109 protein-coding genes and 8 tRNA genes (1 of these 117 running past the window's edge) are annotated in these 111524 nt (G+C 62.9%); 73 read left to right on the top strand and 44 right to left on the bottom strand.

What is annotated here, in order from left to right:
• Nucleotides 1-185: 185 nt before the first annotated feature.
• The 3 genes from FS665_RS18125 to FS665_RS18135 are packed head-to-tail and all read left to right on the top strand — an operon-like array spanning nt 186 to nt 3748.
• On the top strand, nt 186-845 hold the full coding sequence (locus FS665_RS18125) for a paraquat-inducible protein A (protein ID WP_145191454.1): 660 nt from the start codon (nt 186-188) through the stop codon (nt 843-845).
• Nucleotides 832-1455: a paraquat-inducible protein A gene (locus FS665_RS18130; protein WP_145191457.1), complete on the top strand. Its 624-nt coding sequence runs from the start codon at nt 832-834 to the stop codon at nt 1453-1455. The genes FS665_RS18125 and FS665_RS18130 overlap by 14 nt, the downstream gene beginning before the upstream one ends.
• Nucleotides 1448-3748 (top strand): PqiB family protein, encoded by a 2301-nt coding sequence (locus FS665_RS18135; RefSeq protein ID WP_145191460.1) that lies wholly within the window; start codon nt 1448-1450, stop codon nt 3746-3748. Before FS665_RS18130 ends, FS665_RS18135 begins: the two co-directional genes overlap by 8 nt.
• 115 nt (nt 3749-3863) lie before the next feature.
• On the opposite strand, the gene rpsT is transcribed toward FS665_RS18135, so the two are convergent.
• Nucleotides 3864-4142, bottom strand: a complete 279-nt coding sequence (gene rpsT / locus FS665_RS18140) for a 30S ribosomal protein S20 (RefSeq protein WP_003247625.1) — start codon at nt 4140-4142, stop codon at nt 3864-3866.
• Nucleotides 4143-4392: 250 nt separating this feature from the next.
• On the opposite strand from rpsT, the gene murJ reads away from it, so the two are divergent.
• The 6 genes from murJ to ispH all read left to right on the top strand — a co-directional run bounded on the left by murJ (nt 4393) and on the right by ispH (nt 11728).
• Nucleotides 4393-5931: a murein biosynthesis integral membrane protein MurJ gene (murJ, locus tag FS665_RS18145; protein WP_145191463.1), complete on the top strand. Its 1539-nt coding sequence runs from the start codon at nt 4393-4395 to the stop codon at nt 5929-5931.
• A 118-nt stretch (nt 5932-6049) separates the two neighbouring features.
• A complete protein-coding gene (gene ribF / locus FS665_RS18150; protein ID WP_145191466.1) occupies nt 6050-7000 on the top strand; it encodes a bifunctional riboflavin kinase/FAD synthetase in 951 nt (316 codons plus the stop codon).
• Nucleotides 6997-9828: an isoleucine--tRNA ligase gene (gene ileS, locus FS665_RS18155; protein ID WP_145191469.1), complete on the top strand. Its 2832-nt coding sequence runs from the start codon at nt 6997-6999 to the stop codon at nt 9826-9828. The genes ribF and ileS overlap by 4 nt, the downstream gene beginning before the upstream one ends.
• Nucleotides 9821-10336 (top strand): signal peptidase II, encoded by a 516-nt coding sequence (gene lspA, locus FS665_RS18160; RefSeq protein WP_145191472.1) that lies wholly within the window; start codon nt 9821-9823, stop codon nt 10334-10336. Before ileS ends, lspA begins: the two co-directional genes overlap by 8 nt.
• On the top strand, nt 10329-10766 hold the full coding sequence (fkpB, locus tag FS665_RS18165; RefSeq protein WP_145191475.1) for an FKBP-type peptidyl-prolyl cis-trans isomerase: 438 nt from the start codon (nt 10329-10331) through the stop codon (nt 10764-10766). The genes lspA and fkpB overlap by 8 nt, the downstream gene beginning before the upstream one ends.
• Nucleotides 10767-10780: 14 nt before the next feature.
• Nucleotides 10781-11728 carry a 4-hydroxy-3-methylbut-2-enyl diphosphate reductase gene (ispH, locus tag FS665_RS18170; RefSeq protein ID WP_145191478.1) on the top strand — a complete coding sequence of 316 codons (948 nt, stop codon included), beginning with the start codon at nt 10781-10783 and terminating at the stop codon, nt 11726-11728.
• Here ispH and FS665_RS18175 read toward each other — a convergent pair whose 3' ends face one another.
• The gene (locus FS665_RS18175) at nt 11729-12205 is read right to left on the bottom strand and encodes a GspH/FimT family protein (RefSeq protein WP_145191481.1); all 477 of its coding nucleotides are present in this window, start codon (nt 12203-12205) and stop codon (nt 11729-11731) included.
• Nucleotides 12206-12314: 109 nt separating this feature from the next.
• Here FS665_RS18175 and FS665_RS18180 point away from each other — a divergent pair, with 109 nt between their 5' ends.
• Genes FS665_RS18180 through thiO form a run of 5 tightly spaced genes read left to right on the top strand, consistent with a single transcriptional unit; the run spans nt 12315 to nt 15161 of the window.
• Nucleotides 12315-12497: a prepilin-type N-terminal cleavage/methylation domain-containing protein gene (locus tag FS665_RS18180; protein WP_145191484.1), complete on the top strand. Its 183-nt coding sequence runs from the start codon at nt 12315-12317 to the stop codon at nt 12495-12497.
• A complete protein-coding gene (locus FS665_RS18185) occupies nt 12494-13147 on the top strand; it encodes a PilW family protein (RefSeq protein ID WP_145191487.1) in 654 nt (217 codons plus the stop codon). The genes FS665_RS18180 and FS665_RS18185 overlap by 4 nt, the downstream gene beginning before the upstream one ends.
• Entirely contained in the window at nt 13144-13617 is a 474-nt protein-coding gene (locus FS665_RS18190; protein ID WP_145191490.1) for a hypothetical protein, read from the top strand. Before FS665_RS18185 ends, FS665_RS18190 begins: the two co-directional genes overlap by 4 nt.
• Before the next feature lies 1 nt (nt 13618).
• Nucleotides 13619-14008, top strand: coding sequence for a type IV pilin protein (locus tag FS665_RS18195; RefSeq protein WP_145191493.1), 390 nt, complete (start codon nt 13619-13621; stop codon nt 14006-14008).
• A 55-nt stretch (nt 14009-14063) separates the two neighbouring features.
• The gene (gene thiO / locus FS665_RS18200) at nt 14064-15161 is read left to right on the top strand and encodes a glycine oxidase ThiO (protein ID WP_145191496.1); all 1098 of its coding nucleotides are present in this window, start codon (nt 14064-14066) and stop codon (nt 15159-15161) included.
• Between the two features lie 56 nt (nt 15162-15217).
• Here the strand turns inward: thiO and FS665_RS18205 are convergent, their stop codons facing one another.
• A complete protein-coding gene (locus FS665_RS18205) occupies nt 15218-15448 on the bottom strand; it encodes a PP0621 family protein (RefSeq protein WP_145191498.1) in 231 nt (76 codons plus the stop codon).
• Nucleotides 15449-15540: 92 nt separating this feature from the next.
• The gene (locus FS665_RS18210) at nt 15541-16560 is read right to left on the bottom strand and encodes an outer membrane protein assembly factor BamD (protein WP_145191501.1); all 1020 of its coding nucleotides are present in this window, start codon (nt 16558-16560) and stop codon (nt 15541-15543) included.
• 147 nt (nt 16561-16707) lie between these two features.
• Here FS665_RS18210 and rluD point away from each other — a divergent pair, with 147 nt between their 5' ends.
• From rluD to FS665_RS18250, 8 genes are all read left to right on the top strand, one after another.
• Complete coding sequence (rluD, locus tag FS665_RS18215) at nt 16708-17670, top strand: 23S rRNA pseudouridine(1911/1915/1917) synthase RluD (protein ID WP_145191504.1); 963 nt, start codon at nt 16708-16710, stop codon at nt 17668-17670.
• Nucleotides 17667-18407, top strand: coding sequence for a peptidoglycan editing factor PgeF (gene pgeF / locus FS665_RS18220; RefSeq protein ID WP_145191507.1), 741 nt, complete (start codon nt 17667-17669; stop codon nt 18405-18407). Before rluD ends, pgeF begins: the two co-directional genes overlap by 4 nt.
• A gap of 140 nt (nt 18408-18547) precedes the next feature.
• Nucleotides 18548-21112: an ATP-dependent chaperone ClpB gene (gene clpB / locus FS665_RS18225; RefSeq protein WP_145191510.1), complete on the top strand. Its 2565-nt coding sequence runs from the start codon at nt 18548-18550 to the stop codon at nt 21110-21112.
• A gap of 366 nt (nt 21113-21478) precedes the next feature.
• Nucleotides 21479-21554 (top strand) — tRNA-Asn (locus FS665_RS18230).
• Between the two features lie 4 nt (nt 21555-21558).
• Nucleotides 21559-21635, top strand: a tRNA-Pro gene (locus FS665_RS18235).
• A 6-nt stretch (nt 21636-21641) separates the two neighbouring features.
• Nucleotides 21642-21717, top strand: a tRNA-Lys gene (locus FS665_RS18240).
• Between the two features lie 48 nt (nt 21718-21765).
• Nucleotides 21766-21842: transfer RNA gene (locus FS665_RS18245), tRNA-Pro, on the top strand.
• 5 nt (nt 21843-21847) lie between these two features.
• Nucleotides 21848-21923: transfer RNA gene (locus tag FS665_RS18250), tRNA-Lys, on the top strand.
• Nucleotides 21924-22021: 98 nt separating this feature from the next.
• On the opposite strand, the gene FS665_RS18255 is transcribed toward FS665_RS18250, so the two are convergent.
• The 3 genes from FS665_RS18255 to FS665_RS18265 all read right to left on the bottom strand — a co-directional run bounded on the left by FS665_RS18255 (nt 22022) and on the right by FS665_RS18265 (nt 24337).
• Nucleotides 22022-23317 (bottom strand): NAD(P)/FAD-dependent oxidoreductase, encoded by a 1296-nt coding sequence (locus FS665_RS18255; protein ID WP_145191513.1) that lies wholly within the window; start codon nt 23315-23317, stop codon nt 22022-22024.
• An 84-nt stretch (nt 23318-23401) separates the two neighbouring features.
• Entirely contained in the window at nt 23402-23575 is a 174-nt protein-coding gene (locus tag FS665_RS18260; RefSeq protein WP_033744188.1) for a DUF3094 family protein, read from the bottom strand.
• A 132-nt stretch (nt 23576-23707) separates the two neighbouring features.
• On the bottom strand, nt 23708-24337 hold the full coding sequence (locus tag FS665_RS18265) for a DUF1780 domain-containing protein (RefSeq protein ID WP_145191516.1): 630 nt from the start codon (nt 24335-24337) through the stop codon (nt 23708-23710).
• A 92-nt stretch (nt 24338-24429) separates the two neighbouring features.
• Between FS665_RS18265 and FS665_RS18270 the strand changes: the two genes are divergently transcribed.
• Nucleotides 24430-25113: an energy-coupling factor ABC transporter permease gene (locus FS665_RS18270; RefSeq protein ID WP_145191519.1), complete on the top strand. Its 684-nt coding sequence runs from the start codon at nt 24430-24432 to the stop codon at nt 25111-25113.
• 251 nt (nt 25114-25364) lie between these two features.
• On the opposite strand, the gene yacG is transcribed toward FS665_RS18270, so the two are convergent.
• The 4 genes from yacG to FS665_RS18290 are packed head-to-tail and all read right to left on the bottom strand — an operon-like array spanning nt 25365 to nt 28262.
• Nucleotides 25365-25565 (bottom strand): DNA gyrase inhibitor YacG, encoded by a 201-nt coding sequence (gene yacG / locus FS665_RS18275; protein WP_145191523.1) that lies wholly within the window; start codon nt 25563-25565, stop codon nt 25365-25367.
• Nucleotides 25562-26185 (bottom strand): dephospho-CoA kinase, encoded by a 624-nt coding sequence (gene coaE / locus FS665_RS18280; RefSeq protein ID WP_145191526.1) that lies wholly within the window; start codon nt 26183-26185, stop codon nt 25562-25564. The genes yacG and coaE overlap by 4 nt, the downstream gene beginning before the upstream one ends.
• Entirely contained in the window at nt 26185-27051 is an 867-nt protein-coding gene (locus FS665_RS18285) for an A24 family peptidase (protein ID WP_145191529.1), read from the bottom strand. The genes coaE and FS665_RS18285 overlap by 1 nt, the downstream gene beginning before the upstream one ends.
• 2 nt (nt 27052-27053) lie before the next feature.
• Nucleotides 27054-28262, bottom strand: coding sequence for a type II secretion system F family protein (locus tag FS665_RS18290; protein ID WP_145191969.1), 1209 nt, complete (start codon nt 28260-28262; stop codon nt 27054-27056).
• A 217-nt stretch (nt 28263-28479) separates the two neighbouring features.
• Here FS665_RS18290 and FS665_RS18295 point away from each other — a divergent pair, with 217 nt between their 5' ends.
• From FS665_RS18295 to FS665_RS18395, 21 genes are all read left to right on the top strand, one after another.
• Nucleotides 28480-28890 carry a pilin gene (locus tag FS665_RS18295; protein ID WP_145191532.1) on the top strand — a complete coding sequence of 137 codons (411 nt, stop codon included), beginning with the start codon at nt 28480-28482 and terminating at the stop codon, nt 28888-28890.
• A 71-nt stretch (nt 28891-28961) separates the two neighbouring features.
• Nucleotides 28962-29037, top strand: a tRNA-Thr gene (locus FS665_RS18300).
• A gap of 161 nt (nt 29038-29198) precedes the next feature.
• Nucleotides 29199-30512, top strand: a complete 1314-nt coding sequence (locus FS665_RS18305; protein WP_145191535.1) for an integrase arm-type DNA-binding domain-containing protein — start codon at nt 29199-29201, stop codon at nt 30510-30512.
• A gap of 81 nt (nt 30513-30593) precedes the next feature.
• On the top strand, nt 30594-31586 hold the full coding sequence (locus FS665_RS18310; RefSeq protein ID WP_145191538.1) for a hypothetical protein: 993 nt from the start codon (nt 30594-30596) through the stop codon (nt 31584-31586).
• A gap of 124 nt (nt 31587-31710) precedes the next feature.
• Entirely contained in the window at nt 31711-31980 is a 270-nt protein-coding gene (locus FS665_RS18315; protein WP_145191542.1) for an AlpA family transcriptional regulator, read from the top strand.
• Nucleotides 31980-32282, top strand: coding sequence for a helix-turn-helix domain-containing protein (locus tag FS665_RS18320; RefSeq protein ID WP_145191545.1), 303 nt, complete (start codon nt 31980-31982; stop codon nt 32280-32282). The genes FS665_RS18315 and FS665_RS18320 overlap by 1 nt, the downstream gene beginning before the upstream one ends.
• Nucleotides 32279-32926: a KilA-N domain-containing protein gene (locus tag FS665_RS18325; RefSeq protein ID WP_145191548.1), complete on the top strand. Its 648-nt coding sequence runs from the start codon at nt 32279-32281 to the stop codon at nt 32924-32926. Before FS665_RS18320 ends, FS665_RS18325 begins: the two co-directional genes overlap by 4 nt.
• Complete coding sequence (locus FS665_RS18330) at nt 32923-33405, top strand: hypothetical protein (RefSeq protein WP_145191551.1); 483 nt, start codon at nt 32923-32925, stop codon at nt 33403-33405. The genes FS665_RS18325 and FS665_RS18330 overlap by 4 nt, the downstream gene beginning before the upstream one ends.
• On the top strand, nt 33402-33734 hold the full coding sequence (locus FS665_RS18335; protein ID WP_145191554.1) for a hypothetical protein: 333 nt from the start codon (nt 33402-33404) through the stop codon (nt 33732-33734). The genes FS665_RS18330 and FS665_RS18335 overlap by 4 nt, the downstream gene beginning before the upstream one ends.
• A complete protein-coding gene (locus tag FS665_RS23750) occupies nt 33731-34036 on the top strand; it encodes a hypothetical protein (protein WP_256675109.1) in 306 nt (101 codons plus the stop codon). The genes FS665_RS18335 and FS665_RS23750 overlap by 4 nt, the downstream gene beginning before the upstream one ends.
• Nucleotides 34033-34248: a hypothetical protein gene (locus tag FS665_RS18345; RefSeq protein WP_145191558.1), complete on the top strand. Its 216-nt coding sequence runs from the start codon at nt 34033-34035 to the stop codon at nt 34246-34248. The genes FS665_RS23750 and FS665_RS18345 overlap by 4 nt, the downstream gene beginning before the upstream one ends.
• Nucleotides 34249-34302: 54 nt before the next feature.
• A complete protein-coding gene (locus FS665_RS18350) occupies nt 34303-34593 on the top strand; it encodes a hypothetical protein (protein ID WP_145191561.1) in 291 nt (96 codons plus the stop codon).
• Nucleotides 34586-34810 carry a hypothetical protein gene (locus FS665_RS18355; protein ID WP_145191564.1) on the top strand — a complete coding sequence of 75 codons (225 nt, stop codon included), beginning with the start codon at nt 34586-34588 and terminating at the stop codon, nt 34808-34810. The genes FS665_RS18350 and FS665_RS18355 overlap by 8 nt, the downstream gene beginning before the upstream one ends.
• Entirely contained in the window at nt 34807-35697 is an 891-nt protein-coding gene (locus FS665_RS18360) for a toprim domain-containing protein (RefSeq protein WP_145191567.1), read from the top strand. The genes FS665_RS18355 and FS665_RS18360 overlap by 4 nt, the downstream gene beginning before the upstream one ends.
• On the top strand, nt 35684-37483 hold the full coding sequence (locus tag FS665_RS18365) for a DUF927 domain-containing protein (protein WP_145191570.1): 1800 nt from the start codon (nt 35684-35686) through the stop codon (nt 37481-37483). Before FS665_RS18360 ends, FS665_RS18365 begins: the two co-directional genes overlap by 14 nt.
• 336 nt (nt 37484-37819) lie before the next feature.
• Nucleotides 37820-38122 (top strand): hypothetical protein, encoded by a 303-nt coding sequence (locus FS665_RS18370; RefSeq protein WP_145191573.1) that lies wholly within the window; start codon nt 37820-37822, stop codon nt 38120-38122.
• On the top strand, nt 38119-38718 hold the full coding sequence (locus tag FS665_RS18375; RefSeq protein WP_145191576.1) for a hypothetical protein: 600 nt from the start codon (nt 38119-38121) through the stop codon (nt 38716-38718). The genes FS665_RS18370 and FS665_RS18375 overlap by 4 nt, the downstream gene beginning before the upstream one ends.
• Nucleotides 38719-38721: 3 nt before the next feature.
• Nucleotides 38722-39660, top strand: coding sequence for a hypothetical protein (locus tag FS665_RS18380; RefSeq protein ID WP_256675110.1), 939 nt, complete (start codon nt 38722-38724; stop codon nt 39658-39660).
• A 71-nt stretch (nt 39661-39731) separates the two neighbouring features.
• Complete coding sequence (locus FS665_RS18385; protein WP_145191579.1) at nt 39732-40319, top strand: tail assembly protein; 588 nt, start codon at nt 39732-39734, stop codon at nt 40317-40319.
• An 8-nt stretch (nt 40320-40327) separates the two neighbouring features.
• Nucleotides 40328-43696 (top strand): phage tail tape measure protein, encoded by a 3369-nt coding sequence (locus FS665_RS18390; RefSeq protein ID WP_145191582.1) that lies wholly within the window; start codon nt 40328-40330, stop codon nt 43694-43696.
• Nucleotides 43696-43980 (top strand): hypothetical protein, encoded by a 285-nt coding sequence (locus tag FS665_RS18395; RefSeq protein WP_145191585.1) that lies wholly within the window; start codon nt 43696-43698, stop codon nt 43978-43980. The genes FS665_RS18390 and FS665_RS18395 overlap by 1 nt, the downstream gene beginning before the upstream one ends.
• 75 nt (nt 43981-44055) lie before the next feature.
• Here the strand turns inward: FS665_RS18395 and FS665_RS18400 are convergent, their stop codons facing one another.
• A complete protein-coding gene (locus FS665_RS18400; protein WP_145191589.1) occupies nt 44056-44664 on the bottom strand; it encodes a hypothetical protein in 609 nt (202 codons plus the stop codon).
• Between the two features lie 148 nt (nt 44665-44812).
• The gene (locus tag FS665_RS18405) at nt 44813-45127 is read right to left on the bottom strand and encodes a hypothetical protein (RefSeq protein WP_145191592.1); all 315 of its coding nucleotides are present in this window, start codon (nt 45125-45127) and stop codon (nt 44813-44815) included.
• Between the two features lie 100 nt (nt 45128-45227).
• Between FS665_RS18405 and FS665_RS18410 the strand changes: the two genes are divergently transcribed.
• Nucleotides 45228-45521 carry a terminase small subunit gene (locus tag FS665_RS18410; RefSeq protein WP_145191595.1) on the top strand — a complete coding sequence of 98 codons (294 nt, stop codon included), beginning with the start codon at nt 45228-45230 and terminating at the stop codon, nt 45519-45521.
• Nucleotides 45522-46147: 626 nt separating this feature from the next.
• On the opposite strand, the gene FS665_RS18415 is transcribed toward FS665_RS18410, so the two are convergent.
• On the bottom strand, nt 46148-46819 hold the full coding sequence (locus FS665_RS18415; RefSeq protein ID WP_145191598.1) for a hypothetical protein: 672 nt from the start codon (nt 46817-46819) through the stop codon (nt 46148-46150).
• A 1522-nt stretch (nt 46820-48341) separates the two neighbouring features.
• On the opposite strand from FS665_RS18415, the gene FS665_RS18420 reads away from it, so the two are divergent.
• The 3 genes from FS665_RS18420 (at nt 48342) to FS665_RS18430 (ending at nt 50645) form a co-directional block, all read left to right on the top strand.
• A complete protein-coding gene (locus tag FS665_RS18420; RefSeq protein ID WP_104148469.1) occupies nt 48342-48545 on the top strand; it encodes a hypothetical protein in 204 nt (67 codons plus the stop codon).
• Between the two features lie 263 nt (nt 48546-48808).
• Nucleotides 48809-49330, top strand: coding sequence for a hypothetical protein (locus tag FS665_RS18425; RefSeq protein ID WP_145191601.1), 522 nt, complete (start codon nt 48809-48811; stop codon nt 49328-49330).
• A gap of 1096 nt (nt 49331-50426) precedes the next feature.
• Nucleotides 50427-50645, top strand: coding sequence for a hypothetical protein (locus tag FS665_RS18430; RefSeq protein WP_145191604.1), 219 nt, complete (start codon nt 50427-50429; stop codon nt 50643-50645).
• A gap of 22 nt (nt 50646-50667) precedes the next feature.
• Here FS665_RS18430 and FS665_RS18435 read toward each other — a convergent pair whose 3' ends face one another.
• Nucleotides 50668-51795 carry an SDR family oxidoreductase gene (locus FS665_RS18435; RefSeq protein ID WP_145191978.1) on the bottom strand — a complete coding sequence of 376 codons (1128 nt, stop codon included), beginning with the start codon at nt 51793-51795 and terminating at the stop codon, nt 50668-50670.
• A gap of 72 nt (nt 51796-51867) precedes the next feature.
• Here FS665_RS18435 and FS665_RS18440 point away from each other — a divergent pair, with 72 nt between their 5' ends.
• From FS665_RS18440 to FS665_RS18460, 5 genes are all read left to right on the top strand, one after another.
• Nucleotides 51868-52251: a MerR family transcriptional regulator gene (locus FS665_RS18440; protein WP_145191607.1), complete on the top strand. Its 384-nt coding sequence runs from the start codon at nt 51868-51870 to the stop codon at nt 52249-52251.
• Nucleotides 52238-52681, top strand: a complete 444-nt coding sequence (locus FS665_RS18445) for a GFA family protein (protein ID WP_145191610.1) — start codon at nt 52238-52240, stop codon at nt 52679-52681. The genes FS665_RS18440 and FS665_RS18445 overlap by 14 nt, the downstream gene beginning before the upstream one ends.
• Before the next feature lie 30 nt (nt 52682-52711).
• The gene (locus tag FS665_RS18450; RefSeq protein WP_371921291.1) at nt 52712-53461 is read left to right on the top strand and encodes a sulfite exporter TauE/SafE family protein; all 750 of its coding nucleotides are present in this window, start codon (nt 52712-52714) and stop codon (nt 53459-53461) included.
• Nucleotides 53462-53734: 273 nt separating this feature from the next.
• Nucleotides 53735-54547 (top strand): alpha/beta fold hydrolase, encoded by an 813-nt coding sequence (locus FS665_RS18455; RefSeq protein WP_145191613.1) that lies wholly within the window; start codon nt 53735-53737, stop codon nt 54545-54547.
• On the top strand, nt 54540-55706 hold the full coding sequence (locus tag FS665_RS18460; protein WP_178108367.1) for a PAS domain-containing sensor histidine kinase: 1167 nt from the start codon (nt 54540-54542) through the stop codon (nt 55704-55706). Before FS665_RS18455 ends, FS665_RS18460 begins: the two co-directional genes overlap by 8 nt.
• Here the strand turns inward: FS665_RS18460 and FS665_RS18465 are convergent.
• The 3 genes from FS665_RS18465 to FS665_RS18475 all read right to left on the bottom strand — a co-directional run bounded on the left by FS665_RS18465 (nt 55703) and on the right by FS665_RS18475 (nt 62123).
• Nucleotides 55703-56665: an arsenic resistance protein gene (locus FS665_RS18465; RefSeq protein ID WP_145191618.1), complete on the bottom strand. Its 963-nt coding sequence runs from the start codon at nt 56663-56665 to the stop codon at nt 55703-55705. The genes FS665_RS18460 and FS665_RS18465 overlap by 4 nt on opposite strands.
• Before the next feature lie 134 nt (nt 56666-56799).
• Nucleotides 56800-58053: a serine hydroxymethyltransferase gene (gene glyA, locus FS665_RS18470; RefSeq protein ID WP_145191621.1), complete on the bottom strand. Its 1254-nt coding sequence runs from the start codon at nt 58051-58053 to the stop codon at nt 56800-56802.
• Nucleotides 58054-58292: 239 nt separating this feature from the next.
• Nucleotides 58293-62123, bottom strand: coding sequence for a GGDEF and EAL domain-containing protein (locus FS665_RS18475; protein WP_145191623.1), 3831 nt, complete (start codon nt 62121-62123; stop codon nt 58293-58295).
• Between the two features lie 261 nt (nt 62124-62384).
• Here FS665_RS18475 and FS665_RS18480 point away from each other — a divergent pair, with 261 nt between their 5' ends.
• The 3 genes from FS665_RS18480 (at nt 62385) to gdhA (ending at nt 66193) form a co-directional block, all read left to right on the top strand.
• The gene (locus FS665_RS18480) at nt 62385-62744 is read left to right on the top strand and encodes a hypothetical protein (protein ID WP_145191626.1); all 360 of its coding nucleotides are present in this window, start codon (nt 62385-62387) and stop codon (nt 62742-62744) included.
• A gap of 210 nt (nt 62745-62954) precedes the next feature.
• A complete protein-coding gene (gene ettA, locus FS665_RS18485) occupies nt 62955-64622 on the top strand; it encodes an energy-dependent translational throttle protein EttA (protein WP_145191629.1) in 1668 nt (555 codons plus the stop codon).
• Nucleotides 64623-64852: 230 nt separating this feature from the next.
• Nucleotides 64853-66193 carry an NADP-specific glutamate dehydrogenase gene (gene gdhA / locus FS665_RS18490; RefSeq protein WP_145191632.1) on the top strand — a complete coding sequence of 447 codons (1341 nt, stop codon included), beginning with the start codon at nt 64853-64855 and terminating at the stop codon, nt 66191-66193.
• A gap of 160 nt (nt 66194-66353) precedes the next feature.
• Here gdhA and FS665_RS18495 read toward each other — a convergent pair whose 3' ends face one another.
• The 4 genes from FS665_RS18495 to FS665_RS18510 all read right to left on the bottom strand — a co-directional run bounded on the left by FS665_RS18495 (nt 66354) and on the right by FS665_RS18510 (nt 69776).
• Nucleotides 66354-66842, bottom strand: coding sequence for a GreA/GreB family elongation factor (locus FS665_RS18495; protein WP_145191634.1), 489 nt, complete (start codon nt 66840-66842; stop codon nt 66354-66356).
• A gap of 67 nt (nt 66843-66909) precedes the next feature.
• Nucleotides 66910-67266 (bottom strand): hypothetical protein, encoded by a 357-nt coding sequence (locus tag FS665_RS18500; RefSeq protein ID WP_145191637.1) that lies wholly within the window; start codon nt 67264-67266, stop codon nt 66910-66912.
• A gap of 94 nt (nt 67267-67360) precedes the next feature.
• Nucleotides 67361-69214: a DUF4105 domain-containing protein gene (locus tag FS665_RS18505; protein ID WP_145191639.1), complete on the bottom strand. Its 1854-nt coding sequence runs from the start codon at nt 69212-69214 to the stop codon at nt 67361-67363.
• A 73-nt stretch (nt 69215-69287) separates the two neighbouring features.
• Entirely contained in the window at nt 69288-69776 is a 489-nt protein-coding gene (locus FS665_RS18510) for a DUF3015 domain-containing protein (RefSeq protein ID WP_145191641.1), read from the bottom strand.
• A 257-nt stretch (nt 69777-70033) separates the two neighbouring features.
• On the opposite strand from FS665_RS18510, the gene FS665_RS18515 reads away from it, so the two are divergent.
• The 4 genes from FS665_RS18515 (at nt 70034) to FS665_RS18530 (ending at nt 74292) form a co-directional block, all read left to right on the top strand.
• Nucleotides 70034-72472, top strand: a complete 2439-nt coding sequence (locus tag FS665_RS18515; RefSeq protein WP_145191644.1) for a Lon protease family protein — start codon at nt 70034-70036, stop codon at nt 72470-72472.
• Between the two features lie 163 nt (nt 72473-72635).
• Entirely contained in the window at nt 72636-72974 is a 339-nt protein-coding gene (locus tag FS665_RS18520; protein WP_145191647.1) for a hypothetical protein, read from the top strand.
• Nucleotides 72975-73073: 99 nt separating this feature from the next.
• Complete coding sequence (locus FS665_RS18525; protein WP_003247486.1) at nt 73074-73562, top strand: TIGR00645 family protein; 489 nt, start codon at nt 73074-73076, stop codon at nt 73560-73562.
• A gap of 112 nt (nt 73563-73674) precedes the next feature.
• Nucleotides 73675-74292, top strand: coding sequence for an FKBP-type peptidyl-prolyl cis-trans isomerase (locus FS665_RS18530; protein WP_145191650.1), 618 nt, complete (start codon nt 73675-73677; stop codon nt 74290-74292).
• 84 nt (nt 74293-74376) lie between these two features.
• Here the strand turns inward: FS665_RS18530 and FS665_RS18535 are convergent, their stop codons facing one another.
• From FS665_RS18535 to FS665_RS18545, 3 genes are all read right to left on the bottom strand, one after another.
• Nucleotides 74377-74622: a hypothetical protein gene (locus FS665_RS18535; RefSeq protein WP_145191652.1), complete on the bottom strand. Its 246-nt coding sequence runs from the start codon at nt 74620-74622 to the stop codon at nt 74377-74379.
• A gap of 81 nt (nt 74623-74703) precedes the next feature.
• The gene (locus FS665_RS18540) at nt 74704-75045 is read right to left on the bottom strand and encodes a zinc ribbon domain-containing protein YjdM (protein ID WP_145191655.1); all 342 of its coding nucleotides are present in this window, start codon (nt 75043-75045) and stop codon (nt 74704-74706) included.
• 134 nt (nt 75046-75179) lie between these two features.
• Entirely contained in the window at nt 75180-76148 is a 969-nt protein-coding gene (locus FS665_RS18545) for a polyprenyl synthetase family protein (protein WP_145191657.1), read from the bottom strand.
• Between the two features lie 245 nt (nt 76149-76393).
• Between FS665_RS18545 and rplU the strand changes: the two genes are divergently transcribed.
• From rplU to FS665_RS18570, 5 genes are all read left to right on the top strand, one after another.
• Nucleotides 76394-76708, top strand: coding sequence for a 50S ribosomal protein L21 (gene rplU / locus FS665_RS18550; RefSeq protein WP_008092021.1), 315 nt, complete (start codon nt 76394-76396; stop codon nt 76706-76708).
• Between the two features lie 38 nt (nt 76709-76746).
• Nucleotides 76747-77004 carry a 50S ribosomal protein L27 gene (gene rpmA, locus FS665_RS18555; RefSeq protein WP_023533198.1) on the top strand — a complete coding sequence of 86 codons (258 nt, stop codon included), beginning with the start codon at nt 76747-76749 and terminating at the stop codon, nt 77002-77004.
• Nucleotides 77005-77192: 188 nt separating this feature from the next.
• A complete protein-coding gene (gene cgtA / locus FS665_RS18560; protein WP_145191660.1) occupies nt 77193-78419 on the top strand; it encodes an Obg family GTPase CgtA in 1227 nt (408 codons plus the stop codon).
• Nucleotides 78420-78504: 85 nt separating this feature from the next.
• The gene (gene proB, locus FS665_RS18565) at nt 78505-79623 is read left to right on the top strand and encodes a glutamate 5-kinase (protein ID WP_145191663.1); all 1119 of its coding nucleotides are present in this window, start codon (nt 78505-78507) and stop codon (nt 79621-79623) included.
• Nucleotides 79620-80081, top strand: a complete 462-nt coding sequence (locus tag FS665_RS18570; protein ID WP_145191666.1) for a CreA family protein — start codon at nt 79620-79622, stop codon at nt 80079-80081. Before proB ends, FS665_RS18570 begins: the two co-directional genes overlap by 4 nt.
• A 1363-nt stretch (nt 80082-81444) precedes the next feature.
• Here the strand turns inward: FS665_RS18570 and mksF are convergent.
• Genes mksF through mksB form a run of 3 tightly spaced genes read right to left on the bottom strand, consistent with a single transcriptional unit; the run spans nt 81445 to nt 86247 of the window.
• Nucleotides 81445-84276 (bottom strand): Mks condensin complex protein MksF, encoded by a 2832-nt coding sequence (mksF, locus tag FS665_RS18575; protein WP_145191669.1) that lies wholly within the window; start codon nt 84274-84276, stop codon nt 81445-81447.
• On the bottom strand, nt 84273-84980 hold the full coding sequence (mksE, locus tag FS665_RS18580) for an Mks condensin complex protein MksE (protein ID WP_145191672.1): 708 nt from the start codon (nt 84978-84980) through the stop codon (nt 84273-84275). Before mksE ends, mksF begins: the two co-directional genes overlap by 4 nt.
• Nucleotides 84970-86247, bottom strand: coding sequence for an Mks condensin complex protein MksB (gene mksB / locus FS665_RS18585; protein WP_178108368.1), 1278 nt, complete (start codon nt 86245-86247; stop codon nt 84970-84972). The genes mksE and mksB overlap by 11 nt, the downstream gene beginning before the upstream one ends.
• Before the next feature lie 207 nt (nt 86248-86454).
• Here mksB and FS665_RS18590 point away from each other — a divergent pair, with 207 nt between their 5' ends.
• Both FS665_RS18590 and rimI read left to right on the top strand, forming a co-directional pair.
• On the top strand, nt 86455-87243 hold the full coding sequence (locus FS665_RS18590; RefSeq protein WP_145191675.1) for an energy transducer TonB: 789 nt from the start codon (nt 86455-86457) through the stop codon (nt 87241-87243).
• Nucleotides 87240-87695 (top strand): ribosomal protein S18-alanine N-acetyltransferase, encoded by a 456-nt coding sequence (gene rimI / locus FS665_RS18595; protein WP_145191678.1) that lies wholly within the window; start codon nt 87240-87242, stop codon nt 87693-87695. The genes FS665_RS18590 and rimI overlap by 4 nt, the downstream gene beginning before the upstream one ends.
• Nucleotides 87696-87842: 147 nt before the next feature.
• Here rimI and FS665_RS18600 read toward each other — a convergent pair whose 3' ends face one another.
• Nucleotides 87843-89000: a hypothetical protein gene (locus FS665_RS18600; protein ID WP_145191681.1), complete on the bottom strand. Its 1158-nt coding sequence runs from the start codon at nt 88998-89000 to the stop codon at nt 87843-87845.
• Nucleotides 89001-89066: 66 nt separating this feature from the next.
• On the opposite strand from FS665_RS18600, the gene FS665_RS18605 reads away from it, so the two are divergent.
• Nucleotides 89067-89648, top strand: a complete 582-nt coding sequence (locus FS665_RS18605; protein ID WP_145191684.1) for a D-Ala-D-Ala carboxypeptidase family metallohydrolase — start codon at nt 89067-89069, stop codon at nt 89646-89648.
• 67 nt (nt 89649-89715) lie between these two features.
• Here the strand turns inward: FS665_RS18605 and FS665_RS18610 are convergent.
• Nucleotides 89716-89792 (bottom strand) — tRNA-Met (locus FS665_RS18610).
• Between the two features lie 184 nt (nt 89793-89976).
• Here FS665_RS18610 and FS665_RS18615 point away from each other — a divergent pair.
• On the top strand, nt 89977-91188 hold the full coding sequence (locus tag FS665_RS18615; RefSeq protein ID WP_145191687.1) for an MFS transporter: 1212 nt from the start codon (nt 89977-89979) through the stop codon (nt 91186-91188).
• A gap of 361 nt (nt 91189-91549) precedes the next feature.
• The gene (locus FS665_RS18620; RefSeq protein ID WP_145191689.1) at nt 91550-92707 is read left to right on the top strand and encodes an MFS transporter; all 1158 of its coding nucleotides are present in this window, start codon (nt 91550-91552) and stop codon (nt 92705-92707) included.
• Nucleotides 92708-92721: 14 nt separating this feature from the next.
• On the opposite strand, the gene FS665_RS18625 is transcribed toward FS665_RS18620, so the two are convergent.
• The 3 genes from FS665_RS18625 to FS665_RS18635 form a co-directional block, all read right to left on the bottom strand.
• Entirely contained in the window at nt 92722-95211 is a 2490-nt protein-coding gene (locus FS665_RS18625) for a TonB-dependent receptor (RefSeq protein WP_145191692.1), read from the bottom strand.
• A 93-nt stretch (nt 95212-95304) separates the two neighbouring features.
• Nucleotides 95305-96261 (bottom strand): FecR domain-containing protein, encoded by a 957-nt coding sequence (locus FS665_RS18630; RefSeq protein ID WP_145191695.1) that lies wholly within the window; start codon nt 96259-96261, stop codon nt 95305-95307.
• Complete coding sequence (locus tag FS665_RS18635) at nt 96248-96763, bottom strand: sigma-70 family RNA polymerase sigma factor (RefSeq protein ID WP_145191697.1); 516 nt, start codon at nt 96761-96763, stop codon at nt 96248-96250. The genes FS665_RS18630 and FS665_RS18635 overlap by 14 nt, the downstream gene beginning before the upstream one ends.
• A gap of 169 nt (nt 96764-96932) precedes the next feature.
• Between FS665_RS18635 and FS665_RS18640 the strand changes: the two genes are divergently transcribed.
• Genes FS665_RS18640 through FS665_RS18650 form a run of 3 tightly spaced genes read left to right on the top strand, consistent with a single transcriptional unit; the run spans nt 96933 to nt 101102 of the window.
• Nucleotides 96933-97559 (top strand): DNA-3-methyladenine glycosylase, encoded by a 627-nt coding sequence (locus FS665_RS18640; protein ID WP_145191700.1) that lies wholly within the window; start codon nt 96933-96935, stop codon nt 97557-97559.
• A 22-nt stretch (nt 97560-97581) separates the two neighbouring features.
• Complete coding sequence (ada, locus tag FS665_RS18645; RefSeq protein ID WP_145191703.1) at nt 97582-98634, top strand: bifunctional DNA-binding transcriptional regulator/O6-methylguanine-DNA methyltransferase Ada; 1053 nt, start codon at nt 97582-97584, stop codon at nt 98632-98634.
• Nucleotides 98635-98690: 56 nt separating this feature from the next.
• Entirely contained in the window at nt 98691-101102 is a 2412-nt protein-coding gene (locus tag FS665_RS18650; protein ID WP_145191706.1) for a DUF3772 domain-containing protein, read from the top strand.
• Between the two features lie 72 nt (nt 101103-101174).
• Here FS665_RS18650 and FS665_RS18655 read toward each other — a convergent pair whose 3' ends face one another.
• The 11 genes from FS665_RS18655 to FS665_RS18705 all read right to left on the bottom strand — a co-directional run.
• Nucleotides 101175-102605 carry an aldehyde dehydrogenase family protein gene (locus FS665_RS18655; protein ID WP_145191708.1) on the bottom strand — a complete coding sequence of 477 codons (1431 nt, stop codon included), beginning with the start codon at nt 102603-102605 and terminating at the stop codon, nt 101175-101177.
• A gap of 13 nt (nt 102606-102618) precedes the next feature.
• Nucleotides 102619-104118, bottom strand: coding sequence for a cytosine permease (locus FS665_RS18660; protein WP_145191711.1), 1500 nt, complete (start codon nt 104116-104118; stop codon nt 102619-102621).
• A gap of 94 nt (nt 104119-104212) precedes the next feature.
• Entirely contained in the window at nt 104213-104602 is a 390-nt protein-coding gene (locus FS665_RS18665; protein ID WP_145191714.1) for a nuclear transport factor 2 family protein, read from the bottom strand.
• 273 nt (nt 104603-104875) lie between these two features.
• Entirely contained in the window at nt 104876-105976 is a 1101-nt protein-coding gene (gene ychF, locus FS665_RS18670) for a redox-regulated ATPase YchF (protein ID WP_145191716.1), read from the bottom strand.
• A gap of 22 nt (nt 105977-105998) precedes the next feature.
• Complete coding sequence (gene pth / locus FS665_RS18675; RefSeq protein WP_012270476.1) at nt 105999-106583, bottom strand: aminoacyl-tRNA hydrolase; 585 nt, start codon at nt 106581-106583, stop codon at nt 105999-106001.
• An 80-nt stretch (nt 106584-106663) separates the two neighbouring features.
• On the bottom strand, nt 106664-107263 hold the full coding sequence (locus FS665_RS18680) for a 50S ribosomal protein L25/general stress protein Ctc (protein WP_145191719.1): 600 nt from the start codon (nt 107261-107263) through the stop codon (nt 106664-106666).
• A 118-nt stretch (nt 107264-107381) separates the two neighbouring features.
• Complete coding sequence (locus FS665_RS18685) at nt 107382-108323, bottom strand: ribose-phosphate pyrophosphokinase (protein ID WP_003247410.1); 942 nt, start codon at nt 108321-108323, stop codon at nt 107382-107384.
• Nucleotides 108324-108371: 48 nt separating this feature from the next.
• A tRNA-Gln gene (locus tag FS665_RS18690) sits at nt 108372-108446 on the bottom strand.
• Nucleotides 108447-108466: 20 nt separating this feature from the next.
• Nucleotides 108467-109327: a 4-(cytidine 5'-diphospho)-2-C-methyl-D-erythritol kinase gene (gene ispE / locus FS665_RS18695; protein WP_145191722.1), complete on the bottom strand. Its 861-nt coding sequence runs from the start codon at nt 109325-109327 to the stop codon at nt 108467-108469.
• A 4-nt stretch (nt 109328-109331) separates the two neighbouring features.
• Nucleotides 109332-109949 carry a lipoprotein insertase outer membrane protein LolB gene (lolB, locus tag FS665_RS18700; protein WP_145191725.1) on the bottom strand — a complete coding sequence of 206 codons (618 nt, stop codon included), beginning with the start codon at nt 109947-109949 and terminating at the stop codon, nt 109332-109334.
• A gap of 4 nt (nt 109950-109953) precedes the next feature.
• A protein-coding gene (locus tag FS665_RS18705; RefSeq protein WP_145191728.1) for a tetratricopeptide repeat protein crosses the window boundary here: on the bottom strand, nt 109954-111524 show its 3' portion. 151 nt of this gene lie beyond the right edge of the window; the window shows 1571 of its 1722 coding nt (coding positions 152-1722); its start codon lies off the right edge, out of view; its stop codon occupies nt 109954-109956.

A 111524-nucleotide genomic window follows, 5' to 3' on the forward strand; every position in this document is an offset into this window, starting at 1 on the left:
GCCGATGGTAGTGTGGGGTTTCCCCATGTGAGAGTAGGTCATCGTCAAGATTCATTTCGCAAAACCCCTATCTGCGCGAGCAGGTAGGGGTTTTGTCTTTCTGGCATCATGGCAGTCGTTGGTCGTCTCCCACATTCGGGCGGGGACCACTAGAATAGACCGACGGACCTATCCAGAACTCTCAGATGCCAGAGCCCCTCGAAATCAAACCTTTAGAGCAGCTGCCCTTGGATGAGCTGGTCGCCTGTCACGAGTGCGACCTGCTGATGCGCAAGCCGATCCTGCAGCACGGCGAGAAAGCCCTGTGCAGCCGTTGCGGCTATGAGCTGTACGCGCACCGGTACAACGTGGTCAATCGCAGCCTGGCCCTGGTGTTGACCGCCTTGCTGCTGTTCATTCCAGCGAACTTCATGCCGATCATGCGCCTGCACCTGCTTGGCCAGACCTCGGACGATACCGTCTGGAGTGGCGTGCTAGGCCTGTACAACTCCGAGATGCGCGGAGTCGCGATAGTGGTATTTCTCTGCAGCATGGCCATACCGCTGACCAAACTGCTCTGCCAACTGGCGGTGTTGCTGAGCATCCGCCTGAACGTGGGACGCAGCCGAGGGCTGTTGTTCTACCGTATTTATCATCACCTCAAAGACTGGGGCATGCTCGAGGTCTACTTCATGGGCGTGCTGGTCGCCATCGTCAAGCTGGTGGACCTCGCCGAGCTGACGGTAGGCCTGGGCTTGTTCTGCTTCATCAGTCTGTTACTGGTGCAGGTATGGCTAGAAGTGGTGATGTCACCGCACCAGATCTGGAGCGCTTTGTCAGGAGAAGATCTTCATGCGGGCGATTGATGCAGGCATCCTGGTCTGCAATGAGTGCCATGAGCTGAACCGCCAGGACGAGCAGGGCGCTACGCAGAACTGCTCGCGCTGCGGCGCCATCCTGCACGCACGGCGACCCAACAGCATCGTGCGCACCTGGGCGCTGCTGATCGCCGCGTCGATTCTGTACATCCCGGCCAACCTGTTGCCGATCATGACCGTAAGCACGTTCGGCCAGGGCAGCCCCGACACCATCATGTCCGGCGTCATCACCCTGCTCAAGCACGGCATGGTGCCAATTGCCGCCGTGGTGTTCACTGCCAGCATCCTGGTGCCCACCTTCAAGTTGATCGGCATCGGCCTGCTGCTGTATTCGGTGCAGCGCCGCCAGCCACTGTCGGCACGTCAACGCATACTGATGTACCGCTTCATCGAATTCATCGGGCGCTGGTCGATGCTGGATATATTCGTTATTGCCATTCTGGTGGCAGTGGTGAATTTCGGCCGTATCGCCAGTGTCGAAGCCAATCTGGGCGCTGTAGCCTTCGCAACTGTGGTGATCCTCACGATGCTTGCCGCTTTAACCTTCGATCCCCGACTGATCTGGGACAACACGGAGTCGGATGACGACCATGAGTGACATGCCTACGGCCAAAACCCGTCCAGCTTCGAATTGGTCGGCCATCTGGATCTTGCCACTGATCGCGTTGATGATTGGCGGCTGGCTGGCCTGGCAGGCCTACAGCACTGCCGGCGTCGAAATCGAGGTGCGCTTCGCCAGCGGTGAAGGCATCGTCGCCAACAAGACCGAAGTGATCTACAAAGGCATGCCGGTGGGTAAGGTCAAAGACCTGGTGCTCGATGCCAAAGGCGAAAACCAAGGGGTCATCGCCACCATCGAAATGAACAAGGCTGCAGAGTTGCACCTGAACAAGGGCACGCGGTTCTGGCTGGTAAAGCCGAGCGTCAGCCTGGCCGGGATTTCAGGCCTGGAAACCCTGGTATCGGGTAACTACATCGCGGTCAGCCCAGGCGACGGCGAGCCGACCAAGCGCTTCACCGCCCTGAAAGAAGCCCCGCCGCTGTCAGACAGCGAACCAGGCCTGCACCTGACACTCAAGGCCGATCGGCTGGGCTCGCTCAACCGCGACAGCCCGGTGTTCTACAAGCAGATCAAAGTGGGCCGGGTAAAAAGCTATCGCCTCTCGGACGACCATGGCACCGTCGAGGTCAAGGTGTTCATCGAGCCGGCCTACGCCAACCTGGTGCGCAAACACACGCGTTTCTGGAACGCCAGCGGCATCAGCATCGACGCCTCCCTGTCCGGGGTGAAGGTGCGTAGCGAATCGCTTTCCAGCATCGTCGCCGGGGGTATCGCCTTCGCCACCCCTGAGCACCGCCAGGACAGCCCGCCTACCGATCCCAGCTTGCCGTTTCGCTTGTATGAAGACTTCGACGCGGCCCAGGCCGGTATTCGCGTCAAGGTGAAGCTCAGCGACTATGACGGGCTGCAGGCGGGCCGTACGCCGGTCATGTACAAAGGCATTCAGGTCGGCTCGTTGAAGACCCTGAAGATGGAAGAAAACCTGTCCAGCGCGACCGCCGAGTTGACCCTCGACCCGCTGACCGAAGACTACCTGGTGGAAGGTGCGCAATTCTGGGTGGTAAAGCCGTCCATCTCCCTGGCGGGCATCACCGGTCTCGAAGCGCTGGTCAAGGGTAACTACATCGCCATCCGCCCCGGCGAGAAGGGCGCCAAGCCGCAGCGCGAATTCGAAGCGCGGCCCAAGGCGCCACCGCTGGACTTGAAGGCCCCTGGGCTGCACATGGTGCTGTTCGCCGATACCCTTGGCTCGCTGGAGGTCGGCAGCCCAGTGATGTACCGCCAGGTCAAAGTCGGCAGTGTGCAGAGCTACCAGTTCGCGCCTAACAGCAGCCGCATTCTGATCGGCGTGCATATCGAGAAAGAATACGAAAACCTGGTCAATGGCTCCTCGCGCTTCTGGAACGTCAGCGGTATCACCCTGACCGGCGGCCTGTCGGGCATCAAGATCAAGAGCGAGTCGTTGCAGACCCTCATGGCTGGCGGGATCGCCTTCGACACGCCCCAGCCGAACGTGGCGCTCAAGCGACGCATTCCTCGCTTCCGCCTGTTTGAAAGCGAGGAGGCGGTCAACCGTACAGGCACGCTGATCACCCTGCGCGTCGAGCGTGCCGACGGACTCAAGGCCGGCACGCCGATCCGTTTCCGTGGCCTGGACGTGGGCAGCGTTGAAAGTGTCGACCTGACCAAGGACCTGCAAGCGGTGCTGCTGCGCGCGCGGATCACCGAGTCGGCCGAGCGCATCGCCCGCGCCGGTTCGCAGTTCTGGGTAGTCAAGCCGGCCCTGGGCCTGGTGCGTACCGAAAACCTCGATACCTTGATTGGCGGGCAGTACATCGAAGTGCAGCCGGCCATCAAGGACCGCGGCCCGCAGCGCGACTTCATTGCGCTGGCAGAGGCGCCCGAGGTCAAAGGCGCAGAGATCGGTCTGCCGTTGACCTTGAGTGCGCCGCGGCGTGGGTCGCTCAAGCCGGGTGTGCCGGTCACCTACCGTGAGGTGCAGGTGGGCAAGGTGACCGGCTTCGAACTGGGCCAGAGCGCGGATCGAGTACTGATCCACATCCTCATCGAACCGCGCTATGCCGCACTGGTGCGCAGCGGCAGCCGATTCTGGAACAGCAGCGGCTTCGGCTTCGACTGGGGCCTGTTCAAGGGGGCCAAGGTGCGTACCGAGTCAGTGGAAACGCTGATCGACGGCGGCGTGGCCTTCGCCACCCCAGAAGGCGAGCAGATGGGTAACCCGGCACGGCCGCAGCAGACCTTCCCGCTGTTCGAGGAAGCAGACGAAGCCTGGTTGCAGTGGGCGCCGAAGATCCAGCTTGGCAAGTGATGCAAGCCCGGGCCGCTTGCGTGCGGCCCGGATACCAGCAGCGCCCGGCCCTCAAGCGGAATTACAGGCATAAAAAAACCGACCCTGAGGTCGGTTTTTTCGACAAGAACGTCGCTTAGGCAGCTGCAGCTTCTTTCAGCGCCTTGATGTGGCCATTCAGACGGCCTTTGTGGCGAGCAGCTTTGTTCTTGTGGATGATGCCTTTGTCGGCCATACGGTCGATTACAGGCACAGCCAGAACGTAAGCGGCTTGCGCTTTTTCGGCGTCTTTTGCGTCAATGGCTTTAACTACATTCTTGATGTAGGTGCGGACCATGGAACGCAGGCTGGCGTTGTGGCTGCGACGCTTCTCAGCCTGTTTTGCACGTTTCTTGGCGGAAGGTGTGTTGGCCACCGTCGAGCTCCTCGAAAGACTTTAGGTAAATAGCAAACAAAATAGGCCGCGAATCATGCCGATGCGTAGACCGGATGTCAAGGCCACCTGCAGGGTTCCGCCGAGTGGTGCAGCAACAGGCGGGAAATATTCCTTTCTGCCGTGCGATCTGTAAACTCGGGAATTTTTGGCTCCCCTGCGAAGGCGCGGGAGTATCGCACATTCGAACGCTGTCTGGCAGCGTCCTCTGTCCTTGGCGTGAATCTTTTCGATGAATCTGCTCAAATCCCTCGCTGCAGTCAGCTCCATCACCATGATTTCACGGGTGTTGGGCTTCGTGCGCGACACCATCCTGGCCCGTATCTTCGGTGCCGGCGTTGCCACAGACGCCTTCTTCATTGCCTTCAAGCTGCCCAACCTGCTGCGCCGGATCTTCGCCGAGGGGGCGTTCTCCCAGGCTTTCGTACCGATCCTGGCCGAATACAAGACCCAGCAGGGCGAGGAGGCCACACGCACCTTCATCGCCTACGTCAGCGGCTTGCTGACCCTGGTGCTGGCCGTGGTCACGGCCCTGGGCATACTGGCCGCCCCCTGGGTGGTATGGGCCACTGCGCCGGGCTTCGTCGACAGCGCCGAGAAATACGTCCTGACCACCGACCTGCTGCGCGTGACGTTTCCTTATATATTGCTGATCTCGCTGTCGTCGCTGGCCGGTGCGATCCTCAACACCTGGAACCGCTTTTCAGTGCCGGCATTCACCCCGACCTTGCTCAACGTGGCAATGATCCTGTTCGCCGTGCTGCTCACGCCTTATTTCAACCCGCCGATCATGGCGCTGGCCTGGGGCGTGCTGGCAGGTGGCCTGGCGCAGTTGCTCTATCAGCTGCCGGCCCTGAAGAAAATCGGCATGCTCGTGCTGCCACGCCTCAACCTGCGCGATGCCGGGGTCTGGCGCGTGCTCAAGCAGATGCTGCCGGCCATTCTCGGCGTCTCGGTGAGCCAGATCTCGCTGATCATCAACACCATCTTCGCCTCGTTCCTGGTCGCCGGCTCGGTGTCCTGGATGTACTACGCCGACCGCCTGATGGAGCTGCCGTCCGGCGTGCTCGGCGTGGCCCTGGGAACCATCTTGCTGCCGACCCTGGCCAAGACCTATGCCAACAAGGACCGTGATGAGTACTCCCGCATCATGGACTGGGGCCTGCGCCTGTGTTTCCTGTTGGTGCTGCCGTGTACCCTGGCCTTGGCGGTACTGGCCGAGCCATTGACCGTAGCGCTGTTCCAGTATGGCAAGTTCAGCGCCACCGATGCGGCGATGACCCAGCGCGCGCTGATCGCCTATTCGGTCGGCTTGCTGGCGATCATTCTGGTCAAGGTGCTGGCACCTGGGTTTTATGCGCAGCAGAATATTCGGACGCCGGTGAAGATCGCGATCTTCACCCTGGTGTGCACGCAGCTGTTCAACCTGGCGCTGATCGGCCCGTTGCAGCACGCCGGCCTGGCCCTGGCCATCAGCCTGGGCGCCTGCCTGAATGCGGGGCTGCTGTTCTGGAAACTGCGCAGCCAGCAGTTGTTCCAACCGCAGCCAGGCTGGGCGATGTTCCTTGGCAAGCTGGTGCTGTCGGTGGCGCTGATGACCACCGTGCTGCTGTTGGGCATGCACTACCTGCCGGCCTGGGCCGAAGGCAACATGCTCGAGCGTCTGCTGCGCCTGGCGGCGTTGATCGCAGCCGGCGTGGTGACCTACTTCGGCGCGTTATACCTGTGCGGCATCCGTCCTCGGCATTTCATGCGCAAGGCCCTGCATTGAGCTGCACTGCACGTCAGGCGTCGGTTTTTCACATTCCACGCCACCCCTCGGCGCTGCTGCCTGTCACCGACGCCCGGGTGTGGTTATAATCGGCCACTTTATGAGCAAGAAGCGCGTTATGCAGCTGGTTCGAGGTCTTCACAACCTGCGCCCCGAGCACCGGGGCTGTGTCGCCACCATTGGCAACTTCGACGGGGTTCACCGTGGCCACCAGGCGATCCTGGCGCGCCTGCGCGAGCGCGGCCAGGCCTTGGGCCTGCCGACCTGCGTGGTGATCTTCGAGCCGCAACCGCGCGAGTATTTCGCCCCTGACACCGCCCCGGCGCGCCTGGCGCGTCTGCGCGACAAGGTCGAGCTGCTGGCCGGCGAGGGGATCGACCGGGTCCTGTGCCTGGCATTCAACCAGCGCCTGAGCCAGCTCAGCGCCGATGAATTCGTCAAGGCGATCCTGGTCGACGGCCTGGACGTGCGCCACCTCGAAGTGGGCGACGACTTCCGCTTCGGCTGTGATCGGGCCGGCGACTTTGCCTTCCTGGTGGCCGCCGGCAAGCAGTACGGTTTCAGCGTCGAAGCCGCCAACACGGTGATCCAGGATGGCCTGCGGGTCAGCAGCACCGAGGTGCGCAAGGCCCTGGCCGAAGGCAACTTCGAGCTGGCCGAACACTTGCTCGGCCGCCCGTACCGCATCACCGGCCGAGTCCTGCACGGGCAGAAGCTGGCCCGCCAGCTCGGCACGCCGACGGCCAACATCCAGCTCAAGCGCCGCCGCGTGCCGTTGTCCGGGGTCTACCTGGCCAGCATCGAGATCGACGGCAAGGCCTGGCCGGGTGTCGGCAATATCGGGGTGCGCCCCACGGTGGCCGGCGACGGCCGCCCACACCTTGAGATTCATCTACTGGATTATGCCGGCGATCTGTATGGCCGGCGCCTGACGGTGGAATTCCACCACAAGCTGCGCGAAGAGCAGCGATTCGCCTCCCTGGAGGCGCTGAAGTCGGCGATCGATGCGGATATCGCCGCCGCACGTGCACATTGGCACGCTCAACCGCTAACCAAGAGCCTGAAATGACCGACTACAAAGCCACGCTAAACCTTCCGGACACCGCCTTCCCCATGAAGGCCGGCCTGCCTCAGCGCGAACCGCAGATTCTGCAGCGCTGGGACAGCATTGGCCTGTACCAGAAGCTGCGCGAGATTGGCAAGGATCGTCCGAAGTTCGTCCTGCACGACGGCCCGCCCTACGCCAACGGCAAGATTCACATCGGTCATGCGCTGAACAAGATCCTCAAGGACATGATCGTCCGTTCCAAGACCCTGTCCGGCTTCGACGCGCCGTACGTACCGGGCTGGGACTGCCATGGCCTGCCGATCGAGCACAAGGTCGAAGTCACCCACGGCAAGCACCTGACCGCCGACCGTACCCGCGAGCTGTGCCGCGAGTACGCTGCCGAGCAGATCGAAGGGCAGAAGACCGAGTTCATTCGCCTGGGTGTGCTGGGCGATTGGGACAACCCGTACAAGACCATGAACTTCGCCAACGAGGCCGGTGAAATCCGTGCCCTGGCCGAAATGGTCAAGCAGGGCTTCGTGTTCAAGGGCCTCAAGCCGGTGAACTGGTGCTTCGACTGCGGCTCGGCCCTGGCTGAAGCTGAAGTCGAATACGCCGACAAGAAGTCGCAGACCATCGACGTGGCCTTCCCGGTCGCCGACGAGGCCAAGCTGGCTGCGGCGTTCGGCTTGCCGGCACTGACCAAGCCCGCTGCCATCGTGATCTGGACCACCACCCCGTGGACCATCCCGGCCAACCAGGCGTTGAACATCCACCCGGAATTCACCTATGCCCTGGTCGACACCGGCGAGCGCCTGCTGGTGCTGGCGCAGGAGCTGGTCGAGTCGTGCCTCAAGCGCTACAACCTCGAAGGCTCGGTCGTGGCCACCACCCAAGGCGCGGCGCTGGAGTTGGTCAATTTCCGTCACCCGTTCTACGATCGCCTGTCGCCGGTGTACCTGGCCGACTACGTCGAATTGGGCGCCGGTACCGGCGTGGTTCACTCCGCACCTGCCTACGGTGAAGATGACTTCGTCACCTGCAAGCGCTACGGCATGGTCAACGACGACATCCTCACCCCGGTGCAGAGCAACGGCGTGTATGTCGAGTCGCTGCCGTTCTTTGGTGGCCAGTTCATCTGGAAGGCCAACCCGGCGATCGTCGAGAAGCTTGGCGAAGTCGGTGCGCTGATGCACAGCGAAACCATCAGCCACAGCTACATGCACTGCTGGCGCCACAAGACCCCGCTGATCTACCGCGCCACCGCGCAGTGGTTCGTCGGCATGGACAAGCAGCCAAGCACGGGCGAGCCGCTGCGCGAGCGCGCACTCAAAGCCATCGAAGACACCAAGTTCGTCCCGGCCTGGGGCCAGGCGCGCCTGCACTCGATGATCGCCAACCGCCCGGACTGGTGCATCTCGCGTCAGCGTAACTGGGGCGTGCCGATCCCGTTCTTCCTGCACAAGCAGACCGGCGAACTGCACCCGCGTACCGTCGAATTGATGGAAGCGGTGGCCCAGCGTGTCGAGCAGGAGGGCATCGAGGCCTGGTTCAAGCTCGACGCTGCCGAACTGCTGGGCGATGAAGCCGGCCAGTATGACAAGATCGCCGACACCCTGGACGTGTGGTTCGATTCCGGCACCACTCACTGGCACGTACTGCGCGGCTCCCACGACATCGGTCACGCCACCGGCCCGCGCGCCGATCTTTACCTGGAAGGCTCCGACCAGCACCGCGGCTGGTTCCATTCGTCGCTGCTGACCGGCTGCGCCATCGATGGCCATGCGCCGTACCGCGAGCTGCTGACCCACGGCTTCACCGTGGACGAGAACGGCCGCAAGATGTCCAAGTCGCTGGGCAATACCATCGAGCCCGAGAAGGTCAACAACACCCTGGGCGCCGACATCCTGCGCCTGTGGGTCGCGGCCACCGACTATTCCGGCGAGATGGCGGTTTCCGAGCAGATCCTGCAGCGCAGCGCCGACGCCTACCGGCGTATCCGCAACACCGCACGCTTCCTGCTTTCCAACCTGTCCGGCTTCGACCCGGCGCGTGACCTGCTCCAGCCCGAAGAGATGATTGCCCTCGACCGTTGGGCGGTAGACCGCACCCTGTTGCTGCAGCGCGAGCTGGAAGAGCACTACGGCGAGTACCGCTTCTGGAACGTCTACTCCAAGGTGCACAACTTCTGCGTGCAGGAGCTGGGCGGCTTCTACCTTGACATCATCAAGGACCGCCAGTACACCACCGGCGCCAACAGTGTCGCCCGTCGTTCCTGCCAGACCGCGCTGTACCACATCAGCGAGGCCCTGGTGCGCTGGATCGCGCCGATCCTGGCCTTCACCGCCGACGAGATCTGGCAGTACCTGCCGGGCGAGCGCAACGAGTCGGTGATGCTCAACGGCTGGTATGCAGGCTTGAGCGAGCTGCCGGAAGGCACCGAGCTCGACCGCGCTTACTGGGATCGCGTGATGGCGGTCAAGGCTGCAGTCAACAAAGAGCTGGAAAACCAGCGGACCGCCAAAGTCATTGGCGGCAACCTGCAAGCTGAGGTTACCCTGTTCGCCGAAGAGGGCCTGAGCGCCGACCTGGCCAAGCTTGGCGACGAGCTGCGCTTCGTGCTGATCACTTCGGCTGCCAGCGTCGTGCCGCTGGCCCAGGCCCCGGCCGAGGCCGTGGCCACCGAAGTCGAAGGGCTGAAACTGCAGGTGGTCAAGTCCGGTCACGCCAAGTGCGGCCGTTGCTGGCACTTCCGTGCCGACGTCGGCAGCCACCCAGAGCACCCGGAAATCTGCAGCCGCTGCGTCGACAACTTGAGCGGTAATGGCGAGGTACGCCACTATGCCTAACCCTGCAGCAGGGCGCTTCGGGCGCCTGCCATGGCTGTGGCTGAGCTTGCTGGTCCTGGTCCTCGACCAGGCCACCAAGCTGTATTTCAACAACGCCCTGAGCATGTACCAGCAGATCGTGGTGATTCCCGACTACTTCAGCTGGACCCTGGCCTACAACACCGGCGCCGCGTTCAGCTTCCTCGCCGACAGCTCCGGCTGGCAGCGCTGGCTGTTCGCCCTGATCGCCGTGGTGGTCAGTGCCGTGCTGGTAGTCTGGCTCAAGCGCCTGGGGCGTAACGAGACCTGGCTTGCGGTAGCGCTGGCGCTGGTCCTGGGCGGCGCCATCGGCAACCTGTACGACCGTATCGTGCTGGGCCACGTGGTCGACTTCATCCTGGTGCACTGGCAGAACCGTCACTACTTCCCGGCCTTCAACCTGGCCGACAGCGCTATCACCGTTGGCGCGGTGATGCTGGCGCTGGACATGTTCAAGAGCAAGAAGTCCGAGGAACCGGTCCATGACTGACACCCGTATCGGCCAGAACACCGAAGTCACGCTGCACTTCGCGCTGCACCTGGAAAACGGCGACACTGTCGACAGCACCTTCGACAAAGCCCCGGCGACCTTCAAGGTCGGCGACGGCAACCTGCTGCCGGGCTTCGAAAGCGCCTTGTTCGGCTTCAAGGCCGGTGACAAGCGCACCGTGGTGGTGGCCCCAGAGAACGCCTTCGGTCAGCCCAACCCGCAGAACGTGCAAGTGATGCCACGCTCCCAGTTCGAAGGCATGGAGCTGTCCGACGGGCTGCTGATCATCTTCAACGATGCGGCCAACACCGAGCTGCCGGGTGTGGTCAAGGCATTCGATGAGCACCAGGTGACCATCGATTTCAATCACCCACTGGCTGGCAAGACCCTGACCTTCGAGGTGGATATCCTCGAGGTCAAGGCCTTGTAGGCCCGGAGCCGAGCATGCAAATCAAACTCGCCAACCCGCGCGGCTTCTGCGCGGGCGTGGACCGGGCGATCGAAATCGTCAACCGGGCGCTGGAAGTCTTCGGCCCGCCCATCTACGTGCGTCACGAAGTGGTGCACAACAAGTTCGTGGTCGAAGACCTGCGCAACCGCGGCGCCATCTTCGTCGAGGAACTGGATCAGGTGCCGGACGATGTCATCGTCATCTTCAGTGCCCATGGCGTTTCCCAGGCCGTGCGCCAGGAAGCGGCCGGGCGTGGCCTGAAGGTGTTCGATGCAACCTGTCCGCTGGTGACCAAGGTGCACATCGAAGTGGCCAAGTACAGCCGCGACGGCCGAGAGTGCATTCTCATCGGCCACGAAGGCCACCCGGAAGTCGAAGGCACCATGGGCCAGTACGACGCCAGCAACGGTGGCGCCATCTACCTCGTCGAAGACGAAGAAGATGTCGCCAAGCTCCAGGTCAACGACCCGGACCACCTGGCCTTCGTCACCCAGACCACCTTGTCGATGGATGACACCAGCCGGGTCATCGACGCCCTGCGCGCACGCTTCCCGAACATTGGTGGCCCGCGCAAGGACGATATCTGCTACGCCACGCAAAACCGCCAGGACGCGGTCAAGCAACTGGCCGATGAATGCGATGTGCTGCTGGTAGTGGGGAGCCCGAACAGCTCCAACTCCAACCGCCTGCGGGAGCTGGCCGAGCGCATGGGCACACCGGCCTACCTGATCGACGGGGCCGAAGACTTGCAGCGTGGCTGGTTCGAGCAGGCCGCTCAAGTGGGTATCACCGCTGGCGCCTCGGCCCCCGAGGTGTTGGTGCGCGGTGTGATCGACCAGCTCAAGGCGTGGGGCGCTACCAGCGCCGAAGAGCTCGACGGGCGGCCGGAGAACATCACCTTCTCCATGCCTAAAGAACTGCGGGTTCGCTCGCTGATCTGATCACAGGCCTGCGCAGGTGGACCCCTCCGGTTCACCGCTGCGCAGGCTGATCCGTCCGGTGGGCGCCAGCACCACCTGATAGGGGCTGTTGCACACGGTCAGTGTGCCGCCGCCGAAACTGCTGCCGCGCCCCAGCGGTACGCCCAATGCACTGAACCTCATCTGCGTACCCGCCGAGTTGGCGATTTTCAACGGCCGGGTCAGGCTGTGCTCGCGCAGCACCTGCTGGTTGCGCTCCAGCACCACCTGCCAGCCCTTGCCCCAATCATTGTGCAGTGGCTGCACACGCACCGGCTGGCTTTGCAGCATGGCGTGACTGCGCGCACTGCGCAGGGCCTGCGCCAGGTCACGGGCGGCGGCCGCTCGGTGTAGGTCATCACTTAACTTGGCGTAGGCCGGCATGCCGAGCTGTGTCAGCAATGCCGCTACCGCCAAAGCCGACATGGTTTGAATCAGTGTTACGCCTTTTTGCTTCACCGTGCATTCCTCCGTGGAAGTGCTTGGCTCTAGCTTCGTGGACGTTGGACAGGCGTGCCAGTCGCCCAAGTTCAAGGTAATCGCAGGAAAACTCCCAGGAGGTGCAGGGATGCGCAACATACAACGTGGCATGACGCTGCTGGAGGTGCTGCTGGCGGTCGCCGTGGTGGCCTCGGGAACAGTCGCTGCGGCGGCGTTGCAGGCCAAGGCGCTACAGGCGAGCGAAGCGGCGCGCCGCGATGGCCAGGCGCTGATGGTGCAATACAGCGAACACGAGCGGGGCCGCCCATGAGGCGTCAACAGCGCGGTTTCGGCTTGCTCGACATGTTGCTGGCGCTGAGCCTTGGGTTGTTGCTGCTGACCGGCGCTGGCCAGTTGCTGGTTGCGGCTCATCAGAGCTGGCGCCTGCACGGCGCGGCCCTGCAGCTGCAAAGCGACGCCCGCCTGGTGCTGCTGCGCATGGCCCAGGATATCCGCATGGCCGGCATGTTCGGCTGCTTGCGCCTGCAGCCGCAGGACTTCCAGGACCCCTCGGCGCGCCGCCTGTTCGAGCGACCGCTAGACATAGGTCCGTCCAGCTTGAGCCTGGTGACCGCGGAACTGCCAGGCCATTACGGAGCACCGGACTGGACCCTGCTGACCGATTGCAAGGACTTCGCGCAGGTAGGGAAGGGCAGGCCGGCTGATCCTGGCAGGCATTGGGCGATTGCCATCAGCCGGCACCGCTATGCCTTGCAGGGCAGCGCCTTGATGTTCAGCCGGCGTACCAGCGATACCGCGCAAGTGCTGATCGACAATGTCCGTGAACTGCGCATCGAGCGTGTACAGCAGCCTGAGGGCGATCGCCTGGACTTGTCCCTGACACTGTACGACCCGGCCCTTGCGCTCGAACAGCGGCACGCTCTGAGCGTCGCCTTGCGCAACCCAGTGGCCGCGCTGTGAAGCGTCAGGGCGGCATGGTGCTGCTGCTGGCGCTGATCTTCACCCTGCTTCTCGGTTTGCTGGCCGCCTCGGCTTTGCGCGAAGCACAGCTGAGCACCCGGCTGACAACCGTCTTGAAAGAAGGCCTGCAGGCCTTCGAGCAAGCCGAGGCCACGTTGTTGGACGGCCTGGCAAGCTTGCAGCGTGCCGCTCCTGGGCCATGCAACGGCTGCCCACCCCCGGCCGATCCACATGCGCTGCAGGGCCCGTGGCAGCGTGCAGAGCAGGGTTATTTCCTGTTGCAGAACCTCGGCACGACCACCCGCGCTGCGCACATGGCCTGGGGCGAGCCGGTCGTCTTGTACCGGATCACTGCGGTCAGCCAACAAACCACCGCGCGCCAGGTGGTGGAGGCGGTGTACGCCGTGCCGAGCGCTCAAGCGCCGGCGCCCCAGCGTATCGCCTGGCGCCAGAGACTGAAGGAAGACTGACATGCAGCAAGGGATGACGCTGATCGAGTTGTTGATTGTCGTGGCGGTGACCGGCATTCTGGCAGCCATTGCCTACCCCAGTTACAGCGACCAGCTCAGGCGAGCCGCACGCAGCGAAGTGGTCGGCGTGCTGCATGACGCTGCCCTGCGTCTGGAGCTGCACCGCGCGCGCACCGGCCAATACGCCGAGGGCGACCCGTCGTTGCCGAGCGCAAGCCGCTACTACCGCCTGCATGTCGAGCGCCAGGCAGACGCCTTCACGCTGATCGCGCGGCGGCTGCCCACTGGCCTGATGGCCGATGACCGCTGCGGCGACTTTCAGCTCGACCAGGCCGGCGCACAGCGCAACCCGGGCGCCACAGGCAGCGCCGAGCGGTGTTGGGGAAGCTGAAGATTGAATGATGCCTTGGGCATCGCCGAGTTTACTTCAGGTGTTGGATCGATAGATGAGCAAGCAAGTAGTGGTGGTCGGCGGCGGCGTGATCGGCCTGCTGACCGCGTTCAACCTGGCGGCGAGGGTCGACCAGGTGGTGGTGTGCGATCAGGGCGAGGTGGGCCGCGAATCGTCCTGGGCCGGCGGCGGTATCGTCTCGCCACTGTACCCCTGGCGCTACAGCCCGGCCGTTACCGCGCTGGCGCACTGGTCGCAGGATTTCTACCCACAGCTGGGCGAGCGCCTGTTCGCCAGCACTGGCATCGACCCCGAGGTGCATACCACCGGGCTGTACTGGCTGGATCTCGACGACGAGGCCGAAGCGCTGGCGTGGGCTGCGCGTGAGGGGCGGCCGTTGAGCGCCGTGGACACCTCGGCCGCCTACGATGCCGTGCCGGTCCTCGGGCCGGGCTTCAAGCGCGCGATTTTCATGGCGGGTGTGGCCAACGTGCGCAATCCACGCCTGGTCAAGGCGCTCAAGGCGGCGTTGCAGGCCCTGCCCAATGTAACCCTGCGCGAGCACTGCCCGATCAGCGGCTTCGTCCAGCAAGCCGGGCGCGTGACGGGCGTGCAGACCGCAGAGGGCGTCTTGGCCGCTGACGAGGTAGTGCTCAGCGCTGGCGCCTGGAGCGGCGATCTGTTGCGCACCTTGGGCCTGGCGCTGCCGGTCGAGCCGGTCAAGGGCCAGATGATTCTATTCAAATGTGCCGAGGACTTTCTGCCGAGCATGGTGCTGGCCAAGGGGCGCTACGCGATCCCGCGCCGCGACGGGCACATCCTGGTGGGCAGTACCCTGGAACACGCTGGCTACGACAAGACACCGACCGAGGACGCGCTGGCCAGCCTGAAGGCTTCGGCCATCGAGCTACTGCCGCAGCTCAAGGATGCCGCCGTGGTCGCGCACTGGGCAGGCTTGCGCCCAGGCTCGCCGGAAGGGGTGCCGTACATCGGCCCGGTGCCTGGGCATGAAGGGCTGTGGTTGAACTGTGGGCATTACCGCAACGGGTTGGTGCTGGCGCCAGCATCGTGCCAGCTGTTCAGCGATCTGTTGACCGGTGCTCGGCCAGTCATCGATCCGGCCCCCTACGCCCCGGCAGGCCGTCTGGGCTGAGGGGCGTTCGCGGCGCGCTGATGCCGCGACAGGACGGGGCAGGGCAGCCGCTTGCCTCAGCCCTGTCGGCCAGGCCCCTGTTGCAGGTGTGCCTGGCTGCAATACCACTCGTTGCCTTGCTGCAGCGCCCGTTCGTCGGGCAGGTGCACGCCGCAATGGGCGCAGCGCACCATCTTCAACGGGGCATCGAGCTTGGGCTCGGCAGGCGACTGTTGCGCGGCTTTGAACTTGCGCCACAGCCAGAACGCGGCGGCGATCAGGGCGATCCAGAAAAGTAGGCGAACCATGGTGTCCAGCTTGTTGGGGATGAAAGCCGACAGTCTAGGGCGCAGCCAATAAAAAAGGGAGGCCTGGGCCTCCCTTTCGCATGGCGCTGCGGTCAGTCGAACAGACCGAAGGTCATGTAGCTGAACCACGAGCGATCTTTTTCGGCTTCTTTCGGGCCTTCGGGCACGATCGGGTCGCCGTTCTCGTCCTTGGGCAGCAGCTCTTGCGGCATCTCGTCGCGCGCATCCTGGAACTGCTTGACCACGTCCTGATTGGCGCGGGTTTCGCCCGGTGGCAGCGGGGTGCTGGTTTCGATCAGGCCCAAGGTAGCCTTGGACAGCCAGCCGCGGCCATCGGATTCGGTCTGTTTGTTCTGGAACTCACCATCGACCAGGCTCGGGTGGTCTGGGTAGTTGAGATTCAGCGCTTCCAGGCTGGTGGCGGCAAGATCGTCCAGGTGCATCTTCTGGTACGACTCGACCATCACTGCCAGGCCATCGCCGACCGATGGGGTTTCCTGGAAGTTCTCGACCACGTAGCGGCCACGGTTGGCAGCGGCGACATAGGCCTGGCGGCTGAGGTAGTAGTCGGCCACGTGGATTTCGTAGGCTGCCAGCAGGTTGCGCAGGTAGATCATGCGCTGCTTGGCGTCCGGGGCGTAGCGGCTGTTCGGGAAGCGGCTGGTCAGCTGGGCGAACTCGTTGTAGGAGTCGCGCGCGGCACCTGGGTCACGCTTGGTCATGTCCAGCGGCAGGAAGCGCGCCAGCAGGCCGCGGTCCTGGTCGAACGAGGTCAGGCCCTTGAGGTAGTAGGCGTAGTCGACGTTCGGGTGCTGCGGGTGCAGGCGAATGAAGCGCTCGGCGGCCGACTTGGCGGCCTCGGGCTCGGCATTCTTGTAGTTGGCGTAGATCAGCTCGAGCTGCGCCTGGTCGGCGTAGCGGCCGAACGGGTAGCGCGACTCCAGGGCCTTGAGCTTGTTCACGGCGCTGGTGTAGCTGGAGTTGTCCAGGTCAGCCTGGGCCTGTTGATACAGCTCGGCCTCACTGAGGTTTTCGTCAATGACTTCCTTGTTAGAGGAACAGGCCGCGGTGAGCCCGAGGATGGCGATCAGCAGCAGGTGTTTCACTTGCATGGCGGCTTGCGTCCCTTTGACGGCCGCTGTCTTGGGCGGTGCCGTCCTGTTATGATGAGCGCCCCGGCCAACCCCGGGACAAAAGAAGCCGTATTTAACCACAAGCTCGCAGCCGAAACCAAAGGCTGTGCGCCCGCCGAATCGAGCATGTCCGAGATCATTCAACTTAGCGCAGAGGTCCCGTCCGAACTGGGCGGTCAACGCCTCGATCAGGTCGCCGCCCAATTGTTCGCCGAGTATTCGCGTTCGCGGCTTACTTCGTGGATCAAAGAAGGCCGCCTGACGGTCGATGGCGCGGTCCTGCGCCCCCGTGACACCGTCCATGGTGGCTCCGTCCTGGCGCTCGACGCCGAGCAGGAAGCCCAGGGCGAGTGGGAGGCCGAGGACATCGAGCTGGACATCGTCTATGAAGATGACCAGATCCTGGTGATCAACAAACCGGCTGGCCTGGTGGTGCACCCGGCTGCCGGGCACGCCAGCGGTACCCTGCTCAATGCCTTGTTGCACCACGTGCCCGACATCATCAACGTGCCGCGTGCCGGGATCGTCCACCGCCTGGACAAAGACACCACCGGTCTGATGGTCGTCGCCAAGACCCTGCAGGCGCAGACCAAGCTGGTCGAGCAACTGCAAAGCCGCAGCGTCAGCCGAATCTACGAGTGCATCGTGGTCGGCGTGGTGACTGCCGGTGGCAAGATCGACGCCCCGATCGGCCGTCACGGCGGCATGCGCCAGCGCATGGCGGTCACCGATGGTGGCAAGCCTGCGGTCAGCCATTACCGGGTGCTCAAGCGCTTCCGCTCGCACACCCACGTGCGGGTCAAACTGGAAACCGGCCGCACCCACCAGATCCGCGTGCACATGGCCCACGTCGGCTTCCCGCTGGTCGGCGACCAGACCTACGGCGGCCGTTTCCGCATCCCGCCGGCAGCCAGCCCGACCATGGTCGATGCGGTGAAGAACTTCCCGCGCCAGGCCCTGCACGCACGCTTCCTGGCGCTGGTACACCCGGCCACCGGTGAACGCATGGAATGGGAATCGCCACTGCCGGATGATTTCGTCTGGTTGCTGTCGCTGCTCAGCCAGGACCGCGAGAGCTTTATCGGATGAGCGGTCTGACCCAGGCGCTGCTGTTCCCCGACTGGCCAGCCCCGGCCTCGGTGCGCGCCTGTGTCACCACGCGCCAGGGTGGCGTCAGCCTGCCGCCCTACGACACCTTCAATCTCGGTGACCACGTCGGCGACGAGCCAGCGGCAGTTGCCGAGAATCGCCGTCGCCTGAGCGCCGAATTCGCCATCCAGCCCGCCTGGCTCAAGCAGGTGCACGGCGTGGTCGTGGCCGATGCCAACCCAGCCGTGGTGGCCGAGGCCGATGCCAGCTGGACCGACCAGCCTGGCATTGCCTGCACGGCGATGACTGCCGATTGCCTGCCCGTGTTGTTCTGCGACCGCGCCGGTACCCGCGTGGCAGCGGCCCATGCCGGTTGGCGCGGGCTGGCCGCTGGCGTGCTGGAGGCCACGCTCGAGCGCCTGGCCCTGGCGCCTGATGAGGTGCTGGTGTGGCTGGGGCCGGCGATCGGCCCGCAAGCGTTCGAGGTCGGGCTGGAAGTGCGCGATGCCTTCACCGCCCTGCACCCCGACGCCGCCCAGGCTTTCGTCCCTGGTGCGCAGCCGGGCAAGCTGATGGCCGATATCTACGCGCTGGCGCGCATTCGCCTGGCGGCGCGTGGCGTTACCGCCGTGTACGGCGGCGGTTTGTGCACGGTCAGCGACCCGCGCTTCTTCTCCTACCGCCGCACCCCGCAGGGTGGGCGCTTCGCTTCACTGGTCTGGCTGGACCCGCATTAATCCATCCAGCTGACTTCGGTCAACCCCGCTACGCTTGAATCTTCCAGAATCACCCTTATCTATAAGGACATCTCAGGCAGGTTTCTTCACGAACAGGCGCTGTCCATCGCTCCGACCTGCCCTTTAAAGGAAGGTACATCATGCGAATAGACCGTTTGACCAGCAAGCTCCAGCTTGCCATTTCCGATGCCCAATCCCTGGCCGTTGGCATGGATCATCCTGCCATCGAGCCGGTGCACCTGTTGCAGGCGCTGCTCGAACAGCAGGGCGGGTCCATCAAGCCACTGCTGATGCAGGTAGGCTTCGACATCAACAGCCTGCGCCAGGCCTTGGTCAAGGAACTCGACCAGCTGCCGAAAATCCAGAACCCCACGGGCGATGTGAACATGTCCCAGGACCTGGCACGTCTGCTCAACCAGGCCGACCGTCTGGCCCAGCAAAAGGGCGACCAGTTCATTTCCAGTGAATTGGTCCTGCTCGCCGCCATGGACGAGAACAGCAAGCTCGGCAAGCTGCTGCTCAGCCAGGGCGTGAGCAAGAAAGCGCTGGAAAACGCCATCAACAACCTGCGCGGCGGCGCAGCGGTCAATGACCCGAATGCCGAGGAGTCGCGTCAGGCCCTGGACAAATACACCGTCGACCTGACCAAGCGCGCCGAAGAAGGCAAGCTTGACCCGGTGATCGGCCGTGACGATGAAATCCGCCGCACCGTGCAGGTGCTGCAGCGCCGCACCAAGAACAACCCGGTGCTGATCGGTGAGCCTGGTGTGGGCAAGACTGCCATCGCCGAAGGCCTGGCCCAGCGCATCATCAACGGTGAAGTGCCTGACGGCCTCAAAGGCAAACGCCTGCTGGCGCTGGACATGGGCGCATTGATCGCCGGTGCCAAGTACCGCGGCGAGTTCGAAGAGCGCCTCAAAGGCCTGCTCAATGAGCTGTCCAAGCAGGAAGGGCAGATCATTCTGTTCATCGACGAACTGCACACCATGGTCGGCGCCGGTAAGGGCGAAGGCGCAATGGATGCCGGTAACATGCTCAAGCCGGCCCTGGCCCGTGGTGAGCTGCACTGCGTTGGCGCCACCACGCTCAACGAGTACCGCCAGTTCATCGAGAAGGACGCCGCGCTCGAGCGCCGCTTCCAGAAAGTGCTGGTGGAGGAGCCGAGCGAGGAAGACACCATCGCCATTCTGCGTGGCCTCAAGGAGCGCTATGAAGTGCACCACAAGGTGGCCATCACCGACGGTGCGATCATCGCTGCGGCCAAGCTTAGCCACCGCTACATCACCGATCGGCAACTGCCTGACAAGGCCATCGACCTGATCGACGAAGCGGCCAGCCGTATTCGCATGGAGATCGACTCCAAGCCAGAAGTGCTCGACCGCCTCGACCGCCGCCTGATCCAGCTGAAAGTGGAATCCCAGGCGCTGAAGAAAGAAGAAGACGAAGCCGCGAAAAAACGCCTGGAAAAACTGACCGAAGAAATCGAGCGCCTCGAGCGTGAGTATTCGGACCTCGAAGAAATCTGGGCCTCCGAGAAAGCCGAGGTACAGGGTTCGGCGCAGATTCAGCAAAAGATCGAGCAGGCCCGCCAGGAACTGGAAGCCGCACGCCGCAAGGGCGACCTCAGCCGCATGGCCGAGCTGCAGTACGGGGTGATCCCAGACCTTGAGCGCAGCCTGCAGATGGTCGACCAGCACGGCAAGACCGACAACCAGCTGCTGCGCAACAAGGTCACCGAGGAAGAAATTGCCGAGGTGGTTTCCAAGTGGACGGGCATCCCCGTGTCCAAGATGCTCGAAGGCGAGCGCGAAAAGCTGCTGAAGATGGAAGCGTTGTTGCACCAGCGCGTGATTGGCCAGGGCGAGGCGGTGACCGCCGTGGCCAACGCCGTGCGCCGCTCGCGTGCCGGGTTGTCCGACCCTAACCGGCCAAGTGGTTCGTTCCTGTTCCTCGGCCCGACTGGCGTGGGCAAGACCGAGCTGTGCAAGGCACTGGCGGAATTCCTCTTCGACACCGAAGAGGCGATGGTCCGTATCGACATGTCCGAGTTCATGGAGAAGCACTCCGTGGCTCGCCTGATCGGTGCGCCGCCAGGCTATGTCGGTTACGAGGAGGGCGGTTATCTGACCGAAGCCGTGCGGCGCAAACCGTACTCGGTGGTGTTGCTCGACGAGGTGGAAAAAGCCCATCCGGATGTGTTCAACGTGCTGCTGCAAGTGCTTGAAGACGGACGCCTGACCGACAGCCATGGCCGTACTGTGGACTTCCGCAACACGGTGATCGTGATGACGTCCAACCTGGGCTCGGCGCAGATCCAGGAACTGGTCGGCGATCGCGAGGCGCAGCGGGCAGCGGTGATGGACGCGGTGGGCGCGCATTTCCGTCCGGAGTTCATCAACCGGATCGACGAAGTGGTGGTGTTCGAGCCGCTGGGCCGCGAGCAGATCGCCGGCATCACCGAAATCCAGCTCGGTCGCCTGCGCAGCCGCCTGCTGGAACGCGAGCTGTCGTTGAGCCTGAGCCCAGAGGCCTTGGACAAGCTGATCGCGGTAGGTTACGACCCGGTGTATGGCGCGCGGCCGCTGAAGCGGGCGATCCAGCGCTGGATCGAAAACCCACTGGCGCAGTTGATCCTGGCGGGCAAGTTCGTGCCCGGCACGGCGATTACCGCCACGGTGGACGGCGACGAGATTGTCTTCGCCTGATCATAGCCACTGAGAAACCCCGCTTCGGCGGGGTTTTTCATGCCTGGAACAGCGCGCGCGCCCAGCAAATTCGGGGCTTGGCGGTTTTTTTTCATAACGTGCTGAAAAATGTGAAATTTTTGCTTGCATCGGAAAACCGGTGCCCCTAATATACGCCGCGTTGTCAGCCACTAAGCGAATCGCCAGCTACATCGGTGACCGCAAAACAACTTACAAATCAGTAAGTTGAATGAAAAAAAGGGGTTGACAAGCAAAACGAAGAATGTAGAATAGCCGACCTCAGCAGCGACAACGTGAAAACGAAGTGGCTAGCGAGATCGAAGCTAACACAGACTTCGAAGCTGTAAAGTTGTACCGAAGTTCAGTTCCGCGATAGCTCAGTCGGTAGAGCAAATGACTGTTAATCATTGGGTCCCTGGTTCGAGTCCAGGTCGCGGAGCCAATCTCGGGGTGTAGCGCAGTCCGGTAGCGCGCCTGCTTTGGGAGCAGGATGTCAGGAGTTCGAATCCCCTCACCCCGACCATTTTCCGGGTCGTTAGCTCAGTTGGTAGAGCAGTTGGCTTTTAACCAATTGGTCGTAGGTTCGAATCCTACACGACCCACCATGTAAAGAGGGCATCTCCGCGAGATGCCCTTTTTCTTTAAGCAGTACTCGGGGTGTAGCGCAGTCCGGTAGCGCGCCTGCTTTGGGAGCAGGATGTCAGGAGTTCGAATCCCCTCACCCCGACCATCTTTGGGTCGTTAGCTCAGTTGGTAGAGCAGTTGGCTTTTAACCAATTGGTCGTAGGTTCGAATCCTACACGACCCACCATGTAAAGAAGGGCATCTCGCAAGAGATGCCCTTTTTCTTTGCTCGGGTTTTAGTCCCGACCGGTTTCGATAGGGGGCGCAGAACGCCCCCGCCAGCCGCTAGTGCAGCTTCAGGCGCGGCTCGGTGCCCCGGCCAATCTTGCTGCCGAGCATCATCAGTGCTGTGCGGAAGAAGCCAAACAGCGCCATCTGGTGCATGCGGTACAGCGACACGTAGAACATCCGCGCCAGCCAGCCTTCGAGCTTCACGCTGCCCATCAGGTTACCCATCAGGTTGCCCACCGCCGAGAAGCGCGACAGCGACACCAGCGAACCATAGTCCTTGTAGGTGTAGGTCGGCAGCGGCTTGTTCTCCAGGCGTGCCTTGATGCTCTGCGCCAGCATCGACGCCTGCTGGTGCGCAGCCTGGGCGCGCGGCGGCACATTGCGGTCGCTGTCCGGCTGCGGGCAAGCGGCGCAGTCACCAAAGGCGAAGATGTCGTCATCACGGGTGGTCTGCAGGGTAGGGCGTACCACCAGCTGATTGATGCGGTTGGTTTCCAGCCCGTCTATGTCCTTGAGGAAGCCCGGCGCGCGAATCCCCGCCGCCCACACCTTGAGGCTGGCCTGGATCACTTCGCCGTCCTTGGTCTTCAGGCCATCCTCGGTCACTTCACTGACCGCTGCGTTGGTCATCACCTTGACGCCGAGTTTCTCCAGGGTCTGGTGCACCGGCACGCTGATGCGCTCAGGCAATGCCGGCAGCACACGCGGGCCGGCCTCGATCAGGGTGATGTGCATGTCCTTGGGCTGGATACGGTCCAGGCCATAGGCCGCCAGCTCGTGGGCGGCGTGGTGCAGTTCGGCCGCAAGCTCGACACCCGTGGCACCGGCACCGACGATCGCCACGCTGATTTTCTCGCTGGCCACGTCACCGGCGTGGGCGCGCAGGTAGTGGTTGAGCAATTGCTGGTGGAAGCGCTCCGCTTGCTTGCGGGTGTCGAGGAACAGGCAGTGCTGCGCTGCGCCCAAGGTCCCGAAGTCGTTGGTGTTCGAGCCCACCGCGATGACCAATGTGTCGTAACCCAGGGTACGCGCAGGCAGCAGCTCGCGGCCGTTCTCGTCGAGGGTGGCGGCCAGTTGAATCTGCTTGCCTTCACGGTCCAGGCCGCTCATGCGCCCGAGCTGGAAGTTGAAGTGGTTCCACTTGGCCTGGGCCACGTAGTTCAGTTCGTCTTCCGAGGAGTTCAGCGAGCCGGCGGCCACCTCGTGCAGCAGGGGCTTCCAGATGTGCGTGAGGTTGGCGTCGACCAGGGTGATCTCGGCCTGCTTGCGCTTGCCCAGGCTTTTACCCAGGCGGGTCGCCAGTTCCAGGCCGCCGGCGCCGCCGCCGACAATCACGATGCGATGAGTCATGGGAATATCTCATAAGGTTTACGGAATTCGTGGCCCCAGGGGCCGGCCGCGCACTGCGCGAGGGGAGGGCGAGCGCAACGCTGCTCATAGCACCAGTCCACTCAGCAGGCGGCTGACAAGGCCCAACCCGATGGTCACGGCCACGACCAGCACCAGGAGCAACCACGGCCTGAATGGCCGGCGCTCGACTTGATGCTGGGGAGCACGTAGATACTCATCGACACGACGCTGATCTTCAGGATTCAGGCGACTGGTCATGGTGGGCCTCGTCAGGTAGACGTTTGAGACTGCACGAACGCCACAGTGTTCATGCAAGGGCTTGCGACAGATGATAATGCTTTCTATCCCTGGCGCCGAGTGTACGCCACTGCAAAGACTCCCGGCACTGGATCAAAGACTGATACCGACGTCGAACACGATGCTGCGCCCCAGGTTGCCGCGCAGAAAATCCGGGGCGTCCGGGTGGGCGAACAACACCCGGGCGAACGTTGGCCCGACCAGCGACAACGAGCGCCAGCCTTGGCGCAGGTACTCGGTCGGCGGCGGAAAGTGCGTGTTGAGGTCCAGCACTTCGCGCTTGAGGCTGGCGAAGGCAATGATGTCCAGCTCGCCCAGGTCCAGCCCGCGCTCGCGGTAGTTGTGCGCCTTCTTGCGCAGGGTTGGCGCCAGGCGCTGCAGCAGCTCGGTGGCGGCAATGCGCCTCGGGCGGGCCTCGCGGCGCACTAATTGCGCCAGGGAAAAGGCGCTGCGCCGACGCTGCAGCTCTTCGCGCCACTCGTCATTCAGGCGCCGACCTTCATCGAGCACGAAAAACACTTCGAACGCCGCATCGCGAAACAGCACATCCGGCGGCTCCTGGCCGGCCGGGGTGAAGTCTTCGCTGCGGTGAGGAATGTTCAGCCCCTGCAACAGGCGCTGACACACCCACCGCTCTCGCTCCCACTTGCGGGCGTTGGAGAGAAAGGCATTGGCTTGTTCGGCCTGGATCGTGAGCAGGCGCAGGTAGTCTGAGTCATCCATGCAGACAAGCTTAGTCGGCAATTGTGAATCTAAGGCCGCGTTCACGTAGCAGGGTATAGACTCGGTTAACCACTACCGGGAGTGAGTCGTTCGTGATCAGTGCACCCGTCCTGTCGGCCGCCAGCCTGAGCATCGGGTGGCTGGCTTATCTGCCACTGCTGGCCTGGGCCGCATCGCGCACGCGGTGGATCGAATTGTGCGCTGACCGGCGCCGCCAGCACCTGCTGTTCGGCACGGTGTTTTGCCTGTTCGCCCTGTGGCTGGTCCGGCGTGATTTCGACACCGGTGTGTCGTATCACTTCCTGGGCATGACCGCCGTGACCTTGCTGCTCGACTGGCCCCTGGCCGTGCTCGGCGGCTTCATGGCCCAGCTCGGGTTGCTGGCGCTGGGGCGTCAGGACCTGGCGGCATTGGGCGTGAACGGCTTGTTGCTGGTGGGCTTGCCGGTGCTGATCACCGAAGCCTGCGCGAACGTGGTCGAACGCACGCAACCGCGCAACCTGTTCGTGTACATTTTCTGCTCAGGCTTTTTCCCTGCCGCCTTGACCGTGCTGATCTGCGTGCCTGCCGCGCTGGGCCTGTTGTGGCTGGACGGGCGCTTCGCCATGCCCGAGTGGCTGAGCGATTTCATCGGCTACCTGTGGTTGATGATGTTCCCGGAAGCCTTCATCAACGGCATGCTCATCAGCGCTTTGGTGGTGTTCTGCCCAGACTGGCTGGAAACCTTCAACCGCACCCGTTATTTGCAGGCGCCCTGGAAGGATGGAGGGGGATGATTCGGCATGCATGCGTTTCTCTGAGCCTCAAGCGCCAATCTCGCTGGGCTGCACTGGGTCAGCTGGATTGCAACAAGCACTTCTCATATGAATGGGATCTTAGTGTGGGAGCGGCCTTGCGTCGCGAAAGGGCCGCAGAGCGGGCCCGGTAATTCAGGCCGCGAAGCTGAAACCCCGAGGGCGCTGCGCACCCTTTTCGCAACGCAACGCCGCCCCCACAAAGTGCACTGCCCGCGTTCGAGGCCAAACCCTCAGTGCCGCGGCTCTAACTCCCCAGAAAACAGCTCATCCTCCGCATCCGGCGCCACCGGAATCTTATGTTCCTCAGCCGCCCAGGCCCCCAGATCAATCAGTTTGCAACGGTCAGAACAAAACGGCCGGTAGGCGTTTTTCTCATGCCATTCCACAGGTGCGCCACAGGTCGGGCAATCGACGGTCAATGGCTGGCTCATGGCTGGCCTCCTCGTAAAGTCAGGTAAAAATCGTGCAGGCGGTCGATCTGCCCGTGCAATGCCGCAAGATCGCCGTCATTGACCAGCACATCGTCAGCATGGGCCAGGCGCTCGTCACGCCTGAGCTGAGCCTTGAGAATCGCCTGCACCTGCTCGGCGCTGGTGTTGTCCCGCGCCAAGGTACGCGCCACCTGCACTGCCTCTGGCACATCGATCACCAGCACCCGCTGCACCTTGCGGTACTGCCCCGACTCGATCAGCAGCGGCGAGACATACACCGCATACGGCGACTCGGCCTTGGCCAGGTAGCTGAAGATCTCCTGCCCAATCAGCGGGTGCAGCAGTTGCTCCAGCCACTGGCGCTGCACCGGGTCGGCAAAGATCAGCTGGCGCAACGCCGCGCGATCCAACTGCCCATCGCCCAGCAATACGCCAGGCCCAAAGCGCTCGACGATGCTGGCCAGCGCCGGGCGACCGGGCTCGACCACCCACCGCGCCGCCTGATCGGCATCGACCAGGTGCACGCCCAGTTCGACGAAACGCTCGGCAGCCGCGCTCTTGCCGCTGCCAATGCCGCCGGTGAGCCCGAGAATCCACGGGGTGAAGGCCTTGGTGGTCATCACATTCCAAACAGTTGCAGGTAGAAGGCGTGTATTTCATCACCCCAGAGCACAGCAATCCACCCCGCAATCGCCAGATACGGCCCAAAGGCTATCGCCGTGCCCACCGACTGACGCCGCAGGCGCAACACACACAGCCCTGCCACCACCCCGATCACCGACGACAACAGCAAGCTTAGCGGCACCACCTGCCAGCCACCCCAGGCACCGATCAACGCCAGCAGCTTGAAATCGCCGTAGCCCATGCCCTCCTTGCCGGTGAGCAACTTGAACAGCCAGTACACCGTCCACAGGCTCAGATACCCAGCCACCGCGCCCCACAGCGCATCGAACAACGGCACCACCACGCCGAAGGCATTGACCATCAACCCCAGCCATAACGTCGGCAGCACCAGCACATCGGGCAACAGCTGCTGATCCAGGTCGATCAAGCTCAGCGCCAGCAGGCTCCAGGTCAGCGCCAGCAACACCAAAGCCTCAAGCCCGGGCGCGGAATGCCATACCACTGCCACCGATAACAGCGCACACACCACCTCCACCACGGGGTAGCGAGCACCGATCGGTTGCTTGCACGCCGCGCAGCGACCACCCAGCGCCAGGTAACTCAGCAGCGGGATGTTCTCCCAGGCGCGGATGGCGTGCTTGCACCGGGGGCAGTGCGACGCCGGCCAACACAGGTCGAACTGTGCAGGCTCCTCGGTGGGCAGGCCCAGCATCTGTTGCGCTTCCTGGCGCCACTGGCGCTCGAGCATGATCGGCAAACGATGCACCACCACGTTGAGAAAGCTGCCCACCAGCAGGCCAAGCACCGCCATCAGGCCGATGAAATACGCCGGTTGCTGAACGAGAAAGGTCCAAACCATCATGATCAGAGCAAACTTCCCAACTGAAAGATCGGCAGATACATCGCCACCACCAACCCCCCGACCAGCACCCCGAGGATCAGCACGATCGTGGGCTCCAGCAGGCTGGTCAATTGATCGAGCGTCTGGCTGACCTGTTCTTCGTAGTGGCTGGCCGACTTGGCCAGCATCGTGTCCAACGTGCCGCTCGATTCACCAATGGCCGTCAGCTGCACCAACAACGGCGCGAACACGCGATCCTCCGCCATCGCCTGGTGCAGCGCCTGCCCCAATGCCATGCGCTGGCGCAGGCGCTGCACCGCCTGTTCATGCACAGCGTCACCGCAGGCCTTGGCCACCGTGCCCAATGCATCCAGCAACGGCACCCCGGCTGCATAGGATGTGGCCAGCGTCCGGGCGAAGCGCGCCAGGGCGGCTTGGCTGAGCAGCCTGCCAAACACCGGCAGACGTAACGCCTGCCGGGTTATCCACAAGCGTGATGTCGCATGCGTTTTGAACAGTCTCGCCAACCCCATCCCACCCCCGACGATCAAAACCAACAAAAGCGGTGCCACGCGTCCGAGCCCTGTGGATAAATCGATCACCCATTGGGTAAAGCCGGGCAGCTGCGAATCGAACCCGGCGAACAAGCTTTCAAAGCGCGGAATCACCTCCAGCAGCAACACCGCCGACACGCCCACCCCCGTCAGCAACAGCAATAGCGGATACAACATCGCCTTGCGCACCCGCTTGAGCAGCAGCTGGCGCTGTTCCAGCAACCCCGCCAACTCCTCCAACAGCCGGTCGAGCGTGCCAGACTGCTCGCCCACGCGAATCAAGTTGCAATACAACCCATCGAACCACGCTGGATGCCGCTGCAATGCATCCGCCAGCCCCATGCCCGCACCCACATCCCGTTTCAATTTCTCCAGCACCTGCGCCTGCCCCGCCGAACACCCACTGCGCCCCATCACCGCAAAGGCCTGCAACAAAGGCACTCCCGCCTTGAGCAACGTCGCCAGTTGCCGACTGAAACTGGCCGGTTCTGCCTTGTGCCGCGCCTTCGGCAAGCGCCATGCAACCCCGCCAGCCGGTCGCAAGCTCAGCACCTCGATGCCCTGCCGCTGCAGGCCCGCCCGCGCATACGCCGGGCTGCGCCCACTGACTTGCCCGCCAACTTTCGCCCCATGGGCATCGATGCCCCGCCAGGTGTAGAGATGCGTGGAGTGCTGCATGCAAAACGTCCTTTTCTGCCAGTGCGACAAGCCTGGAAACAGCTTGCCTCGCCCAAGACCGAGCGCGTGTCCCTGTTGCTCACTAGAGTAGTTCGGCGAAGGCGAAGTCCAGCGCCGCAGGGGTGACAAAAGGTGTCTGTTCAGGCCTACTGCGCCGCTGCCAGCTGGAGCCGAGCCTGACCTCCACGCGTACACGTATCAATTAAGGAAATCGTTCATGAAAGGGCAGCGCGGTATTACCCTGATCGAATTGATGATCGTCGTTGCGATCATCGGCATCCTGGCGACCATCGCCATCCCGATGTACACCAACCACCAGTCACGCACCCAGGCCGCCGCCGGCCTGCTGGAAATCAGCGCACTGAAAACCGCCATGGACCTGCGCCTGAACGAAGGCAAGAACGTCACCAACGTCACCGAACTGGGCGGCCAGCCGACCACCAGCAACTGCGCCATCACCGCCAGCGGCACCGCCGCTGACGGCACTGGTAGCCTGGTCTGCGCCCTGGTCGAAGCCCCGGCCAACATGGCCGGCAAAAGCCTGACCCTTACGCGCTCGACCACCGGCTGGCGCTGCACCACCGACATCGATGAAGACCTCGCGCCGAAGGGTTGCACGGCGTCGTGAGGGCAGGGGGATAAAGGCCGGAGAAACAGGGGTTTACGCGGCAGGCGTGGCAGTGGTACGTTGCGCTACACGCCGGTGTAGCTCAGTCGGTAGAGCAGCGCACTCGTAACGCGAAGGTCGCAGGTTCGATTCCTGTCTCCGGCACCATCCATCTGTTCCGTTACGTCTCTTCTTGCATACGGAGCCTCCTGAAAAGCCCGCCAAGTGCGGGCTTTCTTGTTTATGGCTGTCTCGTTCTGTCTCTAGGTATATACCGAATTTAGGTATACGCTAGGGTATACGCCGGTTCGACGAGAAAACGTATACCTATGGCACGCACCGTTACGCCCCTCTCAGACCCCAAATGCGAGGCCGCCAAGCCGCGGGACAAGGACTACACCCTGTTCGACGGCCAGGGCCTGTTCCTGCTGGTCAAGAAGAACGGCAGCAAGATCTGGCGCATGAAGTTCAAGCGGCCGGATGGCAGGGAGGGGCTGGCCACTTTCGGCAACTACCCCGCATTGACGCTCAAAGCCGCCCGTGAGCGCCGGGCCGAAGCGCTGGGATTGCTGGCGCATGGTAAAGACCCGATCGAGAGTGCCAGGCAGGGGAAGGTCGAAGCGGCGAATGCGAGGGCCAACACCTTCGGGGTGCTGGCCAAGGACTGGCATGAGGCCTGTTCCAAGAAATGGTCACCAGGACATGCGGCGACGGTATGGCGGCGGATCGAAACTTACCTGCTCCCGGCCCTGGGCCAGCGTCCGGTGGCCGGCCTGAAGACCCGCGACCTGCTGGCGCCGCTCAAGGCTGTGGAGAAGCGGGAAGTTCTGGATACTGCCGGCCGACTACGGCAGTACATGACTGGGATCATGCGTATGGCTGTCCAGCACGGGCACATCGACACCAACCCAGCGGTAGACCTTCAGGGCGCAACCGCCACGCGCAAGACTGTCCACCGGCCTGCGCTGGCGCTGGATAGGCTGCCCGAGCTGCTGCAAAGAATCGACAGCGATACCGGCCGGCCGCTGACGCGCCTGGCCACCCAGCTCACCCTGCTGGTCTTCATCCGATCCAGTGAGCTGCGGTTTGCTCGCTGGCCAGAAATCGACACCGGTCGCTCAATGTGGGAAATCCCCGGAGAGCGCCAGCAGATCGAGGGCGTGAAGAACTCGCACCGCGGCTCCAAGATGAGCACGCCCCACCTGGTGCCTCTGAGCCGCCAGGCACTGGCCACGCTTGAGCAGGTGCGCCAGCTCACCGGCCGCTTCGACCTGGTGTTTGCAGGTGACAGCAACCATTGGAAGCCAATGAGCGAGAACACGGTGAACAAGGCGCTTCGACGCATGGGCTACGACACAAAGACCGAGGTGTGCGGGCATGGGTTCAGAGCCATGGCCTGTTCCGCGCTCGTCGAATCGGGACTGTGGAGCAAGGACGCGGTAGAGCGTCAGATGAGCCACCAAGAACGCAACAGTGTGCGAGCGGCCTACATCCATAAGGCCGAGTACATTGAGGAGCGCCGGCTGATGGTTCAGTGGTGGGCGGATTATCTGGACGCCAATCGGGTGGCCTTCATAACACCTTATGAATACGCCCATCGAACAGAGCGCGTTGCGAATGTCACTACCATCAAGAGAGCGTAGCGCTGTCCCAGATTAGGGCGGGGAAAAGCGCCGTATGTGGAGATCCTGCATGCGCATGCACAAACCTTACGGAAGCTTTGCATGAGATTTTTGAAAGATCCTGAGCCTGTCGTGTACGAGGATAGACTCCATTGCATGGTTAGGTTCGACCCCATTCCTGATGGAGTCGCCTATAACGATAGTGATCCGTTCTCGCCGTACTTTTTTTGCCCGGAAGGTATGGGTTTCAACATCGTCTATGGAGACATCGTAGAGCTTCTGAATGGGTTCACCACTTCCGAGGTGGGTGAAATCCGGAAGCTCCTTGTCACGTCTGCCGACGATGCAAAACTGGAATATCGAAGCTATATCGAAGAAGCACTTCCCGGCCTCAGCGCAGACGAATATGACGGCGCTGCCAAGATGATACGGGAGAATCGACGCTCCGAGCTGCTGAGAATGTTCCCCCCATCGGATATGAGCCTTTCCAACGGGAAAGAAGTTCTCGAGGCGCACATCTGGGCCGTTTATGCGTTAGAGGAGTTCAAGCTTGCGCTGGATTTCGCCTCGATTCCCCCTTTCGCTGATGACAGAGAATCACTCTCCAAAAGCGGATACATTGAGGACATGTTAGATCTGGAATTCCCCCTGCGCATGCCAAAGCCCACCAAGTATGCTCGGGCGGTTCGCGCTATCGGGCGACAGAAATCGAACATGATGGATGCTGCCACAAGGCTCGTTTTCGCGACGAAGCATCTCCAATATGCCTTGGTTTTGCTGCACTCCAACCAGATTCAAAAGGATCGTGAGGCGCTTCGAGCCGTACAAGATAGTCGAATGAAAGGGTTGAATGAAATCAACCGACTCAAGGACGAAGCGGCGAAACAGGCCTTGAAGCTGGCAAGCACCCTCTGGAACAAGGATTTCGACAAGAAGATTCGCATCGGCGATATGGCGGATTTGGTTTATCGGAAGCTTGCTGATCAAGGTTTCGGATTGGCTCTTCCCGGGACTAGTGATCGCTTGAAGGAGTGGATCAAGCCGGTAGCTCCAGACTACGCGCGCAAGGGCGGGCGTCGAAAGAAAATATCGTAATCGTGACGGTTATGTAGGTTTCCGTTACGGATATCATCATTTGCGTCACGTCCTACCAATTTTTTCACTTTCTATGCTTGGTCAATCTGTCTCCCGTCATCTACACCAATAGCGGGAGACACTTATGGCAACCTTAGATTCAGCTGCGGAGGCTGCGAAGAACACCTCTTCAAGCTTTGATCCTGCAATCACCTTGATCCGCATGCCAGCCCTTGAGGCTATTACCGGTCTCGCTCGGCCCACTGTTTACAAGCGCCTCAAAGACGATCCAACTTTCCCTCGACCGGTGCCACTGAGCAATAGCAAGTCCCGCGGATCTCCCGTGGGGTTTGTTCTGTCCGAAGTCGAGGCCTGGGTTCGTCAGCGCATCGCTTTACGCGAGGTCGCTGCCTAATGAGCAAAAGAAAGGCCGACCAACAGGCCAGCCCCAAAGATATGCAGGTCCATGATACCAGCGGCAGCGCGCAACGTAGTCGTCTTCTTGCGCACCTGCGCCAACATGGTTCGATCAACACCTTCCAGGCCATCACGCTGCTGAACATCCTGCGCCCTGGTGCGCGCATCTCTGAGCTGCGGGACCAGGGCCACAACATCGTCACCCACCTAGGCACGCTCAAGGATGACCAAGGCCGTGAGCACCAGAAGGTGGCCACCTACTTTCTGAGCGCCAGCCCGGCGCAGAAGGTGGCGGTATGACGGCCAAGATCATTCCGTTCGATTACCAAGGGCACGCCGTACGTTTTGATGGCGATGGCTGGCTTCATGCCACTGCAATCGCAGAGCGATTCGGCAAAGAGCCTCACGAGTGGCTGCGTCTGCCCGACACCGTGTCCTACTTGGCGGCCATTTCTAAAACCGGGAAATTCCCGGAATTGGTTAGGACCAAGCGCGGCCGCTACGGCGGTACCTGGCTCCACCCAAAGCTGGCGGTAGTGTTTGCCCGCTGGCTTTCTGTGGACTTTGCCGTCTGGTGTGATGAGCAGATCGACGCCCTGCTGCGCGGTGAGCAAGGCAACTGGCAGCAAGCCCGCCTGCAATCCGCAGTCGGCTATCGCGGTCTCTGCGATGCCTTGGCCATCGCTTGCGAGGAGCGCGGTACCTCGCCCCAGCGCCATCACTTCATCAACGAAGCCCGGTTGATCAACCAGGTGATCACAGGAGAGTTCGCGGGCCGGGATCGTGATCAGCTCAGCGCCGAGGAACTGCTGCTGGTGTCCCTCATCGAGATCCGCGATGTGCTGCTGATCGGCCAAGGGAAGGACTTCGACACCCGCAAAAAGTCTCTGCTGCGCTACATCCAGAGCCTGCGTGCCAAGCACCTCAGGAGGGATGTTGCATGATGCTGGCGCTCAAGAATCGCGATGAGCGGTCGATAATTCTGGTTGCAGGCAATCGTGATGCTCGGTATGGTTCGCCCAAATCCACGGTAAATCCCGTGGTCGGGTTTGGTCGCCCGAGCAGATACAGGCGCAACAGCGCCCCATACACGATTGCAGGCGCTTTTTTTGTGCCCGCAGTGACGCTTTATGGTGGCTGTGTGCAGGACACCTTCGGGTGTGCCGGGTTCCTGTATCTCCGGTCGACCAACCTGTACACAGCTGCCACCCATTCGTTTGGTCGCGAACGTGGCAGCTCTCAATCTGATACGGGAGCTACACCAATGCACGCCCTCACTCCGTCCAAAATCCGCGCATACGCCCACCGGCGTCTGGCCCTGGCCGCACTTCGCGCAAACTCGTCCTTGTCTGTCCGCCTCGCCCGCTACAACCATCACGCCGAAATCGCCCGCGCCCTGGAAGCGCAAGGCGGTGCCCAGTGACTCACATTCAGCAGGCCTCCGAAGCTGTACAGGGCTTCATCCAATCTCAGGTCGTCATCACTATTCCCGGCCAGCTATCGATCTGCCTTCCCCCGGTGGTGGGGCGCAGCCTTGCCGGTGGCATCGCCACCTTGGTGAAAGCCGAGTTCCCGTGCGCTTCCATCAGCATCCAGGGCCGTTGCCGCGACTCTTTGGTTGGGCTGGGCGATGCTTTGCGCGTGTCTGATGAGGTCCACGCCGCGGTTGTGGAATGTCAGCGCCAGCCGCACCCAGGGGCTGCGCTGGTGGAGCATTTCAAGGCAGCAGCCCATGTCGGAGGTGCCCAATGAGCCACTTCCCAAGCGCGGCGATCCTTGAAGGCAAGGTGCTGCCCGAGGCGGTACTCGATGCCCGCGATATGTGCTCGATGAACTTCGCCCGAGAGGAGTTCAATAAGCTGGAGCGCATCCTCTTGCCGCTGCTCGACCCGCTGCTGTGCAACGAGGGAAACACCATCGCCTCTGACGTTGCTCGCCACCTTGAGCAAATCCGCATCTTTAGTGCCAACTTCTGCTGGAAGCATCGCCACCTGGGCGCCTCGTATGGCGTCGTAGGCAAGCGTGCTGACATGGACGGGAGGGCGAGCGCATGAGTTCTCTTATTCCGCTGCCCGATAGCGCTCAAGACGACCTGCGCGACGTGCAAGGCTTGCTTGTGCTGCTGAGCATGGCCCTGGCGCTGATAGCCGCCCCGACCACGCCCGTCATCGTCGCCCGCGTCACCGCCGTGATGGCGCAGCACACCGCCATGGCCTGGGCCGAACTACTGGGCGACGTGATGGATGAGCAAGGGGGCGATCTGTGACGACCGTTACCACCGCCGCGTTCCTCGCGACGACTCAGAACTAAGGGGTTAAACATGACCAGTTTTCAACAGCGCCTTGCTGCGCTGACGGGATCGGCTTGCCCGAAGAAAGCCACCGAGTTGTTTTACGTGAGTCATCCGAAGGTCGAACGGGCCTTGCTTGGGCCTTTCCTGAGCCAGGCCGACGCCGAGTGTGGGCGCGTAGTTTTGCGTAGCGCTGACGCGGTGGTGACGGCCTGCCTCGTCGAGTCGCTGAACGAGCTGACCTACTGGCACGCGGCGAACAATGGCCAGGTCTGCCGGGCCTTCGCTGGCGCTGTCTCCAGGGAGGTGCGCCATGGATAACCCGAGCAAGGCGACCGTCTCCCTGGAGGCCCGGTCCCGGCGTGTAGCTGCCCGCCACGGCTTCCTGGCCACCAAGAGCCGCAAGCGCAGCCTGAGTGCCGACCATGGCGATGGCTTCATGTTGGTGGATGCCTCGACCAACCGTGTGGAGGCCGGCGAGCGTTACGACCTCAGCGCCGAGCAGGTCATTGCCTGCTTCGACAAGGGGGACGTATGACCGACGCGACGATCCTTTTCCGTGACGCGCTTCAGTCGGCCTACGGGCCGCTCGACTGGCTACCCCTGGACGATGGTGAGATTCACCGCTTCCACGTCCCTGGCGACAAGTCCGGCACGCTCAATGGCTGGTACTGCCTGTTCGCCGATGGTATCGCCTCGGGCGCGTTCGGGAGCTGGAAGACAGGCGGCACCAGCACCTGGTGTAGCCGTGAGCCGGTCGACGCCCGCGAAGCCGAGCAGGTGCGCCAGCGCATCGAGCAGGCCCGGCGCCAGCGGGAGGCCGAACGGCAGCGGCGCCAGCTCAGAGCGGCGGGCCTAGCACAACGCTGGTGGCGTGATGCTCGCCGCGCTGACCCGGCCCACCCCTACCTGGTCGCCAAGTGCATTCGTGCCCACGGCTTGCGCCAGCGTGGTGACGACCTGCTGATCCCTCTGTACGCCGGTGGTGTGCTGGTGAACCTGCAACGGATTGCCCCGGACGGCGACAAGCGCTTCCTGTATGGCGGGCGGATCAAAGGCGCCTATTCGCCCCTGGGGGGCATCACGCCGGGTAGGCCACTGTGCATCTGCGAAGGCTGGGCGACGGGCGCCACGCTCCACTCAAGCGGCTACACGGTCGCCTGCGCGATGAACGCCGGGAACCTGAAAGCGGTGGCGCTGGCGCTACGGGCTGACTACCCCGGCACGGAAATCATCATCGCCGGCGACGACGACCGCCAAACCGAAGCCGAAGGTAAGGGCAACCCGGGGCGCACCGCCGCCCATGACGCCGCCGCCGCGTGTGGTGGCCTGGTGACCTTCCCCGAGTGGCCAGCCGATGCGCCGCTGACCCTTACCGACTTCAACGACCTAGCTGCTTGGAGGTGCCGTCATGCGCCCGCCTGATACCAACGTCATCAACCTACGCCCCGAAGCGCCCAGGGTCGAGCCTGACCGCCCGTGCTGGGGTGTGTACGAGCACTGGGTAACCAACGAGAAGGGCCGCAGGCTCAAGCCCGGCGTCTATTGGCACACCTTCAAGCGCAACGCCGGCGACGACGACAGCGACGACGACAAGACCGACCGCCCGATTACTGACGAGTGGATCGCCACGCCGGTGATCGTCGCTGCCCGCACCACCAACAGCGACGACGGCAGCGAAGGCCGGTTTCTGCGCCTGCTCACCGACAACGGCCCCAAGGAGTGGATCATTCCCATGGAGGTGTTCGGCGGGAGCGGAGAGGACGCCAGGCGCACGCTGTTCGGCATGGGCGTCATCATCGCCCTGAAGAAGCGTGGCCAGTTCATGGAGTACCTGCTGGACCAGCGCCCTGCAGAGGTGTTCGCCACCACCTGCCGGCCCGGCTGGCATGAGTCGGGTGCCTTTGTGCTGCCTGGGCGCACTATCGGCAGCGACAAGGTCCGCTATCAGGCCAGCGCCAAGGGGCAGAACCTGTTCAGCGTGCGCGGCAGCCTGGAGGGCTGGAAGGCCGAAGTAGCGTCCAAGTGCGAGGGCAACCCGGTATTGACCCTGGCCATCGGCTGCGCCCTCGCTGGCCCGTTGCTGAGCCTGGTAGGCGTGCTGGGTGGTGGTGTTCACCTGGTGGGCGACAGCTCCAGCGGCAAGTCGCTGGCGCAACTGATCGGCTCGTCCGTATGGGGCGATCCCGGCATATTCGCCGCATCGTGGGACATGACCAAGGGCGGCTTGGAGATCGAGGCGTCCAGCCGTAACGACACCATGCTGCCCCTGGACGAGATCAAGCGGGCCGACCCCAAGCGTGTACAGGAGATGGCCTACTCGCTCGCCAACGGCCAAGGCAAGGGCACCATGACCCGCGACCGGGAGGCCCGCGGCAAACTGAGCTGGCGCTTGCTGGCGCTTTCCAGCGGCGAGCGCTCCCTGTCCGAGCACGCGGCCATCAGTGGGAATGCCGCCCACGCTGGCGCGGAGCTGCGCATGGTCGACGTGAACGCCGGTACCCGCACGCACCGCGCCTTCGATGAATTGCACGGCCTGGAGGGCGCCGACTTCCACCGCCAGCTCACGGTGGCCGTAGGAGCGAACCATGGGCACATCGGGCCGGCATTCGTGGAGAAGCTGCTGGCCAGCGATGACCGCCCCGGCTTGCTGGAGGACTTCGCCGGTATCCGCGCCCAGTTCGTCGAGGACAACGCCCAGGCCGGGCGGGTGGCGGATCGCTTCGCGGTGATCGCCCTGGCCGGCGAAATGGCCATTGCCTACGGCCTGCTGCCCTGGACGCCGGGCACAGCTCTGGCCGACTGCCAGTTGCTGTACGGCGAGTGGTTGAGCCGGGTGGGCGGTGGCAACGCCGAGGACCGCCAGATCCTGGCCGGCATCCTCGACTTCATCGACAAGCACGGCAGTAGCCGGTTTTCGGACGTAGAAGATCAGACGCCGGACACCAAGGTGTTCAACCGCGCCGGGTACTGGGAGGCGGTGGGCACCAAGCGCCTGTACCTGTTCAACAAGTCCGCACTGACTGAGGCCGCCCATGGGCACGGGCTGGCGCGTGTCGTGAAGGCGCTGGAGGGCGCTGGCGCTCTTGCCAAGCACGATACCGACCGGGACAGCCGTAGGACCAAGAAGTACCGCCTGCCTGCTGGTGGATCTGCGCGCCTGTATGTGATCGATCCCGATGCCATGGATAGCGAAGGCGGTGGCCTATGACCGCGATCACCATCCAACGCCAATGCCCAAATGCACAGGAACCTAAAAACGTGGGGAACAGGGGGAACGGGGGAACAGCCAGTAAATACGCGGCCTGTAGCCGTCCCCCCTTATTGAAGTGTTGGGGAACAGGGGGAACACAAACATGTTTTTGAATATAAGCGCCTGTGCCTTTCATGATGTTTGGTTATCACTGTTCCCCCGTTTTTCGCGTGGGGAACACGTACCCCCGCTGGAGGCCCCTGAAACACTGGGTGTTCCCCGCGTTCCCCCGTTCCCCCGATTTTTTTTCACAGACACATTTGGGCGTTATGGAAACGCGGGTGAGGTGACGCCATGAGCCTCCTTGCCGACCTGCTCAATCACATGCCGCCGACCGTTGCTGGCGCTGGCAAGCCACCAATGGCGAAACGCGCCCCGGATCGTCCGCGCCTGGTGCTGGTCGAGCCTGCGCCATTGCCATCCAGCCCCTACGTCAACGCCGCCAATGCCACGCCTGAATGGCGTCAGGCCCGCGACCGGTACATCAGCCATGTCATGACCTGCCGGGGCTGCTATGCGCCTGGGGGTCGCCACTGCCTGGTCGGCGCCGAGCTGCGCACCGCCTACGACACCACGCCCATGGAGGCACACCCATGACGCCCACACCGACCATGCGCCTGTGCGATATCGCCTTGAAGCCAGGGATCAGCGCCAGCACGCAGCTCATCACCACCCGGCGCATCTGCCGCAACATCAGCCGTAACCTCGATTCGATCCACGCCGAGCGACGTGCCATGCGCCGTCAGGCGGGCAAGCTGAAAGCGTTCTTGCCGTTCACCCGACAGGCCATTTCCGGTCTGGAAGAGCAGGCGCAGACGCACCGATCGGTTGAGCGCGCCAAGGCGCTCGTGGCGCTGGCTGGGTTCGGCCAATCGCTGTTGCTCGACCATGACGGGCTGGCCCAGGCCCTGGGGTTCGAGCGCCTGTGCGACCTGCTGAGTGTGAACATGGTGGAGCGCGAACAGGGCAGGCGGGCGGGCGTCACCAGCCTGAACGACCTGGTGTTCACTCATGCGCTGGAGGACAGCGCAGAGCGCCGAGGGCAAGACTGGAATGACGCGCCGCTGTTCAACGCCTGCCACGCGGCCATGGCGGACTTCATCAGGGATTGTCCGGATGGCGTGTTGCCTGACCCGTTCGCACCTGGGGCGCCATTGGGGCCGAAGCTGCCGCCCAAGCTGAGGGTGGTGTAAGCCATGGCCATGCTGAAACAGGCTGATTCAGCCGAAAAAATGAGACACCGGGTTTCAGATGAGCAACGGCGCCTGGTGCTGGACCTGCGCCGCCGTCACTCGCTGCGTGAGGTGGCCGAGATTACCGGTTTGCCGCTGGGAACGGTGAAGACCCTGGTTTCACGCTCCGGGGCGTTCCGCGACAACGAGCAGCACCGCGCCTTGTTCACCCTGCCGCCGATCAGCGCCAGCACCGAGACGCTGCCGAGCGTGCCCGAGCTGCCGCCGCAGGAGGTGGTTACCGGCGACAAGGAAGTGGATGCGGTGCTCTGGCTGCGCTCGATCATCAGCACCGGGCAGAGCGCCCTGATTGAACGGGCCATGGAGGGCGCCAAGAAGATCAGGACGCCGCTCGATGCGCTGGAGAAGCGGTACCGGGATTACCTGGTGACCACCAACCCCGGCCACCCATTCGCCGCCATGTCGTCGTTCGGCTTCGCTGACCTGGATGCGCTGGCCACGCGGGCCATCGAGCAGCACCGGCTACGTCTGGAAGGCGCCGCCCGCTTCGGTGATGCCCTGCTGGCAGACACCGAGGCGGAATCGTTCTGTATCGCAGCGTTACGCGGGCTGGAGGCTACCGGCCATCTCGGTGACTTCGACAAGGGCCAGGTAGCCGCCCGGTTCAACGCCCACCCTGAGCTGCTACCCCACACCTTGGCGGATTGCCTGTACGAGCTGGACTACTGGAACCAGCTCTACCGGCTGCGCAACGCCGTGGACCGGGACGCCAGCGACGGGCCACCAGAGGCGACGGTGCGGGACTGGTTTGTGTTCGGCCTGCTGGCCCAGATCCGGCCCCGAGACAAGGCAGAGGGTCTGGCTGTGTTCCGCTACCTGATCGCCAGCCAGCGCGAGGACATGGCGGAGTCAGAGGCAATTCTTCGCAACCTGATTGGGTGACCGGCTCGATCAATCACACCACCGGGCATCTGCCCACAACAAGCGCCAGCGGCGCACCAAGGAGTCAATCCATGGCAGCTACAGCAGCACATTACACCCCACGGACGAAGGTACGCCTCGGCGGCTTCCTCCGGAAAAAATACTTCAAGGAACAGAGCTTCCTGCTGGACAGGGGCGACCCAAGGGAGGCGGTCAAGGCGATTGATGTGAACTATCCCGGGTTTGCTCAGGACGTGGCCAAAGCTGGGAGCAGAGGGCTACGGTTCGCAGTTTTCAAGAATGGCAAAAACATCGGGGAGGAAGAGCTAAGTCTGGGCGGTGCTCGTGAGCTGCGGTTCGTACCTGTGATCGAGGGCAGTAAGCGGGCCGGCCTATTACAGACCATCGTTGGTATAGCGCTGATGGTGGTCTCTCCCGCAACTGGCGGTGCCACATTTGCAGCGGGAGTGGCGTTGGTTGCCGGCGGCGTCATGCAGTTACTTAGCTCCCAGGTAAGGGGACTATCGCAAAACGCTGCTCCCGAGAACCTGCCGAGTTACGCGTTCGGCTCAGCCAAGAACACCACCGCCAGCGGTAACCCGGTCCCGATCTGCATCGGCGACCGCCGGTGGGGTGGGGCGATCATCTCTGCTTCGATTGAAGCTCAGGACAAAGCATAGGAGGCTTTATGACCAGTATTGCCGAACTTGGAATACGGATTGACAGTGGGGACGCCTCCCAGGCGGCGACTGACCTCGACAAACTAGCGGATGCCGGAAAGCGCAGTGAAGAGTCGGCCGGTAGGACTGGGCGGGCTTGGGAGTCAGCCTTGGCCGGTATGCATGGTGACACCCGCCAGATCGTCGTGGAGCTTCAGCAGCTCAATCAGAAGCAGGCTCAGTTGGCTCAGCAGATGATCACGGTTGGGCACGCGGTTACCACGGCTTCCACGGCTTTCAGCGGCGCGGCGGCCAACATGACCGCCATGCGCGCCGGTGCCGAAAAGGCTGGCCAGGCCCAGACTGTGTTGTCGACCGCGAACGACGCTGCGGCACAATCAGGTCGTCTAGCAGCGGAGAGCGCAGAGCAGCAGCAGGCTCGCCTGCTGGGAATGGCCAAGGCCTCGTTGGAAGCCAGCGAGTATGTCCAGACGCTAAATCGAGCCACCCAGCAGACGGTCGATATCACCCGCCAGGCCAACACCGTGCTGTCAGATCGCGCCAGCCAGCAAGCCGCTGTCGCTAGCAGGGCGCAGACTATCCTGGCCAATGAAGATCGGCTGGCCACCGCGTCAAAGGCGACTGCTGCCGCCCAGCGTGACGAGAGTAGGGCCCTAGGAGAGCTGCTCGGCAAAATTGACCCGACAGTTGCGGCTCTGGGTCGCCTGGATGACATGGAGCGCAGACTTCAGGGGTACCGGTCTTCCGGAGCGCTGGATGCCGAGACTTTTACCGAGTATCAGGCGAAACTCAATCAGGCCCGCACGGCCTTGGGCGGCGTGGACGCTGCCATAGGAAAGACAGGGATGAGCGCGAAGCAGACCGCCGCGGCTATGCGGATGCTGCCGGCGCAATTCTCGGACGTAGTGGTCAGCTTGCAAGCGGGCCAATCGCCGCTGACCGTTTTGCTTCAGCAGGGCGCCCAGGTCAAAGACTCGTTCGGCGGCGTCGGTGCCGCTGCCCGAGCCATGGGCGGCTATGTCGCCGGACTGGTGACGCCAGTCAGTGCGGCCGCCGCTGCGGTAGGCGTGCTCGGCGTTGCCTACTACCAGGCGGGCAGTGAGCAGGACGCGTTCAACAAGTCGATTATCCTGACGGGTAACTACGCTGGCACTTCCGGTGCCAAGCTGACGGAGCTGGCCAGGCAGATTAGCAACACCGTGGGCACTACTGGGGCAGCAGCGTCCGTGCTGGCGCAGATTGCCGGCGCGGGGGATCTCGCCGGCGATAGCTTCAAGATCGTGGCCACCACTGCCATCGAGATGGAGAAAGCTACGGGCCGAGCGGTAGACGAGACGCTGGCAGATTTTCGCAAGATCGCGGATGACCCGGTAAAGGCCGCGGAAGAGCTGAATAAGCGGTATCACTGGCTGACGGCGGCCACCCTTGAGCAAGTCCGCGCCTTGGTCGAGCAGGGCGATAAAACCGAGGCTGTGAAGTTGATAACCGAGCAGTTCGGCGAGACCATGACCCGCCGAGCGCAGATCATCAGGGAGGAAATGAGCAGCCTGCCCAAGCTGTTTGACGACATAGGCGAGGCGGCCAGCCGGATGTGGGATGGCGTCAAGGGCGTTTGGCGTGAGCCGACTCTGGATGACTCAGCGGATCGGCTGCGGCTCAGAATCCAGTCAATGGAGAACATTCGTAAAGACCTCCGCACCGAGGGGAATTACGATAAGGCGAAGCTGGACGAGTGGAAAACCCAGCTGTCAGAAATCGAAGGCCTCTCGAAGCCTGCTGGTGGTGTAGTGAGCACTCAGGGCCAGAGCGACAATGACAAGCTCAATGCGATGCTTGATCGTGCTACCCCGAAGGCTGAAAAGCTGGCGGATCGCATGAAGGAAATTGACCGGTTGGTAACTTCCAATCGCCAGCAGGGGTTTACCATCACTGACGCGCAGGTCGAGTCGCTGCGAGCCCAGGCACGCAAGGATTTCAAGGAAACAAAGACACCTACAACGCCAGTCAACCTAACGGACGTGAAGGGTTCACGTAACGCGTTGAACGAGATCCTCTCCGACTATCGCGGCTACGAGAAGGAACTGAACGCCATCCAGAAGGCAGGTGTAATTTCGCAGGAGGCCGTTTATACCCAGCGGGTGGCCTTGGCCAAGCGCCAGCGGGATGATGTGACTGGCGCTTACATGGAAGAGATCCAGGCGCTAGAGGAGGCAAAAGGGCGTTCGTCGACCACCGGCGAGCAGCGTATCCAGCTTGACCAAAGGATCGCTACAGCCAGATCCGAGATGGTTCGCGCCCAGCGTGAAGCCGACTCCCAGCTCTCAGCGCTGGCGACAAGTGAGAGCGCGCGCACCGCTAAGCAGATATCAGAATCCAAAGCCTTCGTGGATCAGCTGGAACGTGAGCGACAAGCCCTTGCTACTGCCGGCGATCGGGCGGCTTCCAGTCTTGGCCTTGGCGACCGACAGGCTGGCCTGCAGAGAGACCTAGATTCTGTGACCGACGAGTTCAACAGGAAGCGCGATACCCTGTTAGATCGGCGGCGCACGGCGCCGGATAAATACAGTTCCGACGACTACAAGCGGGATCTAGCGGACCTGGAGAAAGCCGAAAGCAGGTATCGGGATACGGTAGTATCGAACTACGACAAGATGAGTGAAGCGCAGGGCCAATGGCGCTATGGCGTTTCCTCTGGGTTCCAGAACTACCTCGATAGCGCTCGAGACTTTGCTGGCCAGGCGCAGAGCGTCGTCACCGGGGCATTCCAAGGAATGGAAGATTCCGTCGTCAATTTCGCCATGACAGGCAAACTTTCGTTTTCCGACTTTGCTAAGTCAGTAATTGCAGATATGACCAGGATCGCGGCCCGCCAGGCCATTGCCGGGCTGGCTGGGAGTCTGCTTGGATCATTTGGCGGCGCGATGTTTGGGGGTGGCACCACTGTCAGCCGTAGCGGTTTCAGCGAGGGAGGATTCGTCTCGGGCGGCAGAGCTTCGGGTGGCCCGGTAGCGCCAAACTCGCTGTATGAGGTCAACGAGTTGGGCCCCGAGCTACTCAACCAAGGCGGGCGCACCTACCTAATGATGGGGGAGGAGGGCGGGAGCATCACCCCTCTCGGCGCGAGTTCTATCACGCCTATGGCAATTCCTCAGCAGCTGTCGGGAGGTGGCGTCAGCTGCGGTGGATCGGGTGCTGCCCCTGTGGTGAATATCCAGATCAGCAGGGATGGAAGCGCCGATGTGTCCGGCGACGCAGACTTGGGGCGTCGGTTAGCCCCTCAGATCGTGAACCTGATTCGCTCTGAGATTGGGAAAAACGACCTCAAGAATGCACGGCCTGGCGGCCTGATCTGGCGAGCCAACAAAGGAACGCTCTGATGAACGACTTGGAACGACAACGCCTGATTGATGCTGTGAGCGACACCATCACAAATCAGTTTATGACCATGGTGCCGGCGCAGCCAGATGCTCATGCCTTGCGCGTGCTGCTCTCAGAGATGATAGAGACTGTCACGCTCGCCACGGCTGCCCTAATGCCTGGGTTTGAGGATGACCCAGCGTACTACATCAGAATGGGGCGGATCGGGGCGGCGCCATCGTTGGATGGGCTACTGAGGACGGTGATGGCCCCAGGCAGCAAAGCCTGGTCGCCACCGAGCTAGGTCGAAATGAAGAAGCCGCTTGGAGGGGCGGCTTCTCTCGACGGGGTGGGTACGCGCTCATTTGCTGGCGCTCACTCACTGGTTTCCGAATACATAGGTCTGGTAAGTCTCAACATACGGGGTGTATTGCTTCGGCCAATCTGAACCTCCGGTGTAGCGGCTGGCGTCATCGTACTGATACACCTGAGATACCTTCCACCCACCGCCAGTATTCTCAATTAGGTATCTGAAACGCTCGCCTCGATTGCGCCGCTTCTCATCCTCAAGCGTTCTACTTGCGCTGGATGGGGTGGCATTGATGATCTTGACTAGCGCGACTGCTCTGGTTTCGGTTTCCTGTTTGACTTCCAAGATCTCTCGATCATAGACCGATGTAGAACAGACCGAGTTACGGCTCTTCACTGACTGTTCCACTTCACCCGTGGCCACCTTTGCCACGTCAAAGTCGCCAGCGTGCTCTCTGGTATAAGCCTCGCAGCGGGCCAGCCCAATGGCAGATTCTGTGTCCAGGTAGCGCCACCAAGTCTTCAGGGCCTGGTCAGGTGATGTGTTGTTGATCTCGAAGTCGTAGCCGACAGTTGCTGCTGGCGCCTTGGATGACGAGCCGGTGCCGAAGGCCGACGACACCTTGTCGCAGGCTGTCAGGATCAAGCAAAGGGGCAGGAGGGCAATTGCCTTTCTCATAAAGTCCATTTCTCGCTGGCAGGTATGAACGTGGCATTCTGCCAATGGGGCAGCCTGCTGGCTAGGTAAGCGACCTGGTGGTGGGCGCCAGCAGAAGCCCGCGCCACAAAATCAAGGTGCGACGTTTCGTGGCGCGGGCTTCTGGCGGCTAGAGCGGTACGCGCGAAGCTGGAAACCAGAGCCACTCGCCATCTTGCAATGGGTTGTGGAAATTGCGCTTCACCTCGAACAAGTAGCGGGCACCATGGGCGCTGGCAGTCGAGATAGTCTGGGCTGATAGCCAGCCTTTAAAAGGCTCAGTCTTAAGGCCAAGCCATCCAGCGCGCTGTACAGCTCCTACAGAGCCGTCGGCACCAGTGTAGAGGGAGCGCTCATCTGGGCTGAAATGGAATGGAACTCCAGTCAGTCTGATGTGGCTATCCGTCCCCTCGTTGATATCAATATCTGCTTCTTCGAAAGCCATATCCAAGCTCCTACGCTGATTTGATCGCTACAGATACCGACAACCCGCCATCACTTCAAGTACTGCCCGAGAGAGGCACTAGAAATTCCAAAGAACTCCTATGGCGCTGACAGCAAAACAGCAGCGCTTCGTCGACGAATACCTGATCGACCTGAATGCCACGCAAGCCGCTATCCGTGCGGGTTACAGCAAAAAGACCGCCTCTTCTCAAGGCGAGCGCCTGTTGAGAAATGTTGAGGTTCGCAAGTACCTCGCCTCCCAGCGCGAAGAGTTGCAGGGCCGGGTCAAGATCACTCAGGACAAGGTGCTTCGAGAACTGGCCAAGATCGGGTTCAGCGACATTCGCAAGGTGGTGCGCTGGGGTCGATACTCCCAGCGCCAGCGACAACCTTGACGATTGTTAACAGGCAAGAGGGGGTGGCCAGCTCGGCCAGGCACTAGCATTTGCTAACAGGGCGGGGGCTCGGACGGCAGCGAGGAGCCGTTCTCATGTCAACATTTGTCAACGTCTGGCCAGGTCGCAGGCGTCGAGCAAATCAGCCAGTATCGACCCTGGTATCCACGAAATGGGTTGATCGTGCTGGATACCCGGCCTGTTTCACACAGTGCTTCAAGTACGATCGTCACGCACTCCGACTGCGTGATCCGACCGCGGTACGCAGCCAAGTACGCACTGCTGGTACGAGCTCGGGCGCTGGTACTGGGCCAACTCGTGCCGGTGGTTCGCACTACAGGTTCGCAATCACCTATGCGCGAACTGTCAGTGCGAACCTGGGCCGCCTGCCTGTTATCAAAAGTTATGGTTTCCACTCCCAGGTTTCCACGCTGGTTTCCACGGTATTGCGGGCGCCAGGTGCGCCCATGCCGCGATGAATGACCACATGACAACCACAATTCTCGCCGCCCATCTCCAGCCGATCCGATCTCAGGTTTATCAGGTTCAAGTGTGTAGGAGTGGCCAGCGTGCGCAGATGGTTCGCTTACCAGGTTCGCCCCCATAGCGCGAACCTGAACTTGGTGTCATTGGTAGATTGGCCCGAACATCCCTGAGCTAACGAGAGCTTCCCAGACCTTTTTCATCGCTTGGCCGGTCTCCTGACCTACGAAAAGCGATGATCTGCGCCCATATGGTGAGCCTAAGATGTACGGGCGCATGGTTTCCCACGGTTCCGCCACCTCCGAAGATCTCCACGTAGGGACTTCTTTCTCTAGAAAAAGTGGCATGGCGACCGACAGGGGGATCATGCCGTTCTCAAGGTCTATGCCCCAGTCGCACCTGACCAATACTGGATGGGCGTTTGGCTGGTAAAACTGAACGTCAAGTTGTTCAGCTCTGATCAAAGCTGCATGGTGTCGCGGCAGCCTGTTCACGGCATCTATAACCTTCTCCGGCTCTCGGTACGGGCAAGTGATGAAACCATTGGCCAGATAGACATTATGATCAAGCCCATCGTAGCCACACCTATTGCTTGGCCGCCTGGCCCATAGGCGACGGGATGGTTCGTGGTTGGACACCAAGGGATGCCACGAGGGGTATTCATCAACGACCGGCCCCAATTCATCCACGATTTCCGCCAGTTTTTCTCGGCTACGCGCTGCCTCATTCGGGTCGGCGCATATCTCTCTGGATATGAGATACCTCGACGCATCTTCGAATCCAACGCGTGCCGCTTCGTCTGCTCTGAAAGCCATGTACCCACCTGCTAGTGAAGTGATCGATTTTGCATGGTACAGCAATTCTATGCATAAAACATTAGTTTCGTGCGCGAAATGAAGACTTTGTGCGAACGCTCGCCGATTCAGACCTGCATTTAGCCTTGGCCCATATAAGACAGGAATGAGACGGAGCCGGCATGGCCGAAGCGCCAAAGGCCAGGTATCAGGCTGTGCCGGTAAAAGCTGGCGGTCGGCGCGGTCTCACATTGCTGGTGGTGCTGCGCGCTAATTTGACCGCGCTTTGACGGATCACGGGACAGGCAGAACGTGGTGGCGACGGGTGCTGGGCGTCTGAGGCCTCCCGGTACTGAAGGCCGTCAACGTAGAGGCCCAGGCGATGTTGCACCCCTGACAGGCCCAATACGGATTCTAGACAGGCACTAGACAGATCTGGGGGCAACAAAAGGTCCGCAGCCCACACCAGAAGCCGCCTGCGGGTGAAATTGCACCTTCACACCGTCAAGAATTTGCGAGGGCGGTTTTTTGGCCTGCTCTGGACGGATCGGTGCTGGCGCTGCGCGACTGATCCGGCGCTGTGGCACGTGAATGCTGACGTGCCGGTCTGGTGCCGGCAGGCGCTGGCCATACCCTCGTCCAAAGCCATTAGGGAGATGCTAGGCCAGCACTAGACCGCAATAGACGGATAACCAGGTGGGTGATCCCTTGAGCCACTCGTTGGGCCGGGTCTGGGCTGATGCAGGCGATGTTGGCACGGCCCGCTGCCGTCTAGTGCCGAGGACCAAATTCTGGACAGGCTCTGGACGGATTCGCGCTCCAGCAGGCGGCCACAGGGCCGGGAAGTGCTTCGGGCGGGGCGTGTGGGCCGGCGGCGTCGACCAACAGACCAACGCCTGTCCAGAATAACCCGCATCCTTGACAGACCCCTGACGGAAATTCTTGACCAGTCTTGACGGATTGAAACGCTCGCGCCTGAGCATGATCGGCTGTAAGCCTTGCTGTACAAGGGCTAGCGCTACATCCGACTGACCTGTAGGAGCGGAGGTCGTCAAGAATTTCCGCGCATGCTCGTCAAGGGAAAACCCGGCAGTCATGGACCTGACAACACCTGACATTCCGTGCCTGCGAAGGGGTGGCCAAAGTGACCAAGCCTCGGTCGGTGGGCACGCCGTGAGAGCGGGAGCCAGGCCATCACCACGGATAAGGAATGGTGGATATCACCACAGCCTTGCGGCAAACCTGTCCCCAGGACAGAGATATTCCGAAAGCTGGAGCCATTCGGGCTGGCCAGCCTTGGCGAAACTACCAATATCGATCGACTCGACCTGCGTCAGTGTGTGGAAATCGAGGCAGTGGACGGCCTCCGCACTTTTGCGGCGTCGTCGTAAAAGTCCAAAGATCGGGGTTGTTCCGTTTCAAACGGAGAAAGTAGTAAGCCCTGACAGCAGGCCGGTACAGGTGGCCGGGCAACCTTGTGCAAACTACCCGGATACAGGGCAGTTATCAGATAATCAGGCGCCACCACATCGAGGGCCGCACCATGTCCGTTATCGACTGCGACTACCTACCGCAACCAGAGCCGGTCCAGTTCCCGCCAGAGCTGGCGCTACTGATCGTCAGGAAGGCCGCTGCCATGGCCGAGGCATTCGAGAGCAAGGCGCTCGACCAGATGACCATGGACGCCAGCCGGGCGCTTCGCGATGGGGTGGAGCCGCGCAGGATCATCAGACAGATGGGACTGTAATAACGGGATTCCCCGTAATGGCCTGGACAAGGTGTTGCTGTCGTCGCAACACCCGCCGGCGAGCACTCACGGTCATTGGGCGGTGAAGCGCCACCCCACTGTTTCGGAGGGGTGGTGCCGGCTATACACAACCCCCTGGGCACCGCTTAAACAATGGCTATACACGACCCCCCAGGCATCGTCGTGTTGGAGGCTCTTGGCACGGAACTGGTTAGGAAGGATGATGGCCCAGAGCCATTCAGTTCGGAGGGAGCAACTGTGACATGAAGTCCGATGATGAAGAGTACAAGCTGTACGAGAAGATCTACCTCGCTGAGGCTGACCGTAAGGAGAAGTTGATCTCCAGGCTGAATCTGCCGCTCGCGCTGATCGTAGCCCTCTTGAGCTTCCTCTCATACCTACTTCCCAAAGCTCCGCCGACAGAAACGACTGCGGGAATCTACTTCTGGATTCTGTACTTTGGGGCAGGGATTTTCGTTGTCAGAGCGATGTGGCATTTCGCCTGGGCCTGGCGTGTCCGTTTCGATGACCTAGCTATACCAGTGGCCGAAAAGCTTGAAGCACACCGGAAGACGCTGATCGATTATTACGACGGGAGCGTTGAGCAGGCCAACAGCTTCTTTATGCAGATCATGATGGACTATTACGTCATGGGAGCGACGAGGAACGCTACCAATAACGATCGGCGCAGCAACGAGCTGGATGCCCTGTCGAGGAACGTAATCTACGCTGTCGTTTGGTCACTAGCGTCATTCCTCCCGGTTTACATATCTACCCAACCATAGGAGTCACCATGTCCGAGCAGAAGCCGCCACCCCCACCGCCACCACCAATGAGGAACATTCGCAGCGATGTGCCTTTGCCGCGCCGTGATCCCCCACCGCCGCCCCCGCCGCCAAAGAAGTCGTAAAATGAGCCCTCTTAGGAGGGCTTTTTTGGGCCACCGCTAATCACCGTACCCGCAGGGTAGTTTTCGTTTTAGGTATATGTTTAGGTATACAGTGGTGGGTAGAGGCTATCAAAGCGCCCTATTTTGCTGGGTAGAAGGTGCCCGATTCGACTCCTGTCTCCGAAATCGAACGAATAATTTACAACCATACAGCCCATGGCTCCAGCGGGATCAGGAGTCTAAAGCAGCATCGCCAGCCAACTCATAATCCATGCTGCACACTAGCAAGGCGGCGCTCGGTGCAGCACCAGCAATAGCCCCAACACTTGGTTTCTGGACTCTGACCTCATCAGCAGAATGGCTGGCCGCCTATCCTCAAGTTCGCTCAACTGGTCTGACACAGCGATGGTGTCACCAAAGGAAAGCTACCGGTCTGCCCGCATCATCCTTCTGCTCGGTCCTCCACGCTGTCGACAGCCCCTGCGCCATCTGGGCGCGTTCGCGTTGCAGTGTGTACCGATCAAACCACCCAGATGACCCACGACCGGACAAATGTCCACGCCCCAGATCCTGCGGGCCATCCACCACCTTGCGTAACCCTGCCAACAAAGCTAAATTCCCCAAGTCGCCGAAGCATCGGCGATGCGACCTTGGCCGGTCGGAATCGAAAGGCGCAGCAGCGCCCAATCTTCATCGCAGGCGCTTTTTTTGTGCCCGCGATGTCGTGTTATGGCGGTGGTGCGCGGGACACCTTCGGGTGTGCCGGGCTCCTTTCGTCCCGGTCGGCCAACCCGCGTACTGCTGCCACCTCAACTTGCTTGGCCGCGAGCGGTGGCAGTTCCACAACGAAAGGAACTCATGCATGCCCACCCATACACCATCCAGGATCCCCGCATCCGCTCCCCACCGTCGGCTACCCCCGCCCCCCAACCCCCAACGCTTCCACTCACCAACCAACCTGCCCAACCCCACCTTCCCCCAGCAGGTACCCCATGACTGACCTCGAGCGCCTATCCACCGTGCAAAGCTACGCCTGGACCCTCGAGCTACTGGGCGAAGCCTTGGTCCAGCACGATGAAATGCTCGAATGCGAGCACAACCCCCATTTAAGCTTCCGCAACACCGCAGGCATCCACCAGGCCATTCGCATCATCAGCCGCCTGACCAGCGAGCTCTGCGGCAAGATGCTCGACCCGGATGAATCCGAATAACGCCCGAGCCGGCTAGGGCATTTCAACCTCGGCGACCGCTGATAACGGTAGGGCTGCTTTGCAGCCCTCCTGCGGCTGAGCGCATCTGCGCTAACTCACCGCCCATTACATAGCGCACCGTACTCTCCAAAGCCCGCCCCATATCCGGATGCGCAATCCGATACCTGCGCTCCAAGCGCGTGCTTTCAGCCATATTGAACCGCTGCGTCTGAATGAAATTCAGGGACTCTGCGCTGATCCCCAACCGCTTGCCCAATCCAGGAATGCGCAACACAGCCCGCAGCAGCGGAATCGGCACATGCCAGCGCGGCGCCTTCACGCCCAACGCCGCGGCCAACAGCTGAAGCAATCCCTGCAAATTCGGTGTGTGCTCATACAGCGCCAATACTTCACGCCGATTCATCGCCGGATCAAACGCCACACCAACAAGCATCGCCACCAGATAATCCACAGTCACCAATGGCAACCACTGCTCGGCAGTCCCCGGCACCGCCATGAACCGCCCCGCAGCAAGGTCCCGAATCAACCCAGCCAGCGGTTGCCCTCCAACAATGTGCCCAGTCTCGCTATGCCCACACACGGTGGCAGGGTGAACGATGGCGTAATCCCCGCCAACCTCGTGCATATACCGCACAATCGTAAAGTGCGCCTCCAACTTGCTCCCTTCATAACCGCCGACCCGCCGATAAACAGCAGGCCAATCCGTGCGTTCAGGCTGCGCGATATCCACCCCGATACCCAAAAGATGCGGCTCGTTGCGCAGCATGTAACCACCCACCATCAACAACCTGGCGCCTTGGCTGACTGCTAGCTCGGCAACATTCAAAGCCCCTTGAACATTCACCGCATGGGCCTGCTTCAGTGTCAGCCCCCAGGTGAACTGCGCGGCCAAATGAAAAACCACCCTGGCCGCACTCACACATCGCTTATCACTTTCGCTAAGCCCAAGCCCGGCCTTGCTAACATCGCCCTCAACCGCATGAACCAACCCTGCAACACCTCCCAGCTGCCCAACCTCCTGCCTTAGCCGCTCAATGTCCCCAGGCTTGCGCATCAGCACCCGCACCGTATGCCCCGCTGCACTAAGACGCGCCACCAGATGCTGCCCAATGAACCCACTGCCGCCTGTGACAAAGCATTCCACGCCCATGACCGATTCCTTGTTTGGATGATGGCCGCAGGCTAAGGTGTAGAGCACGCTCTATAGTCAAGGACTTTCACGGTGAACATTGGAGAGTTGGAGCGCCGCAGTGGCATTGGTCGCCATACCCTGCGGTATTACGAGCAACTCGGGCTGATCGTGGCCAACCGGCAAGCCAACAATTACCGCAATTACACCGAACAGACGGTGGCCGAACTGGCGTTGATTCAAACTGCGCAGAGCGGCGGGTTTTCGCTAGCGGAAATTGGCCAGATACTGGCGGCCAAACGCGGAAACACCCTTGATTGCGCTCAAGGCGCAGCGTTGGTGGCCGGCAAGATGGCCGACATTCAGAACAAGATCGATACGCTACAGGCGGCCTATGCGTTTCTCGACGCCGAGCGTGTCAAACTCGAAGCCAGTGCCATCGCTAATGGGTTGATGACTGCTTATGAACAACGATAAATCCGACGCCCGCCCCATCCTTCAAGCCGCCTGCCATTGCGGTACGGTGCGCTTTTCCGTGCGCTTGACCGAAGGCGTACGTAGCGCTCGCCGATGCAATTGCTCGTTGTGCCGCATGCGCGGTGCCGTGGCTGTCACAGCGGGCCTGGGAGATATCACGGTCACCCAGGGCGAAGAGGCGCTCACGCTCTATCAATTTCATACGAACGAAGCGAAGCACTACTTCTGCGCCAAGTGCGGCATCTACACCTTTCACCAACGCCGCTCCGATCCGGACCAGTACGGGGTCAATGTCGCCTGTATCGAAGGCATGAGCCCATTCGACTTCGCCGAAGTGCCTGTGAGCGAGGGGCGGGTCCATCCGAAAGACACGGCGGACGGCAAGTCCTTAACAGCCGGGTGGCTGCGCTACGAAAATAACGACGGTTGAATCACGGCTTCGTATAAAGGGAATTTCGCTGTGCTGCATGACGCTGTTCTTTACACCTCGCTGCTCACCGGCACGTTTCTCGCTGCCGGTTTGGTCAAAGGCATCACCGGCATGGGCTTGCCCACCGTCGCCATGGGCTTGCTCGGCACGGTGATGTCGCCCGCGGCGGCCGCGGCGTTACTGATCATTCCTTCGTTCATCACCAATGTGTGGCAGCTGTTTGCCGGGCCGTCGATAGGGCGGTTGCTGCGCAGGCTGTGGCCAATGATGCTGTGCATTATCGTCGGCACGCTCGGTGGCGCTTCGCTGTTGGTGGCGGTGAACCCGGTCTGGTCGGGCTTCGGGTTGGGCTTGGCGCTGATCGTCTATGCCGCCTATGCGCTGCTCGCGCCGAAGTTGACGGTGCCGGTCAAGGCAGAGACATGGCTGTCGCCGCTGGTGGGGCTGATCACCGGACTGGTCGCGGGGGCTACAGGCGTGTTTGTCATGCCAGCGGTCCCGTACCTGAGCTCTTTGGACATGGACAAGGAAGAGCTGGTGCAGGCACTGGGCCTGTCCTTCACCGTATCGACCGTGGCGCTGGCGCTTGGGCTTTTCTTCCACGATGCGTTTGAGGTTTCGCAGGTGGGTATTTCCACGCTGGCTGTTCTGCCTGCCCTGATAGGCATGTGGCTGGGCCAGCGGATCAGGCTGCGCATCAGCCCGGCGCGGTTCCGTCAGGGCTTTTTGATCTTCCTGGTGCTGCTGGGGCTTGAGTTGGTTTCGCGTCCGTTCATCTAGCGCTCATACACCCGCCCAGCGCCTTACCGCTGGTCAGATGACACCCGACAAGCGGCAGGCGCAGAAACCCTCCAGGCTGTGCCATGCGGCCGTCTTTCCCAATGAAATCAAGCTCCCTGACCGCACGATTAGCGCTTTATGTCGTCTTATCGCGTATGGTGGCCAATTGGGGCCGCAAGCGAAGCCGCCGCTTGAACCATGCCCCGGCTATTCTCAATGCCAGATTGGACGGGTTGTCACTGCTCAGCAACGTCGAACGACACCGGGATATGTATGACCCTGCAGAAGCGTAACAACGTGCACGTCGTCGGCGACGGCAATGCGACCCTGATCCTGTCCCATGGCTTCGGCTGCGACCAGTCGATGTGGAAGTTTCTGCTGCCGCATTTCACCTCCCGTTTTCGCGTGATCATCTATGACTTGGTCGGTGCCGGCGCTTCTGACCTGGCCGCCTACGACCGCGAGAAGTACGCATCGCTCTGGGGTTATGCGGCGGATCTCAACGAGATCATCGACGCCTACGCCCAGGGGCCGGTCATCGTCGTTGCGCATTCGGTCAGTAGCCTCATCGCCGTGTTGGCCGAACGCATGCGCCCAGGGCGCTTGGCTGGGCTGGCGATGATCGGCGGTTCGCCTTGCTACGTGAATCAGGACGGCTACCAGGGCGGCTTCTCCGAAGAAGAGGTGCATGCGCTGCTGTTCACGCTGGATGAAAACTACCTGGGCTGGTCCAGCACCATGGCCCCGGTGCTGATGGGCACGCCAGGGCAACCGGCGCTTGAGGAAGAACTGTCGAGCAGCTTCATGCGCACCAATGCCGAAGTGGCGCGGCACTTCGCCCGGGTGATTTTCCTCTCCGATCATCGCCAGGAAGTCGAAGGGCTGAATGTGCCGACGCTGATCATCCAATGCACCGGTGACCCGGTCGTGCCAGTGGCGGTGGGCCAGTACCTGGAGCGGGTGCTGCCAGACAGTGAGCTGAGCTTGATCGAGAACATGGGCCACTACCCACAGCTCAGTGCGCCGAGCGCCTGCACGGCGGCGGTGGACAGGTTCCTCGCCCGCCATGGCTTCGACCATGACTGACACCGCGCTTCTGTTCAACGAATCGTTTTTCGAGCATGCGCCCTGTGGGCTGGTGGTGATGGAGGCCGACGGCATGATGGTGCGCTGCAACCAGACGCTCAGGGAGTGGCTGGGTTACCCGGGCGAGACCCTGCAGGCTGGCAGTTTCGAACAGTTGCTGACCGCTGACGGGCGCATGTTCATGCTCACCCATTGGGGGCCGCTGCTGAACATGCAGGGCTCGGTATCGCAGGTGAAGCTGGCCCTGCGTCACCACGATGGGCATGCGCTGCCGCTGCTGCTCGATGGCGTGCGGCGCCAGGGCGACGATGGCATCCGCTTTCACCTGGCGTTGTTCAGTTTGTCTGAGCGTGAGCGTAACGAGCGTGCGGTGCTGATCGCCATGCAGCGTGCCGAAGAGGCGCTGGCGCAGAAGATCCAGGCCGAACGCGCGCTGCACCAAGCCCAGGCCGAGTTGGCGGCGGCGTATGCCGAGGCCCAGCGGCGGGCGCAGTTCGCTGAGCAGATGGTCGCGATCGCCAGCCATGACCTGAAGAACCCGATGACGGCCATCAAGATGGCCACCGATCTGCTGGGCCGCGACGCACCTACGGATCGAGCGCGGTTTCTGCTCGGCAGCATCAGTACCTCTGCCGAGCGCGCGCAGCGGATGATCGTCGACCTGCTGGATTTCGCCTCGGTCAGGCTGGGCAAGGGCATCGGCATCTGCCGTCAGCAGGTGGACTTGCTCAAGGCCGTGGATCAGTGGGTGAGCGAGCTCAGGATCGCCTTCCCCAAGGCCTGCATTCGCCATCTGTCGCGCGGGCAGGGCACGCTCAGCGTGGACCGCGACCGCTTGCAGCAGATGATCGGCAACCTGGTGGCCAACAGCGCGGCTTATGGTGACCTGAGCCACCCCATTACCCTGACCACCGACCTGTCGGCGGAGGGCGCGCTGTTGTCGGTGCACAACCACGGCGCACCGATTGCCGACAGCGTGCTACCGACGCTGTTCGAGCCGATGACCCGCGGCAGCCATCAGCAGGATTCGCTGCGCTCGGTCGGGCTTGGCCTGTTCATCGTCAAACAGATCGCCGAGGCCCATGGCGGCATGATCAGCCTGAACTCCGACGCCACCTACGGCACCCGTTTCAACGTCCAGCTCCCCCGCAGCTGCTAGCGCCGCTCGCGGATCAGCGCCGGCACGACCCGCACATACACCAGCTCACTGGCCAGCTCCACCAACGTCTGGGTGATCACCGCAGCCGCCGCCAGCCCGCGCAGGTCTTCTGGCAGGGCCAAAGCCAAGGGCAGTACCACCAGCGAGTTACGGGTAGCGGCGCTGAACGTCACCGCGCGCGCCTGCGCCACCGGCAGGCGCCACAGCCGTGCCGCGCACGCGCCCAACAGCGGCGCCAGCAGCATGAAGCCAAGGTACACCGGCAGCACCGGCAGCAAGTGCTCGATCTGCCCGCGCACCAAGGCGATCTGCGAGGCGATCACCACCACCAGCACCCACGCCATGGCCGGCACCGGCAGCCAGGCCCAGCCGGCATTCCACGCCGCTAGCGCCGGTGAGCGGCGAGCGCCGGCGCTGGTCAGTACGGCCAATAGCATCGGCAGCACGATCAGCAGCACGAAGGCCTCCATGAAGGGGGCGATGCTCAAGGTCAGGCCGTTGTCGTCGCCGAGCATGCTGGCCAGGTAAACCGGCAGCAGCGCCAACTGCATCAGCAGCAACACCGGGGTGGCGGCGAGGGTCAATCGTGCGTCGCCTTTGCCGATGTGGGTGAACACCACCACGTAGTCGATGCATGGGGTCAGCAGAACCAGCAGGGCGCCGATGAGAATGGCCGGGTGCTCGACCAGGCCACGGGTCAGCGCCCAGACCAGCAACGGCAGCAGCACGAAATTGGCCAGCAACAACGCCCCCATGAAGCGGCGATTGCCCAGCGACTGGCGCAGGTCGAGAAAGGGAATCTGCAGAAACATCGCATACATCAGCACCGCGATCGCCGGGGTGACGAGCCGCTCCAGATGGCGCGCGGTATCGCTGGCCAACAGGCCGAAGGCGAGGGCGGCGAGCACGGCGATGAAATAGATCGGGATCTGCCGGGTTTCCAGTTGCTCTCGGGTCAAGGTGGGCCTGTGCGTCGGTGATTGCAGGGCGCACAGGGTAGCACTGGGCAGCGGGCTACCGCGCGCCGACAAAAACGCCCGGCATGAAAAAGCCCGGCACTGCGCCGGGCTCTGGATGATCAGACGTTAGCCGATCAGTTGCCGTATACCGGCAGCTTCTTGCAGATGGCCTTGACCTTCTCGCGAACGGCGTCGATCACCGCTTCGTTGTTCAGGTCAGCCAGGATGTCGCAGATCCAGCCAGCCAGCTCGCGGCATTCGGTTTCCTTGAAGCCACGGGTGGTGACAGCCGGGGTGCCGAAGCGCAGGCCCGAGGTCACGAACGGCGAGCGTGGATCGTTGGGTACCGAGTTCTTGTTGACGGTGATGAAGGCTTTGCCGAGGGCAGCGTCAGCGTCTTTGCCGGAGATTTCCTGCTTGATCAGCGACAGCAGGAACAGGTGGTTCTGCGTGCCGCCGGAAACCACGTCGAAGCCGCGCTCGATGAACACTTCGGCCATGGCCTGGGCGTTCTTCACCACTTGTTGCTGGTAGGCCTTGAACTCAGGCTGCAGCGCTTCCTTGAAGCAGATCGCCTTGGCCGCGATGACGTGCTCCAGCGGGCCGCCCTGGGCGCCAGGGAATACCGCCGAGTTGAGCTTCTTCTCGATTTCTTCGTTCTTGCGCGCCAGGATCAGGCCGCCACGTGGACCGCGCAGGGTCTTGTGGGTGGTAGTGGTGACCACGTCGGCGAATGGCACGGGGTTCGGGTACACGCCAGCGGCGACCAGGCCTGCGACGTGGGCCATGTCGACGAACAGGTAGGCACCGACCTTGTCGGCGATGGCGCGGAAGCGGGCGAAGTCCAGGACCTGCGAGTAGGCCGAGAAACCAGCGACGATCATCTTCGGCTTGTGCTCGACGGCGAGGCGCTCGACTTCGTCGTAGTCGATCAGGCCGTTGCCGTCGATGCCGTACTGCACGGCGTTGTACAGCTTGCCCGAAGAGCTCACCGAGGCACCGTGGGTCAGGTGGCCGCCGTGGGCCAGGCTCATGCCCAGGATGGTGTCGCCCGCCGACAGCAGCGCCAGGTAGACCGCGGCGTTGGCCTGCGAGCCGGCGTGCGGCTGGACGTTGGCGTAGTCGGCGCCGAACAGTTCCTTGGCGCGGTCGATGGCCAGTTGCTCGACCACGTCGACGTATTCGCAGCCGCCGTAGTAACGCTTGCCTGGGTAACCTTCAGCGTACTTGTTGGTCAGGACCGAGCCCTGGGCTTCCATCACAGCGGGGCTGGTGTAGTTTTCCGAAGCGATCAGCTCGATATGCTCTTCCTGGCGCAGGGCTTCTTGCTGCATGGCTTCGAAGAGCTCGGCGTCGTACTTGGCAATGGTCAAATCACGGCTGAACATGGCGGTCCTCAAGGATCGGGGTAATTTGGGGGGGCATTCTAACCGATTGATCCGCGCCTGGCATATGAAGTGGCGTCAAGTCGCGGACCAATGGGCCTCATGTTGCAGGCCGCGCCGTTTGTGGGCTGGGCGGGGGTTGGAATTGACTCTGGAGTCCGGTTTTTGCGGCGCGTGCGGTGTTCCGGTGCGACTGGCCTCCCTTTCACTTTCAGAGAATTCTGTATGCCGCAGCAGCCGCTTCACTGGAACATGAACAGCGTTTCGTTGGCGAACTGCGCATCGAACTGGTTGGCCGGCATGGGCCTGCCGAACAGATACCCCTGCACCTCATCGCAACCATGCTCGCGCAGGAATTCCAGCTGTTCGTGAGTCTCCACGCCCTCGGCGATCACCGCCAGGTTCAGGCTGTGGGCCATGGCGATGATCGCGCGGGCGATCTGCGCATCCTGCTCGCCCTCGGGCAGGCCGTCGACGAAGGTGCGGTCGATCTTCAGCACATCGATCGGGAACTGCTTGAGGTAGTTGAGCGACGAATAGCCTGTGCCAAAGTCGTCTACCGCGATGCTCAGCCCAAGGTTCTTCAGGCTCGCCAAGATCTGCAATGCCTCGGTCACCTCGCGCATCAGGATGCTCTCGGTCAACTCCAGCTCCAGGCACGCAGGCGGCAGGCCGGTCTCCTCGAGGATCGTGGCGATGCGCGTGCCCAACTGGCCATCGGAGAACTGCCGCGCCGAGATGTTCACCGACACTTTCGGCACCCGCACCTTGTTCTTGTGCCAGACCTTCAGCTGTCGGCTGGCCTCGCGCAACACCCAGTCGCCGATATCCACCACCAGGCCCAGCTCCTCGATCACCGGGATGAAGTCCCCCGGCGGCACCAGGCCGCGGGTTGGATGGCGCCAGCGCAACAAGGCTTCGGCGCCGGTCAGGCGCTTGCCATCACCGCTGAACTGCGGCTGGTAATAGAGAATGAATTCGTCCTGCTCCAGGGCGTGGCGCAGGTCGCTTTCCAGCTCCAGGCGCTCCAGGGCGCTGGCGTTCATCTCGGTCTGGTAGAACTGGAAGTTGTTCTTGCCGCGTTCCTTGGCGTGGTACATGGCCGTGTCGGCGTTCTTCATCAGCTGGCTCAGCTCGTTGCCGTCCTGCGGGCTGAGGGCGATGCCGATGCTGGCGGTGACGAAGAACTCGCGGTTTTCCAGCACGAACGGCCGCACCAGGCTGGCAAGGATGTGCTCGGCCACATGGATCGCCCGGTTCAGGGCCACCTCGCGGGTCGCGCCCGGTTGCAGCAGCAAGGTGAATTCATCGCCGCCCATGCGCGCCACGGTGTCGTCGTCATCGACACAGGCCAGCAGGCGCAGGGCCATGTCCTTGAGCATGCGATCGCCTGCGGCATGGCCGAGGGAGTCATTGATCGGCTTGAACCGGTCGAGGTCGAGGAACATCAACACCACCCAGGACTTCTGCCGCTCGGCGTGTTGCAGGGCCGTGTGCAGGCGGTCCTGGAACAGCGTGCGGTTGGGCAGGTGGGTCAAGGCATCGTAGTAGGCCAGGCGGTGAATGCGCTGCTCGCTGGCCTTGCGCTCGCTGATGTCGGTGAAGAAACACACATAGCTGGCCAGGTCGCCCTCATCGTCGAGCACGGCGGTAATCCCCACCCATGCCGGGTAGCGGTCGCCGTCGCGACGCTTGAGCCACACCTCGCCCTCCCAGCTGCCGCGCTGGTGCAGTTGCTTGAGGATGTAGCGCAGGTGGCTTTCCTGCTGGTCTTCGACCACCAGCATGGTCGGCAACTGGTCGAGCACGTCACCCACCGTGTGGCCGCTGACCCGGCTGAACGCTTCGTTGGCCTGGACGATGTAGCCGGCCGGGTCGGTGATGAGGATCGCCGAAGTGGAATGCTCGAACACCGTGGCAGCCATGCGCAGGTCTTTTTCCGCCCGGCGCTGCTGGCTGATGTCGCGGCCCACGCCGAGCACGCCCTCGAAGCGCTGCTGGTCGTCCCACACCAGCACCAGGCGCAGCTCGATGGGGATCTTGTGGCCATCGGCGCGCAGGCAGTCGAACAGGAACAGCTGGGTCGGCAACTGGCTGCGCAGCTGCGCCAGTTGCGCGTTGTCGCCCATGGCCTGGCTGACCCGCTCCATCAGGCTGTAGATGCCCGTGAGCTGGGCCGGGTTGGCGATGATCGACTGCCAGCCATTGGCGAAGATCCAGTCGGCCTGATAGCCCAGCACCGCATTCACCGACGGGCTCACATAGTTGAGCTGCAAGCGGCTGTCGGTGGAGAAGATCACGTCGCTGATGCTCTCGGCGAGCATGCGGTAGCGCTGCTCGCTGTCACGCAGCGACTGGCTGGCTTCGATCTGCACCGTGACGTCCTTGCCGATGCCGATGATCCGCGTCACCAGGCCATCGGCCTCGCGCGCCAGCACTTGCTCGCGGATGTCGTAGCAGCGCCAGTTGCCGTCGCGGTGGCGGAAGCGCAATTGCGTGTGCAGCGATTGGTCATGGCCACTGTCGCGCTGTTGCTGGCGCAGCGCCTGATAGTGCGCGGCGTCCTCGGGGTGCAGGAGCATTTCCCAGAAGCGGTCGCCCATGTGCGCCAGCTCATGGCGGTCGTAGCCCAAGGTCTGGCCCAGGTGGCGGTTGCTGAAGATCATGCGCTGGCTCAGCACATCCTGCACGTACAGCTGGTCGGGCACCGTGCGCACCACGTCGGACCAGAAGCTTTCGCGCTGCAGCAGCGACAGCTCGACCTGCTTGCGGCTGGTGATGTCGCTGATGCTGAGGATCACTGCCTGGTAGTCGCGGCGCTGCTGCGGCAGGCGCGCCATCAGCCACAGGTGCAGTTCGCCGCCCAGTGGCGCGGGTATGCGCACTTCCAGCTCCAGTGACGGGCGCTGCTCGATCAAGGCATCGATCAACTGCGCCCCGACGCTGCCGCGACCGTCGCCGCTGCCATCGATCAAGCGTTGCCAGGCGCCCTGGTGGTTCTCGACATTGAGCAGCTGGCGCGCCACCTGGTTGATCTCGGTGATCTTCAGCTCGTGCAGCAGCGAGCGGCGCAGGTTGGGGTCCAGCGCCAGGCTTTGCTTGAGCCCGGCCAGGTTGCGCAGGTGATAGCGGTCGAGCTGGCCCGGCAGGCTCGACAGGTCGAGCACGCACAAGGCCACGCCGGTGCCCTCGAAGATGTCCTGGTAGCGCCGGCGGTCTTCGTGCAGGGCGCGCTGGCGGCGGCGCATGTTGGCCAGCGCCAGCACTGGCAGCAGGGCGCACAACAGCACCAGCAGGCACTTGCCGATCAGCGCAGGGAGCAGTTCATGGCGCGCCTGGCGCTCATCGAACAGGCCGCGCAGCTGCCAGGCGCTGTGGTCGATGAAGGCCAGCATCACGCTTTGCAGCGCCCCATTGTCGTCGGCCAGCGGGGCATGGCGCTCCAGCACCTCGCCACTGCGGCTGTTTTCCAGCAGCCACAACGGTTGGCCCGGCCCGTGCAGGCGGCCGGTGAGGGTGGGGTAGTAGTCGGCCGACAGGCGCAGCAGCCAGTAGCCGCGATCCTGCTCGGGCGGCTGGCGCAGCAGCAGATAGACCGTGCGGTTATCTGCCGAGTTGGAGAAGTAGTGGCCGTGGCCCTGATTGAGCGCGAGCATTTCGCTGATCGCCGCCAGGTCCGGGCTGCCGGCCAGGCTGTCCCTGCGCGGGCGCCCGTTCTGGTCGAGCCAGGCCATCTCGCGCAATGCCGGCAGGCGCTCGCGCAGCGTCGCCATCAGGCTCGGCAGGGCGGCAGGCGTCGGCGCGGCGGCGTAGGGCTGGATCAGGTTGAGCACCTGCTGCGCCTGCAAGGCCATGTTCAAGCTCAACTGGTCGGCCAGCTTGGTGCTGACATCCAGGCTCATCCGGCGCTGGTCGTCCTGGGTGTGACGGTATTGCGAGAACAACTGCCACAGCAACAGGCTCAGCAGAATCAGTGCCAGCAAGGCCAATGCGCCTTTCACCGAGCCGCGCAGCGAAGCGACCGATGCCGGTGTAGCGGGGCGCAGCGGGGTCGGATGATTGAGATTGGTCAAGCGTTGGTCCTGCTATTGGGCTGGCGACGGCAGGTGGGAACGAGCACGGCGTATGCCGGTATCTGCAACAGGCCTTGACCGCGGCTGTGCACTATAAAGCCGGACATCCGAACGGGATAGCATGCCTGTGATTATGGCAATGTGCCAGCCCGAATATCTGCCGCCAGCGGTCGAGCTGTGCCGTGGGCGGTTCGGCAAGCCCGTGCATCCTGTGCGAGAATGTCGCCCGCTTCAATGACAACGCATCGGAGATGTTCGGTTTTGGTTACTCACTTTTCCACCAATGGCCTCGATTCCGCCTGTGGGCGCAGCAGTCAGACCCTTGTCAGCACTGCCGTGACCACGGACGTATCCTGCAAATCGTGCCAGCGCTCGCTGGTCAAGCCGAGCCCGGCTGCGGCGGCCGTACCCAAGTCGCCATCGCTGGCCGAGCTGCGCAAGACCGCCAAGACCGCCAAAACGGTCAGCGCGCCAGCCGCCCCGGCGCCTGTCGTCGTGCCAGCGCAGCCTGTACGCAGCGCAGGCTTCAGCGTCAAGGCCGCCTGGGCCGCACGTTTGACCGGGCAAGGCGACCGTTGCCGCCTGCCACGGGGCAAGGCGGCCAAACAGCGTCACGTCTGAGCCTGCGTCAGCTGCCGTGCCGGCCCCCAGCGTGCAGCGGCCGAGGGGCCGGCACGGCACCAGGCCCCCACCATCCGACCACCCTGTGCAACGCTGCGCGTTGGCGTAGAATGGTCGACTTTGTTCACTACACCCCGTAAACACATCCCCCTGGCCGCGTGGCCGGGGCGCGCGTCGATGTCTTTACCTATCTGATTAGAGGGCTTGGTTTTGGCTCAATACGTCTACACCATGCATCGGCTGAGCAAGGTCGTGCCGCCGAAGCGGGAAATTCTCAAGAACATCTCCCTGTCGTTCTTCCCAGGCGCCAAGATCGGCGTACTCGGCCTGAACGGCGCCGGTAAGTCCACCCTGCTGCGGATCATGGCCGGCGTCGACAAGGAATTCGACGGCGAAGCGCGTCCGATGCCCGACATCAATGTCGGTTACCTGCCTCAGGAGCCGCAACTGGACCCGAGCAAGTCCGTGCGTGAAGTGGTCGAGGAAGCCGTCAGCGTGATCAAGGACGCCCAGGCCCGCCTGGACGAGGTCTACGCCGCCTACGCCGAGCCTGACGCCGATTTCGACAAGCTGGCTGCCGAGCAGGCCAAGCTCGAAGCCATTCTGCAGGCCGCCGACGGCCACAACCTCGAGCGCCAGCTCGACGTAGCCGCCGACGCCCTGCGTCTGCCGGCCTGGGATGCACGCATCGAACACCTGTCCGGTGGTGAGAAGCGCCGCGTCGCCCTGTGCCGTCTGCTGCTGTCGGCCCCCGACATGCTGCTGCTCGACGAACCGACCAACCACCTGGATGCCGATTCGGTGGCCTGGCTCGAGCGCTTCCTGCACGACTTCCCTGGCACCGTGGTGGCGATCACCCACGACCGTTACTTCCTCGACAACGTCGCCGGCTGGATTCTCGAACTCGACCGCGGCGCCGGTATCCCGTACGAGGGCAACTACTCGGGTTGGCTGGAAGCCAAGTCCGATCGTCTGGCGCAGGAATCCAAGCAGCAGAGCGCCCACGAGAAGGCCATGAAAGAGGAACTGGAGTGGGTGCGCAAAGGCGCCAAGGCCCGTCAGTCCAAATCCAAGGCGCGTCTGCAACGCTTCGAAGAACTGCAATCGCAGGAATTCCAGAAGCGCAGCGAAACCAACGAGATCTACATCCCGGCCGGTCCGCGCCTGGGCGACAAGGTCATCGAGTTCAAGAACGTCACCAAGGGCTACGGCGACCGCGTGCTGATCGACAACCTGTCGTTCTCCATGCCCAAAGGCGCCATCGTCGGGGTGATCGGCGGTAACGGTGCCGGTAAATCGACCCTGTTCCGCATGCTGATGGGCAAGGAACAACCGGACTCGGGCAGCATCGAGATCGGCGAAACCGTGCAACTGGCCTGCGTCGACCAGAGCCGCGAAGACCTCGACGGCAGCAAGACCGTGTTCCAGCAGATCTCCGACGGCTCCGACCAGATCCGCATCGGCAGCTACGAGATTCCATCGCGCACCTACGTCGGCCGCTTCAACTTCAAAGGCGGCGACCAGCAGAAGTTCGTCAAGGACCTCTCCGGTGGTGAGCGTGGCCGTCTGCACCTGGCACTGACCTTGAAGGAGGGCGGTAACGTCCTGCTGCTCGACGAACCGTCCAACGACCTCGACGTCGAGACCCTGCGCTCCCTGGAAGAAGCCCTGCTGGACTTCCCAGGCGCGGCCATCGTGATTTCCCACGACCGTTGGTTCCTGGACCGTGTGGCCACTCACATCCTGGCCTACGAAGACGACTCCAACGTGGTGTTCTTCGAGGGTAACTACACCGAGTATGAAGCGGACCGCAAAAAGCGCCTGGGCGATGCTGCTGCCCAGCCGCACCGTGTGCGTCACAAGAAGCTGGCTCAATAAGCCGGTTTCTGATGCACGATCATGGGGCCCAGGTGGCCCCATTTTTGTGCTCGCTTGAAAAGCCTGTGGGCCTATGAATCAGGGATAGCGAGCAGTGGCTTTGTATACATTTATATAAAACGCACCAAATAATTTCATAAAAACGACATTGCGCCCTGTTGCAGTGCGATTGCTTCTTGGTACATTCGGGAAAAACCAATAAGTCCAATCCTCTTGGTGAGATGTCTACCATGATCGAATCCGTCGACCATTTCCTCGCACGCCTGCAGCAACGTGACCCCGGCCAGGCCGAATTCCATCAGGCGGTAGAAGAGGTGCTGCGCACCCTGTGGCCGTTCCTCGAAGCCAATCCGCGTTACCTGCAATCGGGCATTCTCGAGCGCATGGTCGAGCCTGAGCGCGCTGTGCTGTTCCGGGTGTCGTGGGTCGACGATCAGGGCAAGGTCCAGGTCAACCGTGGCTATCGCATCCAGATGAACAGCGCCATTGGCCCGTACAAGGGCGGCCTGCGCTTCCACCCGTCGGTGAACCTGAGCGTGCTCAAGTTCCTGGCCTTCGAGCAGGTGTTCAAGAACTCCCTGACCTCGCTGCCCATGGGCGGCGGCAAAGGCGGCTCGGACTTCGACCCCAAGGGCAAGAGCGACGCCGAGGTCATGCGCTTCTGCCAGGCGTTCATGAGCGAATTGTACCGCCACATCGGCGCTGACTGCGACGTGCCGGCCGGTGACATCGGTGTCGGTGCGCGCGAGATCGGTTTCATGTTCGGCCAGTACAAGCGCCTGGCCAACCAGTTCACCTCGGTGCTCACCGGCAAGGGCATGACCTACGGCGGCAGCCTGATCCGCCCGGAGGCCACCGGCTACGGCTGCGTGTACTTCGCCGAAGAAATGCTCAAGCGCAAGGGCCAGCGCATCGATGGCCGCCGCGTGGCGATCTCCGGTTCCGGCAACGTGGCCCAGTATGCGGCGCGCAAGGTCATGGACCTGGGCGGCAAGGTGATCTCGCTGTCCGACTCCGAGGGCACCTTGTACGCCGAGGCCGGCCTGAACGACGCACAGTGGGACGCCTTGATGGAGCTCAAGAACGTCAAGCGCGGGCGCATCAGCGAGCTGGCCACGCAGTTCGGCCTGGAGTTCCGCAAGGGCCAGACGCCATGGAGCCTGGCTTGCGATATCGCCTTGCCCTGCGCCACCCAGAACGAGCTGGATCTCGACGATGCGCGGACCTTGTTGGGCAACGGCTGCATCTGCGTGGCCGAAGGCGCCAACATGCCGACTACCCTGGCTGCGGTCGACCTGTTCATCGAGGCCGGCATTCTGTATGCGCCAGGCAAGGCGTCCAATGCTGGCGGCGTAGCCGTGTCGGGCCTGGAGATGTCGCAGAACGCCATGCGTCTGCTGTGGACGGCGGGGGAGGTCGACAGCAAGCTGCACAACATCATGCAGTCGATTCACCATGCGTGTGTGCATTACGGCGAGGAAGCCGACGGTACGGTGAACTACGTCAAAGGCGCCAACATTGCCGGGTTCGTCAAAGTAGCTGACGCCATGCTGGCGCAAGGGGTGGTCTAGTAGCCCATCAGTTGCCGCGCTTTGGCCTGTGGGAGCAACTGTCTTGCGCAGCCATCAAACCCGTGGCGATCTTCTTGTGGGAGCAAGACAGCTGCTCCCACAAAGTGAATCCCACCGGGTGATCCCTCAGGGTGCGGCGACGCAGCCTTTGCAAAGCCACTCACCCAATCTCGAGAATCTCGATCATCTGATCCCCCACCGGTCGCCGCCATACCACTTCATCCCCTGGCCCCGCGCCCAGCAAGGCCCGGCCCAGGGGTGAACCCCAATTGATCAGCCCGCGCCCGGCGTCGGCCTCATCTTCACCTACCAATTGCACAAGATGCTCCTGGTCCTGCTCATCGACGAAGCGCACCCGGCTACCGATCTGCACCTTGCTGCGCGAGGACGCCTGCGGTACCACCTGAGCGCTCTGCACCCGCGCACTGAAGTAGCGCAGATCCCGCTCCGTATCGGCCAGGCGCTGTTTGTCGGCGCGCTCGCCTTGGGCCTGCAGTTCGCTGCGCAAGCCGTTGAGTTCGGTCACCCGCAGCTGCAGCTGCTGCAAGCCGTTGGCGGTCACGTAATTGGGTTGTTCGCTGACCCGTCGCTCTACCGGCTGAACAGCCTGGGCGGCGGCTTGATCTTCGTTGACGAATGCTCGGCTCATCAGTGGCCTCCTTTTGCAGAAGACCAGCATGGCAGCCTGGCGGTTTCAGTGGATGTCCGCCTGCGACCTAGTCAGGGCGGTAGGCCCGTGCAGCGCCACGGTCCTTTTCCTGCTGCCACTGGCGCTCACGCTCGTCCCAGAACTGCTCGTGGTACTCACGTTGCGCTTCGCTGTTCTGCATGGCCTGGCACTGGCGAAAGCCGTCGTCCCAGCCATTTTCGTACTGGCGCTCGTGCAGGTAGCGCTGCACGTTCTTGCGATACTCGCCGGCTATCGTCCCGGCCGCCTGGCGGCCGCTGCTGCAGCCGTCCTGGAAGCCATCGGCGAATGCCGGGGGATAACCGCGCTCGACCATTTGCTGGTGAGTGCTTTCACACCCTGCCAGCAACAATGCCAAGCACAAGACGAAGCCTAATCGCGACATGACCACCTGGACCTTTGCAGCGTTACTGTCAGTCTAGGTGGCGATCTGTCGCAGCGCTGTCAAATCAATGTCAAAGGCTCGCGTGGCGCACACGTCAGTAGTGATACCACTTGAGCTCGAGCATCACTTCGTTCTGCGCCGTGGCCAGGTGGCTGAACTGGCGCGAAGCACTCAGGCGCAGGCCCAGGTTCTGGCTGATTTCCCACTGCTGGTTGAGGCTCACACTGCGGCGTACCTCGCCATTGGTGAAGTAATCGCCCTTGGCCTCCAGGGTCATGTTGCCCAAGCCGTTGCGCCACAACAGGCCGCTGTTGAACCCGGCTGCCGGGGCGATGAACTGGGCGAAGTCGTTGTGGTGCTCGACCCGCACCGTGCCCAGGGCAAAGCCCAGCAAGCCGTCGGCCAACTGCCAGGTGCCGCCGGCGCCGCCATTGACGTGGCTGACCAGCACCTCGTCGTCATGCTTGCCCGGCACCCGCTCGAGGCCGCCCGCCACCTGCCACGACCACGGCTTGAGCAGCGCGTTGCGCGGGGTCAGCGAACGAATGGTCGCCAGATCGAGGCGCTGCACCTGCCAGTCGTTGCCCTCGTACTGACGCACCTTGAGCTGCAGGATTTCGATCTGCGCACCCAGCGGGAAGCCATAGGCGTTGTCGTTAAGGTCGTGATAGGCCATGCGCAGGCCGTACTCGGCATAGGCGCGGTCTTCACGCGTGCCGACGCCCAGCTGCCAGGTGCGCGAGTCGTGGCCATCCTCGGGCAAGCCGGGGCGCTCGATCTGCAGCGCTGGCGGCGGGTTGCTGTTGATCGCCCGCAACAGCTCGAAGCTGCGCTTGGCCTGGCCAGGGTCGCGCTCCTGACCATTGGCGCGGTAGCGCTCCAGGCGGTAGGCGGCGTCCTGCACCAGCGCCTGGCGCTCGCGCGGCATGGCCTTGAAGGCAGGGCTCTGCAGTTGCGAGGTGTCGGCGCTGACCGCCAGTACCTGCTGTTTTTCGGCGTGATCGAGCGGCTCGGCACGGGCCAGCAGCTCGCGCTCGCGGGAGGGGCGATAGACCTCGCTGGCCACCAGGCCAGACTGTTTGACGGCCTTGACCGTGTCGGTCGGAATGGCTGTGAGCGGAAACTGCGAGGTCAGGTCCAGGCTCGGCCGGGCCACTTGCAGCAGCTCCAGCAGGCGGTACGAGCAGTTTTCGTCGAAGAAGAAGTAATCGAACTGGATCTGCTTGAGTTCCCAGACGTGTTCGACCATGCGCCCGGTTTCTTCCGGCGTCAGGTCCAGCTGGTACTCCCACAGGTCGCGGTTCTCCAGGCTGCGGTATTCGGAGAGCTTTTCCTGGTAGGGCATCATCGCGAACAGACCGGGGTAGCCGCCCATCAGGCCTTTCCAGGCGTACAGGATGCTGTTGTCGCTGCCTTCGATGTAGGCGCCGAAGTTGATCGCGTAACTGAGCAACGTGGTGTCGTCGCTGCGGGTATTGGACTGATCGATGCGCAGCAGGGTGTGGCCGAACATCGACGAGGGGCTGTTCAGGTAGGCTGCGGGGAAGATCAACGCCGCGCTGTGCGGGTCGATCGACGTGTACCACGTCTTGTACTCTTGGCAGTCGGGTTGCGGCAGGCCTTGCAGGTCGAGCTGCTCGCGCAACCAGCGGGTGCGCGCCGGGAACACGCATTGGGCATGTTTGTCGCCCAGGCTTGCAGGGGCGTACAGGGCTTGCACGGTGGCCGCCAGCTCCTGGTCGGGATGGTGCGCGCCGTCGGCGGCGAGGAAGAACTTGTCATCGTCCACATAGCTGCGCCAACCGCCGAGCTTGGCCGTTTCATAGTGACCCAGGGCGATCCAGTAAGGGGTGTTGGCCAGCTGTTGCAGGCGGCCTGGGTCCAGCACTGGCGTGGCATGAACAGGGGCGCAGGCAATCAGCGCCAGAGATGCGAGGCGTTTGAGCATGGGGGGCAACTACTTCTTGAAGATTGCCGAAAAGGCGAAACCCGCCCCGGGGTCGGGGCGGGCGTAGCTGCACTCAGGCCTCGGAAGCGTACTTGGCCAGGCGTGGGTCGTTCTTCAGAACGGCCAGGGTGTTGCTGTGCACGGTTTCAGCGTTCACGTCAGCACTGCTGAAGATCTGGTTGAAGTGCTGGTGGGTGACCGAGTTGAAGTAGCCACGGTCTTCCGGCGCTACGCCCAGAACCACAGCGTAGGTGGTCAGGGCTTCGCCCTGGCCCATAGCCATGTCTTCGGACAGTTCGTTCATCATGCCATTCATGGCGAACCAGGATTTGCCGCCGTAGGTCAGCGCGGCCTTGGTCGAGCAGCCGTTGGTGCCGGAGGTCATGCCGAAGGTGGCGTTACCCGAAGTACCGTTGGTGGTGGAGGCCAGGAAGTGGGCCGGGGTGCCGCGCTGGCCTTCGAACAACAGGTTGCCCCAACCGCAATTCGGGCCACCTGGCGCTTCTGCCATGGCGTTGAGGGAAACCACGGTGAACAGAGTACCCAGAAGAATCCGTTTCATAGCTTTGTTCTCTTATGTCTTAGACGTTAACCAAGGGTCAGGTTACTGGCAACGTGATTGCCAGGTCGGGAAAGCATTTCACCCACCCGCGCAGCTTGGAGTTTAGGCACGATCTAAAGGTTGCGTCATTGATTGCGAAAAATTTGCTTGGTTAACCGGTATCGCAGCTGCGACATAAAGTCCGCTGGAGCCTTGCAAGGCGCGCGCAGGCAGCGCCAGAATGCTGAGTATCTGCCCCGCCGAAGTAAGGAAACCCAATGCCCGATCCTGTCGCTGCGCGCCTGCGTCTTGCGCCTGAAGCCCTGACCCGGCGTTTCTCCCCCGAGCAGTTTGCCTTTACCCACACCGACGATCTGGAGCCGTTTCGCGGAGTCCTGGGCCAAGAACGTGCTGTCGAAGCCCTGCAGTTCGGCGTGGCCATGCCACGTCCCGGTTACAACGTGTATGTGATGGGCGAGCCCGGCACTGGGCGCTTCTCGTTCGTCAAGCGTTACCTCAAGGCCGAGGGCAAGCGTCAGCAGACCCCGGCCGACTGGCTCTACGTCAACCACTTCGACGATACCCGCGAGCCCCGGGCATTGGAGCTGCCCTCGGGCAGTGCGGCAGCGTTCATCAGCGACATGGGCGGGCTGATCGACAACCTGCTGGCCACTTTTCCGGCGGTGTTCGAACACCCTTCGTACCAGCAGAAGAAGGGCGCCATCGACCGCGCCTTCAACCAGCGTTACGACCGCGCCCTGGATGTGATCGAGCGCGCCTCGCTGGAGAAGGACGTGGCCCTGTACCGGGACGCCAGCAATGTGGCCTTCACCCCCATGGCCGACGGCAAGGCGCTGGATGAGGCAGAGTTCGCCCAGCTGCCCGAAGAGGTGCGCGAGCAGTTCCACGAAGACATCGCCCTGCTCGAAGAGCGCCTGAACGAAGAGCTGGCCAGCCTGCCGCAATGGAAGCGCGAGTCGAATAACCAGCTGCGCCAGCTCAACGAAGAAACCATCACCCTGGCCTTGCAGCCCTTGCTGGCGCCGCTGTCCGAAAAATACGCCGAAAACGCTGCGGTCTGCGCCTACCTGCAATCGGTGCAGCTCAACCTGTTGCGCACCGTGGTCGAGCAACTGGTCGACGACAGCAAGACCGACGCGGTGGCGCGCAAGCTGCTCGAAGAGCAGTACATGCCGAGCCTGGTGGTCGGCCATCACGCCGATGGCGGTGCGCCGGTGGTCTTCGAGCCGCACCCGACCTACGACAACCTGTTCGGGCGGATCGAATACAGCACCGACCAAGGCGCGTTGTACACCTCCTACCGCCAGCTGCGCCCCGGTGCGTTGCACCGGGCCAATGGCGGCTTCCTGATCCTCGAAGCGGAAAAGATGCTCGGCGAGCCGTTCGTCTGGGACGCGCTCAAGCGCGCCTTGCAGTCGCGCAAGCTGAAGATGGAATCGCCGCTTGGCGAGCTGGGCCGCGTGGCTACCGTCAGCCTCACGCCGCAGATGATCCCGCTGAACATCAAGTTGGTGATCATCGGCTCGCGCCAGCTGTACTACGCGCTGCAAGACCATGATCCAGACTTCCAGGAAATGTTCCGGGTGCTGGTCGACTTCGACGAAGACATGCCGATGGTCGACGAGAACCTCGAGCAGTTCGCCCAGCTGCTGCGCACCCGCACCAACGAAGAGGGCATGGCGCCGCTGACCAGCGACGCGGTGGCGCGCCTGGCCACCTACAGCGCCCGCCTGGCGGAAAACCAGTCGCGCCTGTCGGCGCGCATTGGCGACCTGTTCCAGCTGGTCAGTGAGGCCGACTTCATTCGCCAGTTGGCCAGCGACGAAATGACCGACGCCGGGCATATCGAGCGCGCACTCAAGGCCAAGGCGTTCCGCACCGGCCGGGTCTCGCAGCGGGTGCTCGACGACATGCTGGCCGGGATCATCCTGATCGACAGCGAAGGCGCAGCCATCGGCAAGTGCAACGGCCTGACCGTGCTGGAAGTCGGTGACTCGGCATTCGGCATGCCCGCGCGCATTTCCGCCACGGTCTACCCCGGCGGCAGCGGCATCGTCGACATCGAGCGCGAGGTCAACCTCGGCCAGCCGATTCACTCCAAGGGCGTGATGATCCTGACCGGGTACCTGGGCAGCCGTTATGCCCAGGAATTCCCCCTGGCGATTTCCGCAAGCATCGCCCTGGAGCAGTCCTACGGCTACGTGGACGGCGACAGTGCCTCATTGGGTGAGGCGTGCACGCTGATCTCGGCCCTGTCGCGCACACCGCTCAAGCAGTGCTTTGCCATTACCGGCTCGATCAACCAGTTCGGCGAAGTGCAGGCGGTGGGCGGGGTCAACGAGAAGATCGAAGGCTTCTTCCGCCTGTGCGAAGCACGCGGCCTGACCGGCGAGCAGGGGGTGATCATCCCGCGTGCCAACGTCGCCACGCTGATGCTCGACGAGCGGGTGCTGCAGGCGGTGGAAAACGGCGTATTCCATGTGTACGCCGTCAGCCAGGCCGACGAAGCCTTGAGCTTGCTGGTGGGTGAAGACGCCGGCGAGCTGGACGACAAGGGCCAGTTCACCGAGGGCAGCGTCAATGCGCGGGTGGTGGAGCGCTTGCGCGAGATCGCCGAAATGATCAGCGAGGAAGACATCGAGAAGGCGGAAAAAGAACGCCTCGAAGAGGTGATCGCTCAGGCTAAACCGGCCTGAGTCAAGAAACCGGCGCTAGCGGCCATGTGCTACCGTTCAGCGCCGGTTTTCCATCTTCGCCTGGCGATCTTCTATGCTGGAACTTAAGGACGGTATCAGGGTTCAGGATGGAAACAGCTCGGGTGTCCTGGGCTGAACAGGGCTTCATGGAGGGTACGCGGCCATGCGCAACCTCAGCCTTACTCGCCAGTGCCTGGGCCTGGTGACTCGCATCGAATGCAGCATCCGCCCACTGGCCGGGGATACTGGCATGTGGACCTTGCTGTTCGCGGCCGGCATGGCCGGCGAACAACCTTCCGCGATCAAGGCACAAGGGCCGTTCCACGGGCCGATGGTGGCCGAGTCGGTCCTCAGCGCCATCGTCGACAGCCTGACCTTGCACGGTTACCGCGTCGCCGACGACCCACAGATCTGGTGCCTGCATCTGCAAGCTCAGCTGCGCCGCATCAACGGCGAGCGCTGTCGCAACCTCGGCGATTACCAGTTTCATCCGGAAACCTGATCACACCCTGCGCCAGCGTGTCGCAGGCTTTTGCTGTCACAGGCGGCTGGCTATACTCGCGCTCGTTTCTCCAGTCACCTGACGAGTCCCAAACCCTCCATGGAACGTATTCTCGAAAACGCGATGTATGCCTCGCGCTGGCTGCTCGCCCCTATCTACTTCGGTTTGTCGCTAGGCCTGCTGGCACTGGCGCTGAAGTTTTTCCAGGAAGTGGTCCACGTCCTGCCCAATGTCTTCGCCCTCAGCGAAGCCGACCTGATCCTGGTGATCCTGTCGCTGATCGACATGTCGCTGGTCGGCGGTCTGCTGGTGATGGTGATGATCTCCGGCTACGAGAACTTCGTTTCGCAGCTGGACATCGACGAGAGCAAGGAAAAGCTCAACTGGCTGGGCAAGATGGATTCTTCATCGCTGAAGATGAAAGTGGCCGCTTCGATCGTGGCGATTTCGTCCATCCACTTGCTGCGGGTGTTCATGGACGCGCAGAACATCTCCACCGATTACTTGATGTGGTATGTGATCATCCACATGACCTTCGTCGTCTCGGCGTTCTGCATGGGCTACCTGGACAAGTTGACCAAGCACTGAGCACTCCTGGGCGCCGCTACGGTCCAGCTGCCGAGCGGCGCCCAGTGTGCTAGGCTGCTCGCCCTTTTCATCAAGGGCGCGGCTGCACGGCGCCCTGCAGTGGAGCACGACAATGTCCGAACTCAACCTGTCCACCGACGAAACCCGCGTCAGCTACGGCATCGGCCGCCAGCTGGGCGGCCAGCTGCGTGACAACCCGCCACCGGGCGTCAGCCTGGAGGCTATCCTGGCCGGCCTGACCGACGCCTTCAACGGTGCCGACAGCCGCGTCAGCGAAGCCGACCTGTCGGCCAGCTTCAAGGTCATTCGTGACGTGATGCAGGCCGAAGCTGCTGCCAAGGCCGAAGCCGCTGCTGCCTCTGGCAAGCAGTTCCTCGCCGACAACGCCAAGCGTGACGGCATCACCACCCTGGCCTCGGGCCTGCAGTACGAAGTGCTGAGCGCAGGCGAAGGCGCCAAGCCGAGCCGCGACAGCAACGTGCGCACTCACTACCACGGCACCCTGATCGACGGCACCGTGTTCGACAGCTCCTACGAGCGTGGTCAGCCGGCTGAATTCCCGGTGGGTGGTGTCATCGCTGGCTGGACCGAAGCCCTGCAGCTGATGAACGCCGGTAGCAAATGGCGCCTGTACGTGCCGAGCGAACTGGCCTACGGCGCCCAAGGCGTTGGCAGCATCCCGCCGCACAGCGTGCTGGTGTTCGACGTCGAGCTGCTCGACGTTCTGTAATGCCCGCTTGATGCGATTCGCGGCACTCGCCCGCTGCCACGGCCTGGCGCCGGGCAGCGGGCGGATGCCGTGAAACTGCCGGTTTCAATTCCAGTCTGTTCCCCCAGGGCGCAACGCCCGTGCATAGCAGAACAAAAACAGATTGCGCACCAGCTCCTTGAGCACGATCGGCTCGCTCGAATTCAATCCATTCAGGTCCAGGTCACCTTGGTCGCGCAGTTCGTCCAGGGCTTCTTCTTCGAGCACCGCGCACACTTCACCGGTTTCCCGATGAAGAATGCGCAGGTAGGGGTGGGGCCGGTCCAGCCAGGCGTCGATCAGATAAGTCATGGCTATTCTCCTTGGATAGCAGTTCCAATGAGAATAATTCTTATTATCAGAATAGCAAGTGCCAATTGGCGGATTTTGTCATCACACCTTACGCACGAACTCGGACTTGAGCTTCATGGCGCCGATGCCGTCGATCTTGCAGTCGATGTCGTGGTCGCCGTCGCACAGGCGGATGTTCTTGACCTTGGTGCCGACCTTGACCACCAGCGACGAGCCTTTGACCTTGAGGTCCTTGATCACCGTGACGGTGTCGCCGTCCTGCAGGACGTTGCCGACCGAATCTTTCTTCACCACGTCATCGCTGATGGCTTCGGCTTCAGCGTTGGCCGACCACTCGTGGGCGCACTCGGGGCAGATCAGCTGGGTGCCATCCTCGTAGGTGTATTCGGAATTGCAGTTGGGGCAGGGCGGCAAATTGCTCACTTCGGATCCTTAAACAGGCGGGCGGTTAAAGGCCCATATTGTATAAGGTTTTGTCGGGAAAGTGTTTCACCTGCCCAAACGCATCGCGGGCAAGCTGGTTGCCCAGCTTGCCCGCGATTGAAGCGAAGCGAGGGTCAGTGCGTACGGGCGACTGCGAATTCGCTCAGCTCGACGAGGGCGTCGCGGTATTCGCTGGCCGGCAGCACTTCCAGGCAGGCGATGGCACGCTTGACGTAATCGCGGGCCATTTCGGCGGTGTACTTCAAGGCGCCGGAGTCTTGCACGGCCTGGCGAATCTGCTCCAGGTCCTCGAGCCCGCCTTTCTGGATGGCCTTGCGCACCAGTGCCGCTTGCTCAGGGGTGCCTTCGCGCATGGTGTAGATCAGCGGCAAGGTCGGCTTGCCTTCGGCGAGGTCGTCACCGACGTTCTTGCCCAGGGCTTCGGCGTCGCCTTCGTAGTCGAGCAGGTCGTCGACCAGCTGGAAGGCCACCCCCAGGTGGTCGCCAAAGGTGCGCAGCGCTTCGCGCTGTTCGGCGCTGGCGCCAGCCAGGGCGGCGGCGCTGTGGGTCGAGGCTTCGAAGAGCATCGCGGTCTTGCCGCGGATGACGTCCATGTACACCTCTTCGGTCGTGCTGGCATCGCGTACCCGCGACAACTGCAGCACTTCGCCCTCGGCGATGACCCGGGTGGCCTTGGACAGGATCTGCATCACCGGCATCGAGCCGAGCTCGACCATCATTTCGAACGAGCGTGAATAAAGGAAGTCGCCCACCAGCACGCTCGGTGCGTTGCCCCACAGGGCATTGGCGGTGGAGCGGCCACGGCGCATGCCGGACATGTCGACCACGTCGTCGTGCAGCAAGGTGGCGGTGTGCAGGAACTCGATGGTCGCCGCCAGCAGGCGCAGCTGGTCGCCTTCGCGGCCCAGGGCCTTGCCGCACAGCAGCACCAGCAGTGGACGCAGACGCTTGCCGCCGGCCGACGTGATATAGTCGCCGATCTTCGATACCAGCGGCACGCGCGAGGTCAGCTGCTTCTTGATGATCTCGTCGACGGCGCTGAAATCGTCAGCTACCGCGCGGTAGAAGGTTTGGGGTTGCATCGGCTGCTCCATTGGGGTTGCGCGGCATGCTAGGTCGCAGGTCCCGGTGTGTCAAGGCGCGGTGCCCGCGGGCCGGGGCCGGGACTTGCAAGCAAAACCGCGGTTGCGTACAATCGCGCACCCTAACTTCCTGGGCAGCACCTGCCTTACGCAATTGCACAGGGCCGTTCCAGCCCCATGCAGCCATGCCAGCCAATACTCATCATATAAAGCGCTGGGTGAGCAGGATTATCGGAGAAATACCCATGTCTTACGCAGTAATCGTTACCGGCGGCAAGCAGTACAAAGTCGCTGAAGGTGAATTCCTCAAGATCGAAAAACTGGAAATCGCCACTGGCGAGTCCGTGACCTTCGATCGCGTTCTGCTGGTTGCCAACGGTGAAGAAGTCACCATCGGCGCTCCAGTCGTCGCCGGCGCTAAAGTGGTTGCCGAAGTCGTTTCGCAAGGCCGTCACGACAAGGTCCGCATCATCAAGTTCCGTCGTCGTAAGCACCACATGAAGCGTATGGGCCACCGCCAGTGGTTCACCGAGATCAAAATCACCGGTATCCAGGCTTAATCGCCCGGTTCCCCTGAATTTATTTGGAGAATTGAACCATGGCTCACAAAAAGGCTGGTGGTAGTACTCGTAACGGTCGCGACTCAGAATCGAAACGCCTTGGCGTGAAGATGTATGGCGGCCAGGTTATCAAGCCAGGCAACATCATCGTCCGCCAGCGCGGCACCGAATTCCACCCAGGCTACGGCGTGGGCATCGGTAAAGATCACACCCTGTTCGCCAAGATCGAAGGCGTGATCAAGTTCGAGAAGAAAGGCGAGTTCAACCGCCGTTACGTGAGCATCGTCGCAGCCTAATCGCGACGTCGCTCCTGAAGCCCCGTCATGCGACGGGGCTTTTTCGTTTGTGGTGAGCCTCTTGCAAAGCTGTTTGTATGGGCTGCCGGCGTGGGTTTCTTCGGTCGTACGGGGCCGCCGCGCTCATTTTTGCAAGAGCCTCAGGTTTTTCAGTATTCAGCTCGCCGATCGGCGAGAGGCGGTTTTCAATGAAGTTTGTTGACGAAGTATCCATTCGGGTCAAGGCCGGTGACGGCGGTAACGGTTGCATGAGCTTCCGCCGCGAGAAGTTCATCGAGAACGGCGGCCCCAACGGCGGTGACGGTGGTGATGGCGGTTCGGTGTACATGGTTGCCGACGAAAACCTCAACACCCTGGTCGACTATCGCTACACCCGTCACCACGAAGCCCAGCGCGGCTCCAATGGCGGCAGCACCGATTGCACCGGCAAGAAGGGCGAAGACCTGTTCCTGCGCGTGCCGGTCGGCACTACGGTGATCGACGCCACCACCCAGGAAGTGATCGGCGACCTGGTCACCCCAGGGCAGAAGCTGATGGTCGCCCAGGGCGGCTGGCACGGCCTGGGCAATACCCGTTTCAAGTCCAGTACCAACCGTGCGCCGCGCCAGACCACGCCGGGCAAGCCGGGCGACCAGCGCGACCTGAAGATGGAGCTGAAAGTGCTGGCCGACGTCGGCCTGCTGGGCCTGCCGAACGCGGGCAAGAGCACCTTCATCCGTTCGGTTTCGGCAGCCAAGCCGAAAGTCGCCGACTACCCGTTCACCACCTTGGTGCCAAACCTGGGTGTGGTCAGCGTCGACCGTTGGAAGAGCTTCGTCATCGCCGACATCCCTGGCCTGATCGAAGGTGCCTCCGACGGTGCTGGCCTGGGTATCCGCTTCCTCAAGCACCTGGCGCGCACCCGCGTGCTGCTGCACCTGGTCGACCTGGCGCCGCTGGATGGCAGCAGCCCGGCCGACGCCGCGGAGATCATCATCAACGAGCTGACCCGCTTCAGCCCGTCGCTGACCGACCGTGAGCGCTGGCTGGTGCTGAACAAGTCCGACATGCTGATGGACGACGAGCGTGACGAGCGGGTCAAGGAAGTGGTCGAGCGTCTGCAGTGGGATGGCCCGGTGTATGTGATCTCGGCGATCTCCAAGCAGGGCACCGAGCAGCTGAGCCATGACCTGATGCGCTACATCGAAGACCGCGCCGACCGCCTGGCCAACGACCCAGCTTATGCCGCGGAAATGGCCGAGCTCGACCAGCGCATCGAAGACGAAGCGCGTGCCCAGCTGCAAGCCCTGGACGATGCGCGTACCTTGCGCCGTACCGGCGTCAAGAGCGTGCACGACATCGGCGACGACGATGCCTGGGATGATGATTTCGAGGACGACGAAGACGGCCCGGAAATCATTTACGTGCGCGACTGACCGGTTGCAGTACACTAAACGCCGCTCCTTTGAGCGGCGTTTTTGTATCCACGGTATCTATAGATTCGACATAGGTTGGAAGACGATGCGAAGCAAGGTGACGGGCGCCAAGCGCTGGGTCGTGAAGATTGGCAGTGCCCTGCTGACCGCCGACGGCAAGGGCCTCGACCGCGGCGCCATGGCCGTATGGGTCGAGCAGATGGTCGCGCTGCGTGAAGCGGGCGTGGAGTTGGTGCTGGTGTCCTCCGGGGCCGTGGCTGCCGGCATGAGCCAGTTGGGCTGGTCGTCGCGACCGAGTGCGATGAACGAGTTGCAGGCCGCCGCTTCGATTGGCCAGATGCGCCTGGTGCAAGCCTGGGAATCGAGCTTTGGCGAGCATGGCAAGCACACGGCGCAGATCCTCCTGACCCATGACGACCTGTCCGACCGCAAGCGTTACCTCAACGCCCGCAGCACCTTGCGCACCCTCGTGGACCTGGGCGTGGTGCCGGTGATCAACGAGAACGACACGGTGGTCACCGACGAGATCCGTTTCGGCGACAACGACACCTTGGCCGCGCTGGTGGCCAACCTGGTGGAAGCCGACCTGCTGGTGATCCTCACCGACCGCGACGGCATGTTCGACGCCGATCCGCGCAACAACCCTGAAGCCCAACTGATCTACGAAGCCCGCGCCGACGATCCGTCGCTGGATGCCGTGGCCGGTGGCACCGGTGGTGCGCTGGGACGTGGCGGCATGCAGACCAAACTGCGTGCGGCGCGCCTGGCGGCCCGTTCCGGTGCCCACACCATCATCATCGGTGGGCGGATCGAGCGTGTGCTCGATCGGCTGAAGGCCGGTGAGCGCCTGGGGACCTTGCTGTCGCCCGAGCGCGGCATGTTGGCGGCGCGCAAGCAGTGGCTGGCCGGTCACCTGCAGACCCGCGGCACCCTGGTGCTGGATGCAGGGGCTGTGGAGGCCTTGCGCGGCGCCAACAAGAGCCTGTTGCCGGTGGGAGTGAAGACCGTGCAGGGCAGCTTCCGGCGTGGCGAGATGGTGGTCTGCGTCGGCCCCGATGGCGCAGAAGTGGCCCGCGGTCTGGCTAACTACAGCGCGCTGGAAGCGCAAAAGATCATCGGGCAGCCGTCCGATGCCATCGTCAGCACCCTGGGCTACATTGCCGAGCCTGAGCTGGTGCACCGTGACAATCTGGTGCTGGTATGAAACGTCTGAAGCAACTGTTGGCGCTGGCAGTTTTCAGCGTACCGATGCTGGCCGGTGCCGAAGAAATCGGCCAGGTGTCCACGGTGTTCAAGTTCGTCGGCCCTAACGATCGAATCGTTGTCGAGGCCTTCGATGACCCTAAGGTCGAGGGCGTGACGTGCTATTTGTCGCGGGCCAAGACGGGTGGCGTGAAGGGCGGCCTGGGCCTGGCCGAAGACCGCGCCGAGGCGTCGATCGCCTGTCGTCAGGTGGGGCCGATCAGCTTCAAGGGCGAGCTCAAGGATGGCGATGAAGTGTTCAAGGAGCGCACTTCGCTGGTGTTCAAGACCATGCAGGTGGTGCGCTTCCTCGACAAGAAGCGCAATACCCTGGTGTACCTGGTCTACAGCGACCGGGTTGTGGAAGGCAGCCCGCAGAATGCGGTGACTGCCATTCCGATTTTGCCTTGGGTGCAGTGATTGTCAGGGAGGCCTGCGGCCTCCAATCGCGACCTTCGGTCGCTCCTACCGTAGGAGCGACCACAGGTCGCGATGGGCCGCAAAGCGGCCCCCGGGTTGTGGAAGGCAGCCTCCAGAATGCGGTGACTGCGATCCTGATTCTGCCGTGGGCGCAGTGATTGGCTGGGAGGCCTGCGGCCTCCAATCGCGACCTCCGGTCGCTCCTACCGTAGGAGCGACCATAGGTCGCGATGGGCCGCAAAGCGGCCCCCGGGTTGTGGAAGCCAGCCTGCAGAATGCGGTGACTGCGATCCTGATTCTGCCGTGGGCGCAGTGATTGCCAGGGAGGCCTGCGGCCTCCAATCGCGACCTTCGGTCGCTCTTACGGTAGGAGCGACCGAAGGTCGCGATGGGGCGCAAAGCGGCCCCCGTGTTGTGGAAGGCAGCCTTCAGAATGCGGTGACTGCCATTCCGATTCTACCGTGGGCGCAGTGATTGGCAGGGAGGCCTGCGGCCTCCAATCGCGACCTGTGGTCGCTCCTACGGTAGGAGCGACCACAGGTCGCGATGGGGCGCAAAGCGGCCCCCGTGTTGTCGAAGGCAGCCTGCCGAATGCGTTGACTGCCATTCCGATTTTGCCTTGGGTGCAGTGATTGTCAGGGAGGCCTGCGGCCTCCAATCGCGACCTTCGGTCGCTCCTACGGTAGGAGCGACCGCAGGTCGCGATGGGGCGCAAAGCGGCCCCCGGGTTGTCGAAGGCAGCCTGCAGAATGTGGTGACTGCCATTCCGATTTTGCCTTGGGTGCAGTGATTGCCAGGGAGGCCTGCGGCCTCCAATCGCGACCTTCGGTCGCTCCTACCGTAGGAGCGACCGCAGGTCGCGATGGGGCGCAAAGCGGCCCCCGGGTTGTGGAAGGCAGCCTTCAGAATGCGGTGACTGCCATTCCGATTTTGCCTTGGGTGCAGTGATTGTCAGGGAGGCCTGCGGCCTCCAATCGCGACCTTCGGTCGCTCCTACCGTAGGAGCGACCACAGGTCGCGATGGGCTGCAAAGCGGCCCCCGGGTTGTGGAAGGCAGCCTGCCGAATGCGTTGACTGCCATTCCGATTTTGCCTTGGGTGCAGTGATTGTCAGGGAGGCCTGCGGCCTCCAATCGCGACCTGTGGTCGCTCCTACGGTAGGAGCGACCGCAGGTCGCGATGGGGCGCAAAGCGGCCCCCGGGTTGTGGAAGGCAGCCCGCAGAATGCGGTGACTGCCATTCCGATTCTGCCGTGGGCGCAGTGATTGTCAGGGAGGCCTGCGGCCTCCAATCGCGACCTTCGGTCGCTCCTACGGTAGGAGCGACCGAAGGTCGCGATGGGGCGCAAAGCGGCCCCCCGGTTCTCAAACCAACGCTTCGGCCTGATCCTCACGTACGACCGCCTTCACCTCATCCAGACGGCTGATGTACTTCCAGTCGTCCTCGTCGATGTAGATGCCATTCGGCCCGCTGCCACCTTCAAGATCGATCGCCACGTGCGCCGATACCTGCGGCTTGACGCTCGCCAAGATCGGCACGAAGCCCAACTGCAGGCTGGTCTCCAACAGCGCCGCCTGGTTGCGTTCGTCGATGTCCGCCGCTTCGTCGAGGTAATAGGGCAGGCGAATCCGCCCGGCCAGGTCGCGGTCCATCAGGTGCAGCAACAGGTACATGTTGGTCAGCGCCTTGATGGTCATGGTCGTGCCGTTGGATGCAGCGCCGTCGATATCGGCATGAATGACCGGCTGGCTGTTGACCTTGGTGATCTCGAACGCCAGCTCGAACAGGTCCTTGAGGCCCAACTGGTTATGGTTGGCGGCCACCAGGCGCGCCAGGTATTCCTTGGCCTCTTCGTTCTTGTTGTCCTGCTCGGCGCTCTGGGTCAGGTCGAATACCGACAGGGTTTCGCCTTCTTCGTACTGGCCGGCGCTGTGGATAATCTGATCGATGTGCTTGAGCGCTTCCTTGTTCGGCGCCAGCACCACGCGGAAGCTTTCCAGGTTGGACACCTGACGCTTGTTGATCTCGCGGTTGAACAGCGCCAGCTGATGTTCCAGGCTGTCGTAATCGCTGCGGATATTGCGCAAGGTCCGGGCGATGTCGGTGACGGCAGCGCGGCGTGCCTTGGCCAGGGTCAGGGCCTCGTCGGTACGGTGCGCGTAGGCGTTGACCAGTAGCTGCAGGCGGCGCTCCATGTCGTCTTCGCTGTCGAACTTGGCCACGCCTTTGAGGCGCACCTGGGCATACAGCGCTTCGATCTGGTTGTCGACCCGTTGCAGGGCCTGCCAGCTGTCCTGGTAGTCGTTGAGCAGCGGCAACAGGTTGTCCATCGAATCGTCCACCGCTTCCATGAACGGCGTGCCGAAGGGCAGGTCGGCCGGCAGCAGCTGGCGACGGCGCAAGGCGTCTTCCAGGGTGCGCTGCTTGGATTCGAGATCGCCGATCTGCCGGCCAACCAGCTGCAGCTTGGCCGACAGCTGCTGAACACGCTCGGTGAAGGCATCGCTCGAGCGCTTGAGCTCGTCCTGGGCGGCTTCGAGCTGTGCCAGTTGTTCGAGCTTCTCCGGCTCCTCGGCGCTCAGGGTTTCGCTGCGGCGATAGTCTTCCAGGGCCTTCTGGGCATCCAGCACTTGCTGATACAGCGCTTCGGTCTGCGCCTTCGAGGCGTTGCGGTCGGCGGCGACCTGCTGCTGGGTCTTGAGCTGCTTGAGCTCTTTCTCCAGACGTTCCTTCTGATCGCGCAGCGCTGCGCGGTCAGCCAGTGCCTGCAACGCTGGCGGGTCGATGTGGGTAAGGTCGATCGACAGGCCTGGGGCTTCGAAGCGCTCGCCTTTGAAACCTTCGAGCACGGCTTCCAGGGACTTCACCCAAAGATCGCTGTCGTCCAGCTCAATGCCACGATCGCCCAGCGGCAAGCTGAACAGCGCACCGTTGAACAAACGCATCAGGCGGTCGACGTCCTGCTGCGAGAATTCCTCGCGCAAGCGGGCGTAGCTGTTGTTGTCGGCATGGTCGAGCTGCTGCTTGACCTGCTTGAGGCGTTTTTCCAGGTCGCGCACGCGTTCGTCGAGGTCTTCGGCACTGAACTGGCGTGACTGAGCCAAGGCACCGGCCAGTTCGTCGTGTGCGTCCTTGGCCGCCAGCAGTTGCTGCTCGAGCATCTTCACGTCGTCGACCAGGGCGAAACGGTGCTTGAGCACCGCCAGCTCGCCCAGCCAGCGCTGGATGCCGGTGATCTCACGCTCCAGGCGCATCAGCTCCTGGGTGCCGCCGCGCTGGTCGTTCTGCAGGCGGTCCTGCTCGCTGCGCCAGTGCTCGGCCTGGATCACCAGCTCTTCCTTGCGCGCCATGGCGTATTCCTGCCAGGTGCCCAGCAGGTTGTCGAGCAGCGGCGAGAGGCGATGCAACTTGCCACGCAGGATGTCGCGCTGGGCGACACCCCCGGCCAGGGCCTCGACCAGCGGGCCGGCGGCCACCAGGGCGTTGTAGTCCTGTTCCATGCGGCGCACGTCGCGGAAGGCTTCTTCGCAGGCGGCGATGTAGTCGACGCTGCCTGAGCGCAGGCTGTGCTCGAAGGCATCGAGGAACAGCTGCTTGAGCTTGGCAGCAGTGATCTCGCGCATGTGCAGCAGGTTGATGAACAGGGCGCGGAAGGTCTTCAGGCTCTGCTCGCTGGTCGAGCGCAGCGGGATCAGCGTCAGGTCCAGCGGGCACGAGGTATGACCACCGACCAGCAGCCGACGCAACTCGTCGGGCTTGAGCTCGTAGGCCTTCAGTCCCAGGCGCTCGAGGTTGGTGAACAGCTCCTTCTGACGCAGGCAGGTGTCATCTTTCTGGTAATGGGCCAAGTCCAGCTCGCCCTTGTAGGCGAAGAACTGATGACCGAAGCCGCCGCCCGGACCGCGCCCGACCACGCCAATCACGTGCGGGCCATGGGGCAGGTGCAATTCGCAAAGGATGTACGAGGTGTCGCTGGCGAAGTAGAAGCGGCGCGATTGCTCCAGGCTGTACTTGCCGAAGCTCATGTCGGACATGCGCGCCAGGATCGGGAACTGCAAGGCGTTGATCGACGCCGACTTACCCAGGTTGTTGGCCCCGTAGACCGACAGCGGATGCTCCAGTGGGAACAGGCCGAGGCTGTAGCCGGCGGTGTTGAGCAATGCGAAGCGGCGAATGCCGTAGCGTTCCTGGCTCATGCGTCAATCTCCTGTTGCTCTTCGCGGATGGCCCGGGCCAGGGCGTCTTCTTCGCTTTCTTCATCGCCGAACGGGGCGAGGTCCAGCGGGTCTTCGGTGTGCTCGAGCGCCTCGGGGCTTTCTTCCTCGGCCAGCACCGGCGTGGGCAGCGGCAGGTCGCTGTGCAGGCTGGCAGCCAGGTCGCGGTCTTGCTGCACCGACAGGCACACGTCGAGGAAGCGGTGCATCGGCGGCAGGAACCGGTAGATGCCGCCCTCTTCATGGGCAAAGCCCAGCTGGGTCATGCGCCGCAGGATCTTTTCTTCGAGCTCTTCGACGGTCTGCACTTCGGCCTGCAGGAACAGGTCGCGGTACTTGTCCAGCAACGACGGCAGTTCGTCGCGGCCGATGCTGCCGCCGTCGAGCACGGCCATCGGGTCGCGGCCCTGGTCGGCCAAGTGCTCGACCAGGATGAAGGTGAACAGCGACAGGCGCTGGGCGGTCTTGTTGACCTGCGCGGCGGCCTGTTCGGGGACGAAGTAGTAGAAGCCGCGGGTGTCGCACACCAGGTCGAAGCCCAAGGCCTTGAACAGGGTGCGGTACTGGTCCTGGAAGTTCGACAGCTGGCTGTACATTTCCGGATCGCGGCGGCTGACGTGAAAGCCTTTGAACAGCTCGCGGAAGATCGGCGCGAGCTGGGACAGTTCGGAAAGATCAAGATGCATTGGCTGGGCTCGCGTGGGGTTCAGATGGCGTTTCGCGGCTGGACGTCAGGGCGAACGAGCGCAGGCTGACCAGGTGTTCGTGGGTGGCGTACTGGCGCCGCTCAAGACGCTCGCGCTTGAAACGCTTCTCACGCGACAGGCGCGAGAACCAGTACAGCAGTTCGTCGGTGGCGCCGTCTGGCTCCTGGTCCAGCAGCCAGACCATGAGGTCGGGCAGCGGCAGGGCGTCTTCGCAGCGCTCGAGCATCTCCTTCACGGTGCGCGGTGCACGCGGCAGCGGGCCTTTATGGGTCTTGTGCGCCTTGGGGAACTTGGCCGGTTTCGGCTCGAAGCGGGCCAGGGCGTAGACATAGGCCTCGACCTGGCTGGCGCTGCCGAGGAAGGTGCTTTGCGGGCGAGTGAACAGCGGCATGGCGGCCTGGGGCACGGCGTCGATGCCCTTGCGCCGGATCACCGACAGGGCAAGCGCCGCGCCGCGGGTCACGGCGTTGTGCCGGCGCGCTTCTTCGCGCAGAGGCAGCAGCAGCTCGCGGGCATGGCGCAGGGTCAACTGGGCGCTGGTCTGCATCTCCAGGATGCGCGCATGGGTGCGCAGCAGCATGTCGTCATCGACCAGGTGGCCCAGGCGCGCTTGCTCGCCGAGCAGCTTGAGCAGCACCGTCTCGACCTTGCGCACGCCTTGTTCGAAGGCGCCATCGGCATTGACCAGCTGGATCATCGGCTCGACGTACTCGTCCCAGGTCGCCAGCACCTCGGCATAGCGCTGGCGCAAGGGAATCTGACGGTTGCTGGTCTTGGCCCGTTCGGCCACGGCGACCAGCGCCTGTTCGTCGTTGTCGAGTTTTTTCAGCACGTCGCGCACGCGCATGTCGAGCAGGCGCAACTGGCGCGCCAGGTCATCGCTGTCGCGGTTGTCGAAAGCGTCCTGGATATGCCCGGCCAGGCGTTCCAGGTGGCGCAGGTAGGCCTCGATCTCCAGGCACAGGCCCAGCCGGTGCTCGCGCCGCAGGTAGGCGAGAAAGTCGTGAATCTGGGCATTGAGCTCGAAGCGGTTCGGGCTCTTGGCCACCGGCACCAGGATATCCAGGCGGATCCACACGTCGAGCAGCTGGGTGATGTCCTGCGGCGTGCTTTCCACTTGCTGGCGAGCCAGTTGCTGGCGCAGTTCCACCAGGCTCAGGGTGCCTTGGTCGAAACGCTCGCACAGCGGCTCGATCAGGGCCCAGTGTTCGGCTAGGGCGCGCAGGACGCGCTTGGGTTCGATCATTGGCGTCTACTCGTTGCCAAGTAAAAAGGGGGCGATTGTACTGCATCCGGGGGTGAGGATTTCACCCCTTGGTCTGTAATGAGGCATAACCCTGGCCGAAGTAGGGGTTTCACCGGTGTCGCCGGTAAATTTCCGCCGACCCGTTGCAGCACTGCCCGGCCAACAACGGTAGAATGTGCGTCGTTTGCAAACCCCGGACACCCCACCTTGCTGACCGAACCTCGCCGCCGCGCCTACCTTTCCGCCATGCAAGTGGCGCAATGGCTGCCGCGTGCCGAACTGCCGTTCGCCGCACCTTCACGCCCCGCGCTGCTGTTGCCGCAAGCGCCGCTGGAGGATGACGCGTTCGACGCACTAACGACCGCGCCGACGGCCAGCCCAGCCCCAGCCGTCGTGCAGACGCGTTCCGTCGAGCGGCCGAAAATCGAGATCCCGCGTCCGGGCAGCGGGCCCAAGGTCGTGGCCAAGCCGGCCGAGGAGCAGGCCCAGGCGCCTGCGCCGCGCCCCGCCCCGGTGCCGCCGCCACGCTTTGCGTTGCAGCTGCTGCGTGCCGGCGGTTGCCTGTTGCTGGTCGAACTGGCCACCGGGCAGCCGTTCCAGAGCCGCGACCCTTCGTACCTGCTGCTCAAGGACATGCTGCGCGCAGCCGGCCTGCCGGACGCCCCACAGATCATCGGCGAACCCGTACGCTGGCCGTTGTTCGTGCGCGGCAACATGGACCAGGGCCCGGAGGCCGCGCGCGATTTCGTGCAAGGGTTCATTCAGGCCCGCCTTGAAGAAACACCCTGCAGCCTGATCTGGTTGGTGGGGCTGCCGGCCATGCGCTTCGCCGCCAATGCAGACACCGAAGCCTACTACCAGGTCTTGCAGATCGACGGCCTGGGCGCGGCCTGGGCGCTGCCGGGCCTTGAACTGTTGATGGACGAGCCGCAACGCAAGGCGGACGTCTGGAAAGCCATGCGCCAGCTGATGGCGCGCTGGAAGAGCGTTGAATGAGTGAATCGATCAGTTTCCGCCCGATGACCGAGGCGGATCTGGATGCCGTGCTGAAAATCGAATATGCAGCGTTCAGTCACCCCTGGACCCGTGGCATCTTTCAGGACGCACTCAAGTCCTACGAAGTGTGGCTGATGTTCGACGGGCAACAACAGGTCGGGCACGGGGTGATCAATGTGATCATCGACGAGGCGCATCTGCTCAACATCACCGTCAAGCCCGAGAATCAAGGCCGTGGCCTGGGGCTGAAGCTGCTCGAACACCTGATGGCGCGTGCTTATCAGCTCAATGGCCGGGAGTGCTTCCTGGAGGTGCGCGCCAGTAATCAGTCAGCCTATCGGCTGTATGAGCGCTACGGTTTCAACGAAATCGGCCGGCGCCGCGATTACTACCCGGTGGCGGGGGGGCGTGAAGATGCGCTGGTGATGGCCTGCACGTTGCTCGAGGACTGACGGCCGGAGGGCGACCCGCAGCGGGTGCTCGTCTTGTGTGGTGAGGGAATGCGTAGATCGAGCGCCCGCGCGGCGCTCGATCTCACCCGTGCCAAGAATGCTGTGGCGAACGCTGCTTGAACCTTCTGACCACACGCCGTCTGTCGATCACAACGCCTTTGGTGCTGCCTCGATCGGCTTGCGCAGGTCGCGCAGGGTTCGGTTCACTGGCCCGCTGTTGCACTTGGCCGCCGCCTGCTCTGGCGTGTATTTGCGCACGCTGCGGAAGAACAATTCGCAGGTCTGCTTCTTCTGCGTCACCTGCCACTTGTTCGAGCAGGCCTGCAGGGTCATGTTCGGGTTGGCAGCCGGGTTGCGCCCCATGCCGGCCTGCCAGCAGGCCGCCGTGAGGTCCTGGCCCATCATCTTCAAGCCTGCCGCGTCGGCTGCGTCCTGGTCGCCGCCGTGGCTGTCCTTGTTCGCTGCGTACCAGATCGCGCTGGGGTGGTTGGCGCCGAGCACTGGCACCTGCATGCCTGCTTGCGGGCTGATGCTGACCAGGCCCAGTACCTCTACCTGTGGGCCGTATTGCTGCTGCACCCAGCTGCGCACCGGGGCGCCGAAGGCGACCATGGGCAGCGCTTGCTCGGCACTTTGCAGGGTCATGTCCTTGACCATGCGCAGCTGATAGTCCTTGAAGTAACCATAGGTGCCGGTCAGGGCATCTCCGGCACTGGCGGGCGCTGCGATGGGGGCGATATCGATGATGGTCTGGTAGGCCGGCGTCTGGCTGGCGTCGACACCGTTGTACGTGAGCAGCTCGGCCCAGCGATCGGTGGTGTTCGAACGCAGATAGTCCTGCGCCTGGGTCAGCGAATAATCAGGCGGGAAGTGCAGCAATTCGATGCTGCGGCGGTTGTGCAACGCCATGCCCAGAGGCAGGAACAGGTACCAGTCATAGGACCATTTGCCGTCTTTGTTCAACTGCATGGCGCCCTGATACGCCAGCTCGCCATTGTCGAGCAACCGCTGCAAGGGCAGGGCGTAGTCGGCTGGCACCTCGCTGATGGAAGCTCGCACCTGCTCGTTGGCACGGCTGACCTGTACCTTGGCAGTGGCATAGCCATCACGCCGTACGCTTTGCGTCAGGTAGTGCTCGACGGTCTGTTCCAGGCTCCAGTCGCGGTAGCAGATCACATGGCAGTTGTTGGGAAACGCGAACAGCCGAGCCACGCGCTGGGCGTCGCCCAGGATGATCTGGGCATCGGCCATGGCCGCGCCGCTGAAGGCGAAGGCGCCGAGGCAGGCGAGGGCAGTCTTGTGCATGCTTAACTCCTTGTTGAGGGCCACCAGGGTTGGCGGCGCAGCACATACTGGACAAGGGGCGAGGGGATGAGAAGAGCGACAGGCTTGATAGGCGCTGCTGGGGTGCTGCTCAGCGCCATGGCCCAGGCTGATGGGCGCGACCTGTGGATGTTCGCGCAGTGGGCCGGCGACCACCAAACCCGGCCGTTTCGCGAGATGCTGGTGCAAGCCCGCCTGTATGGCGTGGTGCCGATCCATCAACTGCTGCGCTCGGCGTCGGACTGGCAGTTGTGCCACGCCGCGCCGTTCGCGGTGCCACCGCATGGCAACTGGCCGGCAGTGCGTTCGACCCTGGCACTGCTGCAGACCCTGCGTCGGCAAAAGGTGGTGCCTGAGTTCGAGGTGGTTTCGGCCTACCGTGATCCGCTATTGAACCGCTGCGCAGGCGGGGCGCGGGACAGCGCGCACACCCGTGCCTTCGCCGTCGATGTGCTGTTGCCACCCTGGGCCGATCCCAATCCCCTGTGCCGCTTTTGGCAGCAGCAAGGTCAGGCGTGGAACATGGGCTTGGGTCGCTACCCGAGCGGGCGCATCCATATCGACACGGCGGGGTATCGGACTTGGGGTGGGGACGGCAGCGCCACGTCGTCTTTCTGCGGCAAAGCCTGACGACCGCGCTGGCTTTTTTGAGTGCAAAGAAAAAGGGCCTACCTTGCGGTAAGCCCTTTGACGTGTTTGGTGGCTACACAGGGACTTGAACCCCGGACCCCAGCATTATGAATGCTATGCTCTAACCAACTGAGCTATGTAGCCGATGGCGCGCATTATTCCCTTGTGAGGGGGGCATGTCAACACCTCGTTCAAAAAAAATTTGCACGCTTTCAAAAACTTAGCGGCATGCCCGTACCCTTGCTGCGCGCGGAGCAAATAAAAGGTAGCTATGTATCTATTTGTTTCCCGATAATCGGATCCTATCTTCGCGCACGGTAACTCCCCCATGGCCACCAGTACCCCTTCGACCGCCAGCACCGGGACGGCGACCCAAGCCAATCCCCTGGTGATGCGCATCATCACCTTCTGTGCCCTGGCGCACCTGATCAATGACCTGATCCAGTCGGTACTGCCGGCGATCTATCCCATGCTCAAGGCCAACTACGACCTGAGCTTCGCCCAGATCGGCATGATCACCCTGACATTCCAGATCACCGCCTCGCTGCTGCAGCCATGGGTCGGCTTCTTCACCGACCGCCGCCCGACCCCCAACCTGTTGCCACTGGGTACGCTGTGTACCCTGGTCGGCATCGTCATGCTGGCGTTCGTCGGCAGCTTCCCGATGATCCTGCTCGCTTCGGCACTGGTTGGCATCGGTTCTTCGACCTTCCACCCGGAAACCTCGCGAATCGCCCGCCTGGCCTCCGGTGGCCGCTTCGGGCTGGCGCAGTCGACCTTCCAGGTCGGCGGCAATACCGGCTCGGCTTTCGGACCATTGCTCGCCGCCGCGATCGTCATTCCTTTCGGCCAGAGCCACGTGGCCTGGTTCGGTGTGGCGGGGCTGTTGTTCTTTGCCGTGACCCTGATGCTGCGCCGTTGGTACAGCGAACACCTGAGCCAGGCCAAGGCGCGTGCGGCGGTCAAGGCCAGCCACGGCATCTCGCGCGGGCGGGTGATCGCGGCGTTGATCGTGCTCGGCCTGCTGGTGTTTTCCAAGTACTTCTACATGGCCAGCTTCACCAGCTACTTCACCTTTTACCTGATCGAAAAATTCGGCGTGTCGGTGGCCAGTTCGCAGCTGCACCTGTTCCTGTTCCTCGGTGCGGTGGCTGCCGGCACCTTCTTTGGCGGGCCGATCGGTGACCGTATCGGGCGCAAGGCAGTGATCTGGTTCTCGATCCTGGGGGTGGCGCCGTTCACCTTGGCGTTGCCGTACGCCGACCTGTTCTGGACCAGCGTGCTGAGCGTGGTGATCGGCTTCATCCTGGCCTCGGCGTTTTCCGCCATCGTGGTGTATGCCCAGGAACTGGTGCCGGGCAGTGTCGGCATGATTGCCGGGATTTTCTTCGGGTTGATGTTCGGCTTCGGCGGCATCGGCGCAGCCCTGCTGGGCTATCTGGCTGACCTGCGCGGTATCGAGTATGTGTATGACCTGTGTTCGTTCCTGCCGCTGTTCGGCTTGCTGGCGGTGTTCTTGCCGAGCACCGGCAAGCGCTGAAACGATTGGGCTGCGTTGGCAGCCCCTTGACGAGCAGGATGACGCCACTGCAAGCCTTGCACCGGTAATTGACGATAGGCTCAGGCTTGGCCTAGAGTGCCGGCTCTTCTTCCAGACCCGTAGCCAACGCGATGCGCCGCACTCCGTCACTCTCCCACACACGGCAGCCTGCCTTGCAGGCCATGCGTCGTGCGTGGCCGAGCGACACCGTGCTCAAGCGCCGTCGCAGCGTGCTGTTCGCCTTTACCTTCTCTCCGCACTTCGCGCCGAACTGACCTAGCGCCCGAGCCACCCCGCATGCTGCGGCGTGCGCGTGGGCGCCTGTAGCTGCACGTCTTTTTCAGGTTGCGAGGAGTTGTGAATGAACATGCGTTTGCTGGCGGGCTTGCTGTTCGCCGTTTCGGTCGTGGGCTTCAGCCTGGGCGCCAGTCTGCCGTTGGTCTCGTTGCGCTTGCACGAGGCCGGTGCCGATACGCTGAAGATCGGCATCATCTCGGCCATTCCTGCCGCCGGCATGATGCTCTCGGCGTTCATGGTCGACACCTGCTGCCGGCACCTGACCCGGCGCACCATCTACCTGCTGTGCTTCAGCCTGTGCGCCGTGAGCGTCGCCTTGCTGGAGTGGGCCTTCTCGTCGCTGTGGCTGCTGGCGGTGCTGCGTCTGGGGCTGGGCATCGGCATGGGCGTGGCGATCATACTCGGCGAATCGTGGGTCAACGAGCTGTGCCCCGAGCATAACCGCGGCAAGATCATGGCGCTGTACGCCACCAGTGTCACTGGCTTTCAAGTACTCGGCCCGGCGCTGATCGCGCTGATCGGCGCCGGCAGCCCTTGGATCATCGGGGTGGTGACGCTCGGCTATGGCCTGGCTTTGCTGTGCATCGTGCTGACCGTGCCGGACGACCACGTCGAACACGCCGAGGAGAGCAAGAGCTTCGGCCTGGCGGGGTTCTTCAGGGTCGCTCCGGCGCTGTGCGTGGCCGTGCTGTTCTTCTCGTTCTTCGATGCCGTGGTGTTGTCGCTGCTGCCGGTGTACGCCAGCAGTCATGGTTTTGCCGTGGCGGTCGCGGCGTTGATGGTGACCGTGGTGTTCGCTGGCGACATGCTGTTCCAGTTGCCGTTGGGCTGGCTGGCCGACCGGGTCGAGCGCACGGGATTGCACCTGGCCTGTGGCTTGGTGGCGATGACCATTGGCCTGGCCTTGCCCTGGTTGTTGCAGCTGACCTGGCTACTGTGGCCGATGCTGGTGCTGCTGGGCGCGGTGGCAGGTGGCATCTACACCTTGGCCCTGGTGCTGATCGGTCAGCGCTTCAAGGGCCAGGACCTGGTCACCGCCAATGCCAGCGTCGGGCTGTTGTGGGGCGTGGGCAGCCTGGTAGGGCCGCTGGTCAGCGGCGCGGCGATGGACGTCGCCCCGCACGGCCTGCCGATGGCGCTGGCGGTGATGGCGGGGCTGTTCGTCTGCGTGGCCCGGCAGTCGTATCGCCGGGTCGGCAAGCTACGAGCCGTGGCTGACTGAGCCGCGAGTCGGCCTCAGAACGTGCCGCGCAAGGTCAACGATACGTTGCGCGGATCACCCCAGTAGTAACCGGTGGGGGTCGGCGCTACCTGGCGGTAGTACTTCTTGTCGAAGAGGTTGTTGGCGTTGAGCTGCAGCGAATAGTTGTCGTTGAAGCGATAATTGACCATCGCGTTGTACACCGCGTACCCCGACTGGCTGGCCACTGCGCCGGGGTTGACCCCACGGGCATTGGCCGGCGCTCGTGAATAGATCTCGCTCTGCGCCTGCACGCCGCCGCCGATGGTCCAGGCGTCGAGCGCGCCCGGCAGCCGGTAGCTGGTGAACAGCTTGAGCAGACGCTTGGGGTCGGTGGTGCGAATGGCATTGCCCTGGTTGGTCGGGTCGTTCAGGTAGCGGGTGGTGTTATAGGTGTAGCCGCCGCCGACGTTCCAGCCCGGCAGCACCTCGCCCGATACTTCCAGTTCGAAGCCCTGGCTGCGGTTCTTGCCCGCAGCGATCTTGCAGTAGCCGGTGTTCACGCCGCAGGGCTGACCGCTGGCGATATCGTCGATCGCGTTGCCGACCTGGTAAATGCGAAAGAACGCCAGCGAGGTATTCAAACGGCCTTCGTAGAACTCGCCCTTGATGCCGGTTTCGTAGGCTTCGCCTTCCACCGGCCGTAGTACCGAGCCGCTGACGTCGGTCGAGGTCTGAGGGTTGAAGATTTCCGTGTAGCTGGCATAGGTGCTGAAGTTGTCGTTGATGTCATAGATCAGCGCGGCGTACGGCACGACCTTGTTGTCGACGCTGAACGTGCCGCCACTGCTGGTGTTGTTTTCCTGCTCGTAGTCGTACCAGTTGCTGCGCGCACCAATGATGGCGGTCAGCGGCTCGGCCAGCGAGAAGCGCCAGGTGGCGTAGGCACCCTCCTGGGTGGTGCGCGTACGCACCGGGTGGGCGAGGATGTCGATGTCAGGGTTGGCCAGGCTGGTCTTGGGGTCCCACTGGCGGATATCGAAGTTGCCGGAGGTCACGAAATTGGTGGCCGAAGCGTAGGAATCGTTACGGATACGTTCGACCCCGAGCATCAGGTCGTGGCTGCGGCCGAACAGCTCGAATGGGCCGTTGAGGGTGGCGCTGAGGTTGTTCTGCAGGCTTTCGCCGCCATCACCCTCGGTGACCTGGTAGCTCATCAGGTATGGGTTGTTGGTCGGGTTGGCGGCGCCGCTCGCGCGGCTGAAGTAGGTTTGCTTGAAGCCGTCGTCAGCCAGCTTGAAATGGGTGCGCTGGGCCATCAGCTTGAGCTTCCAGTCGTTGTCGAAACGGTGTTCGAGCTCGGCAAAGGTCTGCAGGTTGCTGCGGTTCCAGCGGTTCCAGTCAGCGCCCAGGTAAGTGCTGCGGCCCAGCGGCAGCGGCGAGCCGTCGTAATCGGCAGGCAAGTTGCCCCACGCCCCGGTGGCATCGAGCTTGGTCCATTCAAGGCCGGTGGTCAGCGTGGTGCTGTCGCTCAGGTCGAAGGCCAGGACGCCATAGAACACCTCCTTGCGTTCCTCACGCGCGTCCTGGAAATGCGCCTTGTCGTCATGCACGGCAATCACCCGGCCGCGCACGTTGCCGCTCTCGGTCAGCGGCCCGGAGAGGTCGGCCACGTAGCGCTGGGCGTCCCAGGAACCGACGGTCACGCTGCCCTCGCCCTGGAATGCATAAGTCGGGCGCTTGCGCACCAGGTTGACCGTGCCGGAGGGGTTGCCGGCGCCACGGATCATGCCGGTGGCGCCACGCAGGATTTCGGCGCGATCGATGATGGCCGAGTCGCTTTGAATGAACGAGCCGCCGCCACTGCTCTGCACGACGGTGGCGCCGTCGTATTGGATGGCGTCGATGGCGTAGCCGCGCGAGTAGTACTGCACGCGCTCGCTGTCGGTGAGGTTGACCACCACGCCTGGGGTTTGCTCGAGCAGGTTGGTGAGGTTGGTGATGTGCTGGTCGTCGATGCGCTGGCGTGTCACCACCGTGACCGACTGCGGCGTGCGCCGCAAGCTTTGCGCGGTCTTGCCGATGGTGACCGCGCCGGTGGTGTAGGAACCGCTGTGCTCGGTGGTTTCACCAAGTTGCTGACTGGAAATACTGGTCGCCCCCAGTTGCAACGCGCCACCAGCCTCGACCGGCGCGATCAGCAAGAAGCTGCTGTCACTTTCCTGCTGCACTTGCACGCCGCTGCCTTGCAGCACAATCGCCAGTGCTGTGGCGCGATCATGTTGTCCTTGCACACCTTGGCTGGTCAGGCCCTGCAGGCTGTTGGCGTCGAACGACAGGCTCAAGCCGCCTTGGCGTGCCAACTGGTCCAGCGCCGCCGCCAGAGGCCCTGGCGCCACGTTCCAGGCGAGGGCCTGGCGCTGCTTGGCCGGCGCTGGCGCTGCAGGGGCTGCCCAGGCCTGACCTACGCTTATCCCAAGGCCCAGCACGGCGAGGCGCACCGCCAGGTGAAGGCGTTGGCCACGGAAAAAATGGGGGAGAATCATGGACGGCTCCTGAAGGGTTCTAGACCACTGTGCGGGTTTATTCCTCAAGGCCGGACGAGAATGAGATTCCCCCTCATTCTTTTTTCACTTTATTTATGCAGCGCCAATCGTCACCCAATAACGGGTGCGGTAGCTCACCCGCAGTGGCAAGCTGCGCGCGAGCAAATGCAGAATGCGCTCGGGGTCATCGAGCTGATAGGTGCCGGATACCTTCAGGGCAGCGACCTCTGGTGAGCAGCGCAGTACACCCGGGCGGTAGCGCGCCAGCTCTGCCACGAACTCCCCCAGTGGCATCTGTTGCACGCTGAGCACGCCGTCGGTCCAGCCCCAGGGATCGCCGTGCCAGTGCGCGGGTTGGTAATCACCATTGCTCAGCACCTGCAGGCGCTCGCCGGCATGCACCTGCTGCTGCTTGGGCGAGGCGGGGAACAGCGTGACCTCACCCGCGCGCACTGCCAGCAGCAGGCCTCGATCGTTTTCGCGCAGCAACAACTGAGCGTCAGCCGTTGCCAGTTCGCCAAGGCGCGTGTGGATACGGAACGGGCGCGGATCGCCGCTGGCGCTGTCGAGGCTGACTTCACCGCGCACCAAGGTCAGTTCGCGTTGCACAGGGCTGTAGCGCAGGTCGATGGCGCTGGCGGTGTTGAGTTCGATGCGGCTGCCATCGCTGCCCTGCAGCCGTCGCCGTGCGCCGGTCGTTGTGCTGCTGTCGGCCATCAGCGCCGCGACACCCAACGGCTCGCGTGCGGCCCAGCCCAGGCTGCCGCCCACGGCCAGCACGGCGAGTAGCTTCAAGTGCGCGCGGCGGCTGACGCGCAGTCGGCGATGGCGCTCGAGGGTATGTCGACTGAGGGTGCTGGGCAGCTCGGCCAGTTCATCGTTCAGCCCGCTGACGCGTTGCCAGGCCAATGCGTTGAGCGCATCGGCCGCCAGCCAGTGATTGAATTGCGCCTCGATGGCCGGCCCCGGCCGATCGAAGCGTAGCTTGACCAGCCATTCGATAGCCTGGTCGACCTGCGCCTGGCTTGGCGCCTGTTCAGCCTTGCGCATAGCGCAACCGATAGCAGACGCCCACGGCCTTGGCCAAATCGCGCTCGACGGTCGCGCGCGACACCTTCAGTCGCAGGGCGATCTGGCTGATGCTCAGGCCATCGAGTTGCGCCAGCAAGAACGCCTGACGCGCCCGAGGCTTGAGTTGCGACAAGGCCCGGTCCAGGCGCTCGAGGGTGTCGAGAATGAGCAGCCGATGTTCTTCACTGGGGGCTTCGTTTTCAGGCAGCAGCGCGAGGCTTTCCTGATAGGCACGCTCCAGGGCACGCCGGCGGAACTGGTCGATCATCAAACCCCGGGCGATACTGCTGAGGTAGGCGCGTGGCTCGCGCAACGGCGCTATCTGGCGCGCCCGCAACAGGCGCACGAAGGTGTCCTGGGCGAGGTCTGCGGCATGTTCGCGACAACCCACCCGGCTGCACAGCCAGCCGCGCAGCCAGGCATGGTGGGACTGGTAGAGCAGGGCGACCTCGGCCGGTTTCAACGTGTCGTGGGTCTGCATCGTTACAGGGCCTGGTTCCGTGAGCGAGCGTGATTGTGAATAGTTCTCAATTCTATGCGGCCATGCTGGCACTGAGCAATGCCAGGGCGGCAATTACCCGCGCAAGATCCGGCAATCAGCCGATCAACGGCTGGGTTAAGCTGAATGCCTCGAACTGCTGGAGCCGAGCATGATCCTGGCCGACCTCTCGCCTGCGGGCTATGACGATGCCGTTGCCCACCTGAGTGCCACGGACCCTGACTGGGCACGGCACATCCAGGCGATCGGGCCGTGCCTGCACCGGGCCACGCCTGGCCGCGAGCCCTTTGAAGCGCTGGTGCGGGCGATTGCCTACCAGCAATTGCACGCGCGGGCGGCCGAGGCCATTCTCGGGCGCTTGTTGGCGCTGTTCCCGGATCAAGCGTTTCCGAGCCCAGAACAACTGTTGATGCTCAGCCCGGAGGTGCTGCGCGGGTGTGGCTTTTCAGCCAGCAAGCAGGCTAGCCTTCGCGGCATTGCCCTGGCTCGCCTCGACGGCGTGGTACCTAGCCGGGCAGAGGCGCTGGCGCTTGCCGATCAGGTGTTGATCGAGCGCCTGGTGGCGTTGCGCGGGGTTGGCCGCTGGACCGTCGAGATGCTGCTGATCTACTGCCTCGAGCGTTCAGATATCCTGCCTGTGGACGACTTCGGCGTGCGTGAGGGCTATCGCCGCCTCAAGGGGCTGGACACGGCGCCGACGCCGGCCCGGATGCGTGCACTGGGTGCAGCCTGGAGCCCTTATAGAACGGTGGCAGCCTGGTACCTGTGGCGCGCCTGAACCCGCCTGCGAGATCGAAGCGATGACAGCATTCACCACTGACGCCCAACGCTGGCACGCCGTCGCGATGCGCGATTCGAGCGCCGCCGGCCATTTCGTCTACGCCGTGCGCACCACCGGTGTGTACTGCCGACCGGATTGCAGTTCACGCCTGGCCAAACGGGAGAATGTCGAGTTCTTCAGCGATGCCGGCAGTGCCGAGGCCGCCGGTTACCGGGCCTGTCGTCGCTGCCAGGCCAAGGCCGAGCCCGCTCGGCGCGATGCGCTGGTGCTGCGCGCCTGCCGCTTGCTCGAAAGCGGCGATCCAGCCCCCAGCCTCGAGCAGCTGGGCATGCAACTGGCGGTCAGCCCGTTTCACCTGCAGCGGCTGTTCAAAGCTGTCACCGGGCTTTCCCCCAAGGCTTACGCCAGCGCGTTTCGTGCCAAGCGCCTGCGTGAGCGCCTGGCCGACGAGCAGCGCTCGGTCACCGAGGCGATCTTCGCCGCCGGCTACAACTCCAGCAGCGGCTTTTATGCAGACGCCGAGCAGCGCCTGGGCATGCGTCCTCGCACGTTTCGCGCAGGCGGCGCCGGGGCCACGCTGCATTTCGCTGTCGGCCAGTGTTTTCTTGGGGCCATCCTGGTGGCGCAGAGCGAGAAGGGCATCTGCGCGATCTTGCTCGGTGACGATCCCCAGGGCCTGCTCGAGCAGTTGCAGGATCAATTTCCCAAGGCCCGCCTGATCGGCGGTGATGCTGCCTACGAGCGCGTGGTCGCCGAGGTGGTAGGGTTCGTCGAGGCGCCGCAACTGGGCCTGAAACTGCCACTGGATGTGCAAGGCACCGCCTTTCAGGAGCGGGTCTGGCAAGCGCTCTGCCACGTGCCGCTCGGTAGCCGGGTCAGCTACACCGACATCGCCGAACGCATCGGCGCGCCGAAATCGGTGCGTGCCGTGGCCATGGCCTGCGCGGCCAATCCCATCGCCGTGGCCATCCCCTGCCACCGGGTGGTCCGCCGTGACGGCGAGCTCAGCGGCTACCGCTGGGGCGTCGAGCGCAAGCGCCTGTTGCTGGCGCGAGAAACGGCACTCTCCTGAACGCTGCAAGCGGCGTAGAATCCCCCGCCAAATCGATGTGTAAAGAGGAACATCCGATGAGGCGTGTCAGCCTTGCCCGATTCTACCTGGGGATCATGACCCTGATGCTGGCGCTCGCCGCCCCAGCCTGGTCGGCGCCGGCTGCGCCGGCGTCCGCGCTCAACGTCGCCGACCTGCCGGCACTGACCGAGGACGCCAGCTACGAGCAGTTGAGCGATCGCCTCGACCTGATCCGCCAGGGCGTTACCAGCAATGCCAACGATGACCTGCTGTCGCAGCTGCGCATGGCGGCGGTGCAGGTGCAGCGCCAGGCCGATGCCCTGGCTACCTTGCGCACCAGTGACGTGGCCAAGGTCAACGATCAGCTCAACGTGCTCGGCCCGGTGCAGCCTGACGAGGCTGAAAGCCTGACCCGCCAGCGCAAGCAACTGGATGCGCAACGCAAGGCGCTGGTGGCCGAGCAGGAACAAGCCACGCAGTTGACCCAGTCGGCGCGTGATCTGTCGACGCAGATCGTCAACCTGCGCCGCAGCCAGTTCAACTCGCAGATCCTCAGCCGCGCCGCCTCGCCCCTGAGCCCGGCCTTCTGGTCGAGCCTGATCCGCCCCACCGAGGATGACGTGGCGCGCTTGCGCGATCTGCGCGAGGAGGCCAGCGCGGCCTTGAATGATGCGTTCAGCCCCGAGCATCGCTGGTGGTTCATCGCCAGCGTGGTCGCCGCTTTCGCGGTGTGGATCTGGGTGCGGCGGCTGATCGAGCGGCTGCTGGCCAGTGCCATGGTGCATCGCCTGCCCGAAGGCCGGCTGCGCCGCAGTGCCCTGGCCCTGAGCGTGAGCCTGGCCACGCTGGGCACCATCGCCGGCTCGGTGTCGCTGTTGCGCTGGGGCCTGGAAAGCAGCGCCGAGCTTGGCTCGGACATCGCCAGCCTGACCAACCACTTCCTCACCTTGGTGGTGTTCAGCGCCTTCATCACCGGGCTTGGTCGCGCCATGCTGATGCTGCAGCGGCCGTCATGGCGCTTGCCGCAGATCGCCGATGAAGTCGCCGCCGCCCTGGGCTGGTTCCCTAAACTGCTGGCGCTGGCGCTGATGGTGATGCTGACCATGGAGCGTATCAACAGCGTCATCGGCACCAGCCTGGCACTGACCGTGGCCACCAATGGCCTGACTGCGCTGGTGGTGGCGGCGATCTTCGCCCTGGCCCTGGTGCGTTACCGCCGCACGCTGCGCAAGCATGAGCTGCCACGCCCGGCCGGCTTGGCCGGGCTGATTCCGTTCGTGATCGTGGTCTGGGTCGGGCTGATCATCCTCGCGCTGCTGACCGGCTACCTGACCCTGGCCTATTTCCTCACCGCCAAGCTGTTGTGGATCAGTGTGGTGGCGGTGTGTGCCTACCTGCTCACCACGTTCTTCGCCGACCTGTGCGAAACCCTGCTGTCGCCGCGTCAACCCGGCGGCCTGGCGCTGGCCTCGACCCTGGGCCTGGCGCCGCGCCATCAGGCGCAAGCCAGCACCATCCTGGTGGGTATCAGCCGTACCGTGCTGCTGTTCCTGGCCGTATTGCTGGCGCTGATGCCTTCGGGTACCAGCCCCGGCGAGCTGTTGCTGAGCCTGGGCGATTGGGACGGCACCGGTGGCAAGGTGCTGGGCAATCTGAACATCGTGCCCCAGGATATTCTGCTGGCCGCAGCGATCTTCTGCGGCGGGTTGTTCGGCATCCGCGTGGTCAAGCGCTGGTTGAGCGAGCGGCTGTTGCCTGACACCGACATGGACGCAGGCATGCGCGCATCGTTGGTGACCCTGGTCGGTTACCTGGGCTTTTTGTTCCTGGCGATGCTGGTGATGTCGACCCTGCACATCAACCTGACCAGCCTGACCTGGGTGGTCAGCGCACTGTCGGTGGGTATCGGTTTCGGCCTGCAGCAGATCGTGCAGAACTTCATCTCCGGCCTCATCCTGCTCACCGAACGCCCGGTCAAGGTCGGTGACTGGGTGAGCCTGGCGGGGGTCGAGGGCGATATCCGTCGGATCAACGTGCGCGCTACCGAAATCCAGATGTCCGATCGCTCGACGGTGATCGTGCCCAACTCGCAGTTCATCTCGCAGAACGTGCGTAACGTCACCATGGGCAATGCCCTGGGCGTGGTCGGTATCACCCTGACCTTGCCGTTGGACACCGACGCCAACCTGGTACGCGAGCTGTTGCTTGCGGCCTTCCACGAGCATGAGGCGATCCTCGACGCGCCGGCCAGCTCGGTGAGTTTCAAGGACCTGACAGCGGCCGGCATGGTGATTGGCGCCAGCGGTTACGTGGCGGGGCCACGGCAGGTGTCGGGGACCCGCAGTGACCTGCTGTTCACCATTCTGGGACGTTTGCGCGAGCAGGGTATCGCCTTGTCGGCGCCGCAGAGCATGGTGTTGCTGCAGGACGGAGCGAAGGGCGGGGAGCCTTCCACGCAAGGGGCTTGAGCCGCGACGGGCGATCTTGCAAGGTCATGCGGGCTTGCGCTGACATGACCTTGCAAGCATGTGCCTGGGGGCTCAGCCCAGGCAGCGCGTTACATGCTTGACCGACTGATAGCCCGCCAGGCCCCACGGCCCCAGCTCGCGGCCGATGCCGCTGCCCTTGGTGCCGCCCCATGAGGTTTCGACGAACACCGCCTGCACCGAGTTGATCCACACATGGCCTACCTCCAGGGCATCGGCGACGCGCTCGGCGCGCGCCAGGTCGGCAGAGCAGACCGTCGCGACCAGGCCGAAGCGACTGTCGTTGGCCTCGGCGATCGCCTCCTGCTCGGTGCCGAAGCGTCGCGCGCACAGCACCGGGCCAAAGATCTCTTCGCGCCACAGGCGGCTGTCGGTGGGGACATCGACATACAGCGTCGGGCTGACGAACCAGCCATCACGCTGCAGTGCTTGGCCACCTGTCAGGCAGTGCAGGCCTTCTTCGCGTGCCGTGGCGAAATAACCGGCCACTTTCAGCCACTGCGCCTGGCTGGTGAGCGGCCCCATGTCGATCTCTTCAGTGAGCGGGTTGCCAATGCGCAGCGCTTCCAGCGCTGCCGTGAGGCGCGGCATCAACGTGTCGGCAATGCCCTCCTGCACCAGCAGGCGCGAAGTCGCCGAGCACATCTGCCCAGCGTTCCAGGTGATGCCGGCGACGATCCACGCCACCGCCTGATCAGGGTCGCAATCGTCGAACACCACGATCGCCGACTTGCCGCCAAGCTCCAGGGTCACTGGCCGGCACTGCGCCGAGGCGCTGCGCATCACCTGACTGCCTACGCTGTTGCTGCCGGTGAACGACAGTTTGTCCAGACCGCTGTGGTTGCTCAGGGCGGCGCCGGTTGGTGCCTTGCCGTTGACGATGTTCAGCACGCCGGCTGGCAGGCCTACGGCGTCGGCGATCTGGCCATAGGCTTGCTCGATCAGCGGCGTCACCTCCGACGGCTTGAGCACCACCGTGCAGCCGGCGGCGAGTGCCGGTGCCAGTTTCCAGGCACTGGTCACCAGGGGGAAATTCCACGGCACGATCAGGCCCACCACGCCCACGGGCTCCATGCGGGTTCTGGCCGTGAAGCCTGGCACGGCCAAGGGCACGTCGCGGGCTTGCGCGGGCAGTTGCTCGGCCATGTCGGCGTAATAGGTGAAGGTGGCGATGGCATCGTCCAGGTCGATTTCGGCCTCATGGCGTGGCTTGCCGTTATTGCGCATCTGCAGGCTGACCAGCGCCTCACGACGCTCGCCCAGCTGCTCGGCGAAGGCGCGCAGCAGGTTTGCGCGAACACGGGCATCGAGCTGTTTCCAATCATTCAGGGCAGCGCGCGCGGCCGCCACGGCTTCATCGACCTGAGCCGCGCTGGCTGCCCTGAATTCGGCGAAAGGCAAGCCGCTTGCCGGTTCGCAGACGCTGATGCAGTCGCTGCCTTGGCCCTCGACCCAGCGGCCGGCGATGTAATGGGAAGTTGTCATGGTCGGTATCCAGTCAGGCCATCTCGGCGCGAATTATCGGTGCACACGCCGCACGCTTGCAGCGCACCCAGCGCGGCCCTTGCGGGCCATACACCCCAGCGGGTTCAGGGAACAGGTTCAGCAGCAGCAGGTACAACATTGCTGCCAGGCCCAGGGTGACCGGCAGGCTCAGGTCGATGCCACCGGCCAGCTCGCCGAGCGGGCCGACGAACTGGCCGGGCAGGTTGACAAAGCACAGGCCTACCAGCGCGCTGGGCACCCACGCGCCCATGCCACGCCAGTTCCAACCGTGCCGGAACCAGTAATGCCCGCCGCGTTGGCCGCGGGTGAACACCTGCAGGTCGTCGGCATGGTAGAAGCCGCGGCGGGTGATCAAGCCGAGGATCATGATCACCATCCATGGGCTGGTGCAGGTGATGATCAGCACCGCGAAGGTCGACACGCTCTGCACCAGGTTGAAGGTGAAGCGGCCAATGAAGATGAAGCCGATCGCCAGCACCCCGATCAACAGCGTGGCTGCCGCACGGCTGAGCAAGCGCGGGAACACGCTGGACATGTCCAGGCCGGTGCCATAGAGCGCAGTGGTGCCGGTCGACATGCCGCCGATCACCGCAATCAGGCATACCGGCAGGAAGAACCAGCTCGGCGCTACCGCCAGCAATCCGCCCACGTAGTTGTTGGCCGCGATGTAGTCCGGTGCCTGGGTTGCCACCAGCGTGGCGGTGCACAAGCCGAACAGGAAGGGAATCAGCGTCGCTGCCTGGGCGCCGATCACCGCCAGCATGATGCGTGCCTTGGGCGTCTGTCGCGGAATGTAGCGCGACCAGTCACCGAGAAAGGCGCCGAACGATACCGGGTTGCTCATGGCCAGGATCGCCGCGCCCACGAACGCCGCCCAGAACCCCGCTTGACCCAGGTTCACGCTGCCGGCGAAGGCTGCATCGAACGGCCCGGCGAAGGCGACGATGCCGAGCAGGAACAGCAGGCTTGAAGCCCACACGGCGATCTTGTTCACCCACAACATGAAGCGAAAGCCGAAGATGCACACCACCAGCACCAGCACCGCGAACAGGCCGTAGGCCAGGCCCAGGGTCAGCTCGGTTTCGGGCAGGCCAGCCAGGCGCTTGGCGCCGCCAACCAGGGCATCGCCCGAGCTCCACACCGACAGCGAAAAGAACGCCACCGCCGTGAGCAGCGACAGGAACGAACCGACGATACGCCCATGCACCCCGAAGTGCGCCCCTGACGATACCGCGTTGTTGGTGCCGTTGAGGGCGCCGAACAGGCCCATGGGGGCGAGGATCAGCGCGCCCACCCCAACGCCGAGCAGAATGGCCCAGAGGCCGGCCTGGAAGGACAACCCGAACAGCACCGGGAAGCTGCCCAGTACGGCGGTGGCGAAGGTATTGGCGCCGCCGAAGATCAGGCGGAACAGGTCCAGTGGGGTAGCGTCGCGTTGATCGTCGGGGATCTGTTCGACGCCGTTGGTCTCGATAGCGGTCGAGTGGCTCATGGTGATGCTCCAGCGCGGTTGTTGTAGGGCCGCGCTTGGCGCTGCCCGTTCTTGTGGGTGCGATGGCAGTGCGGCAGGGCCGCGTAAGTTCGAATCAGGCTGGGCTCAGCACCGAGAGGTGCTCATGGCACGCCAGCCAACGCTCGCCATAGCGCCGAAAGACGATGGTCTCGCGCTCGGCCAACTGCTGCTCTTGACCGGCAGCACGAATGTGCGTGGCCACCTCGTGCATGAAGATCGCCACCTCGCCCTGCAGGCTGATCTGCGGGTTGCTGGACTGGCAGGCGAGCACGGCAAAACCTTCGGCTTGCCACTGGGCCCAGAGGTTTTCATAGGCGCGGCGGGTCAGCAGCGGTTGCGCCAAGGTGTGGAAGAGGAACGTGGCGTCTTCGCTGAAACAGGCGAAGTAACGGGCGCTGTCGTTGCTGGCAAAGGCGGCTACCAGCTCGGCCGCAGCCTGCTGTACCTGAAGTGTCTGGTCCACGGGAGTGGCCTCACGGTTTTTGTGATTGTGGTGAGGCGATTCTGGTGGGGCTTGGCTGAGAGAAAAATCGCTGGAGGGAAATAATCAGTTCAGGATTTTGTGAACCATTGGCAGGCGTGTTGCCGCAACTTGAAACCAAGTGCTTCTGTTTGGACTGGCTTGCGAAGTATCCAGATCACCTGGCATTGAGCACCGCCTGCCGGCTGACGGCAGAAACGACGACGCCCCCTTCGCAGCCTGTTGCAGCGCGAAGGGGGCGTCGGTGAGAGGGCGTTATACGTTGAAGCGGAAGTGCATCACGTCGCCGTCTTTGACGATGTAGTCCTTGCCTTCCAGGCGCCATTTACCGGCTTCCTTGGCACCGCTTTCACCCTTGAACTGGATGAAGTCGTCATAGGCCACCACTTCGGCGCGAATGAAGCCTTTCTCGAAGTCGGTGTGGATCACACCGGCTGCCTGCGGGGCAGTGGCCCCGACGCGCACGGTCCAGGCGCGTACTTCCTGCACGCCGGCAGTGAAGTAGGTCTGCAGGTTGAGCAGCTCGTAACCGGCGCGGATCACGCGGTTCAGACCTGGCTCTTCCAGGCCCAGGGCCTCGAGGAACATGTCCTTCTCTTCGCCATCGTCCAGCTCGGCGATTTCGGCTTCGATCTTGTTGCACACCGGCACCACCACCGCGCCTTCCTCCTCGGCGATGGCCTTGACCACGTCCAGGTGCGGGTTGTTGTCGAAGCCGTCTTCGGCCACGTTGGCGATGTACATCACCGGCTTGCTGGTCAACAGGTGGAAACCGCGAATCACCGCCTTTTCGTCGTCAGCCATGTGCTTCATCAGGCTGCGCGCAGGCTTGCCCTCGGTGAAGTGCGGGATCAGCTTCTCCAGGATCGCCTTCTGCGCCAGGGCGTCCTTGTCGCCACCCTTGGCGTTGCGGGCCACTTTCTGCAACTGCTTTTCGCAGCTGTCGAGGTCGGCGAAGATCAGTTCGAGGTCGATGATCTCGATGTCACGCTTGGGGTCGACGCTGTTGGAAACGTGAATCACGTTCTCGTCTTCGAAGCAGCGCACCACGTGGGCGATGGCGTCGGTTTCGCGGATGTTGGCCAGGAACTTGTTGCCCAGGCCTTCACCTTTCGACGCACCGGCCACCAAGCCGGCGATGTCGACGAACTCCATGGTGGTCGGCAGGATGCGGTTAGGCTTGACGATTTCCGCCAGTGCCGCCAGGCGCGCATCGGGCATCGGCACGATACCGCTGTTCGGCTCGATGGTGCAGAAAGGGAAGTTCTCGGCCGCGATACCAGACTTGGTCAGGGCGTTGAACAGGGTGGACTTGCCGACGTTGGGCAGGCCGACGATGCCGCAATTGAAACCCATGGATATTCCCCTCTCTAGGAAATCAGGCCTTCTGGCTGTGCAGCTCGCGCATGGCCTTGGCGAAATCGCCGGCCAGCACGTCCGGCAGCACGCCGAGGGCAAAATCGATGCTGGCGTCGAGCTTCTCCTGCTCGGCGCGCGGCGCGCGGCCCAGGACGAAGTTGGAGACCAGTTTGGCGTCGCCCGGGTGGCCAATGCCAAGCCGCAGGCGGTGGAAGTCGTTCTGGTTGCCGAGCTGCGCAATGATGTCACGCAGGCCGTTGTGCCCCCCATGGCCGCCGCCGCGCTTGAGCTTGGCAACGCCCGGAGGCAGGTCGAGTTCGTCATGCGCCACCAGGATCGCTTCCGGCTTGATGCGGAAGAAATTGGCCAAGGCCGCCACGGACTGGCCGCTGCGGTTCATGTAGGTGGTGGGGATCAACAAACGAACGTCGTTGCCCTGATGGCTGAACTTAGCCGTCAGGCCGAAATATTTTTTGTCAGCGGTCAGCGAAACGCGCTGGGCGCTGGCAATGCGTTCAACGAAAAGAGCCCCTGCGTTATGCCGGGTCTGTTCGTATTCGGGGCCGGGGTTACCCAGGCCGACGATCAACTGGATGGCGGTCACGTCAGGGGCTCTTCCTTGGAGTTGTTGGGTTACAGGCGCGGGGCGCACTGTAACCCGATCAACACCGGCGCGCGAGTGGATTACTCGGCAGCGCCTTCTTCTTCAGCTTCGGCGGAAACGCGCGGAGCGTGAACGTTGGCAACAGCTTTGTCATCACCGTGGGCCAGAGCGACGAACTCTACGCCTTTAGGCGCTTTCAGGTCCGACAGGTGGATGATGGTGCCGATTTCAGCGCTGCCCAGGTCGACTTCGATGAACTCAGGCAGGTCTTTGGCTTCGCAGGAAACTTCGATCTCGGACTCAACGTGGGAGATCTCGCCGCCTTTCTTGACCGGGGCTTCTTCGTTGATGAAGTGAACCGGAACCTTGGCGGTCAGCTTCTGGCCAGCAACGACGCGAACGAAGTCGGCGTGCATGATGAAGCCTTTGGCTGGGTGACGCTGCAGGGCCTTGACGATGACGTCTTGCTTGGTGCCGTCGACGTTCAGCTGCAGAACGTGGCTGAAGGCAGCCTCGTCTTCGAACAGCTTGGTGATTTCCTTGGCCAGGATGGTCAGGGACTCAGCGTCCTTGTTGCCACCGTAAACCACGGCTGGGATGTGAGCGGAGTGACGCAGGCGGCGGCTCGCACCTTTCCCCAGGTCAGTACGCGCTTGGGCGTTCAGGGTAAAATCAGTCATTTTGTTTCTCCAAAATAGCCCCCCGAAGACGTTTGCGACCAGCGTCGACGGGGATGGCAAAAAAGCCCCGCCCCAACACATGCTGGGGCGGGGCGCTTCATATCAACACGGGTTCCGCTTAGCGGAACATCGCGCTGATCGATTCTTCGTTGCTGATGCGGCGGACCGCTTCAGCGACAACCGGTGCGATATCCAGCTGACGGATACGGTCACAGGCTTGAGCAGCGGCGGACAGCGGCACGGTGTTGGTCACCACCAGCTCGTCCAGGACCGACTTCTCGATGTTCTCGATCGCACGGCCCGACAGGACAGGGTGCGTGCAATAGGCGTAAACCTTGGCAGCACCGTGCTCTTTCAGGGCTTTGGCCGCGTGGCACAGGGTGCCGGCGGTGTCGACCATGTCATCTACCAGGATGCAGGTGCGCCCTTCGACGTCGCCGATGATGTGCATGACCTCGGAGTGGTTAGCCTTTTCACGGCGTTTGTCGATGATGCCGAGATCGACACCCAGGGACTTGGCGACGGCGCGTGCGCGCACCACGCCACCGATGTCCGGGGAAACGATCATCAGATTCTCGAAACGCTGGTCTTCGATGTCGTCCACCAGTACGGGCGAGCCGTAGATGTTGTCGACAGGAATATCGAAGAAACCTTGGATCTGGTCAGCGTGCAGGTCGACGGTGAGTACACGGTCGATACCCACGACAGTGAGCATGTCAGCCACCACTTTGGCGCTGATGGCTACACGTGCCGAACGCGGACGGCGGTCCTGGCGGGCATATCCGAAGTAGGGAATCACGGCGGTGATTCGGGAGGCTGAGGAGCGGCGGAAGGCGTCGGCCATCACTACCAGTTCCATCAGGTTATCGTTGGTCGGGGCACAGGTCGGCTGAATAATGAAGACGTCTTTACCGCGAACGTTTTCATTGATCTCAGTACTGATCTCACCGTCGGAGAACTTACCGACAGAGACGTCACCGAGAGGGATATGCAGCTGACGTACGACACGCCGAGCCAGATCGGGGTTAGCGTTCCCCGTAAAGACCATCATCTTGGACACGCGCAGTACCTGAAGGCTGAGGGTATACCTGGATGAGTATAAGGAAAATGGCAGGGGCGGCTGGATTCGAACCAACGCATGGCAGGATCAAAACCTGCTGCCTTACCGCTTGGCGACGCCCCTGTATCTGTTGCTGCGAACGCTTATGCGCTCGACTTCTTGACCAGACTTTGCAGCTTGCGATGCAACATCGAAACATTGCTTCCTTTCGCCACAAACCCTGTTTGGGTCGCTGAAAGAAGGGCCAGAACTTTATCAGCTTCGGCTTTGCTTGGGAAGGCCCCAAACACACAACTTCCAGTGCCGGTTAGTCGAGCCTCTGTGAACTTACCCAAAGAATTCAGCGCGTTGCGAACTTCCGGGTAACTCTGCTCTACCACCGGTTGGCAGTCATTTCGACTGTTTCCCTCGGGAACGGGGCGCATCTTAAGGGGGAGGGAATCACGTGTCAACTGCGGATGTGAAAAAATTTCTACTGTGCTGACAGACACTTGCGGCACAAGCACGACATACCAGGGCTCTTCAGGGTCCACCGGCGTGAGTTGCTCTCCAATGCCCTGGGCGAACGCGGCATGGCCGCGAACGAACACCGGCACGTCGGCGCCCAGGCTCAGACCCAAGGTCGCCAGACGGTCTTCATTCCAGTTCAGCTGCCAGAGGTGTGCCAGGCCCAGCAATGTCGTGGCTGCATCGGAGCTACCGCCGCCGATACCACCGCCCATGGGCAGCACCTTGTTCAGCCAGATGTCGGCTCCCAGTGCAGTGCCCGACTGCGCCTGCAACGCGCGCGCGGCGCGCACGATCAGGTTGCTGTCGTGGGGCACGGCCTGCAAGTCGCTATGCAGGCGAATCACGCCGTCCTGGCGCACGGCGAAGCTCAGCTCGTCGCCATGCTCGAGAAACTGAAAGACGGTTTCCAGTTCGTGGTAGCCATCGGCGCGGCGACCGATGATATGCAGCCACAGATTGAGCTTGGCCGGGGCGGGCAAGGTAAGCGTGTGCATGGGATCAATGCCCCAGCTGACGCGGTTGCCAGTCCTTGATCACCAGCGTCACGTCGAGGTCCTTGCCATGCAGTTTCATCCGCTCTGGCAGCCAGTAGCCGTTCTGCTCGGCGTAGCGCAGGTATTCGACCTGCCAGCCATCCTGGTCAAGGTTGGCCAGACGGCTGTCGCCGTCCAGGGTCAGCTTGCTCTTGCTATCGGGTGCCGGCAGGCCGCGCACCCACCAGACCAGGTGCGAAACCGGCAATTGCCAGCCCAATTGTTCTTCGAGCAGCGCTTCAGGGCTGTCGGCCTCATAGCGGCCCTGGTTGGCCACTTCCAGCACGACACCACCGGGACGCCCGGTCAGACGCGCAGCGCCACGGCCAAGCGGGCCGGCCAGGCGAATATCGTAGTAATCCTGGCGCTGCAGCCAGAACAGCGTGCCACTGCCGGAGTCGCGCGGCGCGCGAATGCCGACCTTGCCGTTGATCTGCCAACCGTCGAGGCTGCTCAGCTGTTCTTTATGGGCGCGCCACTGCTGCGGGTCGCCGTGGCCTTGCACGGCCTCGCGACTACCGAAGCCGGCGCAGCCGGCCAACAGGGCGATCAGGGTGAAGGTGATGCAATGGCGCAGGAACATGGCGTTAAAGAGTCTCGGATCCGGTCAGGCGCAGGAGGGTCTTGCGCAGGATAGGGCTGTCGGCCTGGGCTTCGAAGCCCTTGGCCCACACCTTGCGGGCTTCGCCGCGCTTGCCGCTGGCCCAAAGTACTTCGCCCAGGTGGGCAGCGACTTCGTGGTCGGGAAAGCGGGTAAAGGCCTGGCGCAGGTAGTCTTCAGCCTCGTCGAGCTGGCCCAGGCGATAGTTCACCCAGCCCATGCTGTCGAGCACGGCGGGGTCTTCCGGGGTCAGCTGGTAGGCTTTTTCGATCAGCGCCTTGGCTTCGGCGAAGCGGTTGGTACGGTCGGCGAGGGTATAGCCAAGGGCGTTGAGGGCCATGGCGTTTTCCGGCTCGCGGGCAATGATGGCGCGCAGGTCTTTTTCCATCTGCGCCAGGTCGCCACGCTTCTCGGCGAGCATCGCCCGCGTATACAGCAGGTTGAGATCGTCGGGGTAGCGCATCAGGGCCTGTTGCAGCACCTGCAAGGCCTGGGCGTCCTTGTTGTTGTTGCTGTAGCTTTCCGACTCGATCAGGTACAGCTGCACGGCGGCGTCTGGCTGCGCCTCGCGGGCCTCGGCCAGCAGGCGCGAGGCTTCGCTGCCGCGGCCGTTGGCGATTAGGATGTCGGCCTGGCGCAGTTGCGCCGGCAGATAATCAGCGCCGGCGCCGACCAGGGCGTACTCGCGCAAGGCGGCGGCCGGGTCATGGCGCTCTTCGGCGATGCGACCAAGGTTGAGATGAGCAGCGTCGACGTTGCTGTCGCGCTCGATCAACTCGCGCAGGTACACCTCGGCCTGGTCCCAATCCTTGTTCTCCATGCACACCAAGGCCAGGGAGTAACGCGATTCATCGTCATCGGGATACTGCTGCACCAGGCTCAGGAACTCGGCCTTGGCGTCGGCCATGCGGTCCTGTTCGACCAGGGTACGCGCGTAGGTCAGGCGCAGGCGTCGGTCTTCGGGGTTGTCACGGATCGCGCCACGCAGCAACGGCAGCGCTTCCGGGCCACGGTCCAGGGCTTGCAGCAGGCGCGCGCGCAGCAGAATCGGCGCGATCTCGCCGTTTTGCGCCGGGTGCGACTCGAGCAGGTCGAGGGCTTCTTCGGTCTTGCCGTCCTGGTTCAGCAGCAGTGCCTTGCCGAACACCAGCTGGCTGTTGTCGGGGTACTTCACCAGCAGGCGGTCGAAGCTCTGCATCAAGCCGTCGCGGGTGCTTTGGTCGGTCTCGGCGGCAGAAAGGGCGAGGAAATCGAAATGGGTGTCGCCTTGCCCCTGTAGAACCTTCTCCATATAGACCATGGAGTCGTCGTAACGGCCAGCGCGCGCCAGCTGAATGGCAGCGGCGCGCTGGGCGTCGAGGTTGTGCGGATCGTTCTTGGCCCAGATCAGCGCGCTGTCCAGGGCTGGCTCATCGGCGCCCAGGTACTCGGCGATGCGGTAGGCGCGCTCGGAGACGCCAGGGTCCTGGGTTTTCTCGGCCTGATCGGCATAGTTGGCCAGGGCGATGTCGAAGCGATTGCGTTGGCCAGCAAGCTCGGCCACCAGCAGGCTATAGA

It is taken from the genome of Pseudomonas sp. URMO17WK12:I11, assembly GCF_007677725.1.
Taxonomy (GTDB): Bacteria; Pseudomonadota; Gammaproteobacteria; order Pseudomonadales; family Pseudomonadaceae; genus Aquipseudomonas.

Excerpts from the sequence above, each read along its gene's own strand:
- FS665_RS18290 (WP_145191969.1), bottom strand. The coding sequence starts at position 28,262 with ATGCAGCACTCCACGCATCTCTACACCTGGCGGGGCATCGATGCCCAT.
- fkpB (WP_145191475.1), top strand. The coding sequence starts at position 10,329 with ATGACTGACACCCGTATCGGCCAGAACACCGAAGTCACGCTGCACTTC.
- FS665_RS18655 (WP_145191708.1), bottom strand. The coding sequence starts at position 102,605 with ATGACAACTTCCCATTACATCGCCGGCCGCTGGGTCGAGGGCCAAGGC.
- FS665_RS18635 (WP_145191697.1), bottom strand. The coding sequence starts at position 96,763 with ATGCAGACCCACGACACGTTGAAACCGGCCGAGGTCGCCCTGCTCTAC.
- FS665_RS18640 (WP_145191700.1), top strand. The coding sequence starts at position 96,933 with ATGATCCTGGCCGACCTCTCGCCTGCGGGCTATGACGATGCCGTTGCC.
- FS665_RS18460 (WP_178108367.1), top strand. The coding sequence starts at position 54,540 with ATGACTGACACCGCGCTTCTGTTCAACGAATCGTTTTTCGAGCATGCG.
- FS665_RS18380 (WP_256675110.1), top strand. The coding sequence starts at position 38,722 with ATGGCCATGCTGAAACAGGCTGATTCAGCCGAAAAAATGAGACACCGG.
- rluD (WP_145191504.1), top strand. The coding sequence starts at position 16,708 with ATGTCCGAGATCATTCAACTTAGCGCAGAGGTCCCGTCCGAACTGGGC.
- FS665_RS18285 (WP_145191529.1), bottom strand. The coding sequence starts at position 27,051 with ATGATGGTTTGGACCTTTCTCGTTCAGCAACCGGCGTATTTCATCGGC.
- FS665_RS18345 (WP_145191558.1), top strand. The coding sequence starts at position 34,033 with ATGAGTTCTCTTATTCCGCTGCCCGATAGCGCTCAAGACGACCTGCGC.
- gdhA (WP_145191632.1), top strand. The coding sequence starts at position 64,853 with ATGATCGAATCCGTCGACCATTTCCTCGCACGCCTGCAGCAACGTGAC.
- FS665_RS18295 (WP_145191532.1), top strand. The coding sequence starts at position 28,480 with ATGAAAGGGCAGCGCGGTATTACCCTGATCGAATTGATGATCGTCGTT.
- thiO (WP_145191496.1), top strand. The coding sequence starts at position 14,064 with ATGAGCAAGCAAGTAGTGGTGGTCGGCGGCGGCGTGATCGGCCTGCTG.
- FS665_RS18600 (WP_145191681.1), bottom strand. The coding sequence starts at position 89,000 with ATGCACAAGACTGCCCTCGCCTGCCTCGGCGCCTTCGCCTTCAGCGGC.
- FS665_RS18605 (WP_145191684.1), top strand. The coding sequence starts at position 89,067 with ATGAGAAGAGCGACAGGCTTGATAGGCGCTGCTGGGGTGCTGCTCAGC.
- FS665_RS18615 (WP_145191687.1), top strand. The coding sequence starts at position 89,977 with ATGGCCACCAGTACCCCTTCGACCGCCAGCACCGGGACGGCGACCCAA.
- ileS (WP_145191469.1), top strand. The coding sequence starts at position 6,997 with ATGACCGACTACAAAGCCACGCTAAACCTTCCGGACACCGCCTTCCCC.
- FS665_RS18135 (WP_145191460.1), top strand. The coding sequence starts at position 1,448 with ATGAGTGACATGCCTACGGCCAAAACCCGTCCAGCTTCGAATTGGTCG.
- lolB (WP_145191725.1), bottom strand. The coding sequence starts at position 109,949 with ATGTTCCTGCGCCATTGCATCACCTTCACCCTGATCGCCCTGTTGGCC.
- ispH (WP_145191478.1), top strand. The coding sequence starts at position 10,781 with ATGCAAATCAAACTCGCCAACCCGCGCGGCTTCTGCGCGGGCGTGGAC.
- FS665_RS18205 (WP_145191498.1), bottom strand. The coding sequence starts at position 15,448 with ATGGTTCGCCTACTTTTCTGGATCGCCCTGATCGCCGCCGCGTTCTGG.
- FS665_RS18210 (WP_145191501.1), bottom strand. The coding sequence starts at position 16,560 with ATGCAAGTGAAACACCTGCTGCTGATCGCCATCCTCGGGCTCACCGCG.
- FS665_RS18355 (WP_145191564.1), top strand. The coding sequence starts at position 34,586 with ATGGATAACCCGAGCAAGGCGACCGTCTCCCTGGAGGCCCGGTCCCGG.
- FS665_RS18500 (WP_145191637.1), bottom strand. The coding sequence starts at position 67,266 with ATGTCGCGATTAGGCTTCGTCTTGTGCTTGGCATTGTTGCTGGCAGGG.
- FS665_RS18515 (WP_145191644.1), top strand. The coding sequence starts at position 70,034 with ATGCCCGATCCTGTCGCTGCGCGCCTGCGTCTTGCGCCTGAAGCCCTG.
- FS665_RS18425 (WP_145191601.1), top strand. The coding sequence starts at position 48,809 with ATGAAGTCCGATGATGAAGAGTACAAGCTGTACGAGAAGATCTACCTC.
- FS665_RS18305 (WP_145191535.1), top strand. The coding sequence starts at position 29,199 with ATGGCACGCACCGTTACGCCCCTCTCAGACCCCAAATGCGAGGCCGCC.
- FS665_RS18360 (WP_145191567.1), top strand. The coding sequence starts at position 34,807 with ATGACCGACGCGACGATCCTTTTCCGTGACGCGCTTCAGTCGGCCTAC.
- mksE (WP_145191672.1), bottom strand. The coding sequence starts at position 84,980 with ATGCATCTTGATCTTTCCGAACTGTCCCAGCTCGCGCCGATCTTCCGC.
- FS665_RS18385 (WP_145191579.1), top strand. The coding sequence starts at position 39,732 with ATGGCAGCTACAGCAGCACATTACACCCCACGGACGAAGGTACGCCTC.
- FS665_RS18195 (WP_145191493.1), top strand. The coding sequence starts at position 13,619 with ATGCAGCAAGGGATGACGCTGATCGAGTTGTTGATTGTCGTGGCGGTG.
- FS665_RS18620 (WP_145191689.1), top strand. The coding sequence starts at position 91,550 with ATGAACATGCGTTTGCTGGCGGGCTTGCTGTTCGCCGTTTCGGTCGTG.
- FS665_RS18370 (WP_145191573.1), top strand. The coding sequence starts at position 37,820 with ATGAGCCTCCTTGCCGACCTGCTCAATCACATGCCGCCGACCGTTGCT.
- FS665_RS18520 (WP_145191647.1), top strand. The coding sequence starts at position 72,636 with ATGCGCAACCTCAGCCTTACTCGCCAGTGCCTGGGCCTGGTGACTCGC.
- FS665_RS18320 (WP_145191545.1), top strand. The coding sequence starts at position 31,980 with ATGAGCAAAAGAAAGGCCGACCAACAGGCCAGCCCCAAAGATATGCAG.
- FS665_RS18325 (WP_145191548.1), top strand. The coding sequence starts at position 32,279 with ATGACGGCCAAGATCATTCCGTTCGATTACCAAGGGCACGCCGTACGT.
- FS665_RS18630 (WP_145191695.1), bottom strand. The coding sequence starts at position 96,261 with ATGCGCAAGGCTGAACAGGCGCCAAGCCAGGCGCAGGTCGACCAGGCT.
- FS665_RS18680 (WP_145191719.1), bottom strand. The coding sequence starts at position 107,263 with ATGACTGATTTTACCCTGAACGCCCAAGCGCGTACTGACCTGGGGAAA.
- FS665_RS18530 (WP_145191650.1), top strand. The coding sequence starts at position 73,675 with ATGTCCGAACTCAACCTGTCCACCGACGAAACCCGCGTCAGCTACGGC.
- FS665_RS18260 (WP_033744188.1), bottom strand. The coding sequence starts at position 23,575 with ATGACCAGTCGCCTGAATCCTGAAGATCAGCGTCGTGTCGATGAGTAT.
- ispE (WP_145191722.1), bottom strand. The coding sequence starts at position 109,327 with ATGCACACGCTTACCTTGCCCGCCCCGGCCAAGCTCAATCTGTGGCTG.
- proB (WP_145191663.1), top strand. The coding sequence starts at position 78,505 with ATGCGAAGCAAGGTGACGGGCGCCAAGCGCTGGGTCGTGAAGATTGGC.
- cgtA (WP_145191660.1), top strand. The coding sequence starts at position 77,193 with ATGAAGTTTGTTGACGAAGTATCCATTCGGGTCAAGGCCGGTGACGGC.
- FS665_RS18365 (WP_145191570.1), top strand. The coding sequence starts at position 35,684 with ATGCGCCCGCCTGATACCAACGTCATCAACCTACGCCCCGAAGCGCCC.
- clpB (WP_145191510.1), top strand. The coding sequence starts at position 18,548 with ATGCGAATAGACCGTTTGACCAGCAAGCTCCAGCTTGCCATTTCCGAT.
- FS665_RS18570 (WP_145191666.1), top strand. The coding sequence starts at position 79,620 with ATGAAACGTCTGAAGCAACTGTTGGCGCTGGCAGTTTTCAGCGTACCG.
- FS665_RS18180 (WP_145191484.1), top strand. The coding sequence starts at position 12,315 with ATGCGCAACATACAACGTGGCATGACGCTGCTGGAGGTGCTGCTGGCG.
- ychF (WP_145191716.1), bottom strand. The coding sequence starts at position 105,976 with ATGGGTTTCAATTGCGGCATCGTCGGCCTGCCCAACGTCGGCAAGTCC.
- FS665_RS18265 (WP_145191516.1), bottom strand. The coding sequence starts at position 24,337 with ATGGATGACTCAGACTACCTGCGCCTGCTCACGATCCAGGCCGAACAA.
- FS665_RS23750 (WP_256675109.1), top strand. The coding sequence starts at position 33,731 with ATGAGCCACTTCCCAAGCGCGGCGATCCTTGAAGGCAAGGTGCTGCCC.
- FS665_RS18315 (WP_145191542.1), top strand. The coding sequence starts at position 31,711 with ATGGCAACCTTAGATTCAGCTGCGGAGGCTGCGAAGAACACCTCTTCA.
- FS665_RS18430 (WP_145191604.1), top strand. The coding sequence starts at position 50,427 with ATGACTGACCTCGAGCGCCTATCCACCGTGCAAAGCTACGCCTGGACC.
- glyA (WP_145191621.1), bottom strand. The coding sequence starts at position 58,053 with ATGTTCAGCCGTGATTTGACCATTGCCAAGTACGACGCCGAGCTCTTC.
- FS665_RS18310 (WP_145191538.1), top strand. The coding sequence starts at position 30,594 with ATGAGATTTTTGAAAGATCCTGAGCCTGTCGTGTACGAGGATAGACTC.
- FS665_RS18445 (WP_145191610.1), top strand. The coding sequence starts at position 52,238 with ATGAACAACGATAAATCCGACGCCCGCCCCATCCTTCAAGCCGCCTGC.
- FS665_RS18405 (WP_145191592.1), bottom strand. The coding sequence starts at position 45,127 with ATGGCTTTCGAAGAAGCAGATATTGATATCAACGAGGGGACGGATAGC.
- rimI (WP_145191678.1), top strand. The coding sequence starts at position 87,240 with ATGAGTGAATCGATCAGTTTCCGCCCGATGACCGAGGCGGATCTGGAT.
- FS665_RS18650 (WP_145191706.1), top strand. The coding sequence starts at position 98,691 with ATGAGGCGTGTCAGCCTTGCCCGATTCTACCTGGGGATCATGACCCTG.
- FS665_RS18510 (WP_145191641.1), bottom strand. The coding sequence starts at position 69,776 with ATGAAACGGATTCTTCTGGGTACTCTGTTCACCGTGGTTTCCCTCAAC.
- FS665_RS18525 (WP_003247486.1), top strand. The coding sequence starts at position 73,074 with ATGGAACGTATTCTCGAAAACGCGATGTATGCCTCGCGCTGGCTGCTC.
- FS665_RS18495 (WP_145191634.1), bottom strand. The coding sequence starts at position 66,842 with ATGAGCCGAGCATTCGTCAACGAAGATCAAGCCGCCGCCCAGGCTGTT.
- FS665_RS18390 (WP_145191582.1), top strand. The coding sequence starts at position 40,328 with ATGACCAGTATTGCCGAACTTGGAATACGGATTGACAGTGGGGACGCC.
- FS665_RS18535 (WP_145191652.1), bottom strand. The coding sequence starts at position 74,622 with ATGACTTATCTGATCGACGCCTGGCTGGACCGGCCCCACCCCTACCTG.
- FS665_RS18350 (WP_145191561.1), top strand. The coding sequence starts at position 34,303 with ATGACCAGTTTTCAACAGCGCCTTGCTGCGCTGACGGGATCGGCTTGC.
- FS665_RS18420 (WP_104148469.1), top strand. The coding sequence starts at position 48,342 with ATGTCCGTTATCGACTGCGACTACCTACCGCAACCAGAGCCGGTCCAG.
- murJ (WP_145191463.1), top strand. The coding sequence starts at position 4,393 with ATGAATCTGCTCAAATCCCTCGCTGCAGTCAGCTCCATCACCATGATT.
- FS665_RS18455 (WP_145191613.1), top strand. The coding sequence starts at position 53,735 with ATGACCCTGCAGAAGCGTAACAACGTGCACGTCGTCGGCGACGGCAAT.
- mksB (WP_178108368.1), bottom strand. The coding sequence starts at position 86,247 with ATGATCGAACCCAAGCGCGTCCTGCGCGCCCTAGCCGAACACTGGGCC.
- FS665_RS18415 (WP_145191598.1), bottom strand. The coding sequence starts at position 46,819 with ATGGCTTTCAGAGCAGACGAAGCGGCACGCGTTGGATTCGAAGATGCG.
- FS665_RS18375 (WP_145191576.1), top strand. The coding sequence starts at position 38,119 with ATGACGCCCACACCGACCATGCGCCTGTGCGATATCGCCTTGAAGCCA.
- FS665_RS18330 (WP_145191551.1), top strand. The coding sequence starts at position 32,923 with ATGATGCTGGCGCTCAAGAATCGCGATGAGCGGTCGATAATTCTGGTT.
- rpmA (WP_023533198.1), top strand. The coding sequence starts at position 76,747 with ATGGCTCACAAAAAGGCTGGTGGTAGTACTCGTAACGGTCGCGACTCA.
- FS665_RS18545 (WP_145191657.1), bottom strand. The coding sequence starts at position 76,148 with ATGCAACCCCAAACCTTCTACCGCGCGGTAGCTGACGATTTCAGCGCC.
- lspA (WP_145191472.1), top strand. The coding sequence starts at position 9,821 with ATGCCTAACCCTGCAGCAGGGCGCTTCGGGCGCCTGCCATGGCTGTGG.
- ribF (WP_145191466.1), top strand. The coding sequence starts at position 6,050 with ATGCAGCTGGTTCGAGGTCTTCACAACCTGCGCCCCGAGCACCGGGGC.
- FS665_RS18505 (WP_145191639.1), bottom strand. The coding sequence starts at position 69,214 with ATGCTCAAACGCCTCGCATCTCTGGCGCTGATTGCCTGCGCCCCTGTT.
- yacG (WP_145191523.1), bottom strand. The coding sequence starts at position 25,565 with ATGAGCCAGCCATTGACCGTCGATTGCCCGACCTGTGGCGCACCTGTG.
- FS665_RS18660 (WP_145191711.1), bottom strand. The coding sequence starts at position 104,118 with ATGAGCCACTCGACCGCTATCGAGACCAACGGCGTCGAACAGATCCCC.
- FS665_RS18125 (WP_145191454.1), top strand. The coding sequence starts at position 186 with ATGCCAGAGCCCCTCGAAATCAAACCTTTAGAGCAGCTGCCCTTGGAT.
- pgeF (WP_145191507.1), top strand. The coding sequence starts at position 17,667 with ATGAGCGGTCTGACCCAGGCGCTGCTGTTCCCCGACTGGCCAGCCCCG.
- ada (WP_145191703.1), top strand. The coding sequence starts at position 97,582 with ATGACAGCATTCACCACTGACGCCCAACGCTGGCACGCCGTCGCGATG.
- mksF (WP_145191669.1), bottom strand. The coding sequence starts at position 84,276 with ATGAGCCAGGAACGCTACGGCATTCGCCGCTTCGCATTGCTCAACACC.
- FS665_RS18185 (WP_145191487.1), top strand. The coding sequence starts at position 12,494 with ATGAGGCGTCAACAGCGCGGTTTCGGCTTGCTCGACATGTTGCTGGCG.
- FS665_RS18255 (WP_145191513.1), bottom strand. The coding sequence starts at position 23,317 with ATGACTCATCGCATCGTGATTGTCGGCGGCGGCGCCGGCGGCCTGGAA.
- rplU (WP_008092021.1), top strand. The coding sequence starts at position 76,394 with ATGTCTTACGCAGTAATCGTTACCGGCGGCAAGCAGTACAAAGTCGCT.
- FS665_RS18400 (WP_145191589.1), bottom strand. The coding sequence starts at position 44,664 with ATGAGAAAGGCAATTGCCCTCCTGCCCCTTTGCTTGATCCTGACAGCC.
- FS665_RS18435 (WP_145191978.1), bottom strand. The coding sequence starts at position 51,795 with ATGGGCGTGGAATGCTTTGTCACAGGCGGCAGTGGGTTCATTGGGCAG.
- FS665_RS18410 (WP_145191595.1), top strand. The coding sequence starts at position 45,228 with ATGGCGCTGACAGCAAAACAGCAGCGCTTCGTCGACGAATACCTGATC.
- FS665_RS18395 (WP_145191585.1), top strand. The coding sequence starts at position 43,696 with ATGAACGACTTGGAACGACAACGCCTGATTGATGCTGTGAGCGACACC.
- FS665_RS18130 (WP_145191457.1), top strand. The coding sequence starts at position 832 with ATGCGGGCGATTGATGCAGGCATCCTGGTCTGCAATGAGTGCCATGAG.
- FS665_RS18625 (WP_145191692.1), bottom strand. The coding sequence starts at position 95,211 with ATGATTCTCCCCCATTTTTTCCGTGGCCAACGCCTTCACCTGGCGGTG.
- coaE (WP_145191526.1), bottom strand. The coding sequence starts at position 26,185 with ATGACCACCAAGGCCTTCACCCCGTGGATTCTCGGGCTCACCGGCGGC.